The sequence below is a fragment of the Agrobacterium sp. B1(2019) genome (genome assembly GCF_008274755.1).
GTDB classification, from domain to species: domain Bacteria; phylum Pseudomonadota; class Alphaproteobacteria; order Rhizobiales; family Rhizobiaceae; genus Agrobacterium; species Agrobacterium salinitolerans.
Genome location: NZ_VTPB01000001.1, coordinates 338,658 through 451,556 on the forward strand (window position 1 = coordinate 338,658; position 112,899 = coordinate 451,556).

Sequence of the window (112,899 nt, forward strand, 5' to 3'; positions counted from 1 at the left end):
TAGCTGGCGGGCCTTGCGGGTCATCATTTGGGCAAAGCGCGCCTCCGAGCCGCCGAGATAGTCGCCCATGCCTTCCGCCATGTCGTTGGCGGATTTGACGATCATGCCATAGACGGCCTCGCGCACGGTGAAGGTCTGGCCCTGGCGCACATAGAGCTTCGAGGGGATGACCGACGCGCCGTTCTTTGACATCTTTATCTTCTGGTCCCAGCGCAGTTTCCCGGAATGCAAGGCCTCGAAGGTCATGTAAAGCGTCATCATCTTGGTGAGCGATGCGGGGTGGTTGAGCACATCGGCGTTGCGAGCGGCCAGAACCTTGCCGGTATTGGCGTCCATGATGAAATGGGCATAACCCGCCTGCGCAGGCGACGCCTGCAATGAGAGGATCGCGCAAAAGAAGGCGAGCGCGAAGACCCATGCACCCGCCATTCCCCGTTTGACCGTTCCCGACATAATTCACCCCTTTTGTTCGATCGCCGCGATGGGCGAAGTTTTACTGACACTTTCCGGCAACAAAACCGCTAAAACTTTAGAGATCGCTTTCATGCTTAATTAAGTATGAATTTCAAGCGGACGGGCGGCCCTACAATTTCCTTGAAAAGAAACCAACCATCCGGTATGTTTCGTGTCATGGCAAATGCATACGAACGCAAGAAGCAACCCGAACTCGTGCGCCGCAATCTTCTCGATTGCGCGGCCAGACTTGCTGCTGCACAGGGTGTTGCGGCGCTCTCGGTGCAGGCGGTTGCGGATGCGGCCGGGGTGACGAAAGGCGGGTTGTTCCATCATTTCCCATCCAAGCAGGCGCTGCTGGAAGCGGTCATGGCGGACCTTCTGGCGGCCCTGGACTGTGAAATCGATGACCTCGTCTCACAGGATTGTGAAGCTTTCGGGCGCTTTACGAGGGCCTATGTGAACGCAGTTTTCTCGGATCGGGGCAGGGATTCGGGGAAACAGTGGGCCGCGATTTCGGTTTCCATGGTCGGTGAACCGTCGCTTCGGCGCATGTGGAACAGCTGGATCGAGGGGCGGCTTGCCCGTCATAAGGAAACGGATGATGGGGTGGTACTGGAGCTGGTACGGCTTGCCGCTGACGGCATCTGGTTCGCCGATCTTCTGGCCGATGATGGCAGGGCAGGTGGCGACAGGGTGGCGCTCAAAAAGCGCATGATCGCGCAGACGAAGAAGGATGCAGGGTGATGAATGCAGCTGTCTTGACCTATGGAGCGCTCGTCGCCGCCATCGTCTGCGAAGTCATCGCGACCTCTTTTCTGCAGCAGTCGCAGCAATTTACACGGCTTTTGCCGACGGTGCTGATGGCGCTGTTTTACGGCGCGGCCTTTTATCTGCTGTCATTCACCCTGCGGGCGCTGCCGGTGGGCGTGGCCTATGCCATTTGGAGCGGGCTGGGCATCGTTCTGATTTCCGGGATCGGCTATGTCGTCTTCCGCCAGACGCTGGATACCGCCGCCGTCGTGGGCCTTGGATTTATCGTCACCGGGGTGGTGATCGTGAATGTGTTTTCGAAGACGGTGGGGCACTAGGCCCTCTTGTCCTCATCCTGTGCTTGTCACAGGAATCCAGCCGGCGCGCGTCTGCGCGACGGAAACACTCCTTTCAGCCCAAGGACTTGGGCTGGCTGGATCCCTGTGACAGGCACAGGGATGAGGGAGGCAGCGTAGGGCGGGACTTTATGGCGCATCGGCTCCGAGGCCCTGCCCATCTACTCGACGTCACCATCACGCCAGAATGCTGCGATCCACATCCGTAATCAGCCGCTTGCCGCAAAGCGCCATGCTGACATCCATCTCCTTGCGGATAATCTCCAGCGCCGTGGTTACGCCCCGCTTGCCATCGGCGCCGAGGCCATAGAGGAAGGGCCGGCCGATATAGGCACCTTTGGCGCCGAGCGCGACGGCTTTCAGCACATCCTGGCCGGAGCGGATGCCGCCATCCATATGCACCTCGACCCTGTCGCCGACAGCATCGACGATCTTCGGCAACATGGCGATGGAGGAGTGTGCGCCGTCGAGCTGCCGGCCGCCATGGTTGGAAACGATGATGGCGTCTGCGCCGGTATCGAGGGAGGCGCGGGCGTCTTCTTCATCAAGGATGCCCTTGAGGATCAGTTTGCCCCCCCAACGCTGCTTGATCCATTCGACGTCTTTCCACGACAGGCGCGGATCGAACTGCTCGGCCGTCCAGGAGGAGAGCGAGGAGAGGTCGGAGACATTTTTGGCGTGGCCGACGATGTTGCCGAAGCTGCGCCGCTTGGTGCGCGCCATGTCCAGGCACCATTTGGGCCGCGTGGCCATCTGCCAGATATGTTTCGGGGTGAATTTCGGCGGGGCCGAGAGGCCGTTGCGCAAATCCTTGTGTCTTTGTCCGAGGATTTGCAGGTCGAGCGTCAGCACCAGCGCCGAGCATCCGGCGGCCTTCGCCCGGTCGATCAGATTGTTGACGAAGTCGCGGTCCTTCATCACGTAGAGCTGGAACCAGAAGGGTTTCGAGGTGACGGAAGCGACATCCTCGATGGAGCAGATGCTCATTGTTGACAGCGTGAAGGGTACGCCGAATTCTTCGGCTGCTTTTGCGGCCAGCATTTCGCCATCGGCATGCTGCATGCCGGTGAGGCCGGTGGGGGAGAGTGCGACCGGCATGGATACCTTCTGGCCGACCATTTCGGTGGCCAGCGACCGGTCGGTCATATCCACCAGCACGCGCTGGCGCAGCTTTATCTTCGCGAAATCATCCTCATTGGCGCGGTAGGTGCTTTCCGTCCACGCGCCGCTATCGGCGTAGTCGAAAAACATCTTTGGCACACGGCGCTGCGCCTGCTGTTTCAGGTCCGCTATGGTCAGGATTTTGCCCATGGATAAAGCCTTCACATTTGAATGATTGCTTCGCATAGCATGGATGGCGTGGTGGCGACATTAAAATCGTCGCCGTACTGTTACCAAAATGCGCGCAGGAACAGTTCGCAGCCGAGCAGAAGCAGGCAGATGAGAAACCAGCGCCGGAACGTCGCCGGGCTGACGATGTGGCGAACCTTCTGACCGAGCCACATGCCGGCAAGGGCCGGCATGACGGCCAGCGCGGAAAGTGACAGATGCTCGACGTGAAAGGCATTCTGCGAGGCAAGCCCGGCAGCCAGTGCAAGGGTGGAAACGGTGAAGGAAAGGCCGAGCGCCTGCACGAGATCGTCGCGGTTAAAACCGAGCGACTGGATATAGGGCACGGCGGGCACGACGAAAATTCCGGTGCCGCCGGTCAGAAGGCCCGTCACCAGCCCCATGACGGGCGAGAGTTTTGGTTCCAGCCTTGCCGGAATCGAGACCGGTCTCGCAAGCAGACTATAGGCTGCGTAAACCGCAAGGCACAGGCCGAGCGCCGAGGTGGTCCAGACGCCGGTGCCCGATGTCATGAGCCGGATGCCGATGATGGTGCCAAGCGCGATGGCGATCATCATCGGCCACAGCCGCTTCACAATGGCCCGGAAATCAGGCCCAGCCAGCAATTGCCCGATATTGGTGATGAAGGAGGGCAGGATGAGCAGGCCGGCGGCGACGACCGGCGGCATGAAGAGGCCGAGCACGCCCATGGCGACGGTGGGCAGTCCCATGCCGGTCACCCCCTTGACGATGCCGGCAACGATGAAGGTCGCGAGGATCATGAGCAGGGTGGTTGTGTCTAAGTCGGGCACGGTCTGCTCCAGAGCGTTTTCGCACTCGGCCGAGATGGCGTCAGGCAATCATGTAGAGCGAGTGGGTGCCACGGGTTTCTTCTCCCCGCCGGGGAGAAGGTCGCGGCAGCGGGATGAGGGGGCAAGCTCTCCGAAATCCGGCGACGTTGCCCCCTCATCCGACCCTTCGGGCCACCTTCTCCCCGGACGGGGAGAAGAAACAAGCGGCAACCGCTTGCTTCAATATGGGCCTGCTTAAACGAGATCGCAGCCGAATGTTTCGGCCCCAGCCGAACTATGCCAGCACGCTCTTCATCGCCCGGCCGGCCACGTAGGTCTCCACCACGGTGCGGTCGTCGCCCATGGTCAGCATCAGGAACAGCTCTTCCGTCAAGCTTTTCACCACTTCCATCTTCAGCGCCATGGCAGGTGTGGAGGAAGCGTTGAGCACCGTGATGTCGGCATCCGTGCCGGCTTCCAGCGTGCCGATGCGGTCGACCATGGAGAGTGCTTCGGCATTGCCGCGCGTCATCAGATACCAGCTTTCCAGCGGGTTGAGGCGCTCGCCCAGCAATTGCTGGATTTTGTAGGCCTCATCCATGGTGCGCAGCATGGAATAGCTCGAGCCGCCGCCGATATCGGTGGCGACAGCGATCCGCACCGGCTTTTCGCGCCGTTGCAGCTTTTTCATCGGGAACAGGCCGGAGCCGATGAAGAGGTTCGAGGTGGGGCAATGCACCGCCACTGCGCCGGTTTCTGACAGCACATCCGCCTCGCGATCGGACAAATGAATGGCGTGGCCGAGCAGAGTCTTGTTGCCCATCAGACCGTAGCGCACATAGATGTCGGTATAGTCCGTCGCTTCCGGGTAAAGCTCGCAGGTATATTTGATCTCGTCCAGATTTTCAGACAGATGCGTCTGGATGAAGAGATCGGGAAATTCCTGCGCCAGCGCCTGGGCCGCTTCCATCTGCTTCGGGGTGGAGGTGATGGCGAAGCGGGGGGTGATGGCGACGTGGTTGCGTCCCTTGCCGTGCCAGTCGGCGATCACTTGCCGGGTCTCGTCGTATGAGGTTTCCGGCGTGTCCAGCAGACCCTGCGGGGCGTTGCGGTCCATCATCACCTTGCCGCCGACCATCAGCATGTTGCGCTTCATCGCTTCCGCGAAAAAGGCGTCGGCGGAGGTCTTGTGTACGGAGCAATAGGCAGCCGCCGTGGTGGTGCCGTGGCGCAGCAGCTCGTCGTAAAAATGCGTGGCGATGCGCTGGGCATGCGCGGTTTCAACGAAACGGCATTCTTCCGGGAAGGTATAGGTGTTCAGCCATTCCAGAAGGTTGGCGGCATAGGAGCCGATGACCTGCATCTGCGGGAAATGCAGGTGCATGTCGATGAGGCCCGGCACGATGAGATGCGGGCGGTGGTCCTTTTCCTCGACGTCTTCCGGTGCCGCCTTGCGAATATCGGCGTATTCGCCAATGGCGGCGATCCTGCCGTTTTCGATCAGCAGGCCGCCGTCTTCGATGTAGAGGTAGCTTTGGGTATCGTCGATCGAGAGCGGCGCGCGGCGGAAGCTCAGCAGGCGGCCACGCAGCAGAACCATGCTCATTCGGTTTTTCCTTCGGCTTTTCCAGCCCCGGAAACCGCACTTTCATACCAGGCGGTCAGCAGCTTGCGCTCATCCGGGGTGATGGCGGTGATGTTGCCGGGAGGCATGGCATGGCTTCGGCCGGCTTGCAAATAGATTTCACGCGCATGGGCGGCGATCTGTTCGTCGGTTTCGAGCTTTACGGATTTCGGCGTGAAGGGCACGCCTTCCCACACCGGTTCGGCCGCATGGCACATGGAACAGCGGCCCTGAACCACATCACGCGCCTTGGTAAAATGGGCGTCGCTGACGAATTGCTGCTGCATCGGCGAAAGCCTCGCTGCCTTCTGCTCTTCTTCGCCGGTCAGCACCTTCGGCACGGTGGAAAGCCACATGATGACGATGAAGATGAGCGCGGTCGCGAGCCAGGTCCATGTCGGCTTGCCCTTGCGGGCATGGGTGGTGTTGAACCAGTGGCGGATGGTGACGCCCATCAGGAAGACGAGTGCTGCGATGATCCAGTTAAACTGCGTGGCAAAGGCCAGCGGATAATGGTTCGACAACATGAAGAAGATAACGGGCAGCGTCAGGTAGTTGTTATGCAATGAGCGCTGTTTGGCGATGCGCCCATATTTCGGGTCCGGCGTGCGCCCGGCAATCAGGTCTGCGACGACGATCTTCTGGTTGGGGATGATGATGAAAAACACATTCGCTGACATGATGGTGGCGGTAAACGCGCCGAGATGCAGGAAGGCGGCGCGGCCGGTGAAAACCTGCGTATAACCCCATGCCATCGCCACCAGCGCGACGTAGAGCACCACCATCAAGCCCCAGGTATTGTTGCCGAGCGGCGATTTGCAGAGGAAATCGTAAAACAGCCAGCCAATGGCAAGCGATGCAAGCGACAGGCCGATGGCCTGGAACTGGGTGAGCGCCAGCACCGAATGATCGATGAGGAAGAGATCGGCGCCGCCATAATAAACGATGCAGAGCATGGCGAAGCCGGAAAGCCAGGTGACGTAGCTTTCCCATTTGAACCATGTCAGGTGCTCGGGCATCTGCGCAGGGGCGACCAGATATTTCTGGATGTGGTAAAAGCCGCCGCCATGCACCTGCCACTCCTCGCCATAGGCGCCTGGCGGCATATCCGGGCGTTTGACCAGCCCGAGATCGAGCGCGATGAAATAAAAGGACGAGCCGATCCAGGCGATGGCGGTGATGACGTGGAGCCAGCGGACGGCAAAGGCCATCCATTCCCACGCAATGGCGTATTCGTACATGCGGTTCCCCTGATCCTTGTGCAGCGCACCTTGCGAGAAATTTGGCCTTTAGGGAAGGGGAAAGCAAAGCTTGGGGCGCGATTGTTCACAATCCGATGCTTTTGTGTCTGCAATATCAGTTTGGCGTAACTTTAACATGGGTTGGCCCGGTAAAGTTGCATTAGCTCATTCCTGTCGCATCGTTTGTGCTTAGCTGGGTAACGCGACTCAGCTATTATCCTTTGTGCAGTCTGCTGATGTGTTAAAATGTAAGGCTGCGGAGTCCTGTGGGGCGTCTTGCCGGAAATCCATTCCGGTTTTATGCGCGACACGCAGGGCTTCCATGACATGTTTCGCTGGCGGTTCTTCCGAAAGCGGGCGCTGCGAACCCTGGGTGGGGGCAGATCAGGGGGCAGGTATCGCAGTTCCCGGCGCCGTTGTGTCCGGGTGAGTGTTGATGTGAAATTTGAATAAAGGGACGCAATGATCTTCCGGCAGCCGCCGTTGTTTTCAACGGAGACCATGCCGATGCGCCTTGTTCTGACGGTCCTCTTCCTATCTCTGGCGTTCAGCGCCACCGCGCTTGCCCATGAATCCCACAAGGGGTTTAAATATGAAAGCTATTGCTGCAATGGCGACGCCGAAACCGGCGACTGCCAGATGATCCCCACGCGCAGTGTTCGTGTCACGCCTGACGGTTACGAGGTCTCGCTCGCGCCCGGCGATCACCGCATGGTAACGCGGCGTCACGTCTTCAACTGGTCACAGCGCGAGGCAAGACGATCCGAAGATGGCGAATATCATCTCTGCCTGTTTCCGGACGAGGATACGCCGCGCTGTTTTTACGCGCCGGACATGGGGTTTTGAGACGGTTGCTGCGGATGGCTTTCTTCGATCCGTTTCAATATCCAGTCGCGAAACAGTTTGATCTTGCGGATGTTCCTGCGGTTTTCGGGGTAGACCAGCCAATAGTTCTTGCCTTCGCTGCTGAGGTGCTCGAAGGGTTGATAAAGTCGACCGAGCGCGATCTCGTCGGCATAGAGTTCCGGGGTGAGCATGGCCACCCCTTGGCTGGCGATCGCGGCGGCGGCTTCGAAGGCCTGCACATTGAGGCGGCTGCGGGGATAACGGTCTAGGCCGGGATTTTCGACGCCGACTTCCTGGAACCATTGGCTCCACCAGATATCGCCGGGATCGATGATGCGCAGGCGCAGCAGGTCTTCCGGTTTGTGCAATCCGCCGATGCTTTCGGCAAGGCTCGGATGCAGCATCGGCGTATAAACGCCGCGCAGCAATTGATGATAGATAAGCCCTTTGCCGTTATCTTTGCTCCAGCGAATGGCGACATCGCAATCGGATTGGGAAAAATCGATCAATGTCCCCGACGTTTCCAACCGCACGGCGATGGAAGGATGTTCGAGCTGGAAAGCTCCCAGATGCCGCGAGAGCCAGCGCGAGGCAAAGGTGGCCGTGGAATGGATGGTCAAGGTGGCGTCAGGCGTGTCACGCACACTATCGACAGCCTCCTGTAACATATTAAAAGCTTCGGCGACTTTCGGCGCAAGTTTCTGCCCGGCCTCGGTCAGCGAAACCTGCCGTGCCTTTCTGATGAAGAGCGGCTCGCCGATATTCTCTTCCAGCAGTTTCACCTGATAGCTCACCGCCGTCTGCGTCATGCCCAGTTCCTCACCGGCCTTGGTGAAACTGAGATGCCTTGCGGCGGCTTCGAACACCCGCAGGGCGTTCAGCGGGAACTGGCGCGACATTTTCATGAATAAGTTCTCTTTATGCCAATTGCCGAAGGTTTCATTGGTTTTTCTCCGGAAAACAGAGCATTTTTAGCTCAATTCATCAACTGAGCTTCTGACATTTTTGAATGGAGACGAACATGCGCACAGCACTCTTGCGCGCGTGGTCCCGCCTGCGTGCGGGCCTGCGGGCAGCAGAACGGTTTACCCTTGAGAGCCTTCAGCGAGACAATCTAGCGGATGAAAGCCTGCCGGATGGGCTCAGGCGTGATCTTGGCCTTGAGGATGGCCGTATCGATTTTCGCTGCGACGGGTTTCGGCAGCGGAAAATGCTTGCAGCAACTCGGCTGCCACAAGGGCCGCTATGATCGCAGGCCGCTTGTCGCGGACGCTGTTGCCGCCGATGGGCAGGATGAGTTTTTCAAGGCGGGAAGGGAGCTCTCCATCCCGCTCCAGCCAATGGGCGAAGGTGGCGCGTTTGGTCTTGGAGCCGATCATGCCGACATAGGCGAGATCGTCGCGGGCGAGCGCTTCCTTCGCAATGAGGAAATCGAGTGCGTGATCGTGGGTGACGATGATGGCGGCCCCGTTTGCCGGGATTTTCTGGGCGAGTGCTTCCGGCATGGGGGTGAGGATGGATGCGCTGCCCGCGGGAAGGGCGCGCAATTCGCTCTCCCGCGTTTCCACCACGGTCAATGTCAAAGGCAGGAGCGACAGGGCCTCGGCCAGCGCCTTGCCGACATGGCCTGCTCCGAAAATGAACACGGCCGGCTGCTGTTCGGCTTCGCCCTTTAGCCTCGCTACGATCGCCGTCGCGATCTCCGCCGTCACGCGTCGGAAGCGAATGAGGGTGCGGCCGCCGCAGCATTGGCCGATTTCGGGGCCCAACGGAATATCCATGCGGTCTTCGGCAGCACCTGTTCGCAGCATGGCGCGGGCGTGGTCTATCGCCATATATTCAAACTGGCCGCCGCCGATGGTTTCCCACAGCGCATTCTGGGAGACCAGCATGAAGGTGCCGGCCTCGCGTGGGGATGAGCCTTTGACGGATTCGATTTCCACGAGGATGGTTTGGGAGCGGGCGAGGAAGGTGGATAAGGAGGTGTCAGGCATTGGGGCTGGCCCCCTCATCCGGCGCTGCGCGCCACCTTCTCCCCGGCGGGGAGAAGAAATTTGCCGCGTTGCCTCGCAACTCCTGAAAGCATGTATGGTGGTCGCAACCGTTGCTCCGGGTTTCTTCTCCCCGCCGGGGAGAAGGTGGCCCGAAGGGTCGGATGAGGGGGCTCGGCCGCATGGATACGTCCTCCCTCAAACCTTCTTCAGCCGTTCCACCGCCATCAGCACCCGCTCGGGCGTTGCCGGCGCGTCAAGCCGCGGGCAGACCTTGTAATCTGCCACGGAGGCGACGGCCATGGAAAGCGCTTCGAGAACCGAGATCGCCAGCATGAAGGGCGGTTCGCCCACGGCTTTTGAGCGGCCAATGGTGGGTTCGGCATTTTCCGCCCATTCCGCCAGCCTGACGTTAAAGCTCTTCGGCCGGTCGGAGGCGAGCGGGATTTTGTAGGTGGACGGCGCGTGGGTGCGCAGCCGCCCCTTGCCGTCCCACCATAATTCCTCCGTGGTCAGCCAGCCCATGCCCTGCACGAAGGCGCCCTCAATCTGGCCAATATCGATGGCCGGGTTCAGCGACTTGCCGACATCGTGGAGGATATCGGTGCGTTCCATCAGGTATTCGCCAGTCAGCGTGTCGATCGACACTTCCGAACAGGCCGCGCCATAAGCGAAATAATAAAACGGCGTGCCACGGCCGGCGGCACGGTCCCAGTGGATTTTCGGCGTCTTGTAAAAGCCGGCGGCGGAAAGCTGCACGCGTGCGAAATAGGCCTTTTTGATGAAATCGTTGAAGGCGATTTCTTCGAGGCCGATGCGCACGCGGTTCGGCAGGAAGACGACTTCCTCTTCCGGCACGTTCCAGTTTTCGGCGGCGAATTTGACCAGCCTTTCACGAATCTGGCGGGCGGCGTCATAAGCGGCCATGCCGTTAAGGTCGGTGCCGGAAGAGGCGGCGGTGGCCGAGGTATTCGGCACCTTACCCGTCGTCGTTGCGGTGATTTTCACCCGGCTGATATCCACCTGGAAGGCATCGGCCACCACCTGCGCCACCTTGGTGTAAAGGCCCTGCCCCATTTCGGTGCCGCCATGGTTCAGGTGGATCGAGCCGTCATTATAGATATGTACCAGCGCGCCGGCCTGATTGAAGGCGGTCATGGTGAAGGAGATACCGAATTTGACGGGGGTGAGCGCGATGCCCTTGCGGATGATCGGGCTGGTTTTGTTGAATGCGATGATTGCATCGCGTCGTGTGCGGTAGTCACTGGAGGTTTCCAGTTCCTCGACGATGCGGGCGATGATGTTGTCTTCGACTTCCTGATGATAGGGGGTCGTGGTGCGGCCGGAGCCGGTCTCGCCATAGAAATTCAGCTTGCGGATGTCGAGCGGGTCCTTGCCCACCGCATAGGCGATTTCCTCGATGAACCGTTCCGCGCCCAGCATGCCCTGCGGGCCGCCGAAACCGCGAAAGGCGGTGTTGGAGACCGTGTGGGTTTTCAGCGGCCGCGAGGTGAGGTGCACATGCGGGTAGAAATAGCTGGAATCCGCATGGAACAGCGCGCGGTCCGTAACCGGGCCGGAAAGGTCGGAGGAAAAACCACACCGGGCGGCATAGGTTGCATCAACGGCGTGGATGCGGCCTTCGTCATCGAAGCCAAGCTCGTAATCGACGCGGAAATCATGGCGTTTGCCGGTGGCCGTCATGTCCTCGTCGCGGTCCGGGCGGATTTTGACGGCCCGGTTCAGCTTCTTGGCGGCGATGGCGCAGAGCGCGGCAAACTGGTTGCCCTGCGTTTCCTTGCCGCCGAAACCGCCGCCCATGCGGCGCACCTTTACCGTGACGGCATTGGACGGCACCTGCAGGATGTGGCTGACAATATGCTGGATTTCGCTCGGATGCTGGGTGGAGCTCCACACCGTCACCTCGTCATCCTCGCCCGGCACCGCCATGGCGATGTGACCTTCGAGGTAGAAATGCTCCTGTCCGCCAATGCGCATCGTTCCGGTGAGGCGGCGTGGCGCGACATCCATCTCGATTTTGGCATCGCCCCGCTTCAACGTCATCGGGTCGATGACGAGCGCGCCGCCATTTTCAATCGCCGTATCGATATCGGTGAAATGCGCCAGATCCTTGTAGGTGATCTTCGCCTTGCGGGCCGCCTTTCTGGCGATATCGCGGGTTTCGGCGAAGACCGCGAAGATCGGCTGGCCGTGGAATTCGACCTTTGTCTCGGCCAACAAGGGTTCGTCGTGACGGCCGCCTGACGAGACGTCGTTTTCGCCGGGTACGTCCTTACCGGTCATGACCCAGAGCACGCCCGGTGTGGCCTCGACCTCGGAAAGGTTCATCGAGAGGATTTCCGCATGGGCGCGGTCTGCAAGGCCGAGTGCACCGTGGACGAGGCCGGCGGGTTCGGGAATATCATCGATATATTCGGCGCTGCCGGTTACGTGCTTGTGGGCGGAATCGTGCCGGAGCGAGGTGTGCATCGAGCCGTCGATTTCGGTCTTGGTCTTGTCGAAGCTTGTGGTGTCCATGGTTCAAGCTCCTCCTTCGTGAACTACGGCGTATGGCAGCGATAATATTCCCTCATTCCTGTGCTTGTCACAGGAATCCAGCCAGCCCAAGTCCTTGGGCTGAAAAGAGTCTTTCGCCGCGCCGACGCGCGTCGGCTGGATTCCTGTGACAAGCACAGGAATGAGGGAGGTTGAGCGGGTCGCCATCGCCATCATCACACCTCCTCCAGCGAGAACCGGCTGAGTACCTGCTTCTCCCCTGATGTCTCGAGGAAAAACCGTGTCAGCAAATTCTTGGCCGTGAGTTGCCGATATTCGGCGCTCGCACGCCAGTCGGTCAGCGGTGTAAAATCCTCGTCCAGCGCATCGCGTGCGGCATCGATCGTTTCTTGGCGCCAGGCTTTACCGAGAAGCGCGGCCTCCAGATGTGCAGCGCGTTTCGGCGTGCCGGCCATGCCGCCGAAGGCGATGCGGATGTCTTCGACAGCGCCGTCGGCATCGAGCGTCAGGTTGAAGGCGCCGCAGAGCGCGGAAATATCTTCGTCACGGCGCTTGGAAATCTTGTAGACGGCGTAGAGGCTTTCCGGCTTTCGGAACGGAATGAAGAGCTTTTCGACGAATTCGCCGCTCAGCCGGTCCTGTTTGCCGTAATCGATGAAATAGCTTTCAAGCGGCACGGTGCGGCCGCCGGAAGACGAACGCAGGGTGAGCGTGGCCCCGAGCGCGATCAGCGCCGGCGGCGTGTCGCCGATGGGCGAGCCGTTGGCGATATTGCCGCCGATGGTGCCCATATTGCGCACCTGTTCGCCGCCAAGCCGATCAAACAACCGGGCAAGCGGCGGGAAGTGCTCCGCGATGGTCTTGAAGGCCTGACTGTAGGTGACGCCAGCGCCCAGTGTCACGCCCTCTTCACCCACGGTGATGGTTTGCAGATCCCCGAGATTATTGATGAAGATGACTGGGTTCAGCGCCCGCATCTGCTTAGTCACCCATAGGCCGACATCGGTGGAGCCGGCCACGATGGTCGCCTTCGGTTCGGCAGCGTAAATCTCGGTCAGCTCGACCAGCGTCGCTGGAATGATGGTGCGGCCCTCTCCGTGGGTGACTGTGATCGTTTCATTGGCGCGAATGGCCCAGAGCCTTGCCATGATATCGGTGCGGTCGCGTTGCAGCGGGTCGAAGAGGGCGCTCGGGCGCGCGGCGGCGATCTTTTCGGCGGCGCGGACTATCGGCTCATAGCCCGTGCATCGACAGAGATTGCCTTGCAGCGCCTTTTCGATGTCGGCGCCGCCGGGGTTTTCACTGGAAAGCCACAGGCCGTAGAGCGACATGATGAAGCCCGGCGTGCAGAAACCGCATTGCGAGCCGTGGAAGTCCACCATCGCCTGCTGCACGGGGTGCAGCGTGCCATCGCGCGCGGCCAGATGCTCCACCGTGACGATATGGGCGCCGTGCAGCGAACCTAAAAAGCGGATGCAGGCATTGACGCTTTCATAACGCAGCGAACCGTCCAGCAGCCGCCCGACCAGCACCGTGCAGGCGCCGCAGTCGCCTTCGGCGCAGCCTTCCTTGGTCCCGGTCAACCGCTTGTTGATGCGGAGATAATCGAGAAGCGTGTCTGTCGGTCCGAAACCCTTCAGCGAGATGGTTTCGCTGTTGAGGATGAAACTGATCGCGTCGTTCATGCAATGCCCTGCTTTTTTTGACCGGCTGCCGAGCCGGTTTCTTGTCATTATCCCTGCGCATCATATGCACGCCGCCGCGCGCATATCGATTTCCGTTTTGGCAATTCATTATTTCCAAACCGGAAAGAAAATTCCGCAATTATTGCGCCGTCCAGCCGCCATCCACGGAAATATGCGTGCCGGTAATGTTGCTTGCGGCATCGCTTGCCAGAAATACTGCCGCGGCGGCCACATCGTCGACGGTGACGAATTGCTTGGTTGCCTGCAATTCCAGCATCACGTCGTTCTTCACCGCCTCTTCGCTGATGCCGCGCACCTTGGCCATTTCAGGTATCTGCTTTTCAACCAGCGGGGTCAGCACATAACCGGGACAAATGGCGTTGACAGTGACGCCGGTCTGCGCAAGCTCCAGCGCCGCCGTTTTCGTCAGGCCCATGATGCCGTGTTTGGCCGCCACATAGGCCGATTTAAACGGCGAGGCGACGAGGCCATGGGCCGAGGAAATGTTGATGATGCGGCCTTTGCCAGCCTTCTTCATCAGCGGTATCGCGGCACGCATGGTATGGAAGGAACTAGTCAGATTGATGGCGATGATCCAGTCCCATTTTTCCGTCGGGAACTCCTCGATGGGCGCTATATGCTGAATGCCGGCATTGTTGATGAGCACATCCACAGAGCCGAGCTTTTCATGGGAGGAATTGATGAGGTCGGCAATCTCGTCCGGTTTCGTCATATCGGCGGGGTGGTAAAGCACGCGCCCGCCACTTTCGGCTTCCAGCAGAAGGCGCAGTTTTTCAATCTCGTCCTCGTCGCCGAAACCATTCAGCACGATATTGGCGCCTTCCCTTGCAAATCTCTGGGCAATGCCAAGGCCGATGCCGCTTGTAGAACCTGTCACGATAACTGTCCGATGCATGCTTTCCCCTTTTTGCATTACTTCGCACATATTTAAGCAAGGTATGCCCAAAGGGGGCGGGCTGGCAATCGCCATTTAGGATTGAGCGTGCAAGGCGGTTCGTGCGGCCGGGGCCATCGATTTTTTCGACGCTAAACATCCAGATTTTGCGCCAGATTTTGCATTTGCCTGCGGGGGCTTCCGTCCCTATCTCTGAGGCAAGCAAACAGAGGTATCGTCTATGGAACTCGGTCTTTACACATTCGCGGATGTCAATCCCAACCCCGCCGATGGCCGTGGGCCGGAGGGCGCACGCCGGCTGCGGGAACTCATCGAAGAGATCGAACTTGCCGATCAGGTCGGGCTCGATGTTTTTGGCCTGGGTGAGCATCACCGTCCGGATTATGTCGTTTCCTCTCCCTCCACCGTGCTGGCGGCGGCGGCAGTGAAGACGAAGAATATTCGCCTGACGAGCGCCGTCTCGGTGCTGAGTTCGGATGATCCAGTGCGGGTGTTCCAGCAGTTCTCGACCGTCGATCTCCTGTCGAACGGCCGGGCCGAGATCATGGCCGGGCGCGGTTCTTTCATCGAATCCTACCCGCTCTTCGGTTACGATCTCGAGGATTACGACGTGCTCTTCGCCGAAAAGCTCGATCTGCTTCTGGCGCTGCGCGAACAGGAAATCGTCACCTGGTCCGGCACCAAACATCCAGCCATCAATGGTCGCGGTGTTTATCCGCGTCCGTTGCAGGAGCGTCTGCCGGTGTGGATCGCCGTGGGCGGCACGCCGCAATCGGTGGCGCGGGCGGGCGCCATGGGCCTGCCGGTGGCGCTTGCCATTATCGGCGGCGAATATCGCCGTTTCGCGCCGCTGTTCGACCTCTACCATGAGGCCGCGCGCCGGGCAGGGCAGGAAAAAACCAAGCAGCGCACCAGCATCAACGTACACGGCTTCATTGCCGACACCACCGACATGGCGGCCGACCAGTTTTACGGCCCGCAGGCGGAAGTGATGAACCGTATAGGCCGCGAGCGCGGCTGGGGGCCGACGAACCGGGCGCATTTCGACGCCGCACGCGGGCCGGAGGGCAATCTCTTCCTTGGCGAGCCGGAACTGGTGGCGGAAAAGATCATCAAGGCGCATGGAGTCTTCAAGAATGATCGCTTCCTGTTGCAAATGGCCATCGGCCTGATGCCGCATGACCAGATCATGCGCGGCATCGAGCTTTATGGTACGAAAGTCGCCCCTATTGTCAGAAAAGAATTGACGGGGAGCGCCGATCCGGTGAAAGCCACGGCCTGATAATTACCAAGGCGGGCGCTCTCAGACCCGCCGGACAGAGTAACGGACAGAGACATGGTCATTTCCACCGAAGAAGAACTTGATCTGCTGAAGGATATCGGCCGCTTGTGCGCCGTTGCGATGCAGACAATGGCGGACGCGCTGGAACCCGGCATCACCACGGCCGAGCTGGATGCTATCGGCCGCAAGGTGCTGGAAGATAACGGTGCGCAATCGGCGCCGGAGTTTTGCTACCAGTTTCCCGGCGCGACCTGCATCAGCGTCAATGAGGAAGTGGCCCACGGTATTCCGGGACCGCGCATCATCAAGGCGGGTGACCTCGTCAATATCGATGTCTCGGCGGTGAAGAACGGTTTTTTCGGCGATACAGGTTCGTCTTTCGCCGTGCCGCCGGTGAAGAAGGAAATCGAGCGGCTTTGCCGCGATGGCAAGCGCGCCATGTGGACAGGCTTGCAGCAGGTGAAAACCGGCCGGCCTTTCGCCGATATCGGCAACGCCATCGGGGCTTTCGCCAAAAAGAACCGCTATACGCTGATCACCAATCTCGCCAGCCACGGTATCGGCCGCTCGCTGCATGAGGAGCCGAAGGAACTGGCGACCTGGCCGGACAAGGATGAGCGGCGCATCATGCAGGAAGGCATGGTGTTCACCGTCGAGCCGTTTCTCTCGACGGGCGCCTATTGGGCCGAGGATGGCGATGACGATCCTTGGACGCTCTACAGCGACCCGAGCGCGCCGACGGTGCAGTATGAACATACGGTGGTGGCGACAAAGAACGGGCCGCTGGTGTTGACGCTTGTTGAGTGAGGGGCGGGGGCAGAGATATGCGGATAGCTTGCCCCCTCATCCGACCCTTCGGGCCACCTTCTCCCCGGCGGGGCGAAGAAACAAGCGGCAATATCCGAACATTCATGACCGATAACGACTGCTTATAACGCCGATCAAAATAACTCGTTTGTCCGTCATCTGCCCCGTTGCGATAAGCCATGCATGAGCATCGACAAGCCACTTTCCGCCAGACATCTGACCGCACTCGGACTTTCCGGGGCGCTGATGATGGCCTCCGCTATGGGTTTCGGCCGTTTTTCCTTCACCCCCATCCTGCCTGGCATGATGGCCGACGTTCCGCTTTCGGCGGGGGATGCGGGGATCGTGGCGGCCGGGAATTTCGCCGGTTATCTGGCGGGTGCGGTTCTGGCGGCCTATTCGTGGGGATCGGGGCGGGAACGGCTGGTGGCGCTTTGCGGCCTGTTTTCCACGGCTGCGCTGCTGCTTGCCATGGCTGCTTTCAATTCCGTCGCGGCCTTTACCGTCATCCGGTTTCTGGCCGGTGTCGCCAGTGCGCTGACCATGATCTTCACCTCGCAGATCGTTATCGGCCATGCCGTCAAGGCGGGCAGGGACAGCGTTCAGGCGCTGCATTATGGCGGTGTCGGGGCCGGTATCGCGATCTCCTCGCTTGCGGTCTATCTGATCGGCGTCGTTTTTGACGGCGGCGGCTCCTCGTGGAGAGAGGAATGGATTGCCGGCGCGGTCTTTTCCTTCGTCACCTTTCTCCTTGTCTTTCGTGTGCTTCCCGCTGGCCCGCCGAGGTATGCATCTTCGGCGGCGGAACCGCCGCTTGTCTGGACAAGGCCGCTATTTCTGACGACACTCGCCTACGGGCTTTTCGGCTTCGGTTACGTCATCACCGCCACTTTTATCGTGGCGATTGCCCGCATGGCCTCTGCCGGTGCTTTCGTGGAGTTTCTGGCTTGGTTCATCACCGGCTGCGCCGCCGCCATTTCGCTGTTCCTGTGGAAACCGGTGTTGAAATCGCAGGGGCTAAAGCGCGCTTTCGTTATCGTGCTGGCGCTGGAAGCTGTCGGTGTTTTCGCTTCGGTGATGCTGCCGCCGGTGCCGGGCGTTCTCGGCGGCGGCCTGCTTCTCGGGCTGACCTTCATGGTCATCACCGCTTATGGCCTGCAGCTCGGCCGGGAATTTGCAGGCCCGAGCCCGCGCCGAGCCTTTGCGCTGATGACGGCTGCTTTCGGCACGGGCCAGATCGTCGGGCCGCTTGCCGCCGGCTGGATTGCCGAGGTGACGGGAAGTTTTACCGCGCCCAGCATTCTCGCTTCCGCCGTGCTCGTTGTCAGCATTTTACTGATGTTGCCGGTGCTCGCCACGGAGCGGCGGCGCTAGGCCGCTGGCCGTCTCTTCCGCCTTTCATCCGCTGTTTCCGGGGGCGTCGCCCGCCGTCTGCGCCTTACATCTTGTTAAGGTCAGTGCTTCTTCATTGCTGTGCACAAATTTCTGCCCTAGGTTCGGGCCATCTAGTGCTTCGCCAATAATGGCTGATTTCAAACGCGCGTGAGTTCGAAACGTGTTTCATTGCTTCTTTCCCAAACCGAAATTGTTCTTCACGTCGGCCTTCGTCTGGGCGATGGCCATGATCGGCGTGTGGTACGCCGGCGGCCGCAATTGGGGTGCCATAATTGGTCTGCCGCCTCTGCCTGCCGGACAAGAGCCGGTCATCGGCGTTTCGGTTTTCTGGTCCACCCCGTTCTTGTGGTTCTATATTTATTATGCCGTTGCCGCGCTGATCTTTTCCGCGTTCTGGTTCTGGTATCATCCGCATCGCTGGCAGAACTGGTCGGTTCTTGGATCGGCGCTGATCATCTTCGCGACCTATTTTTCCGTGCAGGTGAGTGTTGCGGTGAATGCTTGGTATGGGCCGTTTTATGACCTTATCCAGCAGGCTCTGGCGCGGACGGCGCCTGTGACGGCCGAACAACTCTACATGGGGTCGCTCGGTTTTGCTGGTATCGCCTTCGTCGCCATCTTCGTCGGTGTGCTCAATCTGTTTTTCGTCAGCCATTATATCTTCCGCTGGCGCACGGCGATGAACGAATTCTATATGTCGAACTGGGATCGGCTTCGCCACATCGAGGGCGCCTCGCAGCGTGTGCAGGAAGACACCATGCGTTTCTCTTCCACCGTCGAAGGACTGGGGGTGGGGTTTGTGCGGGCGATCATGACGCTGATCGCGTTTCTGCCGGTGCTGTTCACATTCTCGGAAACGATTACGGATCTGCCGCTTTTCGGTGCCGTGCCCCATGCTCTCGTGTGGGCCGCCATCGTCTGGTCAGTGTTCGGCACGGTTTTTCTCGCGCTCGTGGGTATCAAGCTACCCGGGCTGGAGTTCCGCAATCAGCGCGTGGAGGCTGCGTATCGTAAGGAGTTGGTCTATGGCGAAGACCATGAAGAGCGCGCGGATCCTCTGACGATCGGCGAGTTGTTTGCCAATGTGCGGAAGAATTATTTCCGCCTCTATTTCCACTATCTGTACTTCAACGTCGCCCGCATTTTTTATCTGCAGGCGGACAACATCTTTGGCACGCTGGTTCTCATCCCGTCGATCGTCGCCGGCAAGGTCACGCTCGGACTTATGAATCAGGTCCTGAATGTTTTCGAACAGGTGCGCGGCTCATTCCAGTATCTCGTGAACTCTTGGACGACCATTGTCGAACTCCTGTCGATCTACAAACGTCTGAAAGCCTTCGAAGCGGCGATCGAGGGGCAGGAGCTTCCCGAAATTGACCAGCGATATCTACTGCGGGAAGCCAAAGGCGGCGAATTGAATGCCAACCGCCCCTGAGCAAACAAAAAGGCGGCCAATTGGCCGCCTTTTTCATAAGTTCAGAGGTTTCACCCCTCGGTCTTCTGCTTCCTGCGCGCCTCGATCATCGGCATCGCCTCGGCATAGCTCACGCAGGCGACATCCTGCCTGCCGCAGACTTCGCGCAGCAGCCGCTCATAGGCGTTCCAATAGGCGCCGCCGTTCATCTTCACGAAGTGAAAGCCCATCTGTAGCGGAATGCGCTCGCCATTATATTGCCTGTCGAATGCATTGCGGAAGGCGGCATAGGCGCGCTCCTCGAATTCTTTCGCGCGATCCGGCGTTTCGACGCCGATGGAGTGGCGGATGAAGAGATTGTAGTCCATGGCGATGATCGGGCGGTTGCCCGGACCTTCCGGAATGAGCGGCAGGCCGAAATGCTCTATGCCGTCGCGCTCCACCGGCCATTCCGGCCCCTTGGTGATGCTGGTGGCGTCATAAACGAAACGGTGCTTTTTCTGCGCTTCGGTCAGCGCCGGACCCTGTGAGAGATAGGGCGCACGGAAACCGTTGATGTTTTTGACCATCTCGCGCCAGCCTTCGGGCTCCTCGCCTTTCTTGCCGATCATCTGCCAGGCATTTTCCAGGGTGCTGGTGAAGGTGGTGAATTCGCCGTCCCATTGTTCCGCAGTCCACTGGCCGCCATCGAAATGGCCGCAGGTGTGGTTGCCAATCTCGTGACCCTCGCGATAGGCCGCCCAGATGTTTCTGAGCCTTGCCTCCACCTCTTCCGGCGATTGGCCGAAACCGACGTTGGAGCGGCCGGCCTTTTGGCCAGGTCCCTGATAGGTCTTGGCGCTGGTCTTCCTATCCATCACCAGCGTGCAGGCGAGGAAATAGGTGAAATGCGCGCCGACTTGCTTGCCCGTCGCCCGGCTTCTTTCCCACAGCGTATTGTCGCCCGCACCGTCGAAGGAGACGATGACGAGCTGCTTCGGCTTCTGCGTCTCCTGCGCTAAAGCGGGAAGGGCGGCGAGAAGCGACAGGGAAAAAGCGGTAAATGGGCGAAACATCAGTTATCCGTCATATGAAACACCGTGGCCTTTTGCGGGTGGAATAAGGCGAAGCTTTGAAGTGGCTGGCGTTTTCATGGCTTTCGGCCTAATTCCTGTTCTTAACCGCGGTGATAGGGCCGCTTCGTTCCACCGGGGGACCGTGTTCCATGCTTTTTCTCGTACTCTGTCTTGCCTTGTTCCTGCTGACCCACCTTTTGAAGGTGGTCGCGCCGCAATTTCGCGCCCGCATGATCGCGACGATGGGCGAAGGCCCCTTCAAGGGCGTCTATTCCGTTGTCAGCCTCGTCACGCTCGGCCTCGTCATCTATGCCTTCGGTGAAGCAAGGCAGGAGACCGGCATGTTGTGGTATCCGCCGGTCTGGATGAGCCATATCGCCGTCACCCTGATGCTGCTCGCGATGATCTGTCTTGTCGCCAGCCTCATCCCGGCTGGCCATATCGCAACGAAGACGAAACATCCGCTCATCCTCTCGGTCAAAATCTGGGCGCTGGCGCACCTTCTGGCCAATGGCGAGACGTCGTCCATTCTTCTTTTCGCATCGTTTCTCGCCTGGGGCGTGGTGATGCGGATTTCGTTGAAGCGCCGGGAGCGAGCGGGTGACAAAGTGGTCCGGGACTTCGTTTCAAGCCGCTACGATCTGGTGGCCGTTGTCGGCGGCATCGTTCTGTGGGGTGCTTTCATCCTGAAACTGCACGAATGGTTGATCGGCGTTCAGCCTATCGCCATGTAGGAAATCAACGTTTCCCCCTTACATATCAGGCAAAATAGGCTAGAAGGCCGACCATGACCCGGTTGGCCTGATGTTTGCTGACCCGGGTAAGCGGCTTGGTATGTCCGCGAACGGATGGATCGGTGACGATCTCCGCGCGGGTAACGGAGAATTTGATGGCAAACGAAAATGATACCTTTATCCGCGAAGTGAACGAGCAGATCCGTTCCGAGCAGCTGTCGCGCTTCTGGGGCCGTTACGGTATCGTGGTCGTGGGTGCGGCCGTTCTGGTGGTTCTCGGCGCCGCCGGTGCCGGTATCTACGAATACTGGAACACCAGCCGCGCTTCCAATTCGGGCGATCAGTTCCTTGCGGCGCTGAAGCTCGCTTCGGAAAACAAGACGGATGATGCGCTGAAGGCCCTTGCCGATCTGGAAACCTCCGGTCACGGCAATTATCCGGTTCTGGCGAAGTTTCGTTCGGCCACGCTGCTGTCGCAGAAGGGTGACGCGGCCGGCGCCATCGCCGCTTTCACCGCCATCGGCAACGACACCTCCGCGCCGCAGGTCTTCCGCGATACCGCCAAGGTGCGCGCGGCCTGGCTGCTGGTGGACAATGGCACTTATGACCAGGTCGCGGCGCTGGCGGAGCCGCTCAGCGCTGAGGGCCAGACAATGCGCGCTTCCGCCCGCGAAGCTCTGGGTCTCGCCGCCTACAAGGCCGGCGATTTCGCCAGGGCCAAACAATGGTTCGAGCAGATCGTGAGCGACGCGCAGGCGCCGCGCAACGTGACGAACCGGGCGCAGATCATGCTCGACAATATCACCGCTTCGGGCAAGGCTGCTTAAAGCCGATTTTCCGAGCCAGATCGCCTCGGCATATCTTCGCATTGCCAAAGCGATCCAACTCATTATTTTACGCATGTCCTTTGCCCAAAACAGGTAGTGTTTTGGGCAGACTTGCTTCAAGGAACCAGGATCAATGAGCTTCACCGTCGCCATAGTCGGGCGCCCCAATGTCGGCAAGTCCACGCTTTTCAACCGTCTGGTTGGAAAGAAGCTGGCGCTGGTGGACGATACGCCGGGCGTGACCCGTGACCGTCGCCCCGGCGAGGCGAAGCTGGTCGACCTGCGTTTCACCATCATCGATACCGCCGGTCTGGAGCAATCCGGGCCGGAAACGCTTCAGGGCCGCATGTGGGCGCAGACCGAAGCGGCGATTGACGATGCCGATGTGACGCTGTTCGTTGTGGACGCCAAGGCGGGCCTGACGCCGGCCGACGAAACGTTGGCGGAAATGTTGCGCCGTCGCGGCAAGCCGGTGGTGCTGGTGGCCAACAAGTCCGAGGCGCGCGGTTCCGATGCCGGTTTCTACGATGCCTTCACGCTCGGTCTCGGCGACCCTTGCCCGATTTCGGCCGAACACGGTCAGGGCATGATCGACCTGCGTGACGCCATTGTCGAGGCAATCGGCGAATACGCCGCTTTCCCGCCTGAGGTGGATGAGGCGGAGACGGATATCGTTCTGCCGCGCAGCGAACCGGGCAGCGAGGACGAAGAAGACGAAGAGCCGGTTTACGATGAGACCAAGCCGCTGCGCGTCGCCATCATTGGCCGGCCGAATGCGGGTAAGTCGACGCTGATCAACCGTTTCCTCGGTGAAGACCGCCTGTTGACCGGCCCGGAAGCCGGCATCACCCGCGACAGCATCTCGGTCGAATGGGACTGGCGCGGCCGTACCATCAAGATGTTCGACACGGCCGGCATGCGCCGCAAGGCCAAGGTGACGGAGAAGCTGGAAAAGCTCTCGGTGGCGGATTCGCTGCGCTCGATCCGTTTTGCGGAAACCGTGGTGATCGTGTTCGACAGCACCATTCCCTTCGAAAAGCAGGATTTGCAGCTGGTTGACCTCGTCATCCGCGAAGGCCGCGCCGCTGTGCTCGCCTTCAACAAGTGGGATCTGGTCGAAGACCCGCAGGCCTATCTGGCCGATCTGCGCGAAAAGACCGAGCGGCTTCTGCCGCAGGCGCGCGGCATTCGCGCCGTGCCGATTTCCGGCCAGACGGGTTATGGCCTCGACCGGCTGATGCAGAACATCATCGATACCGACAAAATCTGGAACCGCCGCATTTCCACGGCCCGTCTCAACCGCTGGCTGGATGCGCAGACCACGCAGCATCCGCCGCCGGCCGTCTCCGGCCGCCGCCTGAAACTGAAATATATGACGCAGGTAAAGGCCCGCCCGCCGGCCTTCATGATTTCCTGCACCCGACCGGAATCTATTCCGGAAAGTTATACGCGTTATCTGGTGAATGGTCTGCGCAAGGATTTCGACATGCCGGGTGTGCCGATCCGGGTGCATTATCGGGGTTCGGATAATCCGTTCGAGAGCAAGGCGAAGAAGAGGCGATGATCTGACGCTGGGCGTCGCGGCAACTTTCTTCTCCCCCCTCGGGGAGAAGAAACAAGCGGCGGACGCTCATCCAACGCCTTGTTTTGAAGAGTAAAAGACCATGCTGATCAAGCAGACCGACTATCACCGGATTTACCGCGTCATCAACAGCCTGCTCATCAGCCAAAATGCCGATCCCGCTTCGGCTTCGATGTATTTTCGCACTTTCGGCGCATTCATCCTCAAGCAGCATTACAAGGTTAAAGCGGTGCCGAAGGGCGGGCTTGCCGCCTATAATCTCGGCGGAACGGTTCTCCTGTTCGCAGATCATCGCGAAGATGGTTATGTGACTGGTGCGGGTGAGAATTTCCATTGCTGGGTCGAGGCTGACGGCTGGGCGATCGATTTCATGGCGCCTGCCTTTTCCGAGGGTCCCGATGCGCTTGCGGTGCCGGCAAAGATGTTCCAGCGGCCGCTGTCTGCCATGGCGGCATCCATCAATGATCTCGGCCAATCCGGCGATTTCTTCTATCGTTCCGAGCCGGAGGCCACGGCCAGACGTTTTGCCGACTGGCACAAACAGGCAATGATCGGCGATATGGCGAGCGTTGCCGCCAGCTGGTTCCGCAAATCCCCCAAGCAGATGTCCGCATCGCTTTCGGTGACGGATAAGGACGGCAAACCACGGACTGTGCCGCTTTCCGGGCAACCACTCGCTGGTGCGTGGTAAATAGTTGGCGTTTCGGGAAACAGGACGGCCAGCGTAATCTCGCGGCAGCCACCTGACGTCAATCAGCAGCCCGACCCCGTTCTAAAGATAACGGCAGTCGCGTCCTGATCGCCTTGTGACATTCCCGTCATGTTTCGTCCACTGGCCCTGCGCAAAAAAACCGGGGATGCCCTGCCTTCAGGCAAGCTGCGAACGGGACAGAAGCGGCAGAGATTTTCCGGCGGCGTGGATGACGTTGTCGAGGAATTGTTTGGAGGCCTTTTCCCAGCTGTAGCTTTTGGAAAGCGCCAGCGCCTCCTGCGGCGAACAATGAAGCGCCGCGAGACAGGCATCGCGAAGATTATTGTCCAGTGCGCCGGCGGCCGGGTTGCCGCCGAGAATGTCGATCGGCCCGGTGACGGGGAAGGCGGCCACGGGCACGCCGCTTGCGAGCGCTTCCAGAATGGTGTTGCCGAACGTATCGGTCTTGGAGGGGAAAACGAAGACATCTGCCTGCGCATAGGCGTCGGCCAGCTCCTCGCCGGTCTTGACGCCGGTGAACAAAACGTCTGGATATTTCTCCTGCAATTCATGACGGGCGGGGCCGTCGCCGATGACGACCTTCGAACCCGGCAGGTCGAGGTCGAGAAATTCCGGCAGGTTCTTCTCCACCGCCACACGTCCCACGGTCATGAAGATCGGTCTTGGCAGATCGAAAGGCAACTTGGTTTTCGGGCGGGGATGGAAAAGTTCGGCATCGATGCCGCGGCTCCAGCGTTTCAGATTGCGCACGCCGCGGGCTTCCAGTTCGGTCTCAAGGCTCGGCGTGGCCACCATGCAGGTGTTGCCGCCATTGTGGAACCAGCGCACGAAGGCGTAGAGCCAGCTTTCCGGGACGGGGAAACGTGCCGCCACATATTCGGGAAAGCGGGTGTGGTAGCTGGTGGAAAACCGCATGCGGTTCTTTACGCACCACCGCCGCGCCATGAAACCCAGCGGTCCTTCCGTGGCGATATGCACAAAGGAGGGCTGGCTTTTTTCAATCTCCGCCGCCACGCGGCGATAACCGGCGACCGACAGGCGGATTTCCGGATAGGTGGGGCAGGGGATGCTGTAAAAACTCTGCGGCGTGACCATGTGCACATCGACGCCGAGCCGCGCGAGTTCGGTATTGGTGTTTTCGATGGAGCGAACCACGCCGTTGACCTGCGGGTGCCAGGCATCTGTGACAATCGTGATTCTCGTCATGAAACACTGATCCTGCTCATCTGCGCGCGGGCGAATCCCCATTGTCCGGCTTCTGCCCGTATATGGGGTGCGCGTGTTACAGGATCATGTCAGGGTCTGTGACGCCGGGGTATCGTGGTTTGCGTTCAAAATTTTACGGTTGTTCTCGCCGCACAGACGCGCGTCGGCTGGATTCCTGTGACAAGCACAGGAATGAGGGAGGCTGGGGCTGCATGCGGAAATCCATGTTCGCCCAGTGTGCGGGCCTATCCCACCAGCGGCAGCAGCTCGGGGCTGATCAGCGCGCCGTGGTGACCGATGACGGTTGCCGCCGCCCTTGCGGCAAAGTTGGCGGCCTCTTCCGGAGAGCTTCCGGTCACATAACGGGCGAGGAAAGCGCCGTTGAAGCTGTCGCCGGCGCTTGTCGTATCCACCACGTCCACGGCCTTCACTGCCGGAGCGTGAGTGCGGCTGCCGCCGAAATCGAGGGTCGCACCCTTGGCGCCGTCCTTCACGACGATGTTTTCAACGCCAAGCGAACGGTATCGGTCGATGGTCGCTTCCACGGAGGCGTCGCCGAAATGGCTCGCCTCATCATCGAAGCTCGGCATGACGAGCGTTGCGGCGCGCGCACCGTTGGAGATGGTTTCGAGCATCGTATCCCTGTCCGCCCACAGGCGCGGGCGGATGTTGGGGTCGAAGACCACCAGCTTGCCCGCCGCCTTGGCGCGGCGCAGTTCGGCGAGGAACGTATCGACATCACGGGCGGAGGCGAGAACGGCGAGCGTGATACCGGAGAAATAGACCACATCGGCACTCTCAACCGTTTTGCGCAGGTGGTCCGCGTCAGTGGCCAGCTGCCTTGCGGCGGCGGCATTGCGCCAGTAGCTGAAGGTGCGCTCGCCATCCTTCAGGTTGATGAGGTAAAGACCGGGTGTGCCGCCCTTGATGCGGCGGATTTTTTCCGTGCCGATGCCGGCATCCGCGATGAAGGTGAGCATGTCTTCAGAGAGAGGATCGTCGCCAAGCGCGGTGAAATAATCGACCGACCAGTCGCCCGGCAGGCAGGCCCGGGCATACCAGGCGGTATTGAACGTATCGCCGGCAAAACCCTTGCGCAGCAGCCCGTTGCCGGCCTGCGAGAGTTCCACCATGCATTCGCCAATCGACAGAAACCGTCCGCCCACGCCGTCATCCTCCCGTTTTTTCCAGCCATGCGGCTTACGACGAGTGCGCGCCGCTGACAAGGGCGGTTGTGGCCGTTTGTGCATGTGCGAAGTTCCGGTTTACGCGGCGGCGACAGCTTTATATTCTCCGGTGAGACGCCCTCAGGAGATCGCCGATGACGCTGCCCCATGCCCCGGTCCACAAACCTCAAGCGCAATCGGACTGGTGGAAGGGAGCGGTGATCTATCAGGTCTATCCGCGCTCCTTTCAGGATACGACCGGCGACGGCTATGGCGATCTTGCCGGGGTAACAAAACGTCTGCCCTATATCGCCTCTCTCGGCGTTGACGGCATCTGGCTCTCGCCCTTCTTCACCTCGCCCATGGCCGATATGGGTTATGACGTTTCCGATTATTGCAATGTCGATCCGATGTTCGGCACGCTAGCCGATTTCGACGCGCTGATGGCCGAGGCGCACCGGCTGGGGCTGAAGGTCATTATCGATCAGGTGATTTCGCACACTTCCGACAAGCATCCCTGGTTCGTTGACAGCCGCGCGAGCCGCACCAACAGCAAGTCCGACTGGTATGTCTGGGCCAATCCCAAGCCGGATGGCACGGCACCCACCAACTGGCTTTCCGTCTTCGGCGGGCCGGCCTGGGAATGGGACGGCGTGCGCAAGCAATATTACATGCACAGCTTCCTCGCCTCGCAGCCGGATCTCAATTTCCACAATCCGGATGTGCAGGATGCGCTTCTCGAAACCGTGCGTTTCTGGCTGGATCGCGGGGTTGACGGTTTCCGGCTCGATACCGTCAACCATTATTTCCATGACAGGCTTTTGCGCGACAACCCGCCGCTTTTCGATGAGGAAAGTTTCGGTCTCGATGCTTCCGACGTCAATCCCTATGGCATGCAGGACCATCTCTACGACAAGACGCGGCCGGAAAACGTGGCCTTCCTGAAGCGTTTTCGCGCGCTGCTCGACGACTATGAGGGCCGCGCCACGGTGGGCGAGGTGGGAGACGGGGCGCGGTCGCTGAAGACGGTGGCGGCCTATACGTCCGGCAATGACAAGCTCAACATGTGCTACACTTTCGACCTGCTGGGGCCGGATTTCAGCGCAAAGCATCTGCGCGCCTCGGTCGAGACCTTCGGCAAGGTGGTGACGGATGGCTGGGTGTGCTGGGCCTTTTCCAACCATGATGTGGTGCGCCACCTCAGCCGTTTTTCCGAAAGTGCGGAGGAGCAGGTGCGCGTGGCGAAGCTTGCCATCTGTGTTCTCGCCAGCCTGCGGGGTTCCATATGTCTTTATCAGGGCGAGGAGCTGGGTCTGACCGAGGCGGAACTTGCTTTCGAGGATCTGCGCGATCCCTACGGCATCCGCTTCTGGCCCGCCTTCAAGGGGCGGGACGGATGCCGCACGCCGATGGTGTGGGAGACAGGCAAGCCGAATGCCGGGTTCTCGAACGCTGAAAAACCCTGGCTGCCCGTGCCCTATGTGCATGCCATGCAGGCCGTGGATGCGCAGGAGCGCAAGCCGGACTCGGTTCTGAACCATTACCGCGCGGTTTTGTCCTTCCGCAAAGGTCACGGCGCGCTGCGCGATGGTGATATGCATTTTATCAAGACCAATCTCGATGTGCTGGCCTTCACGCGCCAGAAGGGCGATGAAAAACTGCTGTTCGTTTTCAACCTGACCCGCGAACCGGTGGAGTTTCCGATACCGAAGGCCATGCGGGTCACCGATATACTGCCGATGCCGGGTTTCGCACCGTTATTCGATGCAGGGATCGTGACGCTCGATGGGCTGGATGTGTTTTGCGGGGTCGTTGCATGAGCGGGCAATTTGTCATCGAGACGGCTGGTGACGCATCGCTCGATGAGTGGTCGCTTCTGCGGCACCGCTTGTGGCCGAATGCTTCACCCGCCGAACACCGGGCGGAATTGCAGGATGTCTCCGACAATGAAGTTGGATTTATTGCCTATGATTCGGCGGGCATGGCCATCGGTTTTGCCGAAGCCAGCCTGCGGCATGATTATGTCAACGGATGCGACACCTCACCCGTGGCGTTTCTCGAAGGCGTTTATGTGGAGGAGTCCTTTCGCAAACAGGGCGTTGCGGCTGCTTTGATTGCCGAAGTAACCCGTTGGGCGACCAGCAAGGGTGTGAGCGAACTTGCTTCCGATGCCGACATTTCCAATGTCGATTCCCACCGCATGCATGCGGCGCTGGGATTTGAGGAAACGCAGCGGGTGGTTTATTTTCGCAAGTCTCTGCCTTTGGATTGAGGGTATAGGTGCAGCAGCAGATGCAGCGATCTCTGCTGATTACGCATCCCGCTTCCCTCATTCCTGTGACAAGCACAGGAATAAGGGGCGCGTCGCGTCTTATGCCCGTTTACCGACTTTCGCCGAGGCATTTTCCGCCAATCAGATCAGCGCAAACCGGTCCACATCCACCATGCCCATGTCGGAAATCTTGAGATGCGGGATGACGGGCAGGGGCAGGAAGGCGACCTGCAGGAAAGGTTCTTCCAGCGTTGTGCCGAGCGCGTAGGCGGCCTTGCGCAGGGTGTGCAGCGTGTCGCGTACCGTCTCGTAGGGTTCGAGGCTCATCAGCCCGGCGACGGGCAAAGCGATCTCGCCCGTCACCCGGCCGTCTTCCACCACCACGAAGCCACCCTTGATTTCGCCGAGCCGGTTGGCGGCCAGCGCCATGTCGTCTTCGCTCACGCCGACGACGCAGATATTGTGGCTGTCATGGCCGACGGTGGAGGCGATGGCGCCTTTCTTCAGGCCGAAACCCTGAACGAAACCATTGGCGTGATTGCCGTTCTTGCCGTGACGTTCGATGACGGCGACCTTGATGATGTCGTTTTCAAGATCGACGGTGGTCTGGTTGCCATCCGTCGGTAGCCTGTAGCGGCGGTGCTCGGTAATGATCTTGCCGGGAAGCACACCCATGACAGGGCTTTCGCCCTCGGTGACCGGCACGCCAAAATGCGAGGCGAGCACGGGTCTTGCCTTGACGCTGTCGAGGCCGACGGGTGCGACCGGTTTGCGCGTGGCAAAAAGAGCGTCATCGACGATCCGGCCGCCGGAAAGCACCATGCTGGCCTTGCAGTTCTGCAGGCTGTCGATGACCACGAGATCGGCGCGCCACCCCGGTGCGACAAGGCCGCGGTCGCGCAGGCCAAAGGCTTTCGCGGCGGAAATCGAGGCGGCGCGGTAGATGGCGAGCGGTTCCACGCCGCTGGCGATCGCGGTGCGGATCATATAGTCGAGATGGCCCTGTTCGGCGATGTCGAGCGGGTTGCGGTCATCCGTGCACAGCGCCAGATAGGGCGAGAGGCGCTCGGTGATGATCGGCATCAGGGCGTGCAGGTCCTTCGAGACCGAGCCTTCGCGCACCAGAATATGCATGCCCTTGCGGATTTTCTCCAACGCCTCAGCCGCGCTCGTGCATTCATGTTCAGTGCGGATGCCGGCGGCGAGATAGCCGTTCAGCGCCGTGCCGGAGAGAAGCGGCGCATGCCCATCAATATGCTGGCCCTGAAAAGCCTCCAGCTTCGCCATGCATACCGGATCCTTGTGGATGACGCCCGGAAAATTCATGAATTCGGCAAGCCCGATGACCTTCGGATGATTTCGGAACGGTAGCAGTTTTTCGATGGGCAGATCGGCGCCAGCGGTTTCAAGGTGGGTGGCGGGCACACAGGAGGAGAGCTGCACCCGGATGTCCATGATGGTTTCCATGGCGCTGTCGAGGAAGAACTGAAGCCCCTCAACGCCCAGAACATTGGCAATCTCATGCGGGTCGCAAATGGCGGTGGTAACGCCATAGGGTAAAACGCAGCGGTCGAATTCATGCGGTGTAACGAGCGACGATTCGATATGGAGATGCGTATCGATGAAGCCGGGAACGACGATTTTGCCGGAAATATCGATTTCCCGCCGACCCTTGTAGTCTCCACATGTGCCAACGACAGTATCGCCGCAAATAGCAATGTCCGAAGCAACAAGTTCCCCGGTCACTAGGTCGAAGAATCGCCCGCCTTTGAGAACCATATCTGCCGGTTCGCGGCCCGTACCCTGATCAATGCGCGTTTCAAGTTTCGAATTCATGCGGCTCTTCTTCGGCTTCTGGTTTGCGTCATATGCGAGAATTTTCAGTATTTACATTCTTAGGTTGTTTCTTGATGTATTCGTATTGATTCTTCGTGTTTTAAATATATCCTGAGTAAATAATTTTCATATTCGTGCTATCTTATGTTCAGTGTTGCATATTTGAATATTTTAACGGGCTTATATTTGCCCATCTGGAGGCTGGTTTATGTCGGCCTATTATCAATAGCGGGCCACGTTAACATTCCCGGGAAGGAAAATAAAAGCGTCTGATGTTGAAGCGAATTTCCACCCGGCAATTAACTGTTGGCATGTTTATCGAGGCGGTCGAGGGAACCCTGTCGAATCGGCAGGTTACGCAGCGACATCGTTTTCTCCTGCGGCATGAGGATGGGGTGCGCCAGCTGAAAGCAAGCGGTGCGGAAAGCATCGTCATCAATACCGCCAGGGGAAACGATGTCGAGGCAAGGTCGGGCGTTGGCGGACCAGCGTCAATGAAAACGGACAGTTCTTCGGAGACTACCACTGCGGTAAGCCATGCCGTGCGCTCGGCGGCCGATGCGGTTGCGGAAACCTTTGCGGTTGCGGAAACCGGTGGCGGTGTCTCGTTGACAAGCATGGCGGCGGCAACGGGCAAGATTGCCGAAGCGGTGCAGTCGAACCCGGCGATCTTCATCGGGGTCACCCGGTTGAAATCCAAAGACGAAACAACGTTTGTGCACTCCGTCTCCGTCAGCGGGCTGATGATCCTTTTCGGAAATTATCTCGGGCTCGACAGGGCAACTGTCAATCTGCTCGGTATCAGCGGGTTGCTACATGATATCGGCAAGGTGGAAATCCCCTCATCGATCCTCAACAAGGCGGAAGGGTTGAGCGCAAGCGAGCGGGAAATCATCAATCTCCACCCCGCATTCGGCCGAGATATATTGTCGCGCAACGCGCAGATGCCGGAGATGGTGCTCGATGTCTGCTTCAATCATCATGAGCGGATGGATGGCGGCGGTTATCCGAGCGGCCGTGCGGGCAGCCAGATCAGCCTCTATGCGCGTATCGCGGCGATTTGCGACGTTTATGACGCCATCACCTCGGTCAGGCCCTACAAGAAGCCGTGGACGGCGAATGACGCGTTAACCTGGATGCTGCGGCGGGAAGGGCATTTCGACATGCAGCTGCTGAAGAAATTCGCGCTGTGCATTTCCGCCTCGCTGCCGAGGGGTTAGCTGCCGAAGATGATTGCCATGTTGAGGCTGTCGATGTAACGCCCGTCGATCAGAACGGCGTCACGGCCCCGGCCTTCATGCACAAAGCCGATTTTTTCGTACAGCGCAATGGCTCTGGCGTTGTCCGCATGCACGCTCAGCTCGATACGATGAAGCCCGCGTTGACGGGCGGCATCGAGCGCCCGCCGCATCAGCTGCGCGCCAAGTCCCTTGTCACGGTAGGCTGGTAGGATACCCATGCCGAGTGTGCCGCAATGGGCGCGGGTTGCTCTATCCTGGCGGCGAATATCGCACCAGCCGATCACTTCGCCATCGGCAATCGCCACGAATTGTGGATGGTCGTTTTCGATCATGTCGAGAACGAAGGCGCGCACCGCTTCGAGCGGCGGCGCCTCCAGGAAGCTCAGATACTTCCGCTCGCGCGACACCGCATCGAGAGCACGGTGAAAGCTTTCAACGTGCTCTGCCCGGATGGGTTCGATGCTGATGGCGTCGGCAGCAGCCATTACGCGGCTTTCGTCTTCGCCTTGCGGGTGAGATGCACCACCACGTTTTCGATCATCCGCATGCCGGCGTCCTGGCCGAGCGTCATGATCGATTCCGGGTGGAACTGAACCGCAGCCACCGGCTCCTTGGCATGTTCGATACCCATGATCGTGCCGTCCTCGCTTTCCGCGGTGATGATGAAATCACGCAGAAGGGTGGAGGGGTCGGCGAAGATCGAGTGGTAACGACCGACGGTTACTTCCTTGCCGAGGCCGGAGAAAACGAGGCCCGGTTCAAGCACGCGGATGCGAGAGGGTTTGCCATGCATCGGCACGGCCAGCTGGCGCAGCTCGCCACCATAGGCTTCCGCCAGAGCCTGAAGGCCGAGGCAGACGCCGAAGATCGGCAGGTCACGGGCGCGGGCGGCCTTGATCGTCGCCTTGCAGTCGAAATCCGTCGGGCTGCCCGGTCCGGGAGAGAGCACGACGAGATCGGGCTGGAAGCGATCGAACACTTCTGCCGCAACCGGCGTTCTGACGGTGGAGACGGTTGCGCCGGTCTGGCGGAAATAATTCGCCAGCGTGTGCACGAAGCTGTCTTCGTGGTCGACGAGCAGGATCTTAACACCGGTGCCCACCTTGGCGGCGTCGCGCTTGGTGGCGGCGGAGTTTGCGCCTTTTGCATCGCGAATGGCCGATATCATGGCCGACGCCTTCAGTTCGGTTTCGGCTTCTTCTTCCTGCGGATTGGAATCGTTGAGCAGCGTCGCGCCGGCGCGCACCTCGGCGATGCCGTCCTTGATGCGGATGGTGCGCAGCGTGAGCCCCGTATTCATGTCGCCGTTGAAGCCGACCATGCCGATTGCGCCGCCATACCAGGCGCGCGGGCTCTTTTCATGGCCTTCGATGAAGCGCATGGCCCAGAGTTTCGGCGCACCGGTGACGGTGACGGCCCAGGCGTGGCTGAGGAAACCGTCAAAGGCGTCCATGTCGTCACGCAGGCGGCCTTCGATGTGGTCAACCGTGTGGATAAGGCGCGAATACATCTCGATCTGGCGGCGGCCGATGACCTTCACCGAACCCGGCTCGCAGACACGGCTCTTGTCGTTGCGGTCCACATCCGAGCACATGGTGAGTTCGGACTCATCCTTCTTCGAGTTGAGCAGTTTCAGGATCTGCTCGCTATCGGCAATCGGATCGTCGCCACGCTTGATGGTGCCGGAAATCGGGCAGGTCTCGATGCGGCGGCCGGAGACGCGCACGAACATTTCCGGCGAAGCGCCGACCAGATATTCCTGATGGCCGAGATTGATGAAGAAGGAATAGGGCGAGGGGTTGATCGCCTTCAGGCGGCGCGAAATCGCCGACGGATTGCTTTCGCAGCGCTCCATGAACTTCTGTCCGGGAACGACCTCGAAAAGATCGCCGCGGCGGAAGCTTTCCTTGGCCTTCACCACCAGTTCGGAATATTCGCCTGGACGGTGATCGCCCTTGGGCGGGATCGTATCAGTGGTCTTGAAGGGCTCAGGTGTGATTTCGGAGGACTTGCCGTCCGTCGTCACGCCGGCCTTTTCGAAATCGTAGCGGTCGATCCAGGCCTTGGCGGAATAGTGGTCAACGACGAGGATTTCATCCGGCAGGAACAGCACCATGTCGCGCTGGTCTTCCGGCCGCGCCAGCGACAGCTTGATGGCGTCGAACTGGAAAGCAAGATCGTAACCGAAGGCGCCGAACAGGCCGATGGCCGAATCCGCATCCGAATAGAAGAGGTCGACGATGGCGCGCAGTGCGGTGAAGACGGTCGGTATCTTCGAGCGCTCTTCCTCGGTGAAGACGCGGTCCGGCTCGTTGACGGTGAGATCGAGACGGCGTGTGGTGGAAGCGCCAAGCGTGAGATCGGGCGTCGCCTTCAGCTTTTCGGTGATGAAATCGAGCAGCACTTCGCCACGGCCATTATAGGCCTCGATCCACATTTTGCGGCCGAAACAGGAAATGCCGAGCGGCGGATCGATGATGGCCGTATCCCAGCGGGTGTAACGACCCGGATATTCATAGTTGGACGAGAAGACCGCGCCGCGGTGGGAATCGAGCTTTTCGATGTAATTGTCGATGGCGCTGGCATAGTCGGCGGCGCGACGCTTTCGGCTGACCTTGATGCCGCCTTTCGTCTCGTAGGTTTCCGCTCCGTCATCCTGAATGATCGTTACCATTTCTCTCGTACTCATTTTGTCGCATGTCGTTATCGCAAAACCGCCAAGCACTTTTGCGCGCATGCTTTCTGTTGTTCAAGCCCGATGACAGGCGGCAAAATAACAAAAAAGCCGCCTGAAAATTCGGGCGGCTTGGACTTTGTCTGAAGACATGACTGGTCAAGGCCGCGTAAAGCTGCTCCACCACCAGTTAGCAATGTTCATAGACACGATGTTCATGGGAAAATTGTTAGCCTGCGCAATCCGCCTTGGCAAGCGGATTTCGGCAGATGAATGAACCTTACGGGCCACCGCCGCGTTGCTTCCCTGCCGAAATGGTCAGGAGTGCCCCGAAAAATGTTTCATCGCCTGTGTCTTCTGCTAATCCCGCTCGCCTTGATTTCCGCCTCGGAACCACCCGCGCAGGTGCCGGTGCCGCAACCGAAACCGGGTGAGGGGCAACCCGCCACTCCCTCGGAAAAGCCATCGGACGAGCCGCCGCAAAGCCCGGTGGAAGCGCCGAAACCGGCCCCGAAACCGCAGGTCCCGGAAGAGCGGAAACCGGATGACGGCAAGATGCCGGCAGACAAGGGATCCGATGACAGCAAGACAGGCGTCGAAGGCAAGGTGGGTGAGGGCAAAGAGGAGGGCGAACCACGGAAACCGGATGGTGACGCCGCAAAACCGGAGGAGAAGCCGCCCGAGCCGGTGAAACCGGAAGATCCGGCCGCGCTTCAGGCGTGCCTTGGCGCGTTGAAGGATATCGGCGCGGAGTTCAGGCAGCTTGAGCCGATCCGCGATGCGGAGCAGGGGTGCGGTATCGAAGCGCCTGTCGAGCTTTCCGTGGTTCTGCCCGGCATCAAGCTGGAACCCTCGGGCACCATGCGCTGCGAAACCGCGCTTGCGCTTTCCCGCTGGACCAAGGAGATGATGTTGCCGGCGGCGGCTCTCGCTTTGCCGGAGAAAAAGGTGACGGCCATCGCCAATGCCTCGACCTATATCTGCCGCAACCGCAACAGCGCGGAAAACGGCAAGATTTCCGAACATGCCAAGGGCAACGCCGTCGATATTTCCACGATCGCCTTCGATAAGGGCGAGCCGCTGGTGATGAAACCGCGCGGCGAGGACGGAACGCCTGAGGGTGCTTTCCAGCGCACGATTACCGCCGCCGCCTGCCTGTTCTTCCGCACGGTTCTTTCGCCCGGCAGCGACGCCACCCATCAGGATCACCTGCATCTCGACGTGCTGGAGCGAAAAGGCGGTTATCTCTATTGCCGCTGATAAAAAAGGGGCGACCCGAAGGCCGCCCCGACTGGAGATGATGTTTCTACCCGGTTTTAGAATTTCTGGGTCAGCGAGATTTTGAAGGTGCGTCCGGCTTCCGTATAGAAGTCCACCGGCTGGTTGACGGTGCTGACGGAATTCGGGTTCACGTCGCGAACGCCGACGGCATTCCAGTATTTCCTGTCGAACAGATTGTAGATGCCGGCCTGGATGCGCAGGCCCTTGGTCTGTTCCGGTTCCCACCAGCCGGTCAGGTTGAAGACGCCGTAGCCGGGGGCGTCGAAGGTGTTGGCCACCCTGTCGTCACGCATGCCGGAGGAGAAGATACCGGTAAATTCCGTGCCCCAGACGTCCTGCTCGTAGCCGATGCCGACGACGGATTTGAAGGGCGCGACCGTGCGAATGAATTCGTTGGTGTCGGTGTCCTTGCCATAGGCGTAAGCGAGCGAGGCATGGGCGAAGAAGCCGTTTGCGAGATCCTTGCGGACCTTGGCTTCTACGCCGGATATTTCGACGTTGTTACGGTTGCGATAGGTGAAGAGCGATCCGTTGCCCCTGCCGCCGAAGCCGGGGAAGAGCGTTGTGGAGGTCGTGTACTGCTCGATGAAGTTCTTGTACTTGTTGTGGAACAGCGTCAGGCTTCCCCTGAGGTCGCCGGAGGCGTAGTTCGCGCCGATTTCGAAACCGTTGCTGGTCTCGGGATTGAGGGCGGAATTGCCGACCACCGCGTAACCGGAGCTGACGTTGGAGAAGTTCAGGTAGAGTTCGTTGATCGTCGGGGCGCGATAGGCCATCGACCATTGGGCGAAGAGTTGCAGTTCCGGCGTGACGTCATAGGTCGCGAGAAGCTTCGGCGAGAAGCGCGAGCCGCTGTTGCCGGTCGGCAGGCCGAAGGTTCTGTAGCCGCTGTTGCTCGAAACCGAGCCGTCCGGGTCGTAGTCATAGGAATCGAAGCGCAGGCCTGGGGTCAGGCGGAAGCCGTTGCCGAAAGCGATCTCGTCATCGAGATAAAGGCCGAGGCTCTTGCCGCTCACGTCAGGCATGTCGGACTGGGAAGAAGAGGTCACGCCGGCCGTGTTGGCGTAAAGTTCCTGGCTGAAATCGGTCGTCATGGCGTTGCCGCCGAAACGGACCGTGTGCTGCACGCCGCCAAGCTCGAAGCCGGATTCAAGGCCGCCGACGATGCCGAAGGCGCTGTTGCGCATGCTGTCTTCGCGAATATAGAGCGAATTATTGGTCAGGCGGTCGCCAGCGCCGGACTCCTTGGAAAGACGCGTCCAGTAGAGCGAGAGATTGGCGGCGTCGATGAAGCCGTCGGTCGAGGGCGCTTCGTATTCGTAATCGAGCGATACGCGATCGCGCTCCGTATCCTCGTAGCCCCGGTAGTCGCCGATCCGGTAGGTCGAGCCTGAAACGCTCACGCCTTGCAACGTTTTCATGTCGCTGCGGTTCCTCAGCGAATAACGCTCGGCCGTCAGCCCGATGCTGTGACCGCCCTCCAGATCCTGCCGGATCTTGAACATCAGGTTGCTTTCGTAGGTGTCGGCGGGGTTTGGCTTGGTGCGGCGTGTTCCGTAGATATCGGCCGTGCCCTTGTTGTCCGTCTCGTTGCCGCGCTTGTAGGAACCCTGGAACAGAACTGACGTGTTCTCGATCTTCTTGGCGACAGCGAGCGATCCGCCAACGCTTCTGTCTTCGCTGTCATAGGTGGTCTTTGCCACACCGCCCCAGTCCTTGCCTTCGCTGATCAGGTCTTCCGGCTCGAGCGTGCGCAGCACCAGCGCGCCGCCGAGAGCACCAGAGCCGATACGGCTGGAATCTGCACCGCGCACCACATCGACCGTCGAGAGCGAGGAAAAATCGAAGCTTGAACTCGTATCGCTAAGGGTGGTGGTTGCCTGACCCTGACGGGCGAAATTGTTGAAATAAGGAACGGGAATATTGTCGATCAAGGTGACGACACGCGCGCCGCCGAGGCCGCGAATGAACAGGCCGCCGGGCCGGCCAGGCTTGGCGTCGACGTAATCGACGCCCGGTTCCGTGCTGTTGCCGAGGTCCTTGATGCTGCCGATGTCTTTTTTGCGGATGTCTTCCGCTGTCGTCTGGCTCGCCAGCGGCGTGTCGGCGGCGGCATTGACGCTTTTGACTCGCTTGCCCTTGACGACGATCCTTTCAAGCGTAGTGGCGCCGTCCGCCTGCGACGCGGCATTCTGTGCCAGGGCGGGGCCGGCAAGCGGCAGAAGAGAGATGGCAGTGCACAAAAGCAGCGCGGAATGCGTGCGCGAAATGGACATTAATTACCCCCAGGTAGGCGCGCGAACGGGCCGCGGCGTGCGAAGGCACGCCGCGCTTGCCGCTGCGGCTGAAACTGTTTTGATTGTTACGGGCGAGCCGATAAGCGAGGACTAAAAAACATGATGATAACTGTCAACATATTATATATGACTTTTCTAATCATGTTTTAAAGCATAACGGCATGTTGCAAAAATATGACGCTTATCCGTTCTCGGACCTGATCGGTGAATAGGTGCGAAAACGCCATGGTATGGTCAAAGTCCGGACATGGCGGCTTGCTAGGATATTTGCAGCCAGTTTACATGGCGGTACAATAAATGGACTATTAATCGGATACGGAAATGAAGTCTCTTGAACTGCTCGTTGAGCGGATCATCCTCTCCAGCCGCTGGCTGCTCGTCGTTTTTTATCTCGGGCTCGTCGCGGCGCTGGCGGTTTATGCGTTTTCCTTCGCGCTCAAGTTTCTGAAAGTTGCCAAGAACGTTTTCACCTATGACGAAGCGGACATGATCCTCGCCATGCTGGGTCTGATCGATGCGGCGCTGGTCGCCAGCCTGATCGTCATGGTGATGATTTCCGGTTACGAGAACTTCGTCAGCCGCTTCGATGACGCCGATGCCGAGGTTTCCTTTCTGGGTAAGCTCGATTCCGGCAGTCTGAAGATCAAGGTCGCGTCGTCGATCGTGGCGATCTCGTCGATCCACCTGCTGCAAATCTTTCTCAACGCCAGTCAATATTCGGACAGCAAGCTGATGTGGTTCACCATCATTCATCTGGCTTTTGTCGTCTCGGCGGTCATGCTCGGTTTCCTGGAAAAACTGATGGCCAAGCCGAAAGGCAAATCCGAAAAGCTGGTGCTTTGATCAGGATGGTCGAGCCGATATGAAGGTCGCAACCCTGTCCTGGCCATGCCGCATGTTTCTCGCTCCGGGCGTTACGTCCCGGGGTGGCGGGGGTGTGTGAATGGTGAAGACGGAGCGTCAGGCCAGGCTTTGCAGCGATCTGTCGGCTGCCGCCGACAAATCCCAATGGCTGGAGGCACTGCGGGAAGTGATGCGCGCCTTCGGTTACGCCTATGTGACCCTGTTGCGGTTGCCCGGCGGCCAGAATGCCTATGCCTTGCCGACGGTTGTCGAAAGCAGCCTGCCCATCTGGGTCGTGAATGCAATGACCAGGGATGGCGCGCTTGGGGACTGTCCCGTCATCAAGCGCGGCGCGTCGTCGATGATGCCGCAATATTGGTCGCTGCAGGATCCGGATATTGCCTGTGGACCGCTGGTGGATGCGGCGGACTCGCTGAGCAGCATGGGCATTACGTCCGGTCTGATGGTGCCGGTACACGGCATGTACGGCAACCGGCATCTGATGAATTTCGCGGGCGATCGCGATCTCCTGCCGCAAGCCGCGCTTAACGAGCTGGGTATGATCGTGCTGCATGCGCTGGAGGTTTATGACCGGCTTTGCCGCACCAACTCAAAAGGTCCGTCGCCGCTGACGAAGCGGGAACTCGATGTGGTGCGCTGGACGGCGCAGGGAAAGACCTCCGTGGAGATAGCCGAGCTTCTGTCCATCTCGGAACATACCGTCAATGCCTATATGAACAACGCCATCCGCAAGCTCGACTGCGTCAACCGCACCCAGCTGGTGGCCAAGACCATACGCCTTGGCCTGATAGACTGATCGATCCTGTCGTTTCCGGCAGGCCTCGCCTTACCGGTCGAGAACCGAACGAAGCTCGACGAGATTCGAGCGCACCCGTAAAACGTAAAATCCCATGGTGGCGAGGTGCGAGGGCATGATCCAGCCGCTTTCCTCACCATTGGAAATGATCGCCGGCTGTATGCGCAGAGCTGCGCGGGTCTGCGACAGTGTGTCGTTCCACAGGTTGGTCAGGTTGCGTTCGCGGATGACCTGCGCGAAGTCCGATCCGGCCGCGGAAAGCACGCCGTAATAACCGTAAAGCTGGCCATAGGCGAACCAGAAGCGGTCGTCGGCGCGGGTATCGAACCAGCCGCCATTATAATTTTCCGAACGTTCGCGCAGAATTGCAGACGTGGAGCCGATATCGCCGGCGATACGGTCGATGAACTGGATGAGGTTGTCGGCGCGGGTATCGAAGACGGCCTTGCAGGCGGCGAGTTCGCCGTTGAAGGCCTGGAAGCTGCGGATGGCGGCGCGATAATAGGCCGGCGTCGGCGTCTTCGGGCCGAAGGGATCGAGACCGAAATACCAGGAATATTCGCTGAACTGCATGTTCCCGCGTGCTTCCTGGAGATTGTTGTTGATGCCGGATGTTCCGCGCACGCGGCCGAGCGTATCCACCAGTTCAACCGAGGTGCGGCGCACGGCCTGGTTTACGCCGCGCTGGAACGACGCCTTGTTGTCCAGAAACGGCGTGCTGTCCCAGTCCATGCCGAAAAGGCCGAGACGATAGAGCAGCATGGACGAAATCCAGGCGTTCTGGTTGACGTTGAAATCGGTGAGATCGGCGGCCGCGTCAACGATGGCCGAACGCTGGCAGACCGGCGCGGATGTGTTGGCGGCGGCGCCCGTTGCGTCGCCCGCAGGGGCGGCGGCCGGCAATTCCTGCCCGGCAGGCACGGTGCGCTCCTCAAGCTTGTAGCGCGCGACGTAGTCCGGGTCGAAATTCGTCCAGACCTGGGTTTGCCAGATGAAATATCCGTAAAAGCCGGCAAGAAGAATGACGATGAGGGCGATCGGGCCCTTGATGAGCCAGTTGCGGCCGCTGTACCAGCCGTGGGCGGCCATGAAGGGCCACAGAAGCCAGGCGACGAGAAGACCGGCGGCCCGGCCGATGGCGCTGAAGGCTGCCTGAATCCAGGCGGTGATCCGGTCGATCATATCGTCATAGTCTCCTCTGCCCGTGGGGCTGGACGCCGGAAGAAAGACCTCGGTCCGCCCGCGCCCTTCGGCGCTTGATATAAGCCGCGGTCATTTACTGTCTTCCAGATATGTCCCGGTCAACCGGGATACAACATGATTGCGAAACTTTTCTCAACCTGCGGTCCGCGCCGGCCGTCATGGCTTTCCACACGGATTGTGGAACAGCGGCCGCCGCGGAACCGAAGGCATATGTGGTTAGAGGCCGAGCTTGGCGATCTCGTCATTCAGGCGGTCGCGCGCCTTTTTCGGCAGTTTGCCGTTCTTGACGGCGTCAAGATTGGCCGGAGCCGCGTCGCCGACGACGACGAGGGCGATCATGCCCATGCCGAGATGCGGTGTGCATTTGACGACGTAGGCGCCTTCCTTCTCGACGGTCACCTTCACCGTCTCGTTCATCTTGCCCTTGAAGTCTGCGACGCCCTCGGGGATCATGTCCTTCACGGCGGCCGCATCATGGCCCTTGTCGACCGCGACGAAGGTGATGATGTCGCCGACGGCGGCCTTGACGGTTGCGGGTTCGAAGACCATCGCCTGGCCGTCGCTGCCCTTGTTGAGCATCTTCACTTCGATTTCGGCAGCAAGGGTGGGAAAGGCGAAAAGACCTGCGAGAATGGCGAGGCCGGCGAATTTGGCAGTTCTGTTCTGCATAGTTTTGCTCCTGAGAGAAAGCACATCCACGCGAATGTGTCGCCGTCGTCTTAGCCCGGGAGCAGGGCGTCCATCTTTGCGGAAAATCAAATGCGGCAACCGGACGCAGATGTTCACTCGCCCTTGAAGGTCTCCACCCAGTGGCGGCGGCAGAAGGAAACATATTTCTCGTTGCCGCCGACATCGATCTGCGCGCCTTCCGTCACGACCTTTCCTTCACTGTCGAAGCGGGCCACCATCGTCGCCTTGCGGCCGCAATGGCAGATGGTGCGGATTTCGCGAAGCTCGTCGGCAATGGCGAGCAGTTCTTTCGAGGCGGGGAAGAGCTTGCCCTGAAAGTCAGTGCGAAGGCCGTAGGTCATCACCGGAATGTTCAGTTGGTCAACAATGTCGGCAAGCTGCCAGACATGGTGTTCGGAGAGAAAGTTGGCTTCATCGACAAAAACGCAGGCGACCGGCGTTTCGGCGGTGAGGGCCGATACTTCGGCGAACAGGTCGGTTTTGTCATCGAAGGTCAGGGCGTCGGAGGACAGGCCGATGCGCGAGGCAACACGGCCGACACCGGCCCGGTCGTCAAAGGCAGCGGTGAAAATCAGCGTGCGCATGCCGCGCTCCTGATAATTATAGGAGGCCTGCAGCAGCATGGTCGATTTGCCGGCATTCATCGTCGAATAATTGAAATAGAGTTTTGCCATTATCCACTCCCGGATTTCCAGCCGATGCTGCATCAAGCGTCTTTTGACGGCGAAGAGGCGGATTGAAAAGTATGGCCATGGGAAAAACACAGATTTCTACGGTCTGTCCTTTTTCGACATTGCACCGCTGGATACCGACATTTTCACGATTTTGTCGCAAACGGTGCGCCAAAGCACGCAAATGCGCGCGAGTTGATTGTGTCCGGCAGATATTGATAATGGCAAGGGAACGAAAAACAGGGAGCAAGCCATATGTTTGCAAATAGAAGCCGCTGTCTGGCCCTGGCCGCAGCAATCTCCTCCATGACGTTCAGTGCGGCCGGTGCTGCGGAACCGGCAAGCTGTGGCACAGTGCGCTTTTCCGATGTCGGCTGGACCGACATCACCGCCACGACGGCGACCGCCACCGTGCTTCTGAAAAGCCTTGGCTATGAAACCGACGTCAAGCTTCTCTCCGTACCCGTTACCTACACATCCCTGAAAAACAAGGACATCGACGTCTTCCTCGGCAACTGGATGCCGACCATGGAAGGCGATATCGCGCCCTATCGCGAAGACAAATCCGTCGAGACGCTGCGGGAAAACCTGACCGGCGCGAAATACACGCTGGCGACCAACGCCAAGGGTGCCGAACTCGGTATCAAGGACTTCAAGGACATCGCCACCCACAGCGCCGAACTCGGCGGCAAGATCTATGGCATCGAGCCGGGCAATGACGGCAATCGCCTGATTCTCGACATGGTGGCCAAGGACAGTTTCGGTCTGAAGTCGTTCGAGGTGGTCGAGTCGTCCGAACAGGGTATGCTCTCCCAGGTGGCCCGCGCTGAAAAATCCGGCGAGCCCATCGTCTTCCTCGGCTGGGAACCGCATCCCATGAATGCGAATTTCAAACTGACCTATCTGACCGGCGGCGACGATGTCTTCGGCCCCAATCTCGGCGGCGCGACGATCCATACCAATGTCCGCAAGGGCTACGTCGAGGAATGCCCGAATGTGGGCGCCTTCCTCAAGAACCTGCAATTTTCCCTGCCCATGGAAAACGAGATCATGGGCAAGATCCTGAATGACGGCCTTGAGGGTGAGGCGGCTGCAACCGCCTGGCTGAAGGCCAATCCGACGGCGATCGAGCCCTGGCTCGCCAATGTCAAGACCAAGGATGGCAGCGCCGACGCCCTGCCTGCCGCCAAGAAGGCTCTCGGCCTCTAAGCCGCAAGACGATGCATGACTGTATCCGGCCTGCGCGGCAGGCCGGATCAGCGGGAAATAACGATGCCCATGCATGACCTTGCCTGTGAATTTTCAGACATTGAAGGTCATGCGCCAGCACTGCGTCCGGCAGTTTTGTTGCCGGCCGTCATTTCTGCATTGGAGCAATCCCGGTAAAACGGGATGACGATGCTCTATTTCTTTGTTGTCTGCGCAATTCCGGAGGCAAAACCGCTCTGCAGTTTTGCCGGAATTGTTTTAGTTCACGAAAGGTATTTTCTTACCGTGGAATGGCTCAGCGCTTCTGAAAACCGCCTGCCCGTCGGCCGATATGCCAAGGAGGCCATCGACTGGCTGACCGGCAATCTCGCTTTTTTCTTCGATTGGCTTTCCTTCATTTTCCAAGGTGTCATCAACGCCCTGCTTTATGTGCTGCAGGCGCCGCATCCGCTTATCATCGTGGCGATCCTGACGGCGCTTTCGGCCTGGACGCGTCGCTCCGTCGGGATGCCCGTCTTCACCGCGCTCGGCTTGCTGCTCATCATCAATCTGGGCTACTGGAAGGCGACGACGGAGACGTTGGCGCTTGTCATCGCCGCCAGCACCGTGTGTATGATCATCGGCATACCCCTCGGCATATTGGCGGCAAGGCGCAAATGGATTTATGCCGGTATGCGCCCGGTGCTGGACCTGATGCAGACCATCCCCACCTTCGTTTATCTCATCCCGGCGCTGGTGCTGTTCGGTCTCGGCATGGTTCCGGGGCTCATCGCCACCGTCATCTTCGCCATCCCGGCTCCCGTGCGGCTTACCCGTCTCGGTATCGTCTCGACGCCGCCGGCGCTGGTGGAGGCGGCCGTCGCCTTTGGCGCCACGCCATCGCAGGTTCTGCGCAAGGTGGAGCTTCCCTTCGCCGCGCCGCAGATCATGGCTGGTCTCACCCAGACGATCATGCTGTCGCTGTCGATGGTGGTCATTTCCGCGCTTGTGGGCGCCAATGGCCTGGGGGTGCCGGTGGTGCGCGCGCTCAATACCGTCAATATAGCCATGGGCTTCGAAGCGGGATTGTGCATCGTCATACTGGCGATCGTTCTCGACCGACTTTTCCGACTTCCCGGCGCGGAGGATGATCTATGAGTGATGCCATCATCTTCGGAAATGTCGATATCGTTTTCGGCAACCGGCCCGATGCGGCTCTGCCGCTGATCGACAAGGGTAGTACGCGTGAGGAGATCAATGCCGAAACCGGGCTGGTGCTCGGTGTCGCCAATGCCTCGCTGTCCGTCAAGGAAGGCGAGATTCTCGTCCTCATGGGGCTTTCCGGATCCGGCAAATCGACGCTGCTGCGGGCCGTCAACGGGCTTGCGCCCGTGGTGCGCGGCAATGTCGGCGTGAAAACCAGTTCGGGTTATGTCGATCCCTATCGCTGCCCTGCGAAAACGTTGCGTGACCTGCGCATGCACACGGTCTCCATGGTTTTCCAGCAATTCGGCCTGCTGCCCTGGCGCAATGTGGCCGACAATGTCGGCTTCGGGCTTGAGCTTTCCGGCGTGCCGGAAGCCGAGCGCAAGCGCATGGTCGCCGAGCAGCTCGAACTGGTCAATCTTTCCGCCTGGGCCGACCGCAAGGTGGGGGAGCTTTCCGGCGGCATGCAACAGCGCGTGGGGCTGGCCCGGGCCTTTGCCACTGGCGCGCCGATCCTGTTGATGGACGAGCCGTTCTCGGCGCTCGATCCTCTTATCAGAAGCCGCCTGCAGGACGAGCTTCTGGAATTCCAGAGCCGGCTGAAGAAAACGATTCTCTTCGTCAGCCACGATCTGGACGAGGCCTTCCGCATCGGTAACCGTATCGCCATGATGGAAGGCGGACACATCATCCAGTGCGGAACGCCGCAGCAGATCGTTAAGCAGCCGGCCACGCCCTATGTCGCGGATTTTGTGCAGAACATGAACCCGATCTCCATGCTGACCGCCGCCGATGTGATGAAAAGGGGCGTGGACGAACGCAATGGGCAGATGACAGTCGCCGCCACCGCCCGTCCGTCATCGCCGCTGATCGATATTCTCGATGCGCTGTCAAAACATTCCGGCGCGATCGGCGTTGTCGACAATGGTGCGATCGTCGGCACGATTTCCGCCGATGAAGTCGTGGCGGGGCTGACGCGTCACCGCAAGAAATAGCGATTCGCCTCTCCCCCAAAAAAGAAAGGGCCTTCCGTCGTGGAGGGCCCTTCGTCTTTTCCGGGAGGTCTCTGCGGCGCAAATTATACCTTCCCACGGCAGCAAAGAATATTTTTTGACCTCACAAGTTATGCATTAAAATAATTACTAATAAAAATCATATTGCAAATTCGGCAAAAATTGCGCAATGTTAATCTAGATTCTTTTGTTCGCTATTAAATTTAAGGTGGTAATAGATTGTGGCGTCAAAATCCGGCATCGAGCGCTGGTATTGAAATGCTCAATTTTTAATCTCGTATTTCTTATGGATGCTATTTCTAATACATACTTTTATTATATTTTTCATAAAATCAGGCGAAGCGCCGATAAATTAATCACAATTTATTAAGTAAATAATCGGTCAAGAATAGTCTTTGGAAGGGGCGCGATATAAGCAAGATTTAGGTATATACAACGTATCGACCGAATTATAAAAACACCTTTAGAACACCTATTATAGCCACCATGACCGTCTCTCGGACTGTCATCAGGAGACTTGAGCGTATGGATAATCAATCTCTGTCGGAACACAGCATCGCCGCTGCAGACTTGCTCTCAGCGATGGCGAACCCAAAGCGCCTGATGATCTTGTGCACGCTGGTGGATACGGAAGTGCCTGTTGGTGTTCTCGCTTCTCAGGTTGGCCTCAGTCAGTCCGCTCTCTCGCAGCATTTGTCGAAATTGCGTGCGCAGCGACTGGTGAAGACACGACGGGATGCGCAGACCATCTATTACTCCAGCAACTCCGAATCCGTGAAGAAGATCCTTGCTTCACTCGAGGACATCTACTGCCAGGCGCAGAAAAGCAGCAAGACTGCGGCTTGATCCCACGGTCCTGTTAAGGCCCGGCAGCATCACCCAATTGAAACCGGCGCCCGGCGCCGGTTTTTCTTTTCAGCGGCCTTTGCGCGGCTGCATCCGCCACAGGGATCGGGACTGCGTATTGGCGCGGTTTTCATACCGACGCAGCAGCCTGTATCTGTTGCTTGAGGCGGGTTGCTGCAGCGGCATATCCACCGTCGGCGCCATCCACGAAATGCATGTGGTCTCTCGAAAGCGGAGATGGAACAATACAGGTCATCAATGCGGCATCCTGTTCGTGCAGGCCGTAATAACAGCTTCCCGACAGGTGCCCCTGTTCCAGCCGCGCGCGGATTTTTTCGAGTCGGGCGGCGTCGATATCAACGGTCATCTTCAGACCGTCGTCGAATTTCCTGAAATCGGTGTTGCTGGCGACCGAGCGTCTGTAGCGATCCGCATTAAATTGCCCAAGCGACAGTTTGGTCAAACCGAGGAGATTGACGAGGAAGCTTTCACCCAGGATGCGAAACGAGCGGCGCATCCTGCCCCAGGCATCGTGATAGGCAGCGCCGGCGCGGGCTTCGAGGCTAAGACCCTCGCGCACGAAACCGAGTTTCGGCCCATCCTCCGGCACGGGGTGGCCGTGTCTTGCATCCTGCTCGGCGAGATCAACGAGATCGATGACCAGCTGACGGAATGCCGGCATGTCCCGCGACGGCCCCGGCACGGCGATAATCGACACCACCTTGCCATGGGTTGCCTGAATGGGGTTCCAGCGGCAGGAAAGACCGGTGAGATCGGGGCGTTCGCCCGTTTCCGCGGCGGGCAGGGCATATTGCCCGTCCTTCATCCGCGCTTCCGCCCAGCTGTTGCCGCCGCCTGAGAACATGGCGTAGGAAACATCCTCGCTTGCCTGAAAGCGCGCGACGCGAATATCGAAGCCATTCTCACGAATATCCTCGATGGGAACCAGCGCCACGCGCATGGCAAGATCGAGATCGTCCTTTACCCAACGCTGCACATTCGAAAGTGCTGTTCGTGCGACAGGCAGCCCCTGGGGCGGCACCGTGACGGCGGCGCCATCACCGCCGAAAACGAAGGGCAGGTCGTGACGCCCGAGACTGTTCGATACGCCCGATATAACCGCCGCACCCGCCATATTGACGGCCTTGTAGCGGCCGGTGCCGATGGCCGAAGTCGAATCGACGATATCGGCGATGGCCAGTCCCCATCCCGGCGGCAGGGCGCGATAAAGCGTCGGGTCGGCCACATCTTCAAAATGCCGGAAGACGGGCAGGCCCGTCAGAAATTCTTCATCTGCTGCGATCATGGCGTATTATCCTCCAGCGGCGACCAAACGCCAAGCGTTTACGGAAGGCCGATGCGTCCTTTCTGATGGCGCAATCACGGTCGATCCGGCGATTGATTTACCGCTAATAGAGCTAATCCAGCAAAGGTGACTTGCATAAATCATCAAACCTTCCGTATGAGTTGAGTGGAAGGCTCGGAATTCAAAAATGGAACGAGTTTTCGCCGGGAGGCGTCCGATAGTTTCATTCGGTCGGCGCCCATGGCGCTCACCGGGTCCCGCGACCCCCTTTAAGGAGACACCAGGATGAAACTGAAGACATTGACCAGCGTGACGCTTGCAGCGTCCTTCGCATTCGCACCCCTTGCTCATGCCGAGATCGTCATCGGCCTGATTGCGCCGCTCACCGGTCCTGTCGCCGCCTATGGCGACCAGGTGAAGAACGGCGCCCAGACGGCAGTCAATGAAATCAACAAGAAGGGCGGCATCCTCGGCGAACAGGTCGTGCTGAAGCTTGCCGATGACGGCGGTGAGCCGAAGCAGGGCGTTTCCGCGGCCAACCAGCTTGTTGCCGAGGGCATCCACTTCGTCGTGGGTCCTGTGACGTCCGGCGTCGCCATTCCGGCATCGGATGTCTTTGCCGAAAACGGCGTGCTGATGGTGACGCCGACGGCGACCGCGCCGGGCCTGACCAACCGCGGCCTTTCCAACGTTTTCCGCACCTGCGGTCGTGACGACCAGCAGGCCGAGGTTGCGGCGAAATATGTTCTCGCCAACCTAAAGGACAAGAAGATCGCCATCATTCACGACAAGGGCGCTTACGGCAAAGGTCTGGCGGACGCCTTCAAGACCACGCTGAACGCCGGCGGCGTGACAGAAGTGCTCTACGACGCGCTGACGCCCGGCGAAAAGGATCTCGGCGCGCTGACGGCCCGTCTGAAGTCCGACAATGTCGATATCGTCTATTTCGGCGGTTACCATCCGGAAGCGGGTCTTCTGGTGCGTCAGTTGAAGGATATCGGCTCCAAAGCTGCCGTTATCGGCGGTGACGGCCTGTCGAACAGCGAGTTCTGGAACATCGGCTCGCAGGCTGGCGAAGGCACGATCTTCACCAACGCTTCCGACGCGCTGAAGAACGACGATTCCAAGGCCGCTGCCGAAGCGCTGAAGGCTGCCAACATTCCGGCGGAAGCCTTCACGCTCAACGCCTATGCCGCTGTTGAAGTGCTGAAGGCCGGCATCGAGAAGGCCGGAAGCGCCAAGGATTCCGAAGCCGTCGCCACGGCCCTGAAAAGCGGTGATGCTTTCCCGACCGCAATCGGCAAGGTGACCTACGGCGAAAACGGCGACCTGACCTCGCAGGCCTTCTCGCTGTTCAAGTGGCAGGACGGCAAGATCGTCGCAGCCGAATAAGCTGATCCTACCGGCCGCGCCTTGTGCGGCCGGTTTCATTTTGCGGCCGAAAAAGGGTCAACGCAGCATGGGCGACGCCAGGAAACAGACTGTTGGAGACATCGGCTTCGGACGGATGTTCCCGATTGTCCGGATCTTCGACGAGGCCAAGGCGCGGGAGTTCTATGTCGATTTTCTCGGTTTCGGGGTCGACTGGGAACACCGATTCGGCGATAATTTCCCGCTATACATGCAGGTTTCACGAGCCGGAATGGGGCTTCACCTCAGCGGCCATCATGGGGATGCGACGCCGGGTTCCAACATCTTCGTCACCATGCACGGCGTTCACGCCTATCAGCAGGAACTGGCGACGAAGGACTATCGCTTCATGAAGCCGGGCGTTGAAGAACTGCCATGGGGCAATGTGATGGAAGTGACCGATCCGTTTGGCAACCGCATTCGTCTCTGCGAGCAAAAAGACGGGGATTGAGGTCCAGGACGTCACCGTCTGGCTCTTGACCTTGCCCGCGGTTTGAACGATAGAACGCTCAAATTGCGAACCGCGCGCACGGAGACCCCGTGCGCGCGGTTCGTGCGTTTTGGCAGTCGGTCATGCAATTCGTTCGCATCCGCACGGGGGCAAAAATGAACAGTGAAGGCAATGCGCTGGTAAGGAAGCTCGCATTCTGGGGCATTCCACTTTCTTTCGGCGTGCTGGGCCTCAAGCTTCTGGCATGGTGGGTCACCGGATCGGTGGCGCTTCTGTCTGATGGTCTGGAATCGACCGTCAACGTGGTTGCGGCCTTCATCGCCTATTTCGTCATTCGCTACGCCCAGAAGCCGGCCGATGACGACCACCAGTTCGGCCACCACAAGGCGGAATATATTTCCGCCGTCGTGGAAGGCGTATTGATCGTCGTTGCCGCGCTGTTGATCGTGCAGGAGGCCTGGGGTGCTCTTTTCAATCCCAGGCTGCCGGAAGCGCCGATCCTCGGTCTGGCCATCAACGCATTTGCAGCCGTCATCAATGCCGTCTGGGCGACGACGCTGATCCGCGTCGGCCGAAAATATGCCTCGCCGGCGCTTGCGGCCGATGGCCACCACATCATGTCAGATGTCGTTACCTCGGCGGGTGTTCTCGTCGGCCTTGTCCTTGCATTGCTGACGGGCTACGCCATTCTCGATCCGCTGCTTGCCATTCTGGTGGCCATAAACATCCTGTTCCAGGGATCGAAGGTCATTCTGCATTCGCTTGGCGGGCTGATGGATCGGGCCGTGGAGCCGGAAGAGGACGAGGCGATCAAGAAGGCCATCGCCGAACATTCCGGCGGTGTGATTGGCGTACACGATCTGCGGACACGTCGCGCCGGCTCGGCCGCCTTCATCGATTTTCACGTCGTCGTTCCCGCCATCATGACGGTGCGGGAGGCGCATGATATTTGCGACCGCCTTGAAGATGCCATAAGGGACGTCATACCGGGCGCCAGCCTCGCCATTCACGTCGAGCCGGAAGGCGAAAAGGCGCATGGCGTCAAAGTGATTGTTTGAAAAACAGGAGTTTTCCATGTCCGTGACGGATGTTTCCGGCCTGTCGCAGCTGGGCACGAAGGTCGATACGCCAGAGAGCCCGGAAAAGGCCGTTCTCGAAAAAGTGCCGAACGGTAATGCCGGCACCGATTATGTCGTGCGCTTCACTGCGCCCGAATTCACATCGCTTTGCCCGATGACGGGCCAGCCGGATTTCGCCCATATCGTCATCGACTATATTCCGGGTGATTTCCTGGTGGAATCCAAGTCGCTGAAGCTGTTTTTGCAGTCCTTCCGCAACCACGGCGCATTTCATGAGGATTGCTCCGTCTTTATTGCCAAGCGGCTGGTGGAGCTGCTGCAGCCGAAATGGCTGCGCATCGGCGCTTACTGGTATCCTCGTGGCGGCATTCCGATCGACGTCTTCTGGCAGACCGGACCGGCGCCTGAAGGCGTGTGGCTGCCGGATCAGGGCGTTCCCACCTATCGCGGTCGCGGCTGATCCGGCTTTGTCGGGATTGATGATTCAGGCGAACGAACCGTCGTCGCCTGAATCGAAATCCGCATCGTCGGCGTTGTCGTCGTAATCGGCCTGCTGGATATCGTCATCGTCGTTATCCCGCTGGTTTGCGCTGTCGCCATAATAATTGTTGATAACGGTTTCCTCGACTGGCGCGTTGCCGATGCCGCTATTGGCGCCGAAGGGCGAGCCAAGGCCGAGCGACGACATGTGGCCGCCGAAAATGCCGCTCAACGAATTGGCGAGCAGCATGCCGCCGGCGACACCCGCGGCGGTTCCGAGCGCCCCCTGTAGAAAACCACCGCCTGATGTGCGCCCGAATGCGGCGGGCTGCTGGCTCCGGGGGCCGCCGGGTTGCTGGCCTGCGGGCGATCCCCAGGGACCCGCCGTCTGGCCGGCGGTATCGTTGCGCCATGAGGCTTGCGGGGCAGGGACGGGTGTCGGTGCTGGCGGCTGTGACTGGCCGGTTCCGAAGATGGAACTCAGAAAGCCACCCTGCGCTGCGGCCTGTGGGGCGCTATTGCCGCTTTCCAGCGCGTGGATACGGTCTTCGAGCTGCTTGATATGGGCTGCGGCCGCTTCCAGTCCCTTTTCCTGAACGATGACCGCCTGCGCGAGATAATAGGGGGCCGAGGGCTGATCGCGCACGGCGTCTGCGATCAATGTTTCCGCCTCGCGGTCACGCGGGGTGGAGGATGCGGTTCTGGTCCTGTCGAACAGGGCCTTGAGAAGCTGACTTTCTTCCGGTGACATATGCTGCCTCCTTACCGTGAAGCGAAAATCCACGATAAGGAGGTAGGCCTCAACTCCGGCTTTTCAAAGCGGCCCGAATTTTAAATTTCGGTAATGATCGTCAGCCGCCGAAGGCGAGCGAGAGACCCGCGATCGCCGTCAGGGCGCCGACCGTACGGCTGGCTACTGAGCCGAAACGGGCAATGCCAAGGCCAAGCGCAATGCCGGCCGCATGCAGGATGGCGGTGGCGATCATGAAGCCGATGCCGAATTGAAGCGCGCCGGCGCTGCCGAGTTCACCGCCATGGGCATGGCCATGGAAAAGCGCGAAAGCGCCGACGACGGCCGCCGCCGCTGCCGTGGGAAGCCTTGCCGCCATGGCGACGAGAAGGCCGAGACCGATGACGGAGGCGAGAATGGCCGGTTCGACGAAGGGAAGCCCGATGCCATAAACCGCCATCAGGAAGCCGGCGGCCATGGTGCCGACGAAGGCGGAAGGCACGATCCACAGCGCCTTGCGGTCGCCCTGCGCCGCGGCGATCTGCGAGGCCCAGATGCCGACGGCCACCATCGCCAGAATGTGATCCGCACCAAAGAAGGGGTGGGAGACGCCGGCCATGAAGGAGCCGTGTTCTTCCGGGTTCAAATGGGCGAAAGCGGGCAGGGCGGTAACGCCCAGTGCGGCGGCTGCGAGGCTTAGTCTTTTCAGCATGGTTCCCTCTTGAAATTATGGCAGTCCGCAACGGGATCTCGGGCTTCCCGCAGCCGACGGCGCTGTAATGAGGCGTCAACGATATCGCGAAGGCAGACAGGCTGTCCATGCGTCATCTGCCGGGGGTGCTGTTTATTGTTGGCGGGCAAACCTTGCCTTTTTCGCTCATTGCCTTACGTAACAAGTCGCACTATGTCCGAAGGGCATGCACGAATTTTGCTGGAGAGAGCCGTTGATGAACGAAGACGAAGACGACAAGAGCAAGGAACTGCCGATCGGCAAGGAAACGGAAGCGAATCTTTTCAAGTCGCGTTCGATCTTCATCTATGGTGGCATCACGCAGGAACTGGCGCAGAAGGTTTGCACGCAGCTCGTGGCCCTTGCCGCCGCCAGCGACGACGACATTCGCGTATATGTCAATTCGCCGGGCGGCCATGTCGAATCGGGTGATTCCATCCATGACATGATCAAGTTCATCAAGCCGAAGGTCTATATTATCGGTACGGGCTGGGTCGCTTCGGCCGGTGCGCTGATTTACGTTTCGGTGCCGAAGGAACGTCGCCTGTGCCTGCCGAACACCCGCTTCCTGCTGCACCAACCCTCCGGTGGTACGCGCGGCATGGCGTCCGACATCGAAATCCAGGCCCGCGAAATCATCAAGATGAACCAGCGCCTGATCAAGATCTTCTCCAAGGCCACCGGCCAGAGCGAAGAAAAGATCGCCAAGGATATCGATCGCGATTACTGGCTCGGTGCGGAAGAGGCCAAGGATTACGGCCTCGTCGGCAAGATCGTCGAGAGCCAGTCGGAACTCTGAGCTTTCGATTTTTCAGTTGAGAAAGTCCGTATCGGTGGAAGCCGGTGCGGGCTTTTCGTTTAAGGTCGGTGTTATTTCATCATGTCGCAGGCCTTGGGCCGGCCGTTACATCTTCACCTGCTTGTGAGGGCAAGTTCGAGCGAGATTTTTTTTGAGTCACCATGTAACAATATCCTCCCGAGCGCGAATAACCCGATAGTGACGATGACAGGCAGCCCTTCGGAAGAGACACTGAAAATGCTGATGCTGCGTTCCCTCGATGGGGACGAAGGCGCCTACAGACATTTGCTTCATGCCCTGAGACGGCTGCTGATCGCCTATTACGGCAGGCGCATGGCCGCCGCCGCCAGAGGCGATGTCGAAGATATTGTGCAGGAAACCCTGTTGTCGCTTCACGCCAAACGAGAGACCTATGATCGTGCGCGACCTTTCACGGCCTGGTTCTTTTCGATAGCGCGCTACAAGCTCATCGATCATTATCGGGGCCGGGGTGCGCGCCTGTTGGCGGAAGTCGAGCTTGATGAAACGCTGGAGGCGGAACCGTCTGTTGACGCGGTCACAGCCCGCATGGATGTGGAGCGACTGCTCGACGAACTGCCGGAACGGCAACGGGATCTCATTCGAAGGGTGAAGCTAGAAGGTCACTCAATTGCCGAAGCGGCGCAACAGTCCGGCCAGACCGAGCTTGCGGCGAGGGTCGGTATTCACAGAACGCTGAAAGTCCTGGCGGCAAAGTTGCGGGGGGACACGTGAAGAAGACGGAAGACATCATCGAACAACTGGCGGGCGATCTGAAACCTGTTCCCGCTTTCGCGCTGGAGCGGAGGTTGGCGTTCACCGTCTTGCCGGCGCTCGGCCTTTCGCTGGTGCTGATGCTCGCCATCCTGGGGCTTCGCGTCGACATGAGCGACGCCATGACCGAACCGGGTTTCTGGGTCAAATCCACCTATAACGCCGTTCTGGCCACGGTTGCCTTTTTCGCCGTCACGCGGCTTGCGCGGCCGGAAGGCGAGCGGGGTTTTCTGTTTGTGTGGCTTGCGCTGATTTTTGTCGCCATGGCGCTTATCGCGCTCGTTCAGCTAGGATTTGCCGTGCCCGGCACCTACAGCACCCTTATTATCGGGTCGTCGGCGCTGCATTGCCCGTTGTTCATTGTTGCTTTTGCACTGCCGCTGTTTATGGCGAATTTTGCGGTTCTCAAACGTTCGGCTCCCGCTGATCCCACGCTTGCGGGATTTGCCGCAGGCATTGCCGCGGGTGCGGCCGGAGCTTGGGTCTATTCGTGGTTCTGCACCGAAAACGGCATGGCTTTCGTGTTGATCTGGTATTCGCTGGGCATTTTGGTGACCGGCATCGCCGGTGCTTTTGCCGGCTCACGTCTGCTTCGCTGGTGAAGACGCCTCTCGGAATAATTGCCGATGCCGGCCCTGAGCTGGTTCAGAGCCGGCATTCCGCTTCTGGCGGATTTCACTGACTGAGGTTGGCGGGAATTGCGAATGCCGCGAACTGGGTGAACTGTTTGCCGGTGTTGAAATTGTCATCGGAGGCGATGACGAAGAGCTGCTTGCCATCCACCACCGGGCCGAAGGCGAAGCTTTCGATATTGTCGATATCGAGGCCGAAATCGCCTTCGTTGATTTCAAACCAGGGTGATTTGGACACGGCGGCCACGGATGCCGGATCGATCTTGTCCTTGCCGAGAATATTGTCGGCGCGGGACATGTCGGCGATGAAGAAGCGGATGTGGTTGCCGACGCCGGAGGCAAAATTGCGCTCGACGGCGACAAAACGACCATCCGGCAGTGCAGCGATGGCGGAAAGGCCGTTGTCGTTATATTTCGGCTCGGCGGCCGTCGGCGTTTTCGAGATTGCCTCGGTGACATAGACGTGCTCGGCGACCGGTTTCAGCGTCGCCGTGTCGATGACGAGGATACGGGCCGGGCTGCCCGCCTGCGGCGTCGCCTTGGGGCCGTCCTGGATGAGAGCATTTTCGGTGGCGGCGATCAGCCGGCCGGGCATCAGGGTCAGGCCTTAAAAGGCGAGGTTGTTCTGAACGCCCTTGGTCTTTGCGTCGTCGACGAGATAGGCGTCCGGCAGTTCCAGCCGCTTCACATTGCTGCCGTCGAGGTCCGAGACGTAGAGAGCCGGCTGGTTCTTCAGGTCGCGTTCGGACGACCAGTAGAGCTTGCCGCCCTTGCGGTCCAGCGCGACGCCCTCCGCATCGATGCCCTTCGGCGCAAAAGCGGCGCCAGTCTCATCCTTCAGTTCGCGCGTGGCGGCGATGTTGAGCGTGGCGGCGCCTTCCGTCACGGCCAGCTCCAGCTCGTAATAACGGGCCGGACCCTTTTCCACGCGGTCATCGGAAATTGCGAGATAACGTCCGGTTTCGCTGTCAAAGGCGAGATCGGAAATGCCGCCGAAGGTAACGCCATCGATGGAAAGACCCGATGGAACGACGATCTGGCCCAGAAACGCCGGCGGCGGCGGGGTCTGGGCTACGGCCGGCAGAGCTGCAAAACAGCAGGCGACGATGGTGACGGTGCGGAGCATGGCAAGGGTCCCTCTTGTGGCGGATGACCGGTTGTGATGCAGGCAGGATTAGCGCCGCGCCGCTAAACTTTGATGACGTTTTCCGCTCCGCCGTACCTGAAGTCTGGCGGTTCATCTTGCCAAGCGGCGTCTTTTTTGATCCTGAATATAATCACGTTTCACCCAAAGCGTGTCGCCTTCCCCGGATTCGCGTGTCACGCTTCAGTTTTGTTTATGCCTGTAGTGCGGACCGTTTCGGTTGTTTGTGACAGGCAGCAGGCCGCAGAGTGCTTCATGCTGAAAGAATTTTCCGTCCAGAGCCTGTTCATGGGCTGCCTCACCGCCTTTGTCGGTTTCGCCAGCTCCTTCGCCGTCGTGCTGCAGGGCCTGAAAGCTGTCGGTGCGACGGATTTCGAGGCGGCGTCGGGGCTGATGGCGCTTTCGGTAGCAATGGGGCTTTGCGCCATTATCCTTTCCGCCACCACCCGGCTTCCCATCAGCATCGCCTGGTCGACGCCGGGCGCTGCGCTGCTTGCGACCACCGGCGTCATTGAGGGCGGCTTTCCGGCGGCCGTCGGCGGTTTCATCATCTGCGCCATCCTGATCATCATCGCGGGCCTATTCAGGCCGCTGGGAAAGGCTGTCGCCTCCATTCCTGCGCCGCTTGCCAACGCCATGCTCTCGGGTGTCATCATCGGTCTGTGTTTCGCGCCCATCAAGGCGATCGGTTTCAACCCGGCGCTTGGATTGCCCATCATCCTTGCCTGGATCGTGGTGGGAGCCTTCAAACGGCTGTTCGCCGTGCCCGCCGCCCTTGCCGCCTTCGTGCTGGTGATGATTTTCGGCGTCGACATTCCGGCGGGTGCGCTGGACAGCGTGGCGCAATCGCTGACGCCGCCGATGGAGTGGGTAACGCCTGTCTTCAGTCTCCATGCGGTTGTTTCCATCGCGCTGCCGCTCTTCATCGTCACCATGGCCTCGCAGAATATTCCCGGCATTGCGGTGCTCAAGGTCAATCATTACAATCCGCAGCCCGGACCGCTTTTCGCCTCGACCGGCTTTTTCTCGCTGCTCTCTGCGCCGTTTGGTGGCCATGCGGTCAATCTCGCGGCGATTACGGCGGCCATGTGCGCGGGCGAGGACGCCCATCCCGATCCAAAGCGACGTTACTGGGCGGCGATGATCGGCGGTGTCGGCTATATCATTTTCGGCCTGCTGGCGGGCGTGGTCACCGCCTTCGTGGCGCTGGCGCCGCCCATCCTCGTTCAGGCGGTGGCGGGACTGGCGCTGGTCGGCGCCTTTTCCGGTTCCGCTGTCGCGGCGTTCAGGGAGCCGGAAACCCGCGAGGCGGCGGCCATCACTTTCCTCATCACGGCGTCCGGGCTTTCCTTCGGCGGTGTTTCCGGCGCCTTCTGGGGGCTGATCGGTGGCGGGCTGATGATGGCGTTGCAGCGGGTTGTGAAGCGTGGTCAGGCCGAAAGGCTGGAGAGCGGCAGGCAGGGAAAATAACTGGCGCACGGCACAAGATCACTTGTCAGACCGCCAGCCGCTGTTTATACACATCGCCATGAGCAACAGCATCGCAACCATTTTTGGCATGAGCGCGCAGATTTCTGCGAAGGCCTCGCCGTGCGGTGCACTCTCGCTTCTTAGCCTCGACCTTACACGCGGTTGCCGGGTCCAGTGAGGAGCGCCCGGCGGCCGAAAGCCCGCTGGCGCAAACGCTCCTCATCTCGAAATCTCATTTTATACTGGATTTAGGCCCTGAAGGGCCGCGCATCCGCCGATGGCTAAAGACGCCCGCGGACTGCGCAAGGAGGAAGCGAAATGGACGGCAAGATCACCAATATTTCCAAGGGCATGGCTGACGCTAGCGTGAAGTATCGCCCTTATCCGACCATCAATATCCCCGACCGTACATGGCCGGGCAAGACCATCGACAAGGCGCCGATCTGGTGTTCGGTGGACCTGCGCGACGGCAACCAGTCGCTGGTCAACCCCATGGGTCACGACCGCAAGGCGCGCATGTTCAAGCTGCTGCTCGAAATGGGTTTCAAGGAAATCGAGATCGGTTTTCCTTCCGCCTCGCAGACGGATTTCGATTTCGCCCGCTGGTGCGTGGAAGAGGGCAACGTGCCCGACGATGTCTCCCTGCAGGTGCTGGTGCAGTGCCGCCCGGAGCTGATTAGCCGCACGTTCGAGGCGTTGGAAGGCGCCAACAAGCCGATCATCCATTTCTACAATTCCACGTCGGAATTGCAGCGGCGCGTGGTGTTCGGCAAGGATGTGCATGGCATCAAGCAGATCGCCGTCGATGCCGCCAAGATGATCACCGATATGGCGGCCAAGGCCGGCGGCGGTTATCGTTTCGAATATTCGCCCGAGAGCTTTACCGGCACAGAGCTGGAAGTGGCGCTGGAAATCTGCAACGCCGTGGTCGAGGTGGTGAAGCCGACGGCGGACAACAAGCTGATCCTGAACCTGCCCTCGACCGTCGAAATGGCGACGCCGAACATCTATGCCGACCAGATCGAATGGATGTGCCGCAATATCGACAATCGCGAAAACGTCATCATCTCGCTGCATCCGCATAATGACCGTGGCACCGGCATCGCCGCGACCGAACTGGGCCTGATGGCAGGTGCGGACCGCGTCGAAGGCACGCTGTTCGGCAATGGCGAGCGCACCGGCAATGTCGACGTCGTGACGCTGGCGCTGAACATGTATACGCAGGGTGTGGACCCTGAGCTGGATTGCCGTGATATCGAGCGCATCAAGGACGTCTATGAATATTCCAACGAGATGACGATCCCCGAGCGCCATCCTTATGTGGGCGAACTGGTTTACACCGCCTTCTCCGGCTCGCATCAGGATGCGATCAACAAGGGCATGAAGGCGATCAAGGTCGCTAACCATCCCGTTTGGGAAGTGCCCTATCTGCCGATCGATCCGAAGGATGTCGGCCGCTCCTATGAGGCGATCATTCGCATCAACTCACAATCCGGCAAGGGCGGCATCGCCTATATTCTCCAGCAGGATTACGGCATCAACCTGCCGCGCAATCTGCAGGTGGAGTTCCGTGAGGACATCCAGCGCATCACCGATGAAGAGGGTGTCGAGCTGCCGGCCAAGCGCATCTATGAGCGTTTTATCGAGCGCTACGTGACACAGCCGAATGCACGTATCAAGTTTGTGGATCACCACACCTATCCGGCCGGCGATTTCAAGGGCGTGCGCATCGTCGCCGCCGAGATCACCGACAATGGCGAGGTGAAGCGCATCGAGGGCAAGGGAACGGGTCCGATCGACGGGTTCATCAATGCGCTGTCGGTCTATCTCGGGGTTGATCTGTCGGTGAATGATTATTCGGAGCATTCATTGCAGCACGGCTCTAACGCATCTGCCATCGCTTATGTCGAGATGGAGCATCCGGGTGGGAAGCTGTTCGGGGCCGGGGTGAATACGAATATCGTGGCGGCTTCGCTGGAGGCGATTGTTTCTGCGGCCAACCGGGTGTTGGAAGAGCGGGCGAAGTGAGCTTGCTTGGAGGGTGGGGCGAGGCACCCCCCTCTGTCCTGCCGGGCATCTCCCCCACAAGGGGGGAGATCGACTCGCGGTCAGGTCTCGGCCATCTCCACATTTGAAAATGAAGCGGTGGTAGCGCTCCTTGCCGATCTCCCCCCTTGAGGGGGAGATGCCCGGCAGGGCAGAGGGGGGTAAACCCACCCTACGTCGCTTTACTCCTTCGGACTCTGCTCCGCAGGACGCGAAAAGCCCAACGGCCTACCATTCTCATAAAACACCCGCACATCCTCCAGCGCCACACCCGTCCCGGTCTCATCAAGACTATGCCGTTCGCAGGTAACGTTCCACGCGCCGGCCCCCCCGGAAATGTGGAAGAGATTATAGGCCGCGCGCGGTTTTTCCCCGCCCGGTCCCTGGCTGGCGGAGGAAATGCCGACGACCGGGATGTGGTCTTCCCCGTGATGCGTATTCAGCCAATAAACCGTATTCAAATGCGTATGCCCATGCAGCACAAGTTCCGCGCCGCCGACGCCCAGCGCCGCTGCAAAACGGCGGACGCCGAACATGCGTTTGTGAGCGGCAGTGGCTCCCCGGATCGGCGGGTGATGGATCATTACCACGCGAAACAGCCCCTGTTCCCCGGCTTTTTTCAAAAGTTCCGCGGTGGCGCGGGCCTGGCGATTGCCGAAATAACCGGTGGCTGAAAAGGGCGGTGTCGCAATCGAGGTGGAGCAGCCGATCAGCGCCACGGGGCCGCGCACGCGCATATAGGGAAAAATCTTGCGGTCATCGTCCCATTCCGGCGGATCGCCATCACCGCGGACGTAAGGATACCAGGCGTGCATGGCCTTGTCGTGCGCGCCGGACACATAGGCGTCATGATTGCCGGGGACGACGGAGGTCCTTTCGGGATCGCCCACCTCCTCCAGCCAGTCGGCGGCTGCGCGGATTTCGATGCCGGTCGCAAGATTGACGAGATCGCCGGTGATAGCCAGATGATCCGGCGATTTTGTCTCGAGATCGTCGAGCAGCTTTTCCAGCGTATCGGTGAAGAGATGCTTGCGGCGGTTGCGATGCCAGTTGACGAAACCGGTGATCCGTTTCGATGCAAGTTCCCGGAAAGTGAGTTTCGGCAAAGGCCCCAAATGGACGTCTGAAATATGCGCAAGTTTGAACATGGGGGGAGAGATAACCTATGATATGCCACACGTCCAACAAAAGCCTGCCGACGGGGAGAAACCAGAGTGAGTGATGAGACAATGCGGCGGGACGCCCGCCCGTTCCACACGCGCCTGCTGATCCGCATTCTGCATTTCGTCTTCCTGTTCACGCGCGGTGCAACCCTTGGCGTGCGCGCCGCTTGCTACGATGAAAAGGGCAGGATTTTTCTCGTGCGGCACACCTATCTGCCCGGCTGGTATCTGCCGGGCGGCGGGGTGGAGCGCGGCGAAACCCTGCTCGCGGCATTACACAAGGAAATTCGCGAGGAAGGCAATCTTGAGGCTTCCTCGAAGCCGGAGCTTTTCCATGTCTATCTCAATCTGGAAGGCAGCAATCGCGACCACGTCGCGCTTTACCGGCTCGATGTCACCCAGACCCGGCCGAAAAAGCCGGATCACGAAATAGCGGAAAGCGGCTTTTTCGACCTTTCAAACCTGCCGGAAGGGGTGACAGCCGCCACCCGCCGCCGCCTTGCCGAACTTTCCGGCGAAGCGGCGGTTGCCGATCACTGGTAACGGCTATCGCTGCCGTCAGGAGAGTGTCTCACGTCCATGCGCCATGGTCAGGTCCAGCTCCGGGCCAACGGGCACGATGCCGGTCGGATTGATGGTGCGGTGGCTGCGGTAATAATGTTCCTTGATGTGGCGCATATCGACCGTCTCGGGCACGCCCGGCGTCTGGTAGAGATCGCGCAGATAAGCCGTCAGGTGCGTATAGTCGTGGATGCGGCGGATGTTGCATTTGAAATGGCCGACATAGACAGGATCGAACCGCACCAGCGTGGTAAATAGCCGCCAGTCCGCTTCCGTCTGCTCCGCACCGAACAGGAAACGTCGATCCTTCAGGCGGTCCTCCAGCATATCCAGCGTTTCGAATACCTTCACGGCGTTCTGCTGATAGGCATCCTGCGTGGTGGCGAAACCGGCTTTGTAAACACCGTTATTGACGGTGTCGTAGATTACCTCGTTCAGTGCGTCGATTTCCGAGCGCAGTGCTTCGGGATAATAATCGGCCTGCGAGCCGGTGAGATCGTTGAAGGCCTCGTTGAACATGCGGATGATCTCCGCCGATTCATTGGAGACGATGGTACCGCGTTTTTTATCCCACAGCACTGGCACGGTGACACGCCCCGAATATTTGGGGTCTGCTTTGGTGTAGACCTGCCAGAGCGCCGAGGAGCCGAAGAGGTGATCCTCGGTCGCGCTCGGTGTGCGCTCGCCCTCAGGCTTGAATTCCCAGCCGTTTTCCAGCATCAGCGGATCGACGACGGAGACGGAAATCAGGTCCTCCAGCTTTTTCAGCTTGCGGAAGATCAGGGTGCGGTGCGCCCAGGGGCAGGCGAGGGAGACATAGAGGTGGTAACGGTCCTTCCCCGCCTCGAACCCGCCTTCTCCGGAAGGGCCGGGTGCGCCGTCCGCTGTGATCCAGTTGCGGAATTGCGAGGCACTGCGCTTAAAGTGCCCCTTGGTTTCCTTGGTGTCGTACCAGACGTCTTTCCATACGCCTTCCACGAGCATACCCATGATGATCTCCTTGGTTGTTTCCTTGTGGCCGATCCTACCCGTTTCACGGGCAGGCGCGAACCCGCAAGGTATTGAACAATGCGTTTCCGCCTCGCATAGCGGGAATGGCACGGCGTAGCGATTTGTTCTGGACGGGCCGTTATTTTCCTGATAACTGCAATTTTCACAATTCTGAGGAAATTGCTGACTATGATCGAACTACGGATGCTCCGACGACGCTGACGCTCCTGAACGCCCTTACCGGCGCAGCCGTCATCTATTGTCGCATCCGTATTCTGGAAGTTTCGGTCTCTTCATGTCCAAGCACGATCTTGTCTACCTCACCGAGGACGCGTCGCACGACGCCATCATCGACGTCATCAACGAAGAAGCATTCGGTCCCGGTCGGCATACACGCGCCGCGGCCCGCATTCGCGAGCAGGGTCCGCATGACCGGTCGCTGTCCTTCGTCTGTGCCGATGATGGCGAAACCATTGCTTCGGTGCGCATGACACCGGTTCTGGCCGGTGGAGTGAAGGGCCATATGCTCGGACCCCTTGCCGTTCGGCCCTCGCACAAGAACAAGGGCATCGGCCGGGAACTCGTCCGGATCGCCATTGCCGCTGCCCGGCGCAAGGGCTCCGAAGCCGTGATCCTAATCGGCGATCCGCCCTATTACATGCCGCTCGGTTTCGAGAAGGTCGCTTATGCGGCGCTCGATTTTCCGGGACCGGTGGACCCGAGCCGGGTGCTGGTCGTGCCGGTTGGCGACGACGTGCACCAGCGGCTGAAGGGCAAGATCGGCTGGCGCAATTGCCAGGCCGTTATGCCGGCCGCCATGGCGGCAGATGAGGGTTTTGAGGAGCCGCTCAGGGTTTACGGCTGAGGGGGTTTTCTGCAAAGCAGTTTTGCCTTTTCTAGCCAGTGCTTCTGTCTTCCCGCATTCCGGTGCTTGTCACGGGAATCTAGTCGGCGTGCGTCTGCGCGGCAGGAGAAGTCTTTTAAGCCCAAGGACTTGGGCTGGCTGGATCCCTGTGACAAGCACAGGGATGAGGGTGGAGCGCAGGGGCTCGCCTAAGTTGCGGCGTGCATTTCGTTCCAACCGTGCAAACCCTCCACAGAATTCAATTCCGTTTCTTTCCCCTATACGATAGCAAGTCAAAGTCGATTTCTGCAAAAGGGGCGGGGCATGACGGCTATCACCATGAACGATGCGCTGGAGCGCGCGGGCGCAGGCGCCTATCAGCAGCGGCTGATGGGCATATTCGGCCTCGTCTGGGCCGCGGACGCCATGCAGGTTCTCGCCGTCGGCTTCACCGCCGCCTCGATTGCCGCAACCTTCGGGCTGACGGTGCCGCAGGCGCTGCAGACCGGCACGGCGTTCTTTTTCGGCATGCTGCTTGGTGCTGCCGGTTTCGGGCGGCTGGCGGATCGTTACGGGCGTCGCCGTGTGCTGATCGTCACCGTGGCCTGCGATGCGCTGTTCGGTGTGCTTTCGGTGTTCGCTCCCGATTTCACTATTCTGCTCATCCTGCGTTTTCTCACCGGCGCTGCCGTGGGCGGCACGCTGCCGGTGGATTATGCAATGATGGCCGAGTTCCTGCCCGCGAAGAACCGGGGACGCTGGCTGGTCTTTCTGGAGGGTTTCTGGGCTGTCGGCACGCTGATCGTGGCGCTGGCGGCCTGGGGCGCGAGCCTTGCCGGTGTCGCCGACGCCTGGCGTTACATTTTTGCCGTGACGGCGTTCCCCGCCGTTCTGGGTCTGAGCTTACGTTTTCTGGTGCCGGAATCGCCGCTTTACCTGTTGCGCAGCGGGCGATTGGAGGAAGCCAAGGCCGTCGTCAACCGCATGCTAGTCACGAATGGGCGCGCGCCGCTCGATGCCGGGACGGCGCTTTTCCAGCCTGATGTGGCTAAGGGCCAGGGGATATTTTCACCGGCGCTCAGGCAGCGCAGCCTCATGATCCTTGCGATCTGGTTCCTCGTCTCTGTTTCCTATTACGGCGTCTTCACCTGGATGCCGGCGAAACTGGCGGGTGACGGTTTCGGTTTCGTGCGCGGTTACGGGTTTCTGGTGCTGGTGGCGCTGGCGCAGATTCCCGGTTATGCCCTTGCCGCCTATGGCGTTGAAAAATGGGGCCGAAAGCCGACACTGATCGGCTTCTGCCTGCTTTCCGCCCTCGGTTGCCTTCTCTTCACGCTTGCCACCGGCAGCGCGATGATCGCCGCTTCGTTGCTGATCATGAGTTTTGCCCTTCTCGGCACCTGGGGTGCGCTTTATGCCTTTACACCGGAGCTTTACCCGACGGAATCGCGGGCGACCGGCATGGGGGCTGCCGGCGCCATGGCAAGGCTCGGCGGTCTGCTGGCGCCGTCTCTGCTCGGTTATGCAATTGCTCAGGGTTTTGGGGTCGCAATCGGCATTTTTGCCGGCCTGCTGGTGCTTGCCGCCATTGCAGCGACGATGATCAATGCGGAAACGCGGCAGGTGGCGCTGACCTGACGCGTCGTTCCCGCGCAAAGGCCTGACCCGTTGAGGATCAGGCCAGGCTGTTTCGCCCCTTAGAGCGCCGTATAATTGACCGGCAGCCAATCGTAATTGGTGCTGTCGGTGCGCACATGGCCGATACCGGGGAAGGCGATATGCGCGCCAGCTACCAGATATCTGCCTTCCACCGCCTGCCGGAACGCCAGATCACGCGCCGCGACGGCGGCCTTCTGGTCGACGTCAAACTCGATCGCCACATCTGGCTCATCGAACTGGAGGATATCGCCATGGGTGATATCGCCCCAGAAAACGATCTTCTCGCCGTCGCTTTCGAGAACAATAGCGCTGTGACCGGGCGTGTGGCCGGCGTAAAGGATAGAACCAAGGCCCGGAACCGGTGCGGCATTGTCACCGAATGTCTCGAACTTGCCGGCATCGATATAGGGCTGGATGCTCTCCTTCGCTTCGGCATAACCCTTCTTCAGCGCTTCGGGGGCCGCCTTGGCCTTTGCCGCATCGAGCCAGAAGGCGGCTTCGCGCTCGTTGACGTGCAGGGTCGCATTGGCAAAGACACGTTTGCCATCGGCCGATAGCCCGCCGGAGTGGTCGGTATGGATGTGGGTGAGGACAACGTCATCTATATCCGCGGTTTTATAACCGGAGGCCTCGATATTGGCGACGAGCCTTCCGAGCGACGGGCCGAGATAAGCGCCGGTACCGGCGTCAATCAGCACCAGCCTTTCTCCGGTGTTGACGAGAAATGCATTGACTGAGGTAGGCGTCTCTTCCGGCAGGAAGGCGTCCTTTAAGACCTTCGAGGCGTGTTCCGGTGTGGTGTTTGTGTAAATCTTGGCGAGTGGCAGCGCGATGACTCCGTCCGAGAGGGCGGTGACTTCCGCCTTGCCGACCATCAGCCGATGAAAGCCGGGGGCCTGTGTGGCGGCAAGGGGCGCCTTGGCGAATGCGACGGCGGGTGCAACAAAAGGCGCGGCGAAGATGGCGCTGGCGGCGCCTTTTAGAAGTGAGCGACGTGACGGCATTGGGGGCTCCTAGGTTGAGGGAATGTCTTGAAACTTTCCGCACTCCAGCTAAGTGTAGACAGGTCAGCAATCAAATCGATGTGACTTATGCAAACTATCGATCATTTCAATCTCCGTTCCTTCGACCTCAACCTTCTCATCGCTTTCGATGCGATAATGGAGGAAATGAACGTTACGCGCGCCGCGCGGCGGCTGAAAATCCAGCAGCCGGCGATGAGCCATAATCTCTCCACCCTGCGGACGCTGTTTCAGGACGAGCTTTTCATCCGCGTGGGGCAGGAGATGAAGCCGACGGCGCGGGCGCTCAATCTGGCCGGCCCGGTGCGGCAGGCGCTCAGGCAGGCGCAGGCCGCGGTGCTGACGGCGGATGTGTTCGATCCGGCCACCGAGCGCCGTACCTTCCGGCTCGGCATGTCGAGCGAGGTGGAACTGTTGCTTTTGCCGGATCTGACGGCGCGGCTGCGCGAAATCGCGCCCGGCATCCGCATTCTGGCCCGCAGCGGGCAGGAGCAGGAGATCACGGCGATGCTGGATACGGGCGTGATCGACATGGCTGTCGGATGCACCTATTCGAAGGAGCAGCGCCACCATTGCGAGCCGCTTTATTCCTCCAGCGTGCTCTGTTGCTTCAACCCGGCTTTGCTCGATCTGCCCAATCCCGTGAGACTGGACGCCTATATCGAGGCCAAACATGCGGTCATATCGCAGACGGACAGTCTGCATGGCTGCATCAAGGATGCACTGGAACTGAGCGGCTTGGAAATCGATGTCGTTGCGGCTGCGCCGGATTTCCTCTCGGTTCTGGCGACGGCGCGATCCTCGGCGGTGCTGGCGACCGTCTCTTCACGCATCGCCCTTCGTTATGCGCCAATGCTGGGGCTGGAAATAAGCCCCGTGCCGGTGACGCTCAGTTTCCCTCCCGTCGCCATGGTCTGGACATTGCAGACTGACGCGGATGCCGGAGCCGTGTGGCTTCGCCAGCAAATCCGCGAGGCCATGGGCCGAACGGTCGACGGTGGGGTATCGGGGATCGCCGCCTAAAGGCGCTTAGCGGATACTCTAGAAGCGCTTCTCCAGCCAGATGATCGACTGGCCGCTGGAAAGGGGGCCGAGCGAGCCGATCCTGATAAAACCGTAGCGTTCGTAGGTTCTCAGGGCATCCGGGTTCATCGTGTCGATATAGGCGCCTATGCAGCCGCGTTTTCTGGCTTCCGCCTCCGCCATCTCAAGAAGCTTCGGGCCTATGCCCTGGCCGCGCATGGTTTCCGGCACGAAAAGAAGCTGGACGTAAAGCCAGCCGCGAGCGGTGTGGCCCACCAGACCGCCGGTGACGATGTTTTCGTCGTCGCGAATGGTGATGTTGAGTTCGCGTTTGTCGCTTTCACCGAAACGGGCGAGATTATAGGCCACCAGCGGATCGCGAATGGCCTTTTCGGCCTCTGCATCCGCGACATCGCTCAAAACGAAATTCATGTTCATCTTCCCGAGCCGCCGGGCGGCAGCCGTTTCCCTTTTCCGTTCCGAGACGTGAATCGTCTTAAGCTCTGCGCTGGAAACGCCCTTACCGGCCCTCACGCCACCACAACGCGGAGAAGGCAAGCAGCAACGCGCCAAGCCCGGCAAAACCGGCAAAGAGCGGCAGGGTGTTGACGCCTTTCAGCACCGTCTCATCCGTCATGCGTATCAGCATGCGATCCTCATCGGCAACCCTGATATCACCCCGGACGGGCAATATATCGGGAAGGGCGATGCGGCCGGAATTATCGGCCACACGGTGTACGCTGCCCTTCGTGGCGTCGGCCAGCGGTTTCAGCGTTTCGGTCGTTGAAATCATTGCCTTGAATTCGGGCGCGTCCACTGCACCGACATGGACAAGGGTGGTGAAATCGCCGTTCTTGATCTCGAACAGGCCGGTTTCATCCATGCGGCGCTCGATTTTGTAAAGACCGGGCTCGGTGCTGGTGAAGGCCATGTTCTCCGTCTTGCCGGAAGGGAAACGCACGCTTGCCTGACCGGGATCGTCGCCGATGGTCTGGCGGGTGATCTGCAAGGTGCGGCCATTGGCACGCGCCGTCAGAGCCTCTTCCTCAAGCTCGGGCTCCTTCATCAGCCAGTGGGCTATGCGGCGGTAAAGCGCCACATGCGGGCCGCCGCCTTCGTAACCACGCGCCCAGAGCCAGCCCTGATCCGACAGCAGCATCGCAACACGGCCTTCGCCCTGGCGGTTCAGCACCAAGAGCGGGTCCTGCCCGTCGCCCAGCATTACCGTCTGGCCCTGCGGCGGGTCGACGCTGATGGTGCGGAACCAGCGGCCCCATTGCGGCGGCTCGGCGCCAGATCCATCCAGCCCACGGGTGACGGGGTGTTTCTTGCCCGCTTCCGAAAGGCGCGGATAAAAGGCGGCCTGATGCACCTGCCCGGTCGGCTGCGCCGGCAGCACGGAGGCGAGCGGTGTCATGGCGATCGAATCCTGCCCGGCATGTTCCGGACCGGCGGCGATCAGCAGCGCGCCGCCCTTTTCGACATATTGGGCGATGTAATCGTAATAGAGGATCGGTAGCACACCGCGATGCTGGTAACGGTCGAAGATGATGAGGTCGAAATCCTCGATCTTTTCGACGAACAGCTCGCGGGTGGGGAAGGCGATCAGCGAGAGTTCGTTGATCGGCGTGCCGTCCTGCTTTTCCGGCGGGCGCAAAATGGTGAAATGCACCAGATCGACCGAGGCGTCGGATTTCAGGAGGTTGCGCCACGCCCGTTCGCCGGCATGCGGTTCGCCGGAGACGAGCAGCACGCGCAGGTTCTGGCGGATGCCTTCGATCAGGTGAACGGCGCGGTTATTCGCGGCCGTCACTTCGCCGGGAAGCTCGGCGACGGAAAATTCCATGACATTGTTGCCGCCGCGCGGAACCTTGAAACTGAATGGTGTCGGCTGGCCGGGTGTCGCCTGAAGCGTCGCGATTTCCTCACCGTTCATCTTCACCGTCACTTCCGCAGCGCCGCCGCCGGCGGGGCGTCCGTCATCGAAGACGCGCAAGGTCAGCTGTTGTTCCTCGTTGACGATGCCGAAGCGCGGGGCGCGGACGATCTCGATACGGCGGTCGAACTCATCGGCCTTGCCGGTGATCAGCCCATGCACGGGAGCGCGGAATCCCAGCGCCTGTTCGGCATTGGGCAGGGCATTCGGAATATCGTGAATCTGGCCGTCGCTGAGGAAGATTGCGCCACCGACGCGGGATGGCGAGACATCCGAAACGGCGGAGGAAAGTGCGGAGAATAGCTGCGTCGAGGGTGAATCGCTCTCACCATTGTCACGCACTTCCACGATGCGCGGCTCGATGCGCGGGAAACGGGACAGGCGGTCTTTCAGCGCATTCAGGGCGGTGTCCGTCATTTGCGGCCGGTCCTGCACATCCTGACTCTGTGAGCGGTCGACGATAACGGGGACGATGGTGGAGAGCGGCTCGCGCTCCTCCTGCGTCAGAAGCGGATTGGCGATGGCCGCAAGCAAAGCGGCGAGCGCCAGCCCGCGCAGCCATGCGCCGCGCACGCCACGCCACAGGCCGATGAAGGAGAGGAGAAGGGCGACGACCGCCAGAACGGCAATCACGATCCACGGCAGGAAGGGGGCGAAGGTCAATGTCATGTCACTGCCCCAACCGTTCGAGAAGTGCCGGAACATGGACCTGATCGGCCTTGTAGTTGCCGGTCAGCATATACATCATGATGTTGACGCCGGAGCGGAAGGCATGTTCGCGCTGCAATTCGTCTGGCGGCACAGTGGGCAGAACCGGAGCGCCCTGCGCGTCGACGGCCCAGGCGCCAGCGAAATCATTGCCCGTTATCATGATCGGCGTCACGCCATCGCCGGAGGAGGAGAGACCGGAGGTGGTCTTCGCCGCTCCCTGTCGCGATTCCACCCAGAGCGGCGAGCCGTTGTAACGGCCGGGGAAATTGGTGAGCAGGTAGAAGGAGCGCGTCAGAACATGGTCTTCCGGCACTGGCTCCAGCGGCGGAATGTCGATATTGGCGAGGATTGCCTGCAGGCGTTCGCCGTTAGGGCTGGTAGCGCCGGTGTCGAGCGAAGAAAACTGGTCGCGCGTATCGAACAGAACAGTGCCACCGGCACGCATATACGCATCGATGCGCGATATAGCAGCGCTAGACGGCATCGGGGCGGAGGCCGAAACCGGCCAGTAGATGATGGGATAAAAGGACAATTCATCCTTGGAGATGTCGAGTCCAACAGGCTGGCCGGGTTCCAGCGTCGTGCGCCAGGTCAGGAATTCGCTCAAACCCTGCAAACCCTGTTCGGAAATGCGGTCGACATCGTCTTCGCCGGTGCGGACATAAGCGAGATGGGTGGTGTCCAACCGCTCGAATATCTGCTCGTCGCCGGGTTTGGGGTCGTCGGCGCGGGCATCGTTTGGCGCCATGGCGGCAAAGGTGCCGAGCGCCAGCAGCATTGTGGCAACTGTCGCGCTGCGGGCTTTCGGCAGGCGGGCGAAGGCGCCGTTCATGAAGAGCACGATCAGGCTATCGGCGATCAACATCAGGAAGGCGGCGATGAAGAGGGCCGGGCGCAGGGATTTCGCCGTTTCGCCGATCAGGGCTTCGCTGGTGGTGTTGACACCGGCGACCGCCGTATCGAGCGGGCGAAGCGTGGCGCCTGCGGCTAAAAGATTGAGAGCCACGAAACCATCCTCTGTACCGTAAAGGCCGGGGGGATTGTCAAAACCGGTACGCGGAGGCTGGCCCGCGCGCATTTCCAGCGGCCGGGCAGTGCCGATTTCGGCGGATAGCGCGCCTTCGGCCGTCAGCAGCCGGAACGGGGGTAGGGCCGCGGCTGGGGCGTTTGCGTTGGCGGAAGCGCCGCCCGCCTTCGACAATTGCACGATACGGCGCAGCATATCGACGAAATGGCCTGAGATCGGCAGGTCGGACCAGCTTGCCTCGGCGCTGACATGGAAGAGCACGATGCGGCCGGCCTCGACATTGCGCGTAGTGACGAGCGGCGTGCCATCGCCAAGGCTTGCCCATGTGCGCTCAGCCAGATCCGGTGTCGGTTCGGCCAGAACCTGACGCTTGACGAGAACGCCATCGGCCTTCGGCATGCCGGCAAAGGCGCCGAAATTCGGGAAATCGGCCAGCGGCTGCGGCTCGGCCCAGGAGAGCGCGCCGCCAAGCGCGCGTTCGCCCTGTCTGAGTGTTACAGGCACCAGCGGATCGTCGGCCGGGGCTGCGGCAAGGCGCGGCCCGGCGAAGCGGATCAGCGTGCCGCCGCCCGCAAGCCATTTCTGCATCGGCTCATAGGTTTCCTGCGGCAGGCGGCCGATATCGGCCATGACGATGACGGAGGGGTTGGATTGCAGGATTTCCGGGATCGCCTGCGCCAGATCGGCCTGCCGCTGGGGGATGAGATCGGCAAACGGCTGAAGCGCGCGGCTGATATAATAAAGCGGTTGTAGCAGCGGCTGGAAATCATTGCCGGTTTCGCCGGCCAGCAGCGCCACGCGACGGCGGCGGAAACCGTCATCCAGAAGATGCACGGCACCTGCCGTCGAAACACCTTCGAGGGAGAGGCGGGCGAAATCGTTGCGCAGTTCGAAGGGCGCTTCCACCGTCGCCGTGGTTTCGGCCGCGCCGGGCGCGAAGTTCGCGATGCCGTTGGCGAGAATGCGGCCCTGGCTGTCCTGCGCATTGACGGTCAGCCGGGCGGCTTCGGCCGTGTCGAGCCGTGACAGTATGACGCTCATGGCATCGGCATTGTTGCTGGCGCCGGTAATGGCGGTGATCGCCTTGCCGTCGCCCTTCACAATGCGGAATTCGGCGGGTGAGAGGCTGGCGAGCGTCCTCAGTGCGCTTTCATCCTGCGCGGTTTGAACGCCATCGGCGATATAAGCGAGCGTGCCGGGGGTCATGCCATTCAGCGCCTCTGTGATGGCTTCTGCCGTGCGCACGCGGTCCGGCACGAGCGGCTTCGGCTTCGCTGCGGCGAGTTTCTCCAGAGCAACGCCTGCCGTTCCCGGTACGGCGTCATGTTCTGCATCGGCAGTCAAGCTGATGGAGACGGGGCGGTCGGCCCGTTCCGCATCGCCGATCAGGGCCTCAGCGGTTGCAACGCGTCTTTCCCAGTCTGGCGCGGAGGCCCAGCTGTTGTCGACCACCAGCACCAGCGGGCCGCTGCCGGCAATGCTGTTGTTGCGCGGGTTCACCACCGGATCGGCGAGCGCGAAAATCACGGCGGCGGCGAGCGCCATGCGCAAGAGGGTCAGCCACCACGGGCTTTTCGAGGGCGTTTCTTCGCGTTTCAGCACTGTCGCTAATATCTTCAGCGGCGGAAACACTTCCGCCTTGGGGCGCGGCGGCGTGAGTCGCAGCAGCCACCAGATGGCGGGCAGCGCCAACAGGCCGAAGAGGATATAGGGGCTGGTGAAGACGAAAGGCAATGCGCTCATCGACGGCCACCGCCCTGTGCCGGCGCGCCGGAAAGATACATGTGAACGGCGACGAGCGCCTCGGAGGCGAGATGATCGGTGCGGTGGAACACGAAGTTCCAGCCGAGACGGCGCAACGAGGAGGACAGAGCCTCACGTCTTGCGAGATAGGCGCGGGTGTAATCCTCGCGAATGGTTTCGGCACGGCCGGAAACCAGTTTTTCACCGGTTTCCGGATCGGTGAATTCGGTGCGGCCGGAATAGGGAAAAGTCTCTTCGGCCGGATCGGCAATTTCCACCACGTGACCGCGCAGGCCACGCCGCGCGAGCGGCGAAATACGCTCCATCACGGTCTGTGCATCATCGAGAAAATCACCGATCAGCACGATGTCGCTCGCGCCGCGGATCATGCCCGTTTCCGGCATGCCAGTGGTCAGCGGCGCGTGCATGATGGCGGCGGCCAGCCGTTCAGCGGCGTTTCTGGCCGACACAGGTTCCATGATGCCAGGGCAACCGATGCGCTCACCCGAGCGCGCAAGGATTTCCGCAAGCGCCAGCATCAGCACCAGCGCCCGGCTTTCCTTTGAGACAGAGCCGAGGGTGGATTTGAACATCATAGACGGCGACATGTCGGCCCAAAGCCAGATGGTGTGGGCCGCTTCCCATTCCCGGTCGCGCACATAGGTGTGGTCGTCGCGGGCCGAGCGCCGCCAGTCGATGCGTGACAGGCTCTCGCCTTCGGCATAGGGGCGGAACTGCCAGAAATTTTCGCCGATGCCGCGCTTGCGGCGGCCGTGCCAGCCGGCGATGACGGTGTTGGCGATGCGCTTTGCCTCGACCATGCAGTCCGGCACCAGGGCCGCGCGCTGGCGTGCACGCGCCAGAACTTCGCTACCCGGCGTCTTGTCTACGATCTGGCCGATGGATGCCACATGCCGTCCTTTCGCGAAAATTTAGGCCTGGGATGCGTTCAGTTTTTCGCCTGCTCCACAAGCGCCGCGATGACATCGCGTACCGACATGCCTTCGGCGCGGGCCGCAAAGGTCAGCGCCATGCGGTGTTCCAGCACCGGTTCAGCCAGCGCATGGATATCGTCCAGCGACGGCGCGAGCCGGCCTTCGTAAAGAGCACGGGCGCGGGCCGTCAGCATCAGCGATTGGCCGGCGCGCGGACCCGGTCCCCAGGCAACGTGCTTGTCGGTCAATTTGTTGCCATGGCCGGGGCGGGCGGAGCGGACGAGCGAAAGGATCGCATCCACCACCTTGTCGCTGACCGGCATCTGGCGGATCAGGGACTGGATTTCCATCAGACGCCCGGCATCGATCACGCCGCGCGCTTCGCCCGAGGCGGCGCCTGTCGTGTCGAGCAGGATCTGGCGTTCGGCTGCCAGTTCGGGATAACCGACATCGACCTGAAGCAGGAAGCGGTCGAGCTGGGCTTCGGGCAGCGGATAGGTGCCTTCCTGTTCCAGCGGGTTCTGTGTGGCGAGAACGTGGAACGGCTTCGGCAGCTCATAGGTCTGGCCGGCCATGGTGATGTGATATTCCTGCATGGCCTGCAAAAGGGCGGACTGCGTGCGCGGGCTGGCGCGGTTGATTTCGTCGGCCATCAGCAACTGGCCGAAAATCGGACCCTTGATGAAGCGGAATGAACGGCGACCGTTCTCGTCCTGATCCATGACTTCGGAGCCGAGAATATCTGACGGCATCAGGTCCGGTGTGAACTGGATGCGATTGGCATCGAGGCCGATTACGGTGCCGAGCGTGGTGACGAGCTTGGTCTTGGCGAGGCCGGGAACGCCGACGAGCAGCGCGTGGCCGCCCGAGAGGATGGCGAGAAGCGTGTTCTGCACCACTTTTTCCTGGCCGAAAATGACTTTGGAGACCTCCGTGCGGATGGCCGCAATGTCGGAAAGCGCCTTTTCGGCCGCAGCGACGATGGCCTTTTCATCAAGGGTTTCGCCGGTATTCATCACGCCCATGTCGCTCTCCTCATACCTTCGCCACCGGGCCTATATCGGCCCGCTTACAGCTTATTGCTCTCTTGGCCGCTGACAAGCGCCATTCGAATGACTATGTCGTGACTTAGTATTTCCTTATCGGCAAAGCGAGACTCGAATATGGCAGCGGAGACGATAAATTCGGCAGGCGATGCGGCGGGACTGGCGGCGATGATTTCGCGTGCCTCTGAGCAAACCGGCGATGCGAAGCGCGGGCCGGCCCCGGTGGAGCGCTGGAATCCGCCCTTTTGCGGCGATCTCGACATGGAAATCCGCGCCGACGGCACCTGGTTCTACCTCGGCACGCCCATTGGCAGAGCGCCGCTGGTGCGGCTGTTTTCCACGGTTTTGCGCAAGGACGAGGACGGCAAGACTTACCTCGTAACTCCTGTGGAAAAAGTCGGCATCCGGGTGGTGGATGCTCCCTTCGTCGCCGTGGAAATGAAGGTGACGGCGGGTGGGGACAGCGGCGGGCCGTTGCTGACCTTCCGCACCAATGTCGGCGACGTGGTGGAGGCGGGGCCGGAGCATCCGCTGCGGTTCGAGGTTTTCGGTGAAAACCGGGAATTGAAGCCCTATCTTCTGGTGCGTGGCCGGCTTGAAGCGCTGGTGTCGCGGGCGGTGATGTATGATCTCGTCGCACTTGGCGAGGTGATCGACGTGGATGGCGTCGACATGTTTGCGGTACGCTCGGGCGGGGTGACTTTTGCCATGACGCCCGCCAAGGAACTGGAACGGCTTTCGCAATGACGACAATGGCATTCAGGACTTTTACCGCCGCCGATTTCCGCTGCCGGGTGCTGCAGGAAGGCGAGGGCGTGGCGGAACGGGAGCATGGCGACCATGTGCTCAATCCCGGCGTGGTGCTGTCTGGAAATGGCATCAGGCTGAAGGATGCCGCCGTGCTGGTTCCGGTCATTGACGATGGCAACGATGCGCGGGTGATCTTCACCCAGCGCACGGCCACCCTGCGCAAACATTCCGGCCAGATTTCATTTCCGGGCGGCGGCATCGATGCCGAGGACCGCACACCGGAAGAGGCGGCGCTACGCGAGACGGAAGAGGAAATCGGCCTGTCGCGGTCGTTCGTGGAAACGGTCGGGCGCCTGCCGGATTATATTTCAGGCACGGGTTTCCGCATCAAGCCGGTGCTGTCGATCGTCCGCCCCGGCTTCGACCTGACGCTCAATCCAGCGGAAGTGGACGAGGTGTTCGAGGTGCCGCTGTCATTCCTGATGGACCCGGCGAACCATGGGCGCGGCAGCCGCATGTTTCAGGGGAAGGAGCGGTTTTTCTATGAAATGCCCTATGGCGAACGCTACATTTGGGGCATTACGGCGGGCATCGTCAGGACGATTTACGAGAGGTTTTATTCATGAGCAGCCTTGCCGGGCGGGACTGGTTTCAAAAACCGGCGCTGAAGCGCATCTTTACACTTCTGAATGCCGATGGCGGCGAGGTGCGGATCGTCGGCGGTGCAGTGCGCAATGCGCTGATGGACCTGCCGGTGGTCGATGTCGACATGGCGACGACGCTCACTCCGGACGTGGTGGTGGAGCGGGCGAAGGCTGTGGGCATCAAGGCGGTGCCGACCGGCATCGAGCACGGCACCGTAACGCTGGTGATCGATGGCGAAGGTTTCGAGGTGACGACGTTGCGCCGCGATGTCGAAACCAATGGCCGCCACGCACAGGTGGCCTTCGGCACCGACTGGCAGACCGACGCCGAGCGGCGCGACCTCACCATCAATGCCCTCTATGCCGATGAAAAGGGCGAGATTATCGACCTTGTCGATGGTCTTCCCGATATCGAGACCGGCACAGTGCGTTTCATCGGCGATGCGGCGATGCGGATTTCGGAAGATTATCTGCGGATTCTCCGGTTTTTCCGCTTTTTTGCCCATTACGGTTCCGGCCGCCCGGATGCGGACGGCTTGCGGGCAAGCGCGCGGGCCAAGGACAAGCTGGGCACCCTTTCGGCCGAGCGGGTGTGGAGCGAAATGAAAAAGCTGCTTTCCGCCCGCGATCCGTCCCGCGCCCTTTTGTGGATGCGGCAATCGGGCGTTCTGGCGGAAATTCTTCCCGAAACGGAAAAATGGGGCATCGACGCCATTCATGGACTGGTGGCAACGGAGCAGGCTCTCGGCTGGGCGGTGGACCCGATGCTGCGGCTTGCCGCCATCGTGCCGCCGGACAGGGACAGGCTGGCTGCCCTTGCCGCGCGCCTCCGGCTGTCGAAAGCCGAAGCGGCTTATCTTAACCACTGGGCCTCGGCTCCGGCGGCTGACCCTGAGTTGAAGGAGACGGCGCTCGACCGGCTGCTATATCGCCAGGGTGTGGAGGGCGTGAAGACGCGGCTGAAACTGGCGCTTGCTTCGGCCCGCGCCGATCTTTCGGCTGGCGACACGGCCATGCGGAAAGTGGCGCGGCTTTCGACTTTGCTGGCGCGGGCGGAAAAATTCCACAAACCGGGCTTTCCGCTGAGCGGCGCGGATGTGATGGCAGCGGGCGTCGAGGCCGGCCCGAAGGTGGGCGAAGTGCTGAAAAGCCTCGAGGAAAAGTGGATCGACGTCAATTTCTCGCTGGACCGGGCAGCGCTGACCGCCCGGCTGAAAGATATGCTGGAGAATTGAAGCCGCAATAGTGGCGGCGTTTCGGCTTACGCCGCATTCGCTTCGTCGCGGATGCGCGCCTTGATGTTTTCGATCATATTTTCGCGGATAACGGTTTCGCCATGGGCCGAGCGCATATGTTCAACGGTTCGGCGCACGACTTCGGCATCGTCGTCTGCGCGGGTGTGCCAGGCGCAGCCGGGCACGAGCGTTCCACATTCAAACAGTCTCATGGTCTTGCCTCCCTGTTTTAGAGCGCCATGCGTCCGTTCGAACGCATAAAGGACGCTCTAACATCTTGAGTCTGCACATTCTCCCTGTCGAAAACCGGAATCGATTTTCGACAGGGAGAATGTGCGAGAGTGAGGGACAGCAATTCAATTGCCTGCTGTCCCTCCAACAAGAAACGAAAGTTCACCGCTTATGTTCCACAGCGGTGTCCCTCGACCTTATTCAAGCCCCTATTCGGGCATCGCCCAGCACTGGAAAACAGAGGATGTGCCAGCTGCCGGAATTTTTGTACGAGGCATTTCGTCATTGTCCGCCCGCCGCGCCGTGTTTTGTCCGGCAAGGGAGCGTTTTACCTGTTCGACATAAAAGGAATGCGGCAGTTCGCGATCACCCGTGGCGCGCATTTCCGCTGCCAGACGGTCGATCAATTCCGGGGTATCGATGGATTGCTGGCCTCCCTCGGGGGAAGCAGAGATAGGCATGCTGTTCGAAGTAATCATGACGATAGCTCCTCCAGTACGTCTGCGAGGAGGAGACTATCATTGCCTTGATTTTTCCATAAGTCCTAATTTGCGCTATTTGCGACGAAATGGTTGATGAGCGTCAAATTTATGTGAGGTTCTTTAGGGCCAGCGCACCACCGGCGGCAGGGAGGACAGGATCGATTCGACGTTGCCTCCGGTCTTGAGGCCAAAGATCGTGCCGCGATCGTAAAGCAGGTTGAATTCCACATAACGGCCCCGACGGATAAGCTGCTCGTCGCGGTCCGCTTCCGTCCAGTTCTGGTTGAAATTGGCGCGGACGATTTTCGGATAGACCAGATTGAAGGCGCGGCCGACATCCTGCACGAAGGCGAAATTGGCGTCCCAGCCGCCATTTTCCTCCTGCGCGTGCAGCCAGTCGAAAAAGATGCCGCCGATGCCGCGGGCTTCATTGCGGTGCTTCAGGAAAAAATACTCGTCGCACCACGTTTTGTAGCGTGGATAATCGGCGACCGGATGGCGATTGCAGGTGATTTCGAAGGCGCGATGGAAAAGCTGACTGTCCGGATCTTCCTGCGTCCGTCTGCGTCCCAGCACCGGCGTCAGATCGGCGCCGCCGCCGAACCAGTGGCTGGTGGTGACGACCATGCGGGTGTTCATGTGCACGGCCGGCACATGAGGGTTGACCGGATGGGCGATGAGCGAAATACCCGACGCCCAGAACTGCGGGTCTTCTTCCGCACCCGGTATCTGCTTGCGGAATTCCGGCGAGAATTCGCCATAGACGGTGGAGGTGTGGACGCCGACCTTTTCGAAGACGCGGCCTTCCATCATCGACATCTTGCCGCCGCCGCCTTCACCATTGTCGCGCAGCCAGTCCTTCTGCACGAAGCGGCCAGGCTCCTGATCGGACAAGGGGCCGGCGAGGTCGTTTTCGAGCGTTTCGAAGGAGGTGACGATGGTGTCGCGCAGGTGCTGGAACCACGCCTGGGCAACGGCCTTCTTGTCTTCAATGTCCTCGGGCAAGCCCTTCGGCAAGATTGGCCGTTCCATGTCTTATCTCCTGCGATGAAGTCGATTCCCTGTCGCGTCTAGCAGGTGCCGGCTTCATGCACAAATTCGACTCGCCAAGTTCACATGCGGACACTATCTTTATCGATGTAGGTGCCAGAGGTGAATATCATGACGAAATTTGCCGGACCGCCGCCCCTTGATGGGCTGAAGCGCAGGATCGCCAATCACCGCAGGGAACGCGAAAGCGCCGGCGGTGAGCAAAAGCGTGACGGCATGTTCGTGCGCCAGACCTTCTGTCTTGGGCGCGAGGAGGCCCGCGCCAAGGCTCGCGAATGGTTCGACAGCTTTCCCAAGGCCGCCTATTGGACGGAAGTGGAAAGCTGGCGGCAGCTGGAAGGCGACCGCATCGAATTCACCATGCGGCGTTTGCCTTCGGCCGATTGAATTTTAGAAATTCTCAGGCGCGCGGTTCGGCGTAACGCAGGCGGCTTTCGGTCAGCACGCCGCTTTCATCGAGAATGGGATGCGCCACCGTCACGATATGGGCGTTGATGCGTTTGAGGTCGCGCAGCATGTCGAGATGCAGCGAGCTGGTCTGCATGCTTTCCGCCAGCCCGTCGCGCAGCCGCTCCAGATGGCGGTTGGAGGATTGTTTTTCGAGGCGGCGTATATCCACCTTGCTTTCCATCAGCCGGCGGGCGAGCTCGAAATCGCCGGTTACCAGAATGCTCTGGGCGGCGCGCAGGTTCTCGATGGTCATGTCGAACAGGGTCTTCAGCTCCTCATAACCGTCATCGGAAAATTTGAAGCTGTTCAGCACCTTCTTGCGGATCTGCTCGCAGATGCCCTTTTCGATGATATCGCCGATATGTTCGAGGTTGATGGCATAATCGATGATGGCGATCGAACGACGCGCTTCCTCGTCGGTCAACCCTTTGCGGCCCAGCTGGGAAAGATAGACCTTCACCTCCTGCTGGCGGCGGTCGACCTTGCTTTCAAGCAGGGACACTTCCTGAAGTGGGGCCAGATCATTGTGCTTGAAGGCGTTTTCGGCGCGGATCAGCATCCGCTCGATGCTGTCGCCGACGCTTAAGACCTCACGGGTGGCATTGGCAAGCGCAACGACCGGCATATCCAGCGCCTGCTGGTCGAGAAAATTCGGGCCGTCCTCGGCTTTCGGATCGCCCGGCACCAGCTTTGTCATCAGGTCGGAAATCAGGCCGGAGAAGGGCCAGGCCAGCGCCGCAAGGATGACATTGAAGATCAGGTGGGCGTCGACGGGCAATTTGGCGGGCGAAAGCGGCAATTGCTGTAGATAGGTTGCGCCATAGGAGGCGAGCGGCATCGCAATCAGGCAGCCGATGGTGCGCACGACAAGATTGCCGATGGTGATGCGCCGTGCCGAGGCGGGGCCGGAAAGCGTGGCGATGACTGGTGGAATGGCGCCGCCGAGGTTAGCGCCGAGAATGAGAACGATGATCAGGCCGGTGGATAGCGTGCCGGTGGCGGCCAATGACAGAATGAGCACCACGACGGCGAGGCTGGACGAAGAGACGAAGGCCAGCACCGCGGAAAAGATCAGCGCAACGGGCCATGCGCCATCCAGCAGGCCGATGAAAACGCCAAGCGCCGGCGAAGCGCGCATCGGTTCGGTCGCGCCGCTCAGAAGATGCAGCGACAGAAGCATCAGGCCGATGCCGATAACCGCTGTTCCGCCGCCCTGCCGGGCATTCGAACTGCCCTTTTTCAGAATAATGCCGGCAAGGATCAGCAGCGGCGACAGCCATTCCACCCCCGCCGCGACGATCCATGCGGTAACGGCGGTACCGACATTGGCGCCGAGCAATACCACCTGCGCCATGCGTGGCTTGATGAGGTCACGCTCTGCAAAGGAGGCCACGGTGAGTGCGGTCGCCGTCGAGCTTTGCAGAGCGACTGTGGCGAAGAAGCCGGAAAAGAAGGAACGGGGACCATTCTGGGTGCCGGTGGCCAGCACGCTTCGCAGTTTCATGCCGAAAGCACGGGTTACGCCGTCCTTCACCTGGGCAAGGCCGAAGAGCAACAGTGCGACGGCGCCGAGAAGGTTGACGATGACAATGGTGGATTGCATGCGACGTCTCCTCACACCCGCCGGCGGATGGTTCCGGCGAGAGCGATTTTTTATTGTCCGGCTAATCAGTATAGGAGCGTGAACGCGTTCGGTATAGGCCGGGTTGCGACAGTTCCGCAGTAAAAACGGTCAATTTTCATGTTTGCCTGAAAAATTGGCTGCAAAGATGGCAGGTCAGGACCACGCCGTCTGGCGCAAGGCCTCGCCGGCGACCATTGCCACCGACATGGCGACGTTGATGGAGCGTTGTCCGGCCATCATCGGGATGATGATTCGCGCATCCGCCCTGTCATGAACATGATCAGGCACGCCAGCGCTTTCACGGCCGAAAAGCAGGATGTCATCGGCGTGATACACGATGTTCGTATAGGGCAGGGCGGCTTTGGTGGAGGCAAGAACGAGGCGGCGGCCGGTGGTTGCCCGCCATTCCTCGAAACGGTCCCAGCTGACATGGCGCGTCAGCGCCGCCGCCGCAATGTAGTCCATGCCCGCCCGTTTCAGATTACGGTCGGAAATATCAAAGCCGGCCGGCTCGATGATGTCGACACTAAGGCCAAGACAGGCGGCCAGCCGCAGGATCGTGCCGGTATTGCCGGGAATATCGGGCTGGTAGAGGGCGATCCTGATTTCGGGCCCTGTTTTGGGCAAAGTGTCGGGCATGGTTTTCTCTTCGCATTCGGCAATGTCGGACCGATTATCACGGGTGAATGGCCTGTGACAGATGCGGCAGTGAAAAGTCCCCTTTTAGGGTCATTGCCCGGCGGATGTTCATTCGCATGACACATAGGCAGGTTACCCAATAACCAACCTGTCGTCAGATAAATCAAAAGATCTGGAAGCGCCTAAGGGCGGTTTCTCTTCGGATTTCTGTGCGCAGCAAAACGGGAAAAAAGCCATGTCCGACCGGGTGAATTTCGTCCATCTGACCGATCTGCATGTGGGCAATCCGCAGGTGCAGGATGATGATCTTTATTCCGAAACCTCGGCCACCCTGTCTGCCACACTCGCACAGATCAAGGCGCTGGTGCCGCCGCCGGAATTCATCGTCGTCAGCGGCGATCTGACCAACCGGGGCGATGCCGGCAGCTATGAAGAACTCAAGCGCCTGATGGACGAAGCCGAGTTGGATGTGCCGGTGCTCTTCGCACTCGGCAATCATGACCGCCGCGACGGGTTTTACCCTGTCATGTTCGACCGCCATGAGGGTCTGGACGAGCCCTATGACCATGCTGAGGTGATAGCCGGTATCCACATCATCGTCCTGGACACCAGCGTTTCGGGCAAGGTCGGTGGCGCTTTCGAACCCGGCCAGATCGAATGGCTGGAGGAGGAACTTGAAAACCATCCAGACCTGCCGAAGCTGCTGGTGATGCACCATGCGCCTGCACTCGATTTCGACCGTCCTGAGGCGGAATGGGAATCGTTGTCCTTTGACGATACCGAGGCGCTGGACGAGGTGCTGTTCGAACACGATGTTATCGGTATTCTGGCGGGCCATATCCATTACGACCGCGTGTCGCAATGGCAGGGCATTCCCGTGGTCGTCGGCATCGGTCAGCATTTCGCCACCGATCCGCTGTGGCTGCATGAGGGCGTGCGCATGTTGTCAGGTGCATCTTTCGCCATCGGCACGATAAGGGACACGGGCCTCACCGTCACTTTCGCGCCACAGCCCAGCGATCGCCGGGAATTGAAACGCCATACTCAGGCGGGCATGGCCGAACTGATCACGGAATATGAGAGTGGCCAGGCGCAGGACGCAGCCGAATAAGGCGACGCTCCACGGCGGACCGCGGGTGGAAACCTTTGCGGGTAAATCCGCCCCATTTGCGCTACTTGCCACAATCTTGAGTTTTCGCGCGCGTCGCTGTCTTTCCGGCTGGTCATTGCTTAATTTTTGCGCTACAAGGCCATATCTTCAACACCAGCCAAGGGAGGTTCTCATGCCAAATGACATTCGTATTCGCCTCCAGGCTCCAGCGGTTCGTCTGCTGGCTTAGGTGATACCTCCGCGGCTTGGCCGCGTTTCCCATAGTTTGATTCACCATGTGGCTGTTGCGGCCATATCGAAAGACTTTTCCGTTCCGTCGTGAGCCATATTTGTGTCCGCTCACCATGTCACGATGGAGCGATTGATTGCCGGAGCTTGGCCTATGTTTGGCTGGTTTGAAAAACGCCTTGATCCTTTTCCCGCTTCGGCGCCGTCAGTGGCGCCACAGAAGCTTTTGCCGTTCCTGTGGCATTATGTGAAGCCCGCCTGGCCGTGGTTGCTGCTGCTCGGCCTGATGTCCATGGGCATCGCCATTGCCGAAGCCATGCTTTACAAATTCCTCGGCAATATCGTCGACTGGTTGTCCACGGCCAATCGCGAGACGTTTTTTGCCGATGAGGGCTGGCATCTGATCGGCATGGCCGGGCTGGTGCTTATCGTGCTGCCGCTGATGGGCGCGGTTCACACCATGACGATGCACCAGACGCTTGCCGGCAATTTCGGCATGATCGCACGCTGGAAAATGCATCGTTTCCTGCTGCGCCACTCGATGAACTTTTTCGCCAACGAGTTTGCCGGCCGGGTTTCGACCAAGGTGATGCAGACGGCGCTGGCGATCCGCGAAGTGGCGTTGAAGGTGATCGACGTGTTCGTCTACGCCATCAGCTTCGTCGTTTCGATGCTGTTCATGGTCGCGGCGGCAGACTGGCGGCTGGTCATTCCCCTGCTGGTCTGGCTCGGCATCTATATGTGCATTCTTGCCTATTTCGTGCCGAAGCTTGGCCGGCTTGCGCAGGAGCAGGCCGATGCGCGCTCCATGATGACGGGGCGGATCGTCGACAGCTACACCAATATCTCGACGATCAAGCTGTTTTCCCATGCGGGCCGCGAGGAAAGATATGCGCGTGAGGGCATGAACGTGTTTCTCGGAACCGTTCACCGCCAGATGCGCAAGATTTCCGGCTTCAATATCCTGATCGACCTTAACAATGCGGTCGTGCTGTTTTCCACGGCCACACTCGGTCTCTATTTCTGGATGCAGGGTTCGGTGACGGCCGGCTCGGTCGCCATTGCCATCAGCCTTGCCATGCGCGTCAACGGCATGTCGCAGTGGATCATGTGGGAAGTCACCTCGCTGTTCGAGAATATCGGCACGGTCTATGACGGCATGTCGATGATGACGAAGCCGCATGACATTGTCGACGTTCCGAAGGCACCTGAGCTTGCCGCACCGCAGGGCGCCATCCGTTACGACAACGTCCGCTTCCACTATGGCAAGAACAAGGGCGTGATCGACGGGCTGACGCTCGACATCAAGCCGGGCGAAAAGGTCGGTCTGGTCGGGCGTTCGGGCGCGGGCAAGACGACGCTGATGAACCTGCTTCTGCGCTTCTATGATCTGGAGGGCGGCCGGATAACCATCGACGGGCAGGACATCTCCAAGGTCTCGCAGGACAGCCTGCGCGAACTGATCGGCGTCGTGACGCAGGATACCTCGCTGCTGCACCGCTCGATCCGCGACAACATCGCTTACGGTCATCCCGAAGCCACGGACGAGCAGGTGATCGCGGCGGCGAAGCGGGCGAATGCCTGGGACTTCATCGCAACGCTTGTCGACATGCATGGTCGTCAGGGCCTCGATGCGCAGGTGGGCGAACGCGGCGTGAAGCTATCCGGCGGCCAGCGCCAGCGTATCGCAATCGCCCGCGTCTTCCTGAAGAACGCGCCGATTCTGGTGCTGGACGAGGCGACTTCGGCGCTCGACTCCGAAGTCGAGGCGGCAATTCAGGAAAACCTCTTCTCGCTGATGGAAGGCAAGACGGTGATCGCGATTGCCCACCGCCTTTCGACGCTGACTGAAATGGACCGGCTCATCATCCTCGACAAGGGCCGGATCGTGGAAGCGGGCAGCCATGCGGAACTGGCGGCAATGGGCGGCATCTATGCCGATCTGTGGCGGCGCCAGTCCGGCGGTTTCATCGCCGACCACGAGGCGGAAGTGGCCGCGGAGTAAGCAAAAGCGAAAGGGCGAGGAACATTCCCCGCCCTTTTTCATTCCTCGAATGTTACCGAAATATAATCTCTTCCCGAAGCCTTCGCGGCTGTTCCCGTTCCGGGAATCCGCCTATATCCGGACCATGGTCATTACCCGCATCTTCGAGTATTTCGAGAACTGGATAAAGCCCTTCGCCCGCAAGGACGATTTGCGGCCGCCCGAAAGCACGTTCGCCTTCATCTGGTTTTATATCTCGCAGGCCAAGGCACCGTTTTTCGCCATGCTGGTGCTGGGCGGTTTGACGGCGGCCATCGAGGCGGCACTGTTCTGGTTCGTCGGCCGGCTCGTTGATATTCTCTCGACGGTGAAGCCGGAAGAGGGCTGGGCGGGGCTGCTTGCGGCCCATGGCGGCGAACTGGTGGGCATGCTGGTGCTGATCGGCGTCGTGCGTTTTGTCGTCACCATGGTGACCGCGCTGGTGGATCAGCAGATCATCACGCCCGGTTTTTACAATCTGGTGCGCTGGCAATCCTATATGCATGTGGCGCGGCAATCGCTGACCTTTTTCCAGAACGATTTTTCCGGCCGCATCGTCACGAAGGTCTGGTCAGGCGGGCAGGCGGCGGGCGATCTCGTCACGTCGCTGATGGAAAGCGTGTGGTTCGTCGGCATTTATTCCGTGTCCATGCTGTTCCTGATTGGCGGGCTCGACTGGCGGCTTGCGGTCATCGTCATTGTCTGGGTGGGGATATTCTCGCTGCTGGCGCGGTATTTCGTGCCGCGCATCCGTCACCACTCCAAGGAAACGGCGGAAGCCGCCTCGATGCTTTCCGGCCGCATGGTGGACGCCTATAGCAATATCCAGACGCTGCGGCTGTTCGGGCGCGACGACGCCAATGACCGCTATATGCGGCAGGGCTTCGACATTTTCCAGCATGCGACCATGACGTTCACGCGCTTCATCACCGGCGTGCGCGCCTCCATGGCGCTTCTGTCCGGCGTGATGATCACTTCCATGGCCGCGCTCTGCACCGATCTGTGGCTTTCCGGCAAGATCAGTTCCGGCGCTGTCGCCTTCACGCTGGCGCTGGTGCTGCGCCTCAACTTCCTGCTCGGGCGGCTGATGACGCAGTTTAACGGCATCATGCGCAATTTCGGCACGGTGCAGAATGCCGCCGAGTTGATTTCGCAGCCGATCGGTCTCGTCGATGCGCCGGAGGCGACGGTGCTGGAGGTGAAGAAGCCGGGCATCCGTTTCGAGAATGTCAGTTTCCACTACGGGCGCGCGAACGGCGTCATCGACCATCTCAATCTCGATATCCGGGCGGGCGAGAAGGTGGGCATCGTCGGACGCTCCGGGGCGGGAAAATCCACCCTCGTCAATCTGCTTTTGCGTTTTTACGATGTCGAAAAAGGCCGTATCCTGATCGACGGGCAGGATATCGCCAGGGTGACGCAGGAATCGCTGCGCGCCCATATCGGCATGGTCACGCAGGATACGTCGCTGCTGCATCGCTCCATTCGCGACAACATCCTGTTCGGCCGCACCGACGCCACCGAAGCACAATTGCAGGAGGCGACGCGGCGCGCCAAGGCGGATGATTTCATCGCCAGGCTAGAGGATCAGCGCGGTCGCAAGGGGTTCGATGCACATGTGGGCGAACGCGGCGTGAAATTGTCCGGCGGCCAGCGCCAGCGCATTGCAATCGCCCGCGTGATGCTGAAGGACGCACCGATCCTCGTGCTCGATGAGGCGACGTCGGCGCTCGATTCGGAGGTGGAGGCGGCGATCCAGAGCAATCTGAATGAGCTGATGCAGGGCAAGACGGTGCTGGCCATTGCCCACCGCCTGTCGACGATTGCTGCTCTTGACCGGCTGATCGTGATGGATCAGGGGCGCATCGTGGAGGAGGGCAGCCATTCCGATCTGGTCATGCAGGGCGGTCTTTATTCGGAACTCTGGGCGCGGCAGTCGGGCGGTTTTCTTGCCGCGGACGAAGCGGCACAATAGGGCCTTCGGCTATTTCCCGATCATGAAATCCGCCACCAGTCCAAAGTGATTGGAGCCGAGGCTGTCGGGCAGACGGGTGGTTTTCATCAGCGTCGCCGGTTCGCGGGCGAAGATGTGGTCGATGGCGATGCCGAAGCGACCGGCCTCCGTCGGCCATGTGGCGGGTTCGAAGGTCGCTTTCTTCAGATCGTTGGCGGCGAGGAAAGCGCGCATGTCAGGCGCGATGCTGGCCGAATTGAAATCTCCGGCCAGAATGAGCGGCCCGGTGACACGAAAGAGAATTTCGCTCACTTCGTCGAGTTCGTCGCGATGATAATCGTCGAAATAGGGCTTGGTGATATGCCCGGCGGCGAGCGTCAGTTCCGTGCCGTCGAGGTCGATATGGGCTATGGCGAACCGATCCCGCCGAAGATCGCTGAGGCTGTGGAAACGACCTTCCAGCAATGGTCTTTTTGACAGGATGACCAGATCGCATCCGGGCGTGCCGGCGTAACAGCCAAGCCTGTGCGGATAGGTTTGCTGCAGTCGCGGCAGGGCCGATTCAAGCGCCGCCGCTTCGAAGAGATAGACTGCATCCGCGCCCGATTCGAGAATTTTGTCGGCGATTGCATCGGCATTGGCGGCATTGTCCATCAGCACGTTGAAGGACAGCAGCCGGAAGGGCTTGGCGCCCGGCGCGGGGGCGGCGGATGTGGAGAATTCCAGAAGCATGGCAATGGCATGGATGGCGAGCGCAAGCGACCAGACCACGAGGAGCGCCGAAACCGCATCGCGCGTCAGCCAGAACATGAGGCATGACAGCAAGATACAGACGATGGCGATATGGAGCTGAAAGCTGGTGACGAAGGCGAGAAGCCAGAAATCGGTGAGGTAGCGCAGGCTGGCGATGACTAGAACGGCAGCCACTGCCGTGGAGACCATGCAAGAGAGCTTCGCCGTCATCCGAATCCCTGCTTTCCGTGCTCTCCCTTGAAGTCTCCTAACATGGCGCCATTGGGTGCACAATGTTGCCCGACTGCCAGAGGCGGCGAAAAAATGAGAAGCAAATCGGGCGCTTCGGGCAGAATTACGGCAGCTTTGTGTGCTTTGCTCTTGCCAAGTCGGTCAATATTTTGCGATCACACAGAGTGAAGCGGTTTCTTGATGCCGCAGTTGTGTCCAGGACGATGGGACGGAGTTTGTCCTGGATCAAATCTTAGCGGGAGGACTCATGCGATTTACGGCAAAAACAGCGCAGAGGATGGTGTAGCGGTGAGCGAGCACGTAACCAATCACGACGCTTCGGGTGAACCGACCCGTCGCGATTTTCTTTATCTAGTGACGGGAATGGCGGGCGCCGTTGGTGCCGCCGCAGTAGCATGGCCTTTTATTGACCAGATGCGTCCCGATGCATCGACACTGGCGCTTGCCTCGATCGAGGTGGATGTCGCGGCCGTCGAGCCGGGCATGTCGCTCACCGTGAAGTGGCGCGGCAAGCCGATTTTCATCCGCAACCGCACGGAGAAGGAAATCGAGGAAGCCAAGGCTGTCGCTCTCGGCGATCTGAAGGATCCCGTGGCGCGCAACGCCAACATTGCTGCCGATGCACAGGCGACGGATATCGACCGCTCCGCCGGCCAGGGCAAGGAAAACTGGATCGTCATGGTCGGTTCCTGTACCCATCTCGGTTGTGTTCCGCTTGGCCAGGCCGGCGATTTCGGCGGGTGGTTCTGTCCCTGCCATGGCTCGCACTACGATACGGCGGGCCGCATACGTAAGGGTCCGGCGCCGCAGAACCTCGCCATCCCGACATTTGCATTCACATCCGATACCGTGATCAAGATCGGATAAGGGGACAGATATTCATGAGTGGTCATTCCAGTTATCAGCCGTCCACCGGCATCGAGAGGTGGATCGATTCGCGGCTTCCCTTGCCGCGCATGATCTATGACAGCTTCGTTGCCTACCCTGTCCCGCGTAACCTGAACTACGCCTATACGTTCGGCGCGATGCTTTCCGTCATGCTCATCGTGCAGATCCTCACCGGCGTCGTGCTGGCCATGCATTACGCGGCCGAAACGACGGTCGCGTTTAATTCCGTCGAAAAGATCATGCGCGACGTCAACCATGGCTGGCTGCTGCGCTACATGCATGCCAACGGTGCGTCGTTCTTCTTCATCGCGGTTTACCTGCACATTGCCCGTGGCCTGTATTACGGCTCCTACAAGGCGCCGCGCGAAATCCTCTGGATTCTCGGCTGCGTGATCTTCCTGCTGATGATGGCGACGGGCTTCATGGGTTACGTTCTGCCCTGGGGCCAGATGTCCTTCTGGGGCGCGACCGTCATCACCGGCTTCTTCACGGCATTCCCCGCCATCGGCGAATGGATCCAGCAGTTCCTGCTTGGCGGCTTTGCCGTTGACCAGCCGACGCTGAACCGCTTCTTTGCGCTTCATTATCTGCTGCCCTTCATGATCGCAGGCGTCGTTATCCTGCACATCTGGGCGCTGCACGTCACCGGTCAGACCAACCCGACCGGCGTTGAAGTCAAGAGCAAGACCGACACGGTTCCCTTCACGCCTTATGCGACGCTGAAGGATGCGCTCGGCGTTTCCGTGTTCCTGATCGGTTATGCCTGGTTCGTCTTCTATATGCCGAACTTCCTCGGCCACCCCGACAACTACATCATGGCAGATCCGCTGAAGACGCCGGCGCATATCGTTCCGGAATGGTACTTCCTGCCGTTCTACGCCATGCTGCGCGCCATCACCTTCAACATCTGGGTCATCGATTCCAAGCTTGGCGGCGTTCTCGTGATGTTCGGCGCGATCGTCGTGCTGTTCTTCCTGCCCTGGCTCGATACGTCGAAGGTTCGCTCCGCCGTCTATCGTCCCTGGTACAAGATGTTCTTCTGGGTCTTCGTGGTGAATGCCATCATGCTCGGCTGGCTGGGTTCGCGCCCGGCGGAAGGAACGGGCCTGATCGGCCTGCTCACCGGCGATCTGAAAGGCAATTATGTCGGCTATTCTCAGCTCGGCACGCTTTATTACTTCGGTTTCTTCCTCGTCATCATGCCGATCCTCGGTCTGGTCGAAACGCCCCGGCGTATTCCGAATTCGATTACCGAGGCCGTTCTCGAAAAGAACGCCGCCAAGACGGGTGCCGCATCTGCGGCTGCCGAAGTCTGAGCGCGAAGGAAGGATGACGACAATGAAGAAGCTTGTAACAAGCATCGCGCTTTTCGCCGCCATCGGCTGTTCCGTCACCGTCGTTTCGGCGGCGGAAGAGAGCCATGATCTCGCCGCACAGGCCACGCATGCTATCGCCGGCAACCACTTCCCGATCATCAAGCCCGAGGAACAGAGCTGGTCTTTTGCCGGTCCCTTCGGGAAATATGACAAGGGCCAGCTGCAGCGCGGTCTGAAGGTCTACAAGGAAGTCTGCTCCGCCTGCCATTCCATGAACCTGGTTTCCTTCCGCACGCTGGGTGACCTCGGTTATTCGGAAGACCAGGTGAAGGCTTTCGCGGCTGAGTACGAAGTGCAGGACGGGCCGAACGCCGATGGTGAAATGTATAATCGCAAGGCCGTACCTTCCGATCATTTCCCTTCGCCTTTCCCGAACCATGAGGCGGCGGCGGCCGCAAATGGCGGGGCGGCCCCGCCGGACATGTCGCTGCTCGCCAAGGCGCGCGGCGTAGAGCGCGGTTTCCCGCAATTCATCATCGACATGATCCCGATCATCGGCGGTTATCAGGAAGGCGGACCGGATTACATCCACGCGCTGCTGACTGGTTATCAGGACGCGCCGGCCGGCATTAAAAACACGGATGGTTCGGACTACACGGTGCCTGAAGGCACCCACTTCAACCCGTATTTCGTCGGCGCCACCTCCTTGAAGATGGCGCCGCCAATCAGCGCCGATCAGGTGACGTATGACGACGGCGCGCCGCAGACCGTGGACCAATATTCCAAGGATGTTGCGGCGTTCCTGATGTGGACCGCAGAACCACATCTGGAAGAGCGCAAGCGCACCGGCTTCATGGTCATGGTGTTCCTGTTCATCTTTACGGCGCTGATCTATCTCACCAAGAAATCGGTCTACGCCAACAAGGAATATTGATCGATATCCAGGTGCCTGTCAGTCATTGGCCCCCACGATCTTTCGTGGGGGCCTTTTCATGGGTGCTGGTGATAACCGCAAGCATCGGTTGCCCGGCTGAGAGATGCCGCAGGGCCGGAGCCCGGTCACAGCAATGCCAGGGAATGAGCGCGGGTCCTTTTTAGTTGGTCCGCAGCCGCCAAGTTGATAGGGTGGCCTGAACCTTCTGATCCATTTCCCTTATCTCAATTGGAAATACCATGACCGTTATCGCTTCGGAGCTTTCCGCTGCCATCCGTTCCATTCCCGACTATCCGAAGCCGGGCATCATCTTCCGCGACATCACGACATTGCTCGGCAACCCGCGCGCCTTTCGCCGCGCCGTCGATGAACTCGTGCAGCCCTATGCGGGTACGAAGATCGACAAGATCGCCGGCATGGAAGCACGCGGCTTCATTCTGGGAGGGGCGGTGGCGCATCAGCTATCGGCCGGTTTCGTGCCCATTCGCAAGAAGGGCAAGCTGCCGCACACCACTGTCCGCGTCGCCTACAGCCTTGAATACGGCGTGGACGAAATGGAAATGCATGTGGATGCGGTACAGCCGGGTGAAAAGGTCATTCTGGTCGACGACCTGATTGCCACGGGCGGCACCGCTGAAGGTGCGGTCAAGCTGTTGCGGCAGATGGGCGCGGAGATCGTTTCCGCCTGCTTCGTCATCGATCTACCCGATCTCGGCGGCCGCAAGAAGCTGGAAAACCTTGGTGTCGAGGTGCGGACGCTGGTGGAATTTTCCGGCCATTGAGATGGTAACGGGGCAATGGTGACGCTATTGCCCCGGCGCTCATTCTATTCGAACTCCAGAACCCCGCTCCGGAAGGTCAGCACCGTTTCTCCCGACTGGTTGACGCCCTCGTTAAATGTAGTGTTCAGCCAGACGCCGGCTCTGGATTCCAGCGCTCGGGTGTCGAGCAGGGTCACGAAATAGGTGACATCGTCTCCGGCAAAGACCGGTTTTTTCCATTTCAGTTCTCGAAAGCCGGGCGAGGGGCCGAGTTTGGGCGGCTCAAGGCCCTGCAGTTTCAGCCTCTTCACCTCCTTGGCCCAGTGGGAGAGGAAGCTTTTCATCCAGCCGGCACCTGTGTGCCATCCGGAAGCGCAGAGACCGCCGAAAACGCTGTTCTTTGCGGCTTCCGCGTCGAGATGAAAGGGCTGCGGATCGAAATTGCGGGCGAAACGGATGATGTCTTCGGCGGAGAAATGCAGCGTATCGAGGGTGACGCGTTCGCCGATCGGAGAAAGTTCTGCCAGTTTCATGCTGCCGCGCCCCCATTGTCGCGCATGCGGAACATGACGGTGTTTTCGCCGTGCGATACCAGAACGCCGTGTTGGTTATAAAGCTCGTGGCGTAGTTTCACGAGGCCGATGCCGGGGCGGGACGCGGAGGGCCGCTGTTCCAGCACAATGGATTTTCCCGCAAGCGTATCGCCCGCCAAAACCGGTTTTTTCCAGTCAACGAAATCGATGCCGGGGCTGCCCTCCGAGGTCGAGTTCGAAATGTAGCTGTCGGCCATCATCCGCATCAGCAGGCTGCAAGTGTGCCAGCCGGAAGCCGCTAGCCCGCCGAGAATGCTCTGGCGTCCGGCCTCTTCGGACAGGTGCATGGGTTGGGGGTCGAATTCACTCGCAAAAGCAACGATCTGCTCTGCGGAAATCGATTGCGGTCCAAGGGGAAATTCCTGTCCGACGGGAAAATCCTCATAGGCATAAGTCGCGACCGGCGTCATGGCGTCCTCCCTTCGCACAGTCAATATCGGCTGCATCTAAAATGATTTTTCCCTTTACGTAAAGGTCAAATCGGGGATGCGCTGCGGAGTAATGGGGCGAGCGGGTACTACTTGTTTCTTCTCCCTGGCGGGGAGAAGAAACCGTGCCGCGATGTCCGGGCGACTACGCCCCGACCGTCCTCACCTGAACCCAGATCAGGTATTGAAACGGAAGTGGATGACGTCGCCGTCCTGAACCACATATTCCTTGCCTTCGTCGCGAGCCTTGCCGGCTTCCTTCGCACCGACTTCGCCCTTGAAGGCGACATAGTCGTTGTAAGCGATGGTGTTGGCGCGGATGAAGCCGCGTTCGAAATCGGAGTGGATGACGCCGGCGGCCTGCGGGGCCTTGGTGCCCCGCTCAATCGTCCAGGCGCGGCATTCCTTCGGGCCGACGGTGAAATAGGTGATGAGATCGAGCAGCTTGTAGCCAGCGCGGATCAGGCGGTCGAGGCCTGCTTCTTCGAGGCCGAGGGCCGAAAGGAACTCCTTCGCTTCTTCATCGGGAAGCTGCGCGACTTCGGATTCGATCGCCGCGGAGATGACGACGGATTCGGCTCCCTGGGCCTTCGCCATTTCGGCAACGGCTTTCGTGTGTTCGTTGCCGTCGACGGCGTCGCTTTCGGCAACGTTGCAGACGTAGAGGACCGGATGCGCGGTCAGGAGGTTGAGGCCCTGAAGGATGCGCAGCTCCTCGGCATCCAGCGTGGAGAGCAGGGTGCGGACCGGTTTGCCTTTGTTCAGAAGCTTCAGCGAAGCTTCCATCAGCGGCAGCTGCGCCACGGATTCCTTGTCCTTGCCGGTGGCGCGCTTGCGGGTCTGTTCCGTGCGGCGCTCAAGGCTTTCGAGATCGGAGAGCATCAGCTCGGTCTCGATGGTTTCGGCGTCGGCCACGGGGTTGATGCGGCCTTCGACGTGGGTGATGTCATCATCCTCGAAGCAGCGCAGAACGTGAACCACGGCGTCCACTTCGCGGATATTGGCGAGGAACTGGTTGCCGAGGCCTTCGCCCTTCGATGCACCGCGCACCAGGCCGGCAATATCCACGAAGGAGATACGGGTGGGGATGATTTCCTTCGAGCCGGCAATGTCGGCGAGGATTTTCATGCGCGCATCCGGAACCGCCACTTCGCCGGTATTCGGCTCGATGGTGCAGAAGGGATAGTTGGCCGCCTGCGCCGCTGCCGTTTTCGTCAGCGCGTTGAAGAGAGTGGACTTGCCGACATTTGGCAATCCAACGATACCGCATTTGAAGCCCATGGCTTGAAACCTGTCCGTTTGAAAGAATTCGTTGAGGAGCCTTTTGCGGAAACGGCAGGGCAAGGTCAAGCCCGCGGGCGGATTTGTGCGGGCAAAGCCCCTTTAATGGTGCGGAATTTCGGGCAGGGTTGCCGATGCCGCGGTTGCGGCGCAATATAAGCGGGTCAAGCGACCGATCTTTCGTCATCAACGGGGTTTTCCCATGAACAACCGCGATGAGCGACAGGCACGAGCGACCATGATGAGTGACAGTCCTGTCGATCTCAAACCGAAACCGAAAGTCAAACCGAAGCTGGAGCGGCCGAAGCTCTACAAGGTCATTCTGCTGAATGACGACTATACGCCGCGTGAGTTCGTTACCGTGGTGTTGAAATCTGTTTTCCGCATGAGCGAGGAAGCCGGCCACCGGGTGATGATGACGGCGCACCGCTTCGGAAGTGCGGTCGTCGTTGTCTGCGAGCGCGATATCGCCGAGACCAAGGCCAAGGAAGCGACTGATCTCGGCAAGGAGGCGGGATTTCCGCTGATGTTCACCACCGAGCCGGAGGAGTGAGCGTTAATCCTGCCTTTTCTGGAAACCCGTCTTGTTCTGCACGAAGCCACAGCTTTCGTAAAATGCATGGACCTCCGGGCGTTGTCGCCCGGTCAGTAGCATCACCTTGTAGCAGTTCGCTGCAAAAGCGGCCTCGACGGCATGGCACACCACCGCGCGACCATATCCATGGCCGCGACGGTTTTCCAGCGTCACCACGTTTTCAATAAGGGCATAGGAGCGGGCGGCGCGCGTCAGGTTCGGCACGATCTGGAGCGTGGCGGTGGCGACCGCTTCTTCGCCTTCGGTCGCAAGAAACACGGTCAGGCCGGGCTGGGCGAGCATGGCCGCGAAAGCCGTGCTCGCTTCTTCAGCCGTCATTTCAGGGTCGGACGGATTGAGCGCCCGGTACAGTTCAAGCAAACCGGCTAGATCGCCGGCTCCGGCTGCGCGCAGGACGATGGGCTTCGAAGACATTCGCGATCTAGTCCTTCTTGCTGAACATACGCTTCAGCATTTCGGCCATCGGGCCGGTTTCGGGCAGCTTTTTCGGCTGGGCGCTGTTGCGTGCCTGATGGATATGGGACTGTGCGGCGGGTTTGGCTGCCTTGGCCGGTTTTTCGGACTCCGGCTTGCTGCCTGTAGCCAGCGCCAGCTTGTTCATCAGCTGCGAATCCTCGGCTTTCACCAGCATGGCGGCATTGTCGGCAATGGCGTCCAGAAGCGGATCGAGCCAGACCCGGTCTGCCTTGGCGAAATCGCCGAGCACATGGCTGTGCACCCGCTCCTTGTCACCGGGATGGCCGATGCCGAGGCGCAGGCGGCGATAGTCCTTGCCGCAATGGGCGTCGAGCGATTTCAGGCCGTTATGACCGCCATGGCCGCCGCCCGTCTTGATACGGGCGCGGCCGGCCGGCAAGTCCAGCTCATCATGGATGGCGATGATGTCCGCCGGCGCAAGCTTGAAGAAGCGCATGGCCTCGCCGACGGACTCACCCGAAAGGTTCATATAGGTCAGCGGCTTCATGAGCAGAACCTTTTCACCGCCGATCTCGCCTTCGGAAATCTCCGCCTTGAATTTTTTCGACCAGGGCGCAAAGGACGGCAGGCGCTGCAGCGCATCGACGGCCATGAAGCCGATATTGTGACGGTTTCCCGCATATTGCGCGCCGGGATTACCAAGTCCTGCGATGATCTTCATGGGGCATGTCCGCGTTTTGCCTGATGATGCTGTTGTCACCACCCCGAAAACCGCCGGCTGTCAATCTTTTTATGGAGTTTCGGATGGGTTCAGGGGCTGACGAGATTGTAGCGGTCGAATATTCGCTGCTGTGTTCCATCGGCGATCAACCTGTCCAGCCGGGCCTGCAATTTTGCGATCACCTCGTCGGGTACGCTTTTGTTGCAGGCCAGGCCAAGCTGTTGTCGGCTGAGCGTTATCACTTCCCGGAACGTGTCGGCGGGCAGGCTTTTGAAGGTGCTCTCCGACATGGGCATCAGGTCGATGCGGCCGGCTTTCAGCTTGTGAAGCGTGATCTCGAAATCCGCGCCGACATCCACCTGCGGGAAACCGAGCTTTTCGAGAAGCGCTTCGGTGTAGTCTCCACGCTGGGTTCCCACCCGATATTTCCTCGCGTCCTCGAGGCTGGAGGCTTCGATATTCGCGTCGCGGCGCGCCACGAGAATGTTGCGGTCGATATGGATCGGCGTGACCCATTTGAACTGCTTCTCCCGCTCCGGCGTTCTCGCAGCGGCGAAGACGCAGTGCATGGCCTGCGTTCTGGCCAGTGCGATGGCCCTTGCCCAGGGCATGACGGCGACTTCGTAGCTGGTGCCGGTGTCCTCGAGCACGGTTCTGAGCTGGTCGAAATAGACACCCCGCACGCTGCCGTCGCTGGCCTGCAGATTATAGGGCGGATAGATCTCGGTGGTCAGGAACAGCTTGGCTGCGCTGGCCGGCGTGGCAAGAGCAAGAAAGATCAGACAAAGGCGGATCCATCGCATCGCTGCCTCCACCGGGTTCACGCTTGTCGTGCCGCTATGCGGCTTTGCCCGGCCGCCGCATCGAGTGCGACGATCAGCTTTTGGACCGGCTGCGGGCGCGCAAAGTGATAACCCTGCCCGAAGTCCGCGCCCATATCGGTAAGCAGGTCCTTCTGCTCCTCCGTCTCCACGCCCTCGGCAATGACGGTGCAGTTCATCTTGTGCGAGATGGCGGCGATGCCTTCGACAAGCATGCGGTTTCGCTGGCTGATTTCCACCGTGTCATCGCAGATCGAGCGGGTGAAGGACTGGTCAATTTTGACGATATCGACCGGAAAGCGGCTGAGATAGCTGAGCGAGGAATAACCCGTGCCGAAATCATCCAGCGCGATGCGGCAGCCCAGCTGGTGGATGGCGTTGAGGATCGCCCGGATTTGCGGATCGTCCTTCATGATAACGGCTTCGGTGATCTCGATGACCAGCCGTTTCGGAAGAATGCCGTGGCGGTGCAGAACGCCGGCGATGCGGGTCGGCAATCCCGGTTCGAATTGCAGCGGTGAGAAATTCACCGCCACATAGGTCTGTTCCATGCCCGGCAGGCGCGACAGTCTGGCGAGATTGGCGATCGACTGATCGAGAATGACATTGCCGATACGATGGATAGTGCCGTTTTCTTCCGCAAGGCTGACGATCGCGGCCGGGGAAAGCAGGCCCTTGTCCGGGTGGTTGAGACGCAGCAGCGCCTCGAAACCCGCCGTCTGGCCGGTGGCGAGGTTTTCTATCGGCTGGAAATAGGCCTCGAACCAGTCTTCGGAAAGCGCCTGCGCGATATCCCGCTCCAGCTCCGCATGTTCGCGCGCCCGGTCCATGATCGAACTGTCGAAGACCTGCGACCCGTTCTTGCCCGTGCGCTTGCGGGTATACATCGCCATGTCGGCATTCTGCAGAAGCTCGGAGGCGCTGGCGGCGTGCAGGGGATAGACCGCCATACCGATACTGGCGCTGAGGCGGATGCTGTTGCTTTCAATCTCGAAAGGCGTGTCCAGCATGGCGCAGATGCGCTCGCAGAATTGCAGGGCGCGCTCTTCCACCTTGTCGCCGGCCAGAAGAATGGCGAATTCGTCGCCGCCAAGCCGCGATGCGCTGTCCAGCGGCGTCAGCATGGGCTCGAGCTTCAGCGTGAATTGTTTGAGTACGGCGTCGCCCGCGGCATGGCCGAGATTGTCGTTGATCGCCTTGAACCGGTCGAGGTCGATGAACAGGCAGGCCAACTCGCTGCCATTGCGATCCGCATCGCGGATCTGCACGTCGAGAATCGCCTCGAAGCCCTGCCGGTTGAAAAGGCCGGTCAGGTGGTCTGAAATGGCCTGCTGTCGGTTACGCTTTTCCGACTGGCGCAGTTCGGTTACGTCGGTCATGACGCAGAGGCAGATGCTCTGATGGGCCGCATCACCGGAATCAAGAGACTTTTCGAGGATGAGAGCGTCCATGACGCCGTCATCCATGCAATGGAAACGCACGGTAATGCCGCTATGCGAGGCATCGGGCAAGGGATGCGCCGTCTTGCGCTGCTGGAACAGAATCCTGTCATCGGGATGGATGAGATCGGCGAAGTTCAGGCCGAGTATCCGGGAACGATCGTAGCCCGTCGCCTGCACCCAATAGTCGCTGACGGCGGCAATGCGGTTGTGCCTGTCGAGCGAAAACAGCATGGCGGGCGTGCGGTTGTAGATCTCCGTCTTGCGCTCGTGTGCGTTCTTGATCTCCAGCTCTTCCTTTTCGAGCTGGGACTGCATTTCGTTGAAGCTTTTCGCCAGCCTGCCGATTTCGTCCTTCGAACGCCAGTCGACGTGATGGCGCGAGCCGAGACGCCGCGTCGCCTCTATTGCCGCCGCAAGCCGCATCAGCGGACGGATGACCATGAAGCGGTTGCCGGCGATGGCGGCGAGAACGATAGTGAGGACGGCGAGGATGAAAATCGTGATGAAAGCCAGTTCGATGCGGCTCAAAGAGGTCATAAGGCTGACATTGTCGTAATAGATCGTCAGTTGCCCGACGGTGACGGAGCCCTTTGTGGTCTTGTAGGTTACTTCGCGCGTCGTCGAGGCAGCATCCTGAATGATGTCGCTGCCGGCTGTCTGGATGACATCGAGTTGGCCGGACGTATCCCTGACCTCGACCATCCTGATCACGGGGTCGGAAATGAGCGTTCCGGTAATCTGGTTTATGGTGTCGTCATCAAGGTCCCACAGTGGTCGTCCAAGTGCCTGCGCATTGGTCGATAGCAGAATCTCAAGGTGGTTACGCTGGCTGCGAATGGCTTCGTGATAGGACAGCGTCAGCAAAAGCGTGAAGAGCGGGGCGACCACTGTAAGAAGTGCGCCGGAAACTATCGCGATAAAGCGGCTTTCGACGGAATGAGCCATGTTAAATTGCAGCTACCCTTTGCCCCAAACTTGCTGCGCCGCGTTTCGTCCGCCGGGAGGGTTTTGCAGGGTTTCCGGCGAAAGCCCGTTTCACCACGCATTTCCTCAGGCCGACCGGTGTTCCACGACAGCGCGAGGGTATCGTTTCATGGAAGTGTTAATCGACACTGAAACGGATTCCGTATCAGGTGAGGATGGCGAGCTTTCTGGTTTTAAAGTTCATGAAAACTAAAAGGCCCGTTCCGAATACGGAACGGGCCTAATTTTTCAAAGCTGTCTTCAAGGTCGTCCGGCCTTGCGGCCGCCGATTATTCCTCGGAAGCTTCTTCGGTCGTTTCTTCAGCGACGCCAGCAGCCGGAGCAACGATCGTTGCGATCGTGAAGTCACGGTCGGCGATGACCGGCGTGATGTTCTTCGGCAGCTTCACATTCGAAATGTGGACGCTGTCGCCGATCTTCAGACCAGCGAGATCGACCGTGATGAATTCCGGAATGTCGTTGGCCGGGCAGTGGAATTCCACGGTGTGGCGAACGATGTTCAGAACGCCGCCGATCTTGATGTCCGACTTTTCTTCGTTTTCGAAGTGAACCGGAACTTCAACGTTGACGAGCGTGTTGCCCGAAACGCGCAGGAAGTCGACATGCATGGTGAAGTCGCGGACCGGATCAAGCTGGTAATCCTTCGGGAGAACCTTGATCTTCTTGCCGTCGACGTCGATCGTCGCAACCGTCGTCATGAAACCGCCAGCGTGGATACGCTTGGTGACTTCGTTGGTCGAGAGCGCGATAGAAATGGGGGCCTGCTTGTCACCGTAGATGACAGCGGGAATCAAACCGTTGCGGCGAAGTTCACGAGAGGACCCCTTACCAACTCGTTCGCGCGCCTCGGCCTTGAGCTCATACGATTCTTTGCTCATGGCAATTCCTTTCGAGGTTATATGGAGAGTTCATGCCGAACGAAGCGGCCTGAACTGGGGAGGTACAAGCACCATCCCACCCGCGTTGCCTCCAAGGGTGTCTACACGGGTGCGGGCGCTATAATACAAACGGGACATAAAGACAAGAGCGCGCATTTTTCACGGGCGTCGCTTAATAATTTTATTAGTATTTACTAATTCACCCGCTTGTTGCAACCTTTAATATATACTTATCCATGCACATAAACCCGGTGAAAACTTGGCGAATGATAAGGCTATGCAAAATTCCAATTGCGTAGATGACAATGCTCAAAGTTCTCGAGTGCCTCACCATAGATCACGACTATCGATACACTGCCGCAGCAGTCTTCGTCTGCATGCTGGGCAGTTTCGTTTCGATGCGCCTTTTTTCGAAAGCGCGTCTGGCGACGGGCGTGCAGAAGGTCAACTGGCTGTTCCTGGCGGGCGTCAATGGCGGGGCGGCGATATGGACCACCCATTTCGTGGCGATGCTGGGCTACGTCGCGGCCGGTGACGTGGGGTATGATCCTTATCTGACCGGGCTGTCGCTTCTGATCGCCATTACCACAACGACTGCCGGCTTCGGCATTTCCGCCTATGGCGGGCGCAGCGTGCTGGTGGAAGCCGGTGGAATCATCCTCGGCCTCGGCATCGCGGCCATGCATTACACCGGCATGGCGGCCTATAATGTTCAGGGCATAATCTTCTGGAATCAGGCCTATGTCATCGCCTCATTGATATTGGGGGCGGTGCTGGGCGCCATTGCGGTTAATCGCATTGCCCGGCCTCTCAACCGCTTCTGCCAGTATGGTGCGGTGGCGTTTCTCATCCTGGCCATTGCCTCGATGCACTATACCGGCATGGCCTCGATGTCTTTCGCCTTCGATCCGCGCATCGTCATTCCGGAAAATCTGCTGCCGCCAGCCATCATGGGCGGGGGCGCAATCGCCGTGACGCTGCTGCTTCTGGCGCTCGGGCTTTCCACCTATGTCATCGACGCCCAGTCAACCCAGCAGGCGGTCGCGCGTTATCGTCATCTTTCATTGCACGATCCGCTGACGGGTATTCCCAACCGCGCGGCATTCATCGAACATCTCAACCGCCGCACGCGCCATATCTCGCTGGGCGCGCATACCGCGCTTCTGTCGATCGATCTCGACCGTTTCAAGGAAATCAATGACGTGCATGGCCATGCGGCGGGTGACGCTGTGCTGCGCGCCATCGCCGACCGCGCGAGTTCCGTGTTGAAGACCGGAGAGTTCCTGGCGCGCATGGGCGGCGATGAATTCGTGGCGATGACCCATTCCTATTACACCCGCGCCGACGGCGCGGAATTCGCCCAGCGATTGATCGAGCAAATCAGCAGGCCGGTTGAATGGAACGGGCAGACATTTTCGGTCGGCGCAAGTGTCGGCATATCGGTTCGCAATACCGGCTCCATCGATGCCGATACCCTGATGGCGCAGGCGGATGTTGCCATGTACCGGGCAAAAAGCGGCATTTCGGACAGGATCTGCTTCTACGACAAATCCATGGATGAGGCCGCGCGTGAGCGCAATGCGCTTGCCATCGCCATGCGCAGCGGCCTCGCCAATAACGAGTTCGAGCTTTATTACCAGCAGCAGAACGACACCAAGAGTGGCAGCATTGTGGGTTTCGAGGCGCTCTTGCGCTGGAAGCATCCGGAACGCGGCATGATCTCTCCCGTCGAATTCATTCCGATTGCCGAACAGACCGGCTTCATCGTCGAACTGGGTGAATGGGTACTCAGAGAAGCCTGCGCGCAGGCCGCGCGGTGGAAGAAGTCGCTCGCCATTGCCGTCAACGTCGCGCCGCAGCAGCTTGCTGACAATGATTTCCCCGACAAGGTTGAGAGAATTCTTGCCGAAACGGGGCTTGCGCCGGAAAGGCTGGAGCTTGAAATCACCGAAGGCAGCATCATAGCCGATCATCGCCACGCGCTCGTCACCATCCGCAAACTCAAGGCGCTCGGCGTCAAGATCGCCATGGACGATTACGGCACGGGTTACTCCTCGCTTTCGACCCTGCAGAGCTTCCCCTTCGATAAGATCAAGATCGACCGCGCCTTCATTGACGGCCTCTCGACCAACGTGCAGTCGGAGGCGATCGTTCGCTCGACGCTCATCCTGGCGCACAGCCTCAATATTCCGGTGCTTGCGGAAGGGGTCGAAACCAAGGCCCATATCGAGTTCCTGCGGCGTGAAGGCTGCCTGCAGGTTCAGGGCTTCTTTTTCGGAAAGCCCGGACCGCTGACCTCCATCGCCAATCTCGTGGACGATACGTTCCTCTCGTCCGAGGATGAAACGGAAGTGACTGCCGGCCGGCGTTATTTCAAGGCCGTCTGACAGTCTGGCGCAGCCACGCTTGCGCCCGGCAAGGCCAGTCTCGAAATTTTTTGTTGAAACATGTCCGCTTCCAGCGCACCATCGCACAAAAGCTTTGGGAGGAGCGTATGCCGACAGACATCGCCCATGCGGAACGCGTGTATGAGACCGCGCGCCACCGTTCCGCCGCCGCAAGTTCTCCGATTGTCGCCTCGTGGCAGCGGTGCATGGTCAAGCATCGTCTTGCACCGGAGGAAAACCGCAAGCCGATCTTTCTCAGCGAGGTTGAATTCCGTCGCGCCCGTGAAAGTGCGGCTGGCCTGATTGCCGAAAGTACGGATGAACTCGACCGCATTTTCCAAAGCGTCGGCAAATCCGGCTGCTGCCTGCTTTTGACCGACGCGCAGGGCGTTGCGCTGGAGCGGCGCGGCGCCTCGGGCGATGATCGTGATTTCCGGGCGCTTGGTCTCTGGTCCGGGGCGGTCTGGAGCGAAGCGAGCGTCGGCACCAATGGCATCGGCACGGCGCTCGTTGATGAGCGCTCGGTGGTGGTCTACCGCGATCAGCATTTCTTCACGTCGAATACCGAACTCTGCTGCACGACAGCGCCCATCCGTGACCATACCGGCCGGGTGACCGGCGCACTCGATATTTCCACCTGCCGCGACGACATCAACGAGATGACCTTTTCCTTTGTCACGCAGGCGGTGAAGGATGCGGCGCAGCGAATCGAAGGCAATCTTTTCCGCCGCGCCTTTCCGGGTGCGCGCATCGTCGTTGTGCCGAGCGGTTTCGGGGCGGCGCTTTCGCTGCTGGCCGTGGATCAGGATGATCTCGTGCTGGGTGCGACCCGCGCCGCACGCCTTGCGCTGAAGCTGGACGACGCCCGGATCGCGCAGGGACTGCCCGCCGCGGATGTTCTTCAGGAACAGCGCCACGACAGCGGTTCAGACCTTGCGGAAGCAGAACGTTCGGCGCTTCGCCGCGTCTTGTCGCGCACCAACGGCAACGTCACGCAGGCGGCCTCACTGCTCGGCATCAGCCGCGCCACGCTTCACCGCAAGATGAAGAAATTCGACGTGCACTAAGGTCCACGCGGTTGCGATCCGGCCAATCATGCCGGATCGCGGCGTCTTTGTCGCAGATGTGAGACAATGTGCGCTGCGGAACAGCGCCGCCCCTCTACCGAACCGTATCATCTAGGCCCACCTTCTTCCCATGCGGTCCGCTGCGGATCGTTTTCATCAGGGAGGATGAAATCATGAACATTCAGGTTCAGCAGAAAGCGGGCGAAGCGCCCTTCAAGCTGAAATACGGCAATTACATTGGCGGCAAGTGGGTGGAGCCAAAGTCCGGTCGCTACATGGATAATCTTTCGCCGGTCACCGGCCACAAGATCTGCGAAGTGCCGCGCTCGGATGCGTCCGACATCGAGTTCGCGCTCGACGCAGCGCACAAGGCCCGCGACAAATGGGGTAAGACCAGCATAACCGAGCGCTCCAACATCCTGCTCAAGATCGCCCAGCGGATCGAAGACAATCTCGATCTCATCGCCCGGGCTGAGACCTGGGACAACGGCAAGCCGCTGCGTGAAACCACCAATGCGGATATTCCGCTCGCCGTTGACCACTTCCGTTATTTCGCGGGCTGCATCCGCGCTCAGGAAGGCACGATTGGCGAGATCGACAACGATACCGTCGCCTATCATTTCCATGAGCCGCTCGGTGTTGTCGGTCAGATCATTCCGTGGAACTTCCCGATCCTGATGGCCGCGTGGAAGCTTGCGCCGGCGCTTGCCGCCGGCAATTGCGTGGTGCTGAAGCCTGCGGAACAGACGCCCGCCTCCATTCTTGTCGTGATGGAACTGATCGAAGATCTGTTGCCGCCCGGCGTTCTCAACATCGTCAACGGCACGGGCCTTGAAGCCGGCAAGCCGCTGGCGCAGAGCAACCGCATCGCCAAGATCGCTTTTACCGGCTCCACCTCGGTCGGCAAGGAAATCATGCGTTATGCGGCCGACAACGTCACCAACATCACGCTGGAGCTTGGCGGCAAGTCGCCGAACATCTTCTTCGCCGATGTGATGAATGAGGACGATGCCTTCCTCGACAAGGCGCTCGAAGGTTTCGCCTTCTTCGCGCTGAACCAGGGCGAAGTTTGCACATGCCCCTCTCGCGCGCTGGTGCATGAATCGATCTATGACCGCTTCATGGAAAAGGCGATCAAGCGCGTTCAGGCAATCAGCCAGGACGATCCGCTCAACCCGTCGACCATGCTGGGCGCACAGGCCTCGCAGGAACAGTTCGACAAGATCATGAGCTATCTCGAAATCGGCAAGAAGGAAGGCGCCAGGGTTTTGACCGGCGGCGACCGCAAGACGCTCACGGGCGATCTGAAGGATGGCTATTACATCCAGCCGACCGTCTTCGAGGGCAATAACAAGATGCGGATTTTCCAGGAGGAAATCTTCGGGCCGGTTGTCTCCGTCACCACCTTCAAGACGGTGGAAGAAGCGCTCGAAATCGCCAATGACACGGTTTACGGTCTGGGCGCAGGTGTGTGGAGCCGCGACACGAACATCGCTTATCGGGCCGGGCGTGGCATCGAAGCGGGCCGTGTGTGGACGAACTGCTATCACGTCTATCCGGCGGGCGCTGCCTTTGGCGGCTACAAGCAGTCGGGCATCGGTCGCGAGACCCACAAGATGATGCTCGATCACTACCAGCAGACCAAGAACCTGCTCGTGTCCTACAGCCCGAACAAGGTTGGTTTCTTCTGAGGTCCTCCCCGGAAGCCGGCGAGGGGCTGTGGCGCCAGATCGCCGGCGTGTTCCCAGGGGCTTCGGCCCCTGGGAGCCCGGCTTCAAACAGAAAGGCCGGAGGTTCTGCCTCCGGCCTTTTTTCGTTGCGGTTTATGCCGCGTAACGCTGGTCTTGTTGGCGGAGGCTGCCGACCGAGAACTGCCCCACCTGTTCGGTCAGGCCGTCGGCCTCGCTGGACAGCGAGAAGGCAGCGGCCGTCGTTTCCTCCACCATGGCCGCATTCTGCTGCGTCACATGGTCGAGTTCGTTGACGGAGGCGTTGATTTCGCTGAGACGGCCAGACTGATCGCGCGATGCGGTGGCGATCTCGCCGATCTGGTCGTTGACCGACTGGATGCGTTTCTGGATCTGCTCGAGGCTTTCACCGGTCTTCAGCACCAGCGCCACGCCGCTTTCCACATCGCCCGCCGAGGTAGCGATCAGCGTTGTGATGTCACGCGCGGCGGCTGCCGATTTCTGGGCCAGTTCACGAACCTCCTGCGCCACAACGGCAAAGCCCTTTCCGGCCTCCCCGGCGCGCGCGGCTTCCACACCGGCATTCAGCGCCAGAAGATTGGTCTGGAAGGCGATCTGGTCGATGACGTCGATGATCTGGCGGATCTTGGCCGACGAGGTCTCGATACGTTCCATCGCGACAATCGCTTCTTTCACGACAGCGGTGGATTTATGGGCGTCCTGCATCGTGCCGGCCGTCGCCTCGACGGCGACATTGCAGCGCGACAGCGAGAGATTGACGGCCTGCGTCATGTCTCCGAGCGCTGCTGCCGCTTCCTCAAGGGCTGCGGCCTGGCGTTCGGTGCGACGCGACAGGTCTTCCGATGCGCTTTTTAATTCGCCGGAGCCGGAGCGGATGGCATTGGCGCTTTCGCCGATGTTGGAGATGGTCGCTTCCAGGCTCGCCATGGAGTTGTTGAAGTCGACGCGCAGGTGATCGAGCGACGGCACGAAGGATTTGTCGATGCGGAGATCGAGCCTGCCGGCCGCAAGATTGGCAAGACCGGTGGCGAGTGCGTCGACAGCCTCTTCCAGTTCCTTGGCGCTTCTTGCCTTTTCCATCTCCCGCTGGGCGCGTTCCTCGTCCAGTTCCTCGCCCTTGCGATGGGCTTCTTCTTCCATGCGCTGCTTGTCCAGAATGCCCTGGCGGAAGGATTCCAGCGCGCGCGCCATGGTGCCGATCTCGTCGCCGCGGGAAACGGCCTTGATCTCGATATTGCTATCACCGCCGTTCAGGCGTTCCATCAATGCGGCAAGGCCGGTGAGCGGCTTGGTCAGGCTCGCGGAAACGAAAATGCCGATCAGCGTCATGATCGCGAGTACCGCCAGTGTTGCGATGGTTGCCCAGAAGGCGAGATCGTTGGCGGCGGCCAGCACCTTGCTCTCCTGCTGGCCGATGGCCAGAAGATGTTTCTGTCCGAAAACGGAGACCGGGCGATAGGCATAGAAGATGTTACCGGCAGGCGTCTGCGCCATCACCATTCCGGCATCGCTTGCGCCCGACAGGGCCGCGAGATTTTCGGAAATGGCGGCATCCGCACCGCCCGAGAGGACCCCGGCGCGGCGTTTGCCATCCGCGCTCAGAAGAACGGCGTCATCGATTGTCTTGCCGGTTTCTTCGGGCGTGACAACGGCGCCGATACGGTCGGCGGCGATGCGCATGATGACGGCGCCCTTGCGCTGAATCTGGCCCCAGTTGGAAACGGCGAGCGGCATGCCGATCATGGCCGAATCATTGTCCCCACCGGTGAAGCCGGTGGTGCTGACGACACCGTCCTTGCCGGCCTCGATGCGGTCGAACAACTCCTTGATCGCGGCGTTCTGCGGTTCCGTCACGCTGGTGAGGAAGTTCTTCCCCTTGGTCACGGTGTAAATAATGAGGCCGGTCTTGTCGATCACGTAGATGTCGCTGACACGGGTGTTGCGCCAGACGCTGGCGATGGCGGCGTTGATGGTGGCGTGGCGAATGGCGTAAAGCAGTCGCAGGCCTTCGCCGTTGAAGGAGGCGCGCTCCTCCTCGGAAACGCCCTCGCGGCGGAAAGCCTGGATGATGGCGTCTTTTTCCGTCGACACAACCGTGGTCATCGTTTCCAGCGCCTGTGCGATTGCAGCATTCTGCGACAGTTCGGAGATGCTCTGTTCGACACGCAGAGTATAGGCATCAAGCTGCTTGGACTGGTTGCTTGCAACCGTTTCGAGCCTGATTTCGCTGGCGTCTATAAGACCCGACTTGCCCATCTCATAGGATAACAGCCCCACGGACAGGCAGGAGACCAGCGTCGCGCCCGTGACGAGCGCTGCGAATTTGGCCTTTATCGACAATGATTTAGCTTTGACAGCAGTCGGATTTGCACCCGGCATCCTGTTCCCTCCCCCAAAAAAACGTAGCCGCACGGTGGCAAAAATTGCTTACGGTCGCGTTAAAGGGTTGCGAATTGTAGGATTATTTCCCGCATGCCGTGAGAAAAAACTTCGACAGCAATCGAGGTTCCACCGAAACGTGCCGTAATAAAACTGCAATAGAACGGGCGCATATCGAGTGAAGTTCAACGGCTGTTCATGTTCATGCAAGCTTTCCGCGCTCCTTCTCTTGCCACTATCAATGATGTCTGCGGACTAAATGCGGACGGTTATGACGGAGCCAGCGTGAAACCGAGGCCGGATTTCGCCGTTGTCGTGCCCATGCACAATGAGCAAGCGAGTGTGGAAACGCTCGTGGCGGAGATTTTCGTCGCCTGTCAGCCGGTTGGCGCCTTCGAGATCGTGGTTGTGGACGACGCGTCTTCCGACGGCACGGTCGATGCGGTGCTTGCGCTCGGGGACCGTTATCCGATGCTGCGGCTCGTCCGGCACGACCGCCAGGGCGGCCAGTCTGCGGCGATCCACAGCGGCGTGCAGGCGGCGCGTGCGCCGGTCATCTGCATGCTGGATGGAGACGGGCAGAACCCGCCGGACAATCTGCCGGCTCTTCTCGCGCCGCTTCTCTCCGCAGGCGCCTCCAGCCGGCTAGGTCTCGTGGCCGGCCAGCGCGTCGGCCGGCGCGATACGCTTGGAAAACGCCTTTCCTCCCGCTTTGCCAACGGGCTTCGGGCGCGGATATTGAAGGACGGCACGCGCGACACCGGCTGCGGGCTAAAGGCCTTCCGCCGCGACGCCTATCTCGCCTTGCCCTATTTCGATCATCACCATCGCTATTTCCCGGCGCTGTTTAATCGCGACGGCTGGCAGGTCGCCCATGTCGACGTTACGCACCGGGCGCGGCTGCACGGAAATTCCCATTACACCAATATCGGCCGAGCGCTTGTCGGTATCCACGATCTGATCGGCGTCGCCTGGCTGCTGCGCCGGCGAAAGCGGTCAAGCTGGGCTGAAACTTTCAAAACGGAGACATCGCCGTGAACGCACCGGCTTTATGGTCCATGCTGCATGTGAACAGCTGGAAGGAATTTCTGTGGGTTTGCACCGGCTTCATGGGCCAGATGCTGTTCACCATGCGTTTTCTGGTTCAATGGATTTCTTCGGAACGGGCAAACCGCTCGGTCATTCCGGTGGCTTTCTGGTATTTTTCCGTTCTCGGCGGTCTGGTGCTGCTTTCCTACGCCATCTGGCGGCGCGATCCGGTCTTCATTTTGGGCCAGGCGTCCGGCCTTTTCATCTATGCCCGAAATCTCTGGTTGATTCATGCAGAACGCCGCCAGCATGCATGAGGCGGCGACCCTGCCTTACGCGCAGGCAGGCGATGAGCGCCGATGGCTGACCTTCGCGTTTTCAGCGATTGTCCTCGTAACCGCGTTGCGCGTCCTTGGGCTGGCCTTTAACCGCACCGACCTTTTCGTCGACGAGGCGCAATATTGGCTATGGGGCAGGGAGATGGCGCTCGGCGCCTATTCCAAGCCGCCCCTGATCGGCTGGCTCATTCGCGCGGCAACCGTTCTCGGCGGCGGCGAGGGTACTTTTCAGGTTCGGCTGAACGCGCCCGTGGTGCATGGCGTGGCGGCGGCGGCCATTCTTGCGCTCGGCCGCATGATCTATGATGTGAGGCTGGCATCCCTGGCCGCCCTTATCTATCTAACCTTGCCGGCCGTAACGCTCGGCAGCCTGCTTATCTCGACCGATACGCCGATGATGCTGTTCATCGTGCTGTCGATGATCTCCGTGCGCAAGCTTGCGCTGGCCCGCAGCGAGGGCAGGGCGGCGTTGGGCTGGAGCATCGCCCTCGGTCTGTGCTTCGGCCTCGGGCTGATGTCGAAATATGCGATGATCTATTTTCTGCCCTGCTTCATCGCCGCTGGCTGGCTCTGCGAGGCATGGCGCATCCGGCTGCGTGACGCGGTATTTGCCGCGCTCATCTGCGTTGTCGTCATCGCACCCAATCTGTGGTGGAACGCGGCGCATGATTTCATGACCGCACGTCATACGGCGGATAATGCGAACTGGCATGGTGTCCGTCTGAAGATCGGTTCCGCGCTGGAATTCTTCTTCTCCCAGGCGGGCGTGGTCGGACCATTCGTTTTTGTCGGCATGATCGTCGCAACAATTCGTGCGAAGAATGCTGAAACCCGGGCGCTGGTCGCTCTTTCGGTGCCGATCATTCTGCTGATCACCGCGCAGGGTTTGATGTCGCGGGCGCTCGCCAACTGGGCGGTCGGGGCCTATGCGGCCGGCGTGCTTCTGGCGGTGCCGGTCCTGGCGTCGCGGCGCTGGCTCATCGTGTCCACGCTTGTGCTTGGTAGCATCGTGGCCGTGGCACTGCCGCTGATGACCATTGCCGGAACGCAATTGCGCCTGCCGAAAGGTGAACTGGCGATGAAGCGGTATCTGGGGCGCGCCGACCTGGTGTCGACCGGTCTGTTACGGGCGCGCGAGGCGGGGGCGGACGCCATTGTCGCTACGGACCGTTCGATACTCGCCGAGCTTTTTTATCAGCTTCGGGACGAAAAACAGGTGAAGACGCGCGCACTGCCCGAAACCGGTGTGCCTTCCAGTCATTATGCGCTTCTTTACCCGCTGAAACCCGGCGAGGCGAAAAACCCCCTGTTTCTGGCAAGTGCGGATGGCCTGCCGGCCTGCCTTGCCGGCGAGGCGCCGGTCGCCCGTTGGACCGCCGGGCCGGGCTTCCTCGAGGGCAGGGAAATCGGCCTCTGGCGCCTGCTGCCGCGATGCATGCCGGAGGGCAGCAATGGACAATGATCTTTCGCATATGCGGATCACGATCTGGGTGACACTCGCGACATTGGCGCTCGTCATCCTGTTCGCGACCTTTCCCTCGATCGATCTCAGCTTCTCTGCCCTGTTTTTCTCGCCCGTCGAGCAGCCATGGTCCGGCCGTGAGCCGTTTCCCGAATGGTTGCGGGATACACTGCGCGAAGGCACGGAGCTTGCCACTCTTTTGGTCTTTGTGATCCTTGTCGGCAATCTTCGGCTGGGTACGCTGCAAAGAACCGGCTGGCGGGTGTGGGCCTTCCTGTGCGGGCCGGTGATCCTTTGTGCCGGGCTTCTCGTCAATGGTGTGCTGAAGGCGACTATCGGTCGCGCCCGCCCATTCAGCGTCACCGAATTCGGCGGGCAGCAGCTTTTCACGCCGCCTTTCCAGTACAGTGCGCAATGTTATTCTAACTGCTCGTTTTCTTCCGGCGAAACCGCGCTGATCGCCAGTTTCTTCCTGCCGCTCTGCGTGCTCGTCTGGCCCCGGCTGCAACGGCGCGGACGCTTGGCGATGGGAAGCATCGCCGCCGGCATGATCGTCCTTATGTCCGGCTTGCGCATTGCGGCCGGCGGACATTTCCTCAGCGATGTGGTGATGTCGATCCTGTTTTCCGCCTTGACGACCCTGTTCCTCTATCGGCTGCTGGCAGTAAACCGTCACCGTCACCTGTTCACCGTCAATGCGGTCAGAGCCGATACGGTCAGCATCTGGCGTAATGGTCGCCATGCTGTCCTCATGCGGCTTCGGCGCTGGTGGCCGAAAATCAAGGCTGCAGCCTCACGTCTGCAGCGGCCGCCGGACGCGGGTGCGGCATCGTCTTAAGAGGAACTTCGGAGTTCGCTTTAATGAGGTGAACGGCGAGCGCGCCAGATACTCCTGCGCCACCCTCGTGCTTGTCCCGGGGATCCGCGGCCTATTGATTTTATTCACCGCGACTAGATCCTCGGCACAGGGCCGAGGACAAAGTCGAGGGAACCAGCGATTTTAAATTGGACAGCAACCTGCCCGGAAATTCAAACCGGGCGGCAATTCGGCAGGCCCCAGAATAATTGCCGAGGTTTTCCGGAGCCCTTCAGTCGAACAGGCCGGATACCGACTGTTCCTGCGCGGTGCGGTTGATCGCCTCGCCGAGCAAGCCGGCGGTGCTGACCACGCGGATATTGTGCGCGGACTGGACACCGGTGGTCGGCTGGATGCTGTCGGTGATCACGAGTTCGCGCAGCTTCGAGGAGGCCACGCGGGCAACCGCGCCGCCGGAAAGTACACCGTGGGTGATATAGGCCGTGACGCTGGTGGCGCCCTTTTTCAACAGGGCTTCCGCGGCATTGCAGAGCGTGCCGCCGGAATCGATGATGTCGTCGATGAGGATGCAATCCTTGCCGGAGACGTCCCCGATGACGTTCATGACCTCGGATTCGCCGGGACGGTCACGGCGCTTGTCGACGATGGCCAGAAGACAGTCGAGACGCTTCGAAAGGGCACGGGCGCGCACCACGCCGCCGACGTCAGGTGAAACCACCATGACATTGTTGGTGTCGTAATGGTCCTTCACGTCGCGGGCGAGAATGGGCGCTGCGAAGAGATTGTCGGTGGGGATGTCGAAAAAGCCCTGGATCTGGCCGGCATGGAGATCGAGGGTGAGAACGCGGTCGGCGCCGGCTTCGGTGATCAGATTGGCGACGAGCTTGGCGGAAATCGGGGTGCGGGGGCCAGCCTTGCGATCCTGGCGGGCATAACCGAAATAGGGCAGCACCGCGGTGATACGTTTTGCCGAGGAGCGGCGCATGGCATCGATCATGATGAGCAGTTCCATCAGATGATCATTTGCCGGGAAGGAGGTGGACTGGACGATGAAAACGTCCTCGCCGCGCACGTTCTCGCTGATTTCTACGAATATTTCCTGGTCAGCAAACCGCTTTACAGTGGCATTTCCGAGAGGAACGTTCAGATACTTGCAGATCGCTTCGGCAAGGTGCCGGTTCGAATTGCCTGCGAAAACCTTCATTGCGGCCGCCTGTTTCCATGCCATCGCCTTGCGCCACGGGGCTCAATCCACCGTAACCAAGCGTCGTTCAAGGGGAGGAACATCCGGCTGAAAAGCCTTTGCCGGATACGCCTTGTTGCCATGCGCGCCTTAATAGCGCTGTTGCTTCCGATTGCAAGAGGACTCCGCGCTTTCGCAATGATTTTCGTGAAATCTCTGTGACTTCTCCCGCCGTTTCACCTCATCCGCGTTGAGACTGCTTCCATGACGTATACTCGCCCAGCGTTTTTGCGGCGATATCCTGCATGACCCTGTCGGTTACGGCGGCCCATGGATCGCTGCCTTTTGCTATGACGCTTTCCTGTCCCTGCAGGCGGTGCAGCCGCACACCATTGGCGTCCAGAATGTCCCAGACGTAAACGATGTTGACCTTGCCGCCATCGGCAAAGGCGGAGAAATATCCCTTCAGGATGTTTTCAGCCGAATTGTCGTTGGAGGCCCGGATGGTCAGCCCCTTCGCCCGCGCTTCGGCCCCGAGCTGGCGCGACAGCGGCGTGACCGCCTGAACCGGTGCA

101 protein-coding genes and 1 pseudogene (2 of these 102 running past the window's edge) are annotated in these 112,899 nt (G+C 60.0%); 53 read left to right on the plus strand and 49 right to left on the minus strand.

All coding sequences use genetic code 11. The features are described from left to right. Positions 1-429, minus strand: partial view of a D-alanyl-D-alanine carboxypeptidase gene (locus AGR1_RS01685; protein WP_187772159.1) — the beginning only. 837 nt of this gene lie to the left of the window's left edge; only the first 429 of its 1,266 coding nucleotides appear in the window; its start codon is at positions 427-429; the stop codon falls past the left edge of the window. 189 nt (positions 430-618) lie between these two features. Between AGR1_RS01685 and AGR1_RS01690 the strand changes: the two genes are divergently transcribed. Further along, on the plus strand, positions 619-1,200 hold the full coding sequence (locus AGR1_RS01690) for a TetR/AcrR family transcriptional regulator (protein ID WP_149146012.1): 582 nt from the start codon (positions 619-621) through the stop codon (positions 1,198-1,200). Further along, a complete protein-coding gene (locus tag AGR1_RS01695) occupies positions 1,200-1,544 on the plus strand; it encodes a multidrug efflux SMR transporter (RefSeq protein WP_080789997.1) in 345 nt (114 codons plus the stop codon). The genes AGR1_RS01690 and AGR1_RS01695 overlap by 1 nt, the downstream gene beginning before the upstream one ends. Before the next feature lie 195 nt (positions 1,545-1,739). On the opposite strand, the gene AGR1_RS01705 is transcribed toward AGR1_RS01695, so the two are convergent. The 4 genes from AGR1_RS01705 to puuD form a co-directional block, all read right to left on the minus strand. Continuing rightward, complete coding sequence (locus AGR1_RS01705; RefSeq protein WP_187772018.1) at positions 1,740-2,873, minus strand: alpha-hydroxy acid oxidase; 1,134 nt, start codon at positions 2,871-2,873, stop codon at positions 1,740-1,742. Between the two features lie 80 nt (positions 2,874-2,953). Beyond that, the gene (locus AGR1_RS01710) at positions 2,954-3,673 is read right to left on the minus strand and encodes a sulfite exporter TauE/SafE family protein (RefSeq protein ID WP_080792737.1); all 720 of its coding nucleotides are present in this window, start codon (positions 3,671-3,673) and stop codon (positions 2,954-2,956) included. A 304-nt stretch (positions 3,674-3,977) separates the two neighbouring features. Beyond that, the gene (gene guaD, locus AGR1_RS01715) at positions 3,978-5,288 is read right to left on the minus strand and encodes a guanine deaminase (protein ID WP_149146014.1); all 1,311 of its coding nucleotides are present in this window, start codon (positions 5,286-5,288) and stop codon (positions 3,978-3,980) included. Further along, positions 5,285-6,547: a urate hydroxylase PuuD gene (gene puuD / locus AGR1_RS01720; protein WP_149146015.1), complete on the minus strand. Its 1,263-nt coding sequence runs from the start codon at positions 6,545-6,547 to the stop codon at positions 5,285-5,287. The genes guaD and puuD overlap by 4 nt, the downstream gene beginning before the upstream one ends. Positions 6,548-7,054: 507 nt before the next feature. Between puuD and AGR1_RS01725 the strand changes: the two genes are divergently transcribed. Continuing rightward, complete coding sequence (locus tag AGR1_RS01725) at positions 7,055-7,393, plus strand: hypothetical protein (RefSeq protein WP_003524238.1); 339 nt, start codon at positions 7,055-7,057, stop codon at positions 7,391-7,393. Here the strand turns inward: AGR1_RS01725 and AGR1_RS01730 are convergent. The 5 genes from AGR1_RS01730 to AGR1_RS01755 form a co-directional block, all read right to left on the minus strand. Next, entirely contained in the window at positions 7,369-8,298 is a 930-nt protein-coding gene (locus tag AGR1_RS01730) for a LysR substrate-binding domain-containing protein (RefSeq protein ID WP_080790003.1), read from the minus strand. The genes AGR1_RS01725 and AGR1_RS01730 overlap by 25 nt on opposite strands. A gap of 237 nt (positions 8,299-8,535) precedes the next feature. Beyond that, on the minus strand, positions 8,536-9,387 hold the full coding sequence (xdhC, locus tag AGR1_RS01735) for a xanthine dehydrogenase accessory protein XdhC (protein WP_187772019.1): 852 nt from the start codon (positions 9,385-9,387) through the stop codon (positions 8,536-8,538). Between the two features lie 195 nt (positions 9,388-9,582). Continuing rightward, positions 9,583-11,922, minus strand: coding sequence for a xanthine dehydrogenase molybdopterin binding subunit (gene xdhB / locus AGR1_RS01740; RefSeq protein ID WP_187772020.1), 2,340 nt, complete (start codon positions 11,920-11,922; stop codon positions 9,583-9,585). Positions 11,923-12,116: 194 nt separating this feature from the next. Next, entirely contained in the window at positions 12,117-13,586 is a 1,470-nt protein-coding gene (gene xdhA / locus AGR1_RS01750; protein WP_149146017.1) for a xanthine dehydrogenase small subunit, read from the minus strand. Positions 13,587-13,725: 139 nt separating this feature from the next. Beyond that, a complete protein-coding gene (locus tag AGR1_RS01755; RefSeq protein ID WP_149146018.1) occupies positions 13,726-14,502 on the minus strand; it encodes a 3-hydroxybutyrate dehydrogenase in 777 nt (258 codons plus the stop codon). A gap of 220 nt (positions 14,503-14,722) precedes the next feature. On the opposite strand from AGR1_RS01755, the gene AGR1_RS01765 reads away from it, so the two are divergent. From AGR1_RS01765 to sbmA, 4 genes are all read left to right on the plus strand, one after another. Next, a complete protein-coding gene (locus AGR1_RS01765) occupies positions 14,723-15,784 on the plus strand; it encodes an LLM class flavin-dependent oxidoreductase (RefSeq protein ID WP_149146019.1) in 1,062 nt (353 codons plus the stop codon). Between the two features lie 54 nt (positions 15,785-15,838). After that, positions 15,839-16,591, plus strand: coding sequence for a type I methionyl aminopeptidase (gene map / locus AGR1_RS01770; protein WP_149146020.1), 753 nt, complete (start codon positions 15,839-15,841; stop codon positions 16,589-16,591). Positions 16,592-16,774: 183 nt separating this feature from the next. After that, positions 16,775-17,965, plus strand: coding sequence for an MFS transporter (locus tag AGR1_RS01775; protein ID WP_080790012.1), 1,191 nt, complete (start codon positions 16,775-16,777; stop codon positions 17,963-17,965). A gap of 181 nt (positions 17,966-18,146) precedes the next feature. Then, complete coding sequence (gene sbmA, locus AGR1_RS01780; protein ID WP_077981522.1) at positions 18,147-19,421, plus strand: peptide antibiotic transporter SbmA; 1,275 nt, start codon at positions 18,147-18,149, stop codon at positions 19,419-19,421. A gap of 50 nt (positions 19,422-19,471) precedes the next feature. Here the strand turns inward: sbmA and AGR1_RS01785 are convergent, their stop codons facing one another. Continuing rightward, entirely contained in the window at positions 19,472-20,455 is a 984-nt protein-coding gene (locus AGR1_RS01785) for a polysaccharide deacetylase (RefSeq protein WP_080790014.1), read from the minus strand. 149 nt (positions 20,456-20,604) lie between these two features. Here AGR1_RS01785 and AGR1_RS01790 point away from each other — a divergent pair, with 149 nt between their 5' ends. The 4 genes from AGR1_RS01790 (at position 20,605) to AGR1_RS01805 (ending at position 24,289) form a co-directional block, all read left to right on the plus strand. After that, positions 20,605-21,189, plus strand: coding sequence for an NnrU family protein (locus AGR1_RS01790; protein WP_149146021.1), 585 nt, complete (start codon positions 20,605-20,607; stop codon positions 21,187-21,189). A gap of 155 nt (positions 21,190-21,344) precedes the next feature. After that, positions 21,345-22,016 (plus strand): tetratricopeptide repeat protein, encoded by a 672-nt coding sequence (locus AGR1_RS01795; protein WP_080790018.1) that lies wholly within the window; start codon positions 21,345-21,347, stop codon positions 22,014-22,016. Between the two features lie 133 nt (positions 22,017-22,149). Beyond that, positions 22,150-23,580 (plus strand): ribosome biogenesis GTPase Der, encoded by a 1,431-nt coding sequence (der, locus tag AGR1_RS01800; RefSeq protein ID WP_149146022.1) that lies wholly within the window; start codon positions 22,150-22,152, stop codon positions 23,578-23,580. Between the two features lie 100 nt (positions 23,581-23,680). Continuing rightward, complete coding sequence (locus tag AGR1_RS01805; RefSeq protein WP_149146023.1) at positions 23,681-24,289, plus strand: DUF2026 family protein; 609 nt, start codon at positions 23,681-23,683, stop codon at positions 24,287-24,289. Between the two features lie 177 nt (positions 24,290-24,466). Here AGR1_RS01805 and AGR1_RS01810 read toward each other — a convergent pair whose 3' ends face one another. Continuing rightward, positions 24,467-25,516 (minus strand): bifunctional monoglucosyl/glucuronosyl diacylglycerol synthase, encoded by a 1,050-nt coding sequence (locus AGR1_RS01810; protein WP_149146024.1) that lies wholly within the window; start codon positions 25,514-25,516, stop codon positions 24,467-24,469. A gap of 245 nt (positions 25,517-25,761) precedes the next feature. Further along, positions 25,762-26,682 (minus strand): sugar kinase, encoded by a 921-nt coding sequence (locus tag AGR1_RS01815; RefSeq protein ID WP_187772021.1) that lies wholly within the window; start codon positions 26,680-26,682, stop codon positions 25,762-25,764. A 155-nt stretch (positions 26,683-26,837) separates the two neighbouring features. Between AGR1_RS01815 and AGR1_RS01820 the strand changes: the two genes are divergently transcribed. Together AGR1_RS01820 and aac(6') are read left to right on the plus strand one after the other, a co-directional pair. Continuing rightward, entirely contained in the window at positions 26,838-28,502 is a 1,665-nt protein-coding gene (locus AGR1_RS01820; RefSeq protein ID WP_149146025.1) for an alpha-glucosidase family protein, read from the plus strand. Then, a complete protein-coding gene (aac(6'), locus tag AGR1_RS01825) occupies positions 28,499-28,954 on the plus strand; it encodes an aminoglycoside 6'-N-acetyltransferase (protein WP_149146026.1) in 456 nt (151 codons plus the stop codon). The genes AGR1_RS01820 and aac(6') overlap by 4 nt, the downstream gene beginning before the upstream one ends. A gap of 141 nt (positions 28,955-29,095) precedes the next feature. Here aac(6') and ade read toward each other — a convergent pair whose 3' ends face one another. Further along, on the minus strand, positions 29,096-30,790 hold the full coding sequence (ade, locus tag AGR1_RS01830) for an adenine deaminase (RefSeq protein ID WP_080790031.1): 1,695 nt from the start codon (positions 30,788-30,790) through the stop codon (positions 29,096-29,098). A gap of 272 nt (positions 30,791-31,062) precedes the next feature. Here ade and AGR1_RS01835 point away from each other — a divergent pair, with 272 nt between their 5' ends. Continuing rightward, positions 31,063-32,010 (plus strand): HD-GYP domain-containing protein, encoded by a 948-nt coding sequence (locus AGR1_RS01835; RefSeq protein ID WP_080790032.1) that lies wholly within the window; start codon positions 31,063-31,065, stop codon positions 32,008-32,010. On the opposite strand, the gene AGR1_RS01840 is transcribed toward AGR1_RS01835, so the two are convergent. Both AGR1_RS01840 and AGR1_RS01845 read right to left on the minus strand, forming a co-directional pair. Beyond that, positions 32,007-32,516 carry a GNAT family N-acetyltransferase gene (locus AGR1_RS01840; protein WP_080790034.1) on the minus strand — a complete coding sequence of 170 codons (510 nt, stop codon included), beginning with the start codon at positions 32,514-32,516 and terminating at the stop codon, positions 32,007-32,009. The genes AGR1_RS01835 and AGR1_RS01840 overlap by 4 nt on opposite strands. Continuing rightward, entirely contained in the window at positions 32,516-34,705 is a 2,190-nt protein-coding gene (locus tag AGR1_RS01845) for an anthranilate synthase (protein ID WP_149147259.1), read from the minus strand. The genes AGR1_RS01840 and AGR1_RS01845 overlap by 1 nt, the downstream gene beginning before the upstream one ends. Positions 34,706-35,041: 336 nt before the next feature. Between AGR1_RS01845 and AGR1_RS01850 the strand changes: the two genes are divergently transcribed. After that, complete coding sequence (locus tag AGR1_RS01850) at positions 35,042-35,965, plus strand: extensin family protein (RefSeq protein ID WP_149146027.1); 924 nt, start codon at positions 35,042-35,044, stop codon at positions 35,963-35,965. A gap of 56 nt (positions 35,966-36,021) precedes the next feature. Here the strand turns inward: AGR1_RS01850 and AGR1_RS01855 are convergent, their stop codons facing one another. After that, positions 36,022-38,262, minus strand: coding sequence for a TonB-dependent hemoglobin/transferrin/lactoferrin family receptor (locus AGR1_RS01855; RefSeq protein ID WP_149146028.1), 2,241 nt, complete (start codon positions 38,260-38,262; stop codon positions 36,022-36,024). A 342-nt stretch (positions 38,263-38,604) separates the two neighbouring features. Here AGR1_RS01855 and AGR1_RS01860 point away from each other — a divergent pair, with 342 nt between their 5' ends. Both AGR1_RS01860 and AGR1_RS01865 read left to right on the plus strand, forming a co-directional pair. Then, complete coding sequence (locus tag AGR1_RS01860) at positions 38,605-39,126, plus strand: TIGR00645 family protein (protein ID WP_080790041.1); 522 nt, start codon at positions 38,605-38,607, stop codon at positions 39,124-39,126. A gap of 100 nt (positions 39,127-39,226) precedes the next feature. After that, positions 39,227-39,943, plus strand: coding sequence for a LuxR C-terminal-related transcriptional regulator (locus AGR1_RS01865; protein ID WP_149146029.1), 717 nt, complete (start codon positions 39,227-39,229; stop codon positions 39,941-39,943). Positions 39,944-39,973: 30 nt separating this feature from the next. Here AGR1_RS01865 and AGR1_RS01870 read toward each other — a convergent pair whose 3' ends face one another. The 3 genes from AGR1_RS01870 to AGR1_RS01880 all read right to left on the minus strand — a co-directional run bounded on the left by AGR1_RS01870 (position 39,974) and on the right by AGR1_RS01880 (position 42,510). Continuing rightward, positions 39,974-41,125, minus strand: a complete 1,152-nt coding sequence (locus AGR1_RS01870; RefSeq protein ID WP_149146030.1) for a DUF2333 family protein — start codon at positions 41,123-41,125, stop codon at positions 39,974-39,976. A 237-nt stretch (positions 41,126-41,362) separates the two neighbouring features. Continuing rightward, positions 41,363-41,815 (minus strand): pseudoazurin, encoded by a 453-nt coding sequence (locus tag AGR1_RS01875; RefSeq protein WP_149146031.1) that lies wholly within the window; start codon positions 41,813-41,815, stop codon positions 41,363-41,365. Between the two features lie 113 nt (positions 41,816-41,928). Continuing rightward, positions 41,929-42,510 (minus strand): thymidine kinase, encoded by a 582-nt coding sequence (locus AGR1_RS01880; RefSeq protein WP_149146032.1) that lies wholly within the window; start codon positions 42,508-42,510, stop codon positions 41,929-41,931. Positions 42,511-42,762: 252 nt separating this feature from the next. On the opposite strand from AGR1_RS01880, the gene AGR1_RS01885 reads away from it, so the two are divergent. From AGR1_RS01885 to AGR1_RS01900, 4 genes are all read left to right on the plus strand, one after another. Next, on the plus strand, positions 42,763-43,716 hold the full coding sequence (locus AGR1_RS01885) for a choline ABC transporter substrate-binding protein (protein WP_149146033.1): 954 nt from the start codon (positions 42,763-42,765) through the stop codon (positions 43,714-43,716). A 285-nt stretch (positions 43,717-44,001) separates the two neighbouring features. Beyond that, the gene (gene choW, locus AGR1_RS01890; protein WP_077981628.1) at positions 44,002-44,853 is read left to right on the plus strand and encodes a choline ABC transporter permease subunit; all 852 of its coding nucleotides are present in this window, start codon (positions 44,002-44,004) and stop codon (positions 44,851-44,853) included. Beyond that, a complete protein-coding gene (gene choV / locus AGR1_RS01895) occupies positions 44,850-45,896 on the plus strand; it encodes a choline ABC transporter ATP-binding protein (protein ID WP_080790052.1) in 1,047 nt (348 codons plus the stop codon). Before choW ends, choV begins: the two co-directional genes overlap by 4 nt. A 543-nt stretch (positions 45,897-46,439) precedes the next feature. After that, complete coding sequence (locus AGR1_RS01900) at positions 46,440-46,760, plus strand: metalloregulator ArsR/SmtB family transcription factor (RefSeq protein ID WP_006314636.1); 321 nt, start codon at positions 46,440-46,442, stop codon at positions 46,758-46,760. A 130-nt stretch (positions 46,761-46,890) separates the two neighbouring features. On the opposite strand, the gene AGR1_RS01905 is transcribed toward AGR1_RS01900, so the two are convergent. Beyond that, a complete protein-coding gene (locus tag AGR1_RS01905; protein WP_149146034.1) occupies positions 46,891-48,066 on the minus strand; it encodes a DUF3095 domain-containing protein in 1,176 nt (391 codons plus the stop codon). 285 nt (positions 48,067-48,351) lie between these two features. On the opposite strand from AGR1_RS01905, the gene AGR1_RS01910 reads away from it, so the two are divergent. From AGR1_RS01910 to queF, 4 genes are all read left to right on the plus strand, one after another. Next, positions 48,352-49,458, plus strand: a complete 1,107-nt coding sequence (locus AGR1_RS01910) for a branched-chain amino acid ABC transporter substrate-binding protein (protein WP_077981545.1) — start codon at positions 48,352-48,354, stop codon at positions 49,456-49,458. A gap of 67 nt (positions 49,459-49,525) precedes the next feature. Beyond that, a complete protein-coding gene (locus AGR1_RS01915; RefSeq protein WP_149146035.1) occupies positions 49,526-49,927 on the plus strand; it encodes a glyoxalase superfamily protein in 402 nt (133 codons plus the stop codon). Positions 49,928-50,082: 155 nt separating this feature from the next. Beyond that, positions 50,083-50,985: a cation diffusion facilitator family transporter gene (locus tag AGR1_RS01920; RefSeq protein ID WP_080792758.1), complete on the plus strand. Its 903-nt coding sequence runs from the start codon at positions 50,083-50,085 to the stop codon at positions 50,983-50,985. A 16-nt stretch (positions 50,986-51,001) separates the two neighbouring features. Beyond that, positions 51,002-51,466, plus strand: coding sequence for a preQ(1) synthase (gene queF, locus AGR1_RS01925; protein WP_149146036.1), 465 nt, complete (start codon positions 51,002-51,004; stop codon positions 51,464-51,466). A gap of 24 nt (positions 51,467-51,490) precedes the next feature. Here the strand turns inward: queF and AGR1_RS01930 are convergent, their stop codons facing one another. Next, complete coding sequence (locus AGR1_RS01930; RefSeq protein ID WP_149146037.1) at positions 51,491-52,237, minus strand: DUF2076 domain-containing protein; 747 nt, start codon at positions 52,235-52,237, stop codon at positions 51,491-51,493. A gap of 100 nt (positions 52,238-52,337) precedes the next feature. Continuing rightward, positions 52,338-52,928: a HupE/UreJ family protein gene (locus AGR1_RS01935; RefSeq protein WP_080790061.1), complete on the minus strand. Its 591-nt coding sequence runs from the start codon at positions 52,926-52,928 to the stop codon at positions 52,338-52,340. A gap of 235 nt (positions 52,929-53,163) precedes the next feature. Between AGR1_RS01935 and AGR1_RS01940 the strand changes: the two genes are divergently transcribed. The 3 genes from AGR1_RS01940 (at position 53,164) to AGR1_RS01950 (ending at position 55,139) form a co-directional block, all read left to right on the plus strand. Further along, positions 53,164-53,745, plus strand: coding sequence for an ATP-dependent Clp protease proteolytic subunit (locus tag AGR1_RS01940; protein WP_003523060.1), 582 nt, complete (start codon positions 53,164-53,166; stop codon positions 53,743-53,745). 237 nt (positions 53,746-53,982) lie between these two features. Beyond that, positions 53,983-54,498, plus strand: coding sequence for a sigma-70 family RNA polymerase sigma factor (locus AGR1_RS01945; protein ID WP_162520318.1), 516 nt, complete (start codon positions 53,983-53,985; stop codon positions 54,496-54,498). Further along, a complete protein-coding gene (locus tag AGR1_RS01950; RefSeq protein ID WP_080790065.1) occupies positions 54,495-55,139 on the plus strand; it encodes an NrsF family protein in 645 nt (214 codons plus the stop codon). The genes AGR1_RS01945 and AGR1_RS01950 overlap by 4 nt, the downstream gene beginning before the upstream one ends. Before the next feature lie 73 nt (positions 55,140-55,212). On the opposite strand, the pseudogene AGR1_RS01955 reads toward AGR1_RS01950, so the two are convergent. Next, a pseudogene (locus AGR1_RS01955) lies at positions 55,213-56,295 on the minus strand (esterase-like activity of phytase family protein). Positions 56,296-56,568: 273 nt separating this feature from the next. Here AGR1_RS01955 and AGR1_RS01960 point away from each other — a divergent pair. Both AGR1_RS01960 and leuA read left to right on the plus strand, forming a co-directional pair. Then, positions 56,569-57,783 (plus strand): benzoate/H(+) symporter BenE family transporter, encoded by a 1,215-nt coding sequence (locus AGR1_RS01960; protein ID WP_080790070.1) that lies wholly within the window; start codon positions 56,569-56,571, stop codon positions 57,781-57,783. Positions 57,784-58,101: 318 nt separating this feature from the next. Then, a complete protein-coding gene (gene leuA, locus AGR1_RS01965) occupies positions 58,102-59,811 on the plus strand; it encodes a 2-isopropylmalate synthase (RefSeq protein WP_149146038.1) in 1,710 nt (569 codons plus the stop codon). A 200-nt stretch (positions 59,812-60,011) separates the two neighbouring features. On the opposite strand, the gene AGR1_RS01975 is transcribed toward leuA, so the two are convergent. Beyond that, positions 60,012-60,977, minus strand: a complete 966-nt coding sequence (locus tag AGR1_RS01975) for a metallophosphoesterase (protein WP_080790074.1) — start codon at positions 60,975-60,977, stop codon at positions 60,012-60,014. Positions 60,978-61,043: 66 nt separating this feature from the next. Between AGR1_RS01975 and AGR1_RS01980 the strand changes: the two genes are divergently transcribed. Continuing rightward, complete coding sequence (locus tag AGR1_RS01980) at positions 61,044-61,535, plus strand: NUDIX domain-containing protein (RefSeq protein ID WP_149146039.1); 492 nt, start codon at positions 61,044-61,046, stop codon at positions 61,533-61,535. A 15-nt stretch (positions 61,536-61,550) separates the two neighbouring features. On the opposite strand, the gene AGR1_RS01985 is transcribed toward AGR1_RS01980, so the two are convergent. Further along, entirely contained in the window at positions 61,551-62,543 is a 993-nt protein-coding gene (locus tag AGR1_RS01985) for a glutathione S-transferase family protein (RefSeq protein ID WP_149146040.1), read from the minus strand. A gap of 295 nt (positions 62,544-62,838) precedes the next feature. Between AGR1_RS01985 and AGR1_RS01990 the strand changes: the two genes are divergently transcribed. After that, positions 62,839-63,408, plus strand: a complete 570-nt coding sequence (locus tag AGR1_RS01990) for an N-acetyltransferase (protein ID WP_149146041.1) — start codon at positions 62,839-62,841, stop codon at positions 63,406-63,408. A 303-nt stretch (positions 63,409-63,711) separates the two neighbouring features. After that, complete coding sequence (locus AGR1_RS01995) at positions 63,712-65,025, plus strand: MFS transporter (RefSeq protein ID WP_149146042.1); 1,314 nt, start codon at positions 63,712-63,714, stop codon at positions 65,023-65,025. 59 nt (positions 65,026-65,084) lie between these two features. Here AGR1_RS01995 and AGR1_RS02000 read toward each other — a convergent pair whose 3' ends face one another. After that, positions 65,085-66,050, minus strand: coding sequence for an MBL fold metallo-hydrolase (locus AGR1_RS02000; protein WP_149146043.1), 966 nt, complete (start codon positions 66,048-66,050; stop codon positions 65,085-65,087). Positions 66,051-66,137: 87 nt separating this feature from the next. Between AGR1_RS02000 and AGR1_RS02005 the strand changes: the two genes are divergently transcribed. After that, complete coding sequence (locus AGR1_RS02005) at positions 66,138-67,091, plus strand: LysR substrate-binding domain-containing protein (RefSeq protein ID WP_149146044.1); 954 nt, start codon at positions 66,138-66,140, stop codon at positions 67,089-67,091. 18 nt (positions 67,092-67,109) lie between these two features. Here AGR1_RS02005 and AGR1_RS02010 read toward each other — a convergent pair whose 3' ends face one another. From AGR1_RS02010 to AGR1_RS02030, 5 genes are all read right to left on the minus strand, one after another. Next, on the minus strand, positions 67,110-67,523 hold the full coding sequence (locus tag AGR1_RS02010) for a GNAT family N-acetyltransferase (RefSeq protein ID WP_149146045.1): 414 nt from the start codon (positions 67,521-67,523) through the stop codon (positions 67,110-67,112). A gap of 88 nt (positions 67,524-67,611) precedes the next feature. After that, a complete protein-coding gene (locus AGR1_RS02015; protein WP_080790089.1) occupies positions 67,612-69,696 on the minus strand; it encodes a hypothetical protein in 2,085 nt (694 codons plus the stop codon). Between the two features lies 1 nt (position 69,697). Next, positions 69,698-72,508, minus strand: coding sequence for a DUF4159 domain-containing protein (locus tag AGR1_RS02020; protein WP_149146046.1), 2,811 nt, complete (start codon positions 72,506-72,508; stop codon positions 69,698-69,700). After that, positions 72,505-73,419, minus strand: coding sequence for a DUF58 domain-containing protein (locus tag AGR1_RS02025; RefSeq protein WP_080790092.1), 915 nt, complete (start codon positions 73,417-73,419; stop codon positions 72,505-72,507). Before AGR1_RS02025 ends, AGR1_RS02020 begins: the two co-directional genes overlap by 4 nt. A 38-nt stretch (positions 73,420-73,457) precedes the next feature. Further along, positions 73,458-74,468, minus strand: coding sequence for a MoxR family ATPase (locus tag AGR1_RS02030; protein ID WP_080790094.1), 1,011 nt, complete (start codon positions 74,466-74,468; stop codon positions 73,458-73,460). Between the two features lie 138 nt (positions 74,469-74,606). On the opposite strand from AGR1_RS02030, the gene AGR1_RS02035 reads away from it, so the two are divergent. From AGR1_RS02035 to AGR1_RS02045, 3 genes are read left to right on the plus strand one after another with little or no spacing between them, the layout of a single operon-like run. Beyond that, positions 74,607-75,236, plus strand: coding sequence for a DUF1285 domain-containing protein (locus AGR1_RS02035; protein ID WP_080790095.1), 630 nt, complete (start codon positions 74,607-74,609; stop codon positions 75,234-75,236). Next, positions 75,233-75,865 carry a CoA pyrophosphatase gene (locus AGR1_RS02040; RefSeq protein WP_080790097.1) on the plus strand — a complete coding sequence of 211 codons (633 nt, stop codon included), beginning with the start codon at positions 75,233-75,235 and terminating at the stop codon, positions 75,863-75,865. The genes AGR1_RS02035 and AGR1_RS02040 overlap by 4 nt, the downstream gene beginning before the upstream one ends. Then, positions 75,862-77,118: a CCA tRNA nucleotidyltransferase gene (locus tag AGR1_RS02045; protein ID WP_149146047.1), complete on the plus strand. Its 1,257-nt coding sequence runs from the start codon at positions 75,862-75,864 to the stop codon at positions 77,116-77,118. The genes AGR1_RS02040 and AGR1_RS02045 overlap by 4 nt, the downstream gene beginning before the upstream one ends. A gap of 26 nt (positions 77,119-77,144) precedes the next feature. Here the strand turns inward: AGR1_RS02045 and AGR1_RS02050 are convergent, their stop codons facing one another. The 3 genes from AGR1_RS02050 to hemF all read right to left on the minus strand — a co-directional run bounded on the left by AGR1_RS02050 (position 77,145) and on the right by hemF (position 78,863). Continuing rightward, on the minus strand, positions 77,145-77,330 hold the full coding sequence (locus AGR1_RS02050; protein ID WP_004442982.1) for a DUF1059 domain-containing protein: 186 nt from the start codon (positions 77,328-77,330) through the stop codon (positions 77,145-77,147). Positions 77,331-77,558: 228 nt separating this feature from the next. Continuing rightward, complete coding sequence (locus AGR1_RS02055) at positions 77,559-77,828, minus strand: hypothetical protein (RefSeq protein WP_149146048.1); 270 nt, start codon at positions 77,826-77,828, stop codon at positions 77,559-77,561. A gap of 123 nt (positions 77,829-77,951) precedes the next feature. After that, the gene (hemF, locus tag AGR1_RS02060; protein ID WP_080790102.1) at positions 77,952-78,863 is read right to left on the minus strand and encodes an oxygen-dependent coproporphyrinogen oxidase; all 912 of its coding nucleotides are present in this window, start codon (positions 78,861-78,863) and stop codon (positions 77,952-77,954) included. Positions 78,864-78,992: 129 nt separating this feature from the next. Here hemF and AGR1_RS02065 point away from each other — a divergent pair, with 129 nt between their 5' ends. After that, on the plus strand, positions 78,993-79,268 hold the full coding sequence (locus AGR1_RS02065) for a hypothetical protein (protein WP_080790104.1): 276 nt from the start codon (positions 78,993-78,995) through the stop codon (positions 79,266-79,268). 13 nt (positions 79,269-79,281) lie between these two features. Here AGR1_RS02065 and AGR1_RS02070 read toward each other — a convergent pair whose 3' ends face one another. Then, positions 79,282-80,934, minus strand: coding sequence for a Na/Pi cotransporter family protein (locus tag AGR1_RS02070; protein ID WP_149146049.1), 1,653 nt, complete (start codon positions 80,932-80,934; stop codon positions 79,282-79,284). Positions 80,935-81,108: 174 nt separating this feature from the next. Continuing rightward, on the minus strand, positions 81,109-81,594 hold the full coding sequence (locus tag AGR1_RS02075; RefSeq protein ID WP_149146050.1) for a tRNA (cytidine(34)-2'-O)-methyltransferase: 486 nt from the start codon (positions 81,592-81,594) through the stop codon (positions 81,109-81,111). A gap of 235 nt (positions 81,595-81,829) precedes the next feature. Here AGR1_RS02075 and AGR1_RS02080 point away from each other — a divergent pair, with 235 nt between their 5' ends. The 3 genes from AGR1_RS02080 (at position 81,830) to AGR1_RS02090 (ending at position 86,931) form a co-directional block, all read left to right on the plus strand. Then, a complete protein-coding gene (locus tag AGR1_RS02080) occupies positions 81,830-82,705 on the plus strand; it encodes a phosphodiesterase (protein ID WP_149146051.1) in 876 nt (291 codons plus the stop codon). Between the two features lie 382 nt (positions 82,706-83,087). Next, on the plus strand, positions 83,088-84,938 hold the full coding sequence (locus tag AGR1_RS02085) for an ABC transporter ATP-binding protein (protein ID WP_149146052.1): 1,851 nt from the start codon (positions 83,088-83,090) through the stop codon (positions 84,936-84,938). A gap of 124 nt (positions 84,939-85,062) precedes the next feature. Continuing rightward, positions 85,063-86,931, plus strand: coding sequence for an ABC transporter ATP-binding protein (locus AGR1_RS02090; RefSeq protein WP_149147260.1), 1,869 nt, complete (start codon positions 85,063-85,065; stop codon positions 86,929-86,931). A 9-nt stretch (positions 86,932-86,940) separates the two neighbouring features. On the opposite strand, the gene AGR1_RS02095 is transcribed toward AGR1_RS02090, so the two are convergent. After that, positions 86,941-87,873: an endonuclease/exonuclease/phosphatase family protein gene (locus AGR1_RS02095; protein ID WP_149146053.1), complete on the minus strand. Its 933-nt coding sequence runs from the start codon at positions 87,871-87,873 to the stop codon at positions 86,941-86,943. Between the two features lie 309 nt (positions 87,874-88,182). Between AGR1_RS02095 and petA the strand changes: the two genes are divergently transcribed. From petA to AGR1_RS02115, 4 genes are all read left to right on the plus strand, one after another. Beyond that, positions 88,183-88,761 carry a ubiquinol-cytochrome c reductase iron-sulfur subunit gene (gene petA, locus AGR1_RS02100; RefSeq protein ID WP_035220195.1) on the plus strand — a complete coding sequence of 193 codons (579 nt, stop codon included), beginning with the start codon at positions 88,183-88,185 and terminating at the stop codon, positions 88,759-88,761. 14 nt (positions 88,762-88,775) lie between these two features. Further along, positions 88,776-90,098 (plus strand): cytochrome b N-terminal domain-containing protein, encoded by a 1,323-nt coding sequence (locus AGR1_RS02105; protein WP_077981576.1) that lies wholly within the window; start codon positions 88,776-88,778, stop codon positions 90,096-90,098. A 22-nt stretch (positions 90,099-90,120) separates the two neighbouring features. Further along, positions 90,121-91,032: a cytochrome c1 gene (locus tag AGR1_RS02110; protein ID WP_149146054.1), complete on the plus strand. Its 912-nt coding sequence runs from the start codon at positions 90,121-90,123 to the stop codon at positions 91,030-91,032. Positions 91,033-91,271: 239 nt separating this feature from the next. Beyond that, complete coding sequence (locus tag AGR1_RS02115) at positions 91,272-91,814, plus strand: adenine phosphoribosyltransferase (protein ID WP_077981577.1); 543 nt, start codon at positions 91,272-91,274, stop codon at positions 91,812-91,814. Positions 91,815-91,858: 44 nt separating this feature from the next. Here AGR1_RS02115 and AGR1_RS02120 read toward each other — a convergent pair whose 3' ends face one another. From AGR1_RS02120 to ychF, 3 genes are all read right to left on the minus strand, one after another. Continuing rightward, positions 91,859-92,326, minus strand: coding sequence for a MaoC family dehydratase (locus tag AGR1_RS02120; RefSeq protein WP_080790120.1), 468 nt, complete (start codon positions 92,324-92,326; stop codon positions 91,859-91,861). Beyond that, positions 92,323-92,796: a MaoC family dehydratase gene (locus AGR1_RS02125; protein WP_080790123.1), complete on the minus strand. Its 474-nt coding sequence runs from the start codon at positions 92,794-92,796 to the stop codon at positions 92,323-92,325. The genes AGR1_RS02120 and AGR1_RS02125 overlap by 4 nt, the downstream gene beginning before the upstream one ends. 195 nt (positions 92,797-92,991) lie before the next feature. Continuing rightward, complete coding sequence (gene ychF, locus AGR1_RS02130; RefSeq protein ID WP_149146055.1) at positions 92,992-94,095, minus strand: redox-regulated ATPase YchF; 1,104 nt, start codon at positions 94,093-94,095, stop codon at positions 92,992-92,994. A gap of 241 nt (positions 94,096-94,336) precedes the next feature. On the opposite strand from ychF, the gene clpS reads away from it, so the two are divergent. Continuing rightward, entirely contained in the window at positions 94,337-94,648 is a 312-nt protein-coding gene (clpS, locus tag AGR1_RS02135; RefSeq protein ID WP_080792764.1) for an ATP-dependent Clp protease adapter ClpS, read from the plus strand. A 3-nt stretch (positions 94,649-94,651) separates the two neighbouring features. Here clpS and AGR1_RS02140 read toward each other — a convergent pair whose 3' ends face one another. From AGR1_RS02140 to AGR1_RS02160, 5 genes are all read right to left on the minus strand, one after another. Then, a complete protein-coding gene (locus tag AGR1_RS02140; RefSeq protein ID WP_149146056.1) occupies positions 94,652-95,104 on the minus strand; it encodes a GNAT family N-acetyltransferase in 453 nt (150 codons plus the stop codon). A gap of 7 nt (positions 95,105-95,111) precedes the next feature. Next, positions 95,112-95,828 carry an aminoacyl-tRNA hydrolase gene (pth, locus tag AGR1_RS02145; protein WP_077981582.1) on the minus strand — a complete coding sequence of 239 codons (717 nt, stop codon included), beginning with the start codon at positions 95,826-95,828 and terminating at the stop codon, positions 95,112-95,114. A gap of 89 nt (positions 95,829-95,917) precedes the next feature. Further along, complete coding sequence (locus AGR1_RS02150) at positions 95,918-96,631, minus strand: transporter substrate-binding domain-containing protein (RefSeq protein ID WP_149146057.1); 714 nt, start codon at positions 96,629-96,631, stop codon at positions 95,918-95,920. A 17-nt stretch (positions 96,632-96,648) separates the two neighbouring features. Beyond that, entirely contained in the window at positions 96,649-99,036 is a 2,388-nt protein-coding gene (locus tag AGR1_RS02155) for an EAL domain-containing protein (protein ID WP_149146058.1), read from the minus strand. 308 nt (positions 99,037-99,344) lie between these two features. Beyond that, positions 99,345-99,953: a 50S ribosomal protein L25/general stress protein Ctc gene (locus tag AGR1_RS02160; RefSeq protein ID WP_077981585.1), complete on the minus strand. Its 609-nt coding sequence runs from the start codon at positions 99,951-99,953 to the stop codon at positions 99,345-99,347. Between the two features lie 305 nt (positions 99,954-100,258). Between AGR1_RS02160 and AGR1_RS02165 the strand changes: the two genes are divergently transcribed. From AGR1_RS02165 to adh, 3 genes are all read left to right on the plus strand, one after another. Continuing rightward, on the plus strand, positions 100,259-102,340 hold the full coding sequence (locus AGR1_RS02165; protein WP_149146059.1) for a bifunctional diguanylate cyclase/phosphodiesterase: 2,082 nt from the start codon (positions 100,259-100,261) through the stop codon (positions 102,338-102,340). Between the two features lie 107 nt (positions 102,341-102,447). Then, positions 102,448-103,407 carry a helix-turn-helix domain-containing protein gene (locus AGR1_RS02170; RefSeq protein WP_080790139.1) on the plus strand — a complete coding sequence of 320 codons (960 nt, stop codon included), beginning with the start codon at positions 102,448-102,450 and terminating at the stop codon, positions 103,405-103,407. A 173-nt stretch (positions 103,408-103,580) separates the two neighbouring features. Continuing rightward, positions 103,581-105,098 (plus strand): aldehyde dehydrogenase, encoded by a 1,518-nt coding sequence (adh, locus tag AGR1_RS02175; RefSeq protein WP_080790142.1) that lies wholly within the window; start codon positions 103,581-103,583, stop codon positions 105,096-105,098. Between the two features lie 132 nt (positions 105,099-105,230). Here the strand turns inward: adh and AGR1_RS02180 are convergent, their stop codons facing one another. Continuing rightward, positions 105,231-107,495, minus strand: a complete 2,265-nt coding sequence (locus AGR1_RS02180) for a methyl-accepting chemotaxis protein (RefSeq protein ID WP_149146060.1) — start codon at positions 107,493-107,495, stop codon at positions 105,231-105,233. A gap of 198 nt (positions 107,496-107,693) precedes the next feature. On the opposite strand from AGR1_RS02180, the gene AGR1_RS02185 reads away from it, so the two are divergent. Genes AGR1_RS02185 through AGR1_RS02200 form a run of 4 tightly spaced genes read left to right on the plus strand, consistent with a single transcriptional unit; the run spans position 107,694 to position 111,162 of the window. Next, entirely contained in the window at positions 107,694-108,533 is an 840-nt protein-coding gene (locus AGR1_RS02185; RefSeq protein WP_149146061.1) for a glycosyltransferase family 2 protein, read from the plus strand. A gap of 20 nt (positions 108,534-108,553) precedes the next feature. Beyond that, complete coding sequence (locus AGR1_RS02190; RefSeq protein WP_031233742.1) at positions 108,554-108,841, plus strand: lipid-A-disaccharide synthase N-terminal domain-containing protein; 288 nt, start codon at positions 108,554-108,556, stop codon at positions 108,839-108,841. Beyond that, the gene (locus AGR1_RS02195) at positions 108,816-110,324 is read left to right on the plus strand and encodes a glycosyltransferase family 39 protein (protein ID WP_187772022.1); all 1,509 of its coding nucleotides are present in this window, start codon (positions 108,816-108,818) and stop codon (positions 110,322-110,324) included. Before AGR1_RS02190 ends, AGR1_RS02195 begins: the two co-directional genes overlap by 26 nt. Next, positions 110,314-111,162: a phosphatase PAP2 family protein gene (locus tag AGR1_RS02200; protein WP_080790150.1), complete on the plus strand. Its 849-nt coding sequence runs from the start codon at positions 110,314-110,316 to the stop codon at positions 111,160-111,162. Before AGR1_RS02195 ends, AGR1_RS02200 begins: the two co-directional genes overlap by 11 nt. Positions 111,163-111,412: 250 nt before the next feature. On the opposite strand, the gene AGR1_RS02205 is transcribed toward AGR1_RS02200, so the two are convergent. After that, positions 111,413-112,345: a ribose-phosphate pyrophosphokinase gene (locus AGR1_RS02205; RefSeq protein ID WP_010972147.1), complete on the minus strand. Its 933-nt coding sequence runs from the start codon at positions 112,343-112,345 to the stop codon at positions 111,413-111,415. 220 nt (positions 112,346-112,565) lie between these two features. Then, positions 112,566-112,899: the final stretch of a hypothetical protein gene (locus tag AGR1_RS02210; RefSeq protein ID WP_149146062.1), read on the minus strand. The gene runs 401 nt beyond the window's last position; 334 of the gene's 735 nt are visible here — the last part of the coding sequence; the start codon falls outside the window, past its right edge; its stop codon occupies positions 112,566-112,568.

What these genes read in the sequence shown, in the direction of transcription:
- AGR1_RS01690 (WP_149146012.1), top strand. Translation starts at nt 619, where the DNA reads ATGTTTCGTGTCATGGCAAATGCATACGAACGCAAGAAGCAACCCGAA.
- AGR1_RS01695 (WP_080789997.1), top strand. Translation starts at nt 1,200, where the DNA reads ATGAATGCAGCTGTCTTGACCTATGGAGCGCTCGTCGCCGCCATCGTC.
- AGR1_RS01705 (WP_187772018.1), bottom strand. Translation starts at nt 2,873, where the DNA reads ATGGGCAAAATCCTGACCATAGCGGACCTGAAACAGCAGGCGCAGCGC.
- AGR1_RS01710 (WP_080792737.1), bottom strand. Translation starts at nt 3,673, where the DNA reads ATGATCCTCGCGACCTTCATCGTTGCCGGCATCGTCAAGGGGGTGACC.
- guaD (WP_149146014.1), bottom strand. Translation starts at nt 5,288, where the DNA reads ATGAGCATGGTTCTGCTGCGTGGCCGCCTGCTGAGCTTCCGCCGCGCG.
- puuD (WP_149146015.1), bottom strand. Translation starts at nt 6,547, where the DNA reads ATGTACGAATACGCCATTGCGTGGGAATGGATGGCCTTTGCCGTCCGC.
- AGR1_RS01725 (WP_003524238.1), top strand. Translation starts at nt 7,055, where the DNA reads ATGCGCCTTGTTCTGACGGTCCTCTTCCTATCTCTGGCGTTCAGCGCC.
- AGR1_RS01730 (WP_080790003.1), bottom strand. Translation starts at nt 8,298, where the DNA reads ATGAAAATGTCGCGCCAGTTCCCGCTGAACGCCCTGCGGGTGTTCGAA.
- xdhC (WP_187772019.1), bottom strand. Translation starts at nt 9,387, where the DNA reads ATGCCTGACACCTCCTTATCCACCTTCCTCGCCCGCTCCCAAACCATC.
- xdhB (WP_187772020.1), bottom strand. Translation starts at nt 11,922, where the DNA reads ATGGACACCACAAGCTTCGACAAGACCAAGACCGAAATCGACGGCTCG.
- xdhA (WP_149146017.1), bottom strand. Translation starts at nt 13,586, where the DNA reads ATGAACGACGCGATCAGTTTCATCCTCAACAGCGAAACCATCTCGCTG.
- AGR1_RS01755 (WP_149146018.1), bottom strand. Translation starts at nt 14,502, where the DNA reads ATGCATCGGACAGTTATCGTGACAGGTTCTACAAGCGGCATCGGCCTT.
- AGR1_RS01765 (WP_149146019.1), top strand. Translation starts at nt 14,723, where the DNA reads ATGGAACTCGGTCTTTACACATTCGCGGATGTCAATCCCAACCCCGCC.
- map (WP_149146020.1), top strand. Translation starts at nt 15,839, where the DNA reads ATGGTCATTTCCACCGAAGAAGAACTTGATCTGCTGAAGGATATCGGC.
- AGR1_RS01775 (WP_080790012.1), top strand. Translation starts at nt 16,775, where the DNA reads ATGAGCATCGACAAGCCACTTTCCGCCAGACATCTGACCGCACTCGGA.
- AGR1_RS01785 (WP_080790014.1), bottom strand. Translation starts at nt 20,455, where the DNA reads ATGTTTCGCCCATTTACCGCTTTTTCCCTGTCGCTTCTCGCCGCCCTT.
- AGR1_RS01790 (WP_149146021.1), top strand. Translation starts at nt 20,605, where the DNA reads ATGCTTTTTCTCGTACTCTGTCTTGCCTTGTTCCTGCTGACCCACCTT.
- AGR1_RS01795 (WP_080790018.1), top strand. Translation starts at nt 21,345, where the DNA reads ATGGCAAACGAAAATGATACCTTTATCCGCGAAGTGAACGAGCAGATC.
- der (WP_149146022.1), top strand. Translation starts at nt 22,150, where the DNA reads ATGAGCTTCACCGTCGCCATAGTCGGGCGCCCCAATGTCGGCAAGTCC.
- AGR1_RS01805 (WP_149146023.1), top strand. Translation starts at nt 23,681, where the DNA reads ATGCTGATCAAGCAGACCGACTATCACCGGATTTACCGCGTCATCAAC.
- AGR1_RS01810 (WP_149146024.1), bottom strand. Translation starts at nt 25,516, where the DNA reads ATGACGAGAATCACGATTGTCACAGATGCCTGGCACCCGCAGGTCAAC.
- AGR1_RS01820 (WP_149146025.1), top strand. Translation starts at nt 26,838, where the DNA reads ATGACGCTGCCCCATGCCCCGGTCCACAAACCTCAAGCGCAATCGGAC.
- ade (WP_080790031.1), bottom strand. Translation starts at nt 30,790, where the DNA reads ATGAATTCGAAACTTGAAACGCGCATTGATCAGGGTACGGGCCGCGAA.
- AGR1_RS01835 (WP_080790032.1), top strand. Translation starts at nt 31,063, where the DNA reads ATGTTGAAGCGAATTTCCACCCGGCAATTAACTGTTGGCATGTTTATC.
- AGR1_RS01840 (WP_080790034.1), bottom strand. Translation starts at nt 32,516, where the DNA reads ATGGCTGCTGCCGACGCCATCAGCATCGAACCCATCCGGGCAGAGCAC.
- AGR1_RS01845 (WP_149147259.1), bottom strand. Translation starts at nt 34,705, where the DNA reads ATGGTAACGATCATTCAGGATGACGGAGCGGAAACCTACGAGACGAAA.
- AGR1_RS01850 (WP_149146027.1), top strand. Translation starts at nt 35,042, where the DNA reads ATGTTTCATCGCCTGTGTCTTCTGCTAATCCCGCTCGCCTTGATTTCC.
- AGR1_RS01855 (WP_149146028.1), bottom strand. Translation starts at nt 38,262, where the DNA reads ATGTCCATTTCGCGCACGCATTCCGCGCTGCTTTTGTGCACTGCCATC.
- AGR1_RS01860 (WP_080790041.1), top strand. Translation starts at nt 38,605, where the DNA reads ATGAAGTCTCTTGAACTGCTCGTTGAGCGGATCATCCTCTCCAGCCGC.
- AGR1_RS01865 (WP_149146029.1), top strand. Translation starts at nt 39,227, where the DNA reads ATGGTGAAGACGGAGCGTCAGGCCAGGCTTTGCAGCGATCTGTCGGCT.
- AGR1_RS01870 (WP_149146030.1), bottom strand. Translation starts at nt 41,125, where the DNA reads ATGATCGACCGGATCACCGCCTGGATTCAGGCAGCCTTCAGCGCCATC.
- AGR1_RS01875 (WP_149146031.1), bottom strand. Translation starts at nt 41,815, where the DNA reads ATGCAGAACAGAACTGCCAAATTCGCCGGCCTCGCCATTCTCGCAGGT.
- AGR1_RS01880 (WP_149146032.1), bottom strand. Translation starts at nt 42,510, where the DNA reads ATGGCAAAACTCTATTTCAATTATTCGACGATGAATGCCGGCAAATCG.
- AGR1_RS01885 (WP_149146033.1), top strand. Translation starts at nt 42,763, where the DNA reads ATGTTTGCAAATAGAAGCCGCTGTCTGGCCCTGGCCGCAGCAATCTCC.
- choV (WP_080790052.1), top strand. Translation starts at nt 44,850, where the DNA reads ATGAGTGATGCCATCATCTTCGGAAATGTCGATATCGTTTTCGGCAAC.
- AGR1_RS01900 (WP_006314636.1), top strand. Translation starts at nt 46,440, where the DNA reads ATGGATAATCAATCTCTGTCGGAACACAGCATCGCCGCTGCAGACTTG.
- AGR1_RS01905 (WP_149146034.1), bottom strand. Translation starts at nt 48,066, where the DNA reads ATGATCGCAGCAGATGAAGAATTTCTGACGGGCCTGCCCGTCTTCCGG.
- AGR1_RS01910 (WP_077981545.1), top strand. Translation starts at nt 48,352, where the DNA reads ATGAAACTGAAGACATTGACCAGCGTGACGCTTGCAGCGTCCTTCGCA.
- AGR1_RS01915 (WP_149146035.1), top strand. Translation starts at nt 49,526, where the DNA reads ATGGGCGACGCCAGGAAACAGACTGTTGGAGACATCGGCTTCGGACGG.
- AGR1_RS01920 (WP_080792758.1), top strand. Translation starts at nt 50,083, where the DNA reads ATGAACAGTGAAGGCAATGCGCTGGTAAGGAAGCTCGCATTCTGGGGC.
- queF (WP_149146036.1), top strand. Translation starts at nt 51,002, where the DNA reads ATGTCCGTGACGGATGTTTCCGGCCTGTCGCAGCTGGGCACGAAGGTC.
- AGR1_RS01930 (WP_149146037.1), bottom strand. Translation starts at nt 52,237, where the DNA reads ATGTCACCGGAAGAAAGTCAGCTTCTCAAGGCCCTGTTCGACAGGACC.
- AGR1_RS01935 (WP_080790061.1), bottom strand. Translation starts at nt 52,928, where the DNA reads ATGCTGAAAAGACTAAGCCTCGCAGCCGCCGCACTGGGCGTTACCGCC.
- AGR1_RS01940 (WP_003523060.1), top strand. Translation starts at nt 53,164, where the DNA reads ATGAACGAAGACGAAGACGACAAGAGCAAGGAACTGCCGATCGGCAAG.
- AGR1_RS01945 (WP_162520318.1), top strand. Translation starts at nt 53,983, where the DNA reads ATGCTGATGCTGCGTTCCCTCGATGGGGACGAAGGCGCCTACAGACAT.
- AGR1_RS01960 (WP_080790070.1), top strand. Translation starts at nt 56,569, where the DNA reads ATGCTGAAAGAATTTTCCGTCCAGAGCCTGTTCATGGGCTGCCTCACC.
- leuA (WP_149146038.1), top strand. Translation starts at nt 58,102, where the DNA reads ATGGACGGCAAGATCACCAATATTTCCAAGGGCATGGCTGACGCTAGC.
- AGR1_RS01975 (WP_080790074.1), bottom strand. Translation starts at nt 60,977, where the DNA reads ATGTTCAAACTTGCGCATATTTCAGACGTCCATTTGGGGCCTTTGCCG.
- AGR1_RS01985 (WP_149146040.1), bottom strand. Translation starts at nt 62,543, where the DNA reads ATGGGTATGCTCGTGGAAGGCGTATGGAAAGACGTCTGGTACGACACC.
- AGR1_RS01990 (WP_149146041.1), top strand. Translation starts at nt 62,839, where the DNA reads ATGTCCAAGCACGATCTTGTCTACCTCACCGAGGACGCGTCGCACGAC.
- AGR1_RS01995 (WP_149146042.1), top strand. Translation starts at nt 63,712, where the DNA reads ATGACGGCTATCACCATGAACGATGCGCTGGAGCGCGCGGGCGCAGGC.
- AGR1_RS02000 (WP_149146043.1), bottom strand. Translation starts at nt 66,050, where the DNA reads ATGCCGTCACGTCGCTCACTTCTAAAAGGCGCCGCCAGCGCCATCTTC.
- AGR1_RS02005 (WP_149146044.1), top strand. Translation starts at nt 66,138, where the DNA reads ATGCAAACTATCGATCATTTCAATCTCCGTTCCTTCGACCTCAACCTT.
- AGR1_RS02010 (WP_149146045.1), bottom strand. Translation starts at nt 67,523, where the DNA reads ATGAATTTCGTTTTGAGCGATGTCGCGGATGCAGAGGCCGAAAAGGCC.
- AGR1_RS02015 (WP_080790089.1), bottom strand. Translation starts at nt 69,696, where the DNA reads ATGACATTGACCTTCGCCCCCTTCCTGCCGTGGATCGTGATTGCCGTT.
- AGR1_RS02020 (WP_149146046.1), bottom strand. Translation starts at nt 72,508, where the DNA reads ATGAGCGCATTGCCTTTCGTCTTCACCAGCCCCTATATCCTCTTCGGC.
- AGR1_RS02030 (WP_080790094.1), bottom strand. Translation starts at nt 74,468, where the DNA reads ATGGGCGTGATGAATACCGGCGAAACCCTTGATGAAAAGGCCATCGTC.
- AGR1_RS02035 (WP_080790095.1), top strand. Translation starts at nt 74,607, where the DNA reads ATGGCAGCGGAGACGATAAATTCGGCAGGCGATGCGGCGGGACTGGCG.
- AGR1_RS02040 (WP_080790097.1), top strand. Translation starts at nt 75,233, where the DNA reads ATGACGACAATGGCATTCAGGACTTTTACCGCCGCCGATTTCCGCTGC.
- AGR1_RS02045 (WP_149146047.1), top strand. Translation starts at nt 75,862, where the DNA reads ATGAGCAGCCTTGCCGGGCGGGACTGGTTTCAAAAACCGGCGCTGAAG.
- AGR1_RS02050 (WP_004442982.1), bottom strand. Translation starts at nt 77,330, where the DNA reads ATGAGACTGTTTGAATGTGGAACGCTCGTGCCCGGCTGCGCCTGGCAC.
- AGR1_RS02055 (WP_149146048.1), bottom strand. Translation starts at nt 77,828, where the DNA reads ATGATTACTTCGAACAGCATGCCTATCTCTGCTTCCCCCGAGGGAGGC.
- hemF (WP_080790102.1), bottom strand. Translation starts at nt 78,863, where the DNA reads ATGGAACGGCCAATCTTGCCGAAGGGCTTGCCCGAGGACATTGAAGAC.
- AGR1_RS02065 (WP_080790104.1), top strand. Translation starts at nt 78,993, where the DNA reads ATGACGAAATTTGCCGGACCGCCGCCCCTTGATGGGCTGAAGCGCAGG.
- AGR1_RS02070 (WP_149146049.1), bottom strand. Translation starts at nt 80,934, where the DNA reads ATGCAATCCACCATTGTCATCGTCAACCTTCTCGGCGCCGTCGCACTG.
- AGR1_RS02075 (WP_149146050.1), bottom strand. Translation starts at nt 81,594, where the DNA reads ATGCCCGACACTTTGCCCAAAACAGGGCCCGAAATCAGGATCGCCCTC.
- AGR1_RS02080 (WP_149146051.1), top strand. Translation starts at nt 81,830, where the DNA reads ATGTCCGACCGGGTGAATTTCGTCCATCTGACCGATCTGCATGTGGGC.
- AGR1_RS02085 (WP_149146052.1), top strand. Translation starts at nt 83,088, where the DNA reads ATGTTTGGCTGGTTTGAAAAACGCCTTGATCCTTTTCCCGCTTCGGCG.
- AGR1_RS02090 (WP_149147260.1), top strand. Translation starts at nt 85,063, where the DNA reads ATGGTCATTACCCGCATCTTCGAGTATTTCGAGAACTGGATAAAGCCC.
- AGR1_RS02095 (WP_149146053.1), bottom strand. Translation starts at nt 87,873, where the DNA reads ATGACGGCGAAGCTCTCTTGCATGGTCTCCACGGCAGTGGCTGCCGTT.
- AGR1_RS02105 (WP_077981576.1), top strand. Translation starts at nt 88,776, where the DNA reads ATGAGTGGTCATTCCAGTTATCAGCCGTCCACCGGCATCGAGAGGTGG.
- AGR1_RS02110 (WP_149146054.1), top strand. Translation starts at nt 90,121, where the DNA reads ATGAAGAAGCTTGTAACAAGCATCGCGCTTTTCGCCGCCATCGGCTGT.
- AGR1_RS02115 (WP_077981577.1), top strand. Translation starts at nt 91,272, where the DNA reads ATGACCGTTATCGCTTCGGAGCTTTCCGCTGCCATCCGTTCCATTCCC.
- AGR1_RS02120 (WP_080790120.1), bottom strand. Translation starts at nt 92,326, where the DNA reads ATGAAACTGGCAGAACTTTCTCCGATCGGCGAACGCGTCACCCTCGAT.
- AGR1_RS02125 (WP_080790123.1), bottom strand. Translation starts at nt 92,796, where the DNA reads ATGACGCCGGTCGCGACTTATGCCTATGAGGATTTTCCCGTCGGACAG.
- ychF (WP_149146055.1), bottom strand. Translation starts at nt 94,095, where the DNA reads ATGGGCTTCAAATGCGGTATCGTTGGATTGCCAAATGTCGGCAAGTCC.
- clpS (WP_080792764.1), top strand. Translation starts at nt 94,337, where the DNA reads ATGAGTGACAGTCCTGTCGATCTCAAACCGAAACCGAAAGTCAAACCG.
- AGR1_RS02140 (WP_149146056.1), bottom strand. Translation starts at nt 95,104, where the DNA reads ATGTCTTCGAAGCCCATCGTCCTGCGCGCAGCCGGAGCCGGCGATCTA.
- pth (WP_077981582.1), bottom strand. Translation starts at nt 95,828, where the DNA reads ATGAAGATCATCGCAGGACTTGGTAATCCCGGCGCGCAATATGCGGGA.
- AGR1_RS02150 (WP_149146057.1), bottom strand. Translation starts at nt 96,631, where the DNA reads ATGCGATGGATCCGCCTTTGTCTGATCTTTCTTGCTCTTGCCACGCCG.
- AGR1_RS02155 (WP_149146058.1), bottom strand. Translation starts at nt 99,036, where the DNA reads ATGGCTCATTCCGTCGAAAGCCGCTTTATCGCGATAGTTTCCGGCGCA.
- AGR1_RS02160 (WP_077981585.1), bottom strand. Translation starts at nt 99,953, where the DNA reads ATGAGCAAAGAATCGTATGAGCTCAAGGCCGAGGCGCGCGAACGAGTT.
- AGR1_RS02165 (WP_149146059.1), top strand. Translation starts at nt 100,259, where the DNA reads ATGCTCAAAGTTCTCGAGTGCCTCACCATAGATCACGACTATCGATAC.
- AGR1_RS02170 (WP_080790139.1), top strand. Translation starts at nt 102,448, where the DNA reads ATGCCGACAGACATCGCCCATGCGGAACGCGTGTATGAGACCGCGCGC.
- adh (WP_080790142.1), top strand. Translation starts at nt 103,581, where the DNA reads ATGAACATTCAGGTTCAGCAGAAAGCGGGCGAAGCGCCCTTCAAGCTG.
- AGR1_RS02180 (WP_149146060.1), bottom strand. Translation starts at nt 107,495, where the DNA reads ATGCCGGGTGCAAATCCGACTGCTGTCAAAGCTAAATCATTGTCGATA.
- AGR1_RS02185 (WP_149146061.1), top strand. Translation starts at nt 107,694, where the DNA reads ATGTTCATGCAAGCTTTCCGCGCTCCTTCTCTTGCCACTATCAATGAT.
- AGR1_RS02190 (WP_031233742.1), top strand. Translation starts at nt 108,554, where the DNA reads ATGCTGCATGTGAACAGCTGGAAGGAATTTCTGTGGGTTTGCACCGGC.
- AGR1_RS02195 (WP_187772022.1), top strand. Translation starts at nt 108,816, where the DNA reads ATGCAGAACGCCGCCAGCATGCATGAGGCGGCGACCCTGCCTTACGCG.
- AGR1_RS02200 (WP_080790150.1), top strand. Translation starts at nt 110,314, where the DNA reads ATGGACAATGATCTTTCGCATATGCGGATCACGATCTGGGTGACACTC.
- AGR1_RS02205 (WP_010972147.1), bottom strand. Translation starts at nt 112,345, where the DNA reads ATGAAGGTTTTCGCAGGCAATTCGAACCGGCACCTTGCCGAAGCGATC.